Source organism: Stutzerimonas azotifigens DSM 17556 (assembly GCF_000425625.1).
GTDB lineage: Bacteria > Pseudomonadota > Gammaproteobacteria > Pseudomonadales > Pseudomonadaceae > Stutzerimonas > Stutzerimonas azotifigens.
This window is the reverse complement of sequence record NZ_AUDU01000016.1, coordinates 56,518-171,860: the sequence shown is the minus strand read 5'-3', so window position 1 is coordinate 171,860 and position 115,343 is coordinate 56,518. Positions and strand designations below refer to the sequence as shown.

Genomic DNA, 115,343 nt, shown 5'->3' with positions numbered 1-115,343 from the left:
AAGGAGCGCGACTACCTCTGGAACTACTACGCCTCGGACAAGCGTGCGCGCATCAACCTGGGCATCCGCCGCCGGCTGGCACCGCTGCTCGAGCGCGACCGCCGGCGCATCGAACTGCTCAACAGCCTGCTGCTGTCGATGCCCGGCACGCCGGTGATCTACTACGGCGACGAGATCGGCATGGGCGACAACATCTTCCTCGGCGACCGCGACGGCGTGCGCACGCCGATGCAGTGGTCCATCGACCGCAACGGCGGCTTTTCCCGCGCCGACCCGCCGAACCTGGTGCTGCCGCCGAACATGGACCCGCTGTACGGCTACCAGACCGTCAACGTCGAGGCACAGCAGCGCGACCCGCATTCGCTGCTCAACTGGACCCGCCGGCTGCTGGCCATCCGCAAGCAGTTCAAGGCGTTCGGCCGCGGCAGCCTGAAGATGCTGGCGCCGAGCAACCGGCGCATCCTCGCCTACCTGCGCGAGTTCACCACGCCCAGCGGCGAGCACGAGATCATCCTCTGCGTGGCCAACGTCTCGCGCTCGGCCCAGGCAGCCGAGCTGGAGCTGTCGCAGTACGCCGGCATGGTGCCGGTGGAGATGGTCGGCGGCAGCGCCTTCCCGCCGATCGGCCAGCTGACCTACCTGCTGACCCTGCCGCCCTACGGCTTCTACTGGTTCCAGCTGGCACCGACGCACCAGATGCCGAGCTGGCACCAGGAACCGGTGGAGACCATGCCCGACTTCCGCACCCTGGTACTCAAGCGCCTGGACACCCTGACCCGGGAGAACAAGCGCATCCTCGAGACCGAATCGCTGCCGACCTACCTGCCCAAGCGCCGCTGGTTCGCCAGCAAGGATGCGGCGATCGAGTCGCTGAAGATCTGCTACGCCATTCCCTTCGGCGACCCGCAGCGACCGGTGCTGCTGTCGGAGATCGCCGCCACCGCCAGCGGCCGCACGGACATCTACCAGCTGCCGCTGGGCTTCCTCGCCGAGGCCGACTTCGGCACCGCGCTGCCGCAGCAGCTGGCCCTGGCGCGCGTGCGGCGCGGCCCGCGGGTGGGCTTGCTGACCGACGGCTTCACCCTCGAACAGTTCGTCCTCGGCGTGGTGCAGGGCCTGCGCGACGGCCTGACGCTGCCCTGCGGTGACGACCAGATCCGCTTCGTCGCCATGCCGCAGCTGGCCGAGGTCGAGCTGCCGGCCGACGCCGAGGTGCGCTACCTGTCCGCCGAGCAGTCCAACAGCTCGGTGATCGTTGGCGGCAAGATGATGCTCAAGCTGATTCGCCGAGTATCCGGCGGCGTCCACCCGGAGCTGGAAATGGGCACCTTCCTCACCGAGCAGGGCTTCGAGCACATTTCCGCGATGCTCGGCCAGGTCAGCCGGATCGGCGCCGACGGCACGCCACACGCGCTGATGATCGTGCAGCGCTACCTGGACAACCAGGGCGACGCCTGGGAGTGGACGCTGAACACGCTCGACCGCGCGGTGCGCGACGAGATATCCGGCGGCGTGTCGCTGGTGGAGAACCAGTACGGCGCGCTGGAGGAACTGGAGAACTTCAACCGCCTGCTCGGCCAGCGCCTGGGCGAACTGCACGTGGCGCTCGCCGCACAGACCGACAACCCCGACTTCGCCGCCGAGATCGCCGGCGAGGAGGAGGCCGATGCCTGGGCGCAGGCGATCCGTGGGGAGCTGGCGCACGCGCTCGACGTGCTCAGCGCCAACCGCGGCAAGCTGGAGAAGAAGGACGTCGCCGAGGTCGAGCGCCTGCTCGGTATGCGCGAGGCGCTGCTGGCCGAGGTCGACCGGCTCGCCGGTGGCGCGTTGGGCGGCCTGCGCACGCGGGTGCACGGCGACCTGCACCTCGGGCAGGTGCTGGTGGCCCAGGGCGACGCCTATTTCATCGACTTCGAAGGCGAACCGGCGCGCCCGCTGAACGAGCGGCGGACCAAGACCAGCCCCTACAAGGACGTCGCCGGGGTACTGCGCTCGTTCGAGTACGCGGCGGCCATGACCCTGCGCAACGCGCAGATCAGCGACACCTCCGAGGCGGCCAACAACGCGCGCCGTCGCATCGCCGAGAATTATCGGCAGAGCGCGCGGTCCGTGTTCCTCGAAGCCTATCGCGCGGCGGCCGGCTCGCTCGGCCACCGGTGGCGCGAAAGCAAGGGCGCGGAGGCGGCCTTGGCCCTGTTCAGCTTCGAAAAGACCTCGTACGAAATCGTCTACGAGGCGGAGAATCGTCCGGCCTGGTTGCCGGTCCCGCTGCAGGGGCTGGCGATGCTCGCCCAACAGCTTGCCGAGGGAGACACGCATGAATGATCGACCGGCCGTGACCATGCCCGGGGAAAACCTGCTGCCCAGCGACGCCGACGTCGACGCCCTGGTGCGGGCCGAGCACCACGATCCCTTTTCCGTTCTCGGCCCGCACGCCGACGGCGACGGGCTGATCGTCCGTGCCTACCTGCCCCACGCGCTCGGCGTGGAGGTGCTCGATCGCAGCGAAGGCCGCGTGATCGGGGTGATGGAGCAGGGTCAGGTGCCCGGGTTCTATTTCGCCCGCCTGTCCCACGCGCAGCCCTACCTGCTGCGCATCCGCTGGGCCGGCGGCGAGCAGGTCACCGAAGACCCGTACAGCTTCGGCCCGCTGCTCGGCGAGATGGACATCTACCTGTTCTCCGAGGGCAACCACCGGCACCTGGGAGACACCTTCGGCGCTCAGTACATGGAGGTGGAGGGCGTTCAGGGCGTGCGTTTCGCCGTGTGGGCGCCGAACGCCCGGCGGGTCTCGGTGGTCGGCGACTTCAACGGCTGGGACGGGCGCCGCCATCCGATGCGCCAGCGCTATCCGTCGGGCGTCTGGGAGCTGTTCATTCCGCGCCTGCAGCCGGGCGAGCGCTACAAGTACGAGATCCTCGGCCCGCACGGCGTCGTCCCGCTCAAGGCCGACCCGGTGGCGCTGGCCACCGAGATGCCGCCGGGGACCGCCTCGGTGGTCGCCCGGCCGCTGGCCCACGACTGGCAGGACGAGAAATGGCTGCAGCAGCGCCAGGCGCGCCAGTCGCTGAAGGCGCCGATGGCCATCTACGAGGTGCACGCCGGCTCCTGGCGCCGCGAAGGGGGCGACGACGGGCGCCTCTACGACTGGCATGACCTGGCCGCGCGGCTGATCCCCTACGTGGTGGAAATGGGCTTCACCCACATCGAGCTGATGCCTATCATGGAGCACCCCTTCGGCGGCTCCTGGGGCTACCAGTTGCTCTCGCAGTTCGCGCCGAGCGCCCGCTATGGCAGCCCGCAGGATTTCGCCGCCTTCGTCGATGCCTGCCACAACGCCGGCATCGGCGTGATCCTCGACTGGGTACCGGCGCATTTCCCCACCGACGCCCACGGTCTCGGCGATTTCGACGGCACCGAGCTGTACGAGTACGCGCATCCCTTCGAGGGCTTCCACCAGGACTGGAACACCTACATCTACAACCTCGGGCGCACCGAGGTGCACGGCTTCATGATCGCCTCGGCGCTGCACTGGCTGAAGAATTTCCACATCGACGGCCTGCGCGTCGACGCGGTGGCCTCGATGCTCTACCGCGACTATTCGCGCCAGGAAGGCCAGTGGATCCCCAACCGCTTCGGCGGCCGCGAGAACCTCGAGGCGATCGAATTCCTCCGCCACCTCAACGACGTAGTGGCGCTGGAAACGCCCGGCGCGCTGGTGATCGCCGAGGAGTCGACGGCCTTCCCGGGCGTCAGCAAGCCCACCCGCGACGGCGGCCTGGGCTTCTCCTACAAGTGGAACATGGGCTGGATGCACGACACGCTCAAGTACATGCAGGAGCAGCCGATCCATCGCTCGTACCACCACGACAAGATGACCTTCGGGCTGGTCTACGCCTTCTCGGAACACTTCGTACTGCCGATCTCCCATGACGAAGTGGTGCACGGCAAGGGCTCGCTGATCGACAAGATGCCCGGCGACCGCTGGCAGAAGTTCGCCAACCTGCGGGCGTACCTGAGCTTCATGTGGACCCATCCGGGCAAGAAGCTGCTGTTCATGGGCTGCGAGTTCGGCCAGTGGCGCGAATGGAGCCACGACCGCGAGCTCGACTGGTTCCTGCTCGACGAGCCGGATCATCGCGGCGCCCAGGCGCTGGTCAAGGACCTGAACAAGCTCTATGGCCAGGAGCCGGCGCTGCACGAGCGCGACACCCAGCCGGAAGGCTTCCAGTGGCTGATCGGCGACGATCGCGCCAACAGCGTGTTCGCCTGGCTGCGCTGGAGCGACACCGGGCACCCGCTGCTGGTGGTGGCCAACTTCACGCCGGTGGTGCGCTACGAGTACCGGGTCGGCGTGCCGGTGGATGCGCGCTGGATCGAGGTGCTCAACAGCGACGCCGAATGCTATGGCGGCTCCAACATCGGCAACGGCGGCGGCGTGCTCGCCGAACCGACGCCGGCGCACGGCCAGGAGGTGTCGCTGTCGCTGACGCTGCCGCCGCTGGCGGTCGTCATCCTGCGCCCGCAGGTATGAGCGCGAAGGCTTGCAGGAGCAGGCTCTGCCTGCGACCGGATTCCGCCTGTGGGAGGCGCGCCCTCGCGGCGACGAGGCACGGCCTCAAAGAACTCGCCCCGAGGTCGGGCTTCCCGCAGCGCCCCTCATCCGGCCCTGCGGGCCACCTTCTCCCGGCGGGAGAAGGGAAAAGCCAGCACGCCCCTTGCAGGAGCAGGCTCGGCTGCCGCTCCTGTGGGAGGCGCCCCCTGGCGGCGATCGCAGGCGCAGCCTGCCGAAAAGCGATCGCCCCGAGGTCGGGCCTCCCACAAAAAGCACGGCGGCCTTCTCGTGTGGGAGGCGCGCCCTCGCGGCGACGAGGCACGGCCTCAAGAACTCGCCCGGAGGTCGGCCTCCCACAGCACCCCTCATCCGGCCCTGCGGGCCACCTTCTCCCGGCGGGAGAAGGGAAAAGCCGGCAGGGGTGCCGCCCTCGCTTTAACGCCGCTCAGGGCCGCGTAAGAAGCCCCTCAATGTCCTCGACCACCTGCATGGCCGCCAGTGGGCCGCCGGTGGAGGTCCAGAGCGAGCCGTCGACCGTGGTGTAGCGACCGTTCCTGATCGCCGCGAGCCCCTGGAACGCCGGGGTGTTCTCGGCCTGGCGCATGGCCTCCACCGCGTCGCCCTCGGCGGCCAGGGTGCCGATCACCAGCCAGTCGCCGTCGAGCAGCTCCAGCGATTCCAGGCTCAGCGCCATCGAGTGGGTGTAGCCGGGCTCCTTCATCTGCTGCGTCGGACGCGTCAGCCCGAGGTCGCGGGCGATGGTGCTGGCGAAGGCGTCGCGCAGCATGTACGACGGGCCCTTGGGGTTCCAGCGGACGATGCTCAGGGTTTCGCCCTGGTGCTCGGCGAGCCGCTCGCGTGCCTCGGCCACGCGCGCCTGGTAGCGTTCCAGGAAGGCCTCGGCCTCGGCGCCCTTGTTCATCACCTCGGCGCTGCGGCGCATGCTTTCCTGCCAGGGCTGGCCGGCCTGGTAGGTCACCACGGTCGGGGCGATCTCGTTGAGGATCGCCAGCTGTTCCGGCTTGGCCGGGCCGCTGAGGATCAGGTCCGGTTCCAGTTCCAGCAGTACTTCCAGGTTGGGATTGTCCAGCACGCCGAGGCTGCGGGTGCTTTCGGGCAGGCGTTCGGCCAGGTAGCGCGGCGCGCTGTTCTGGCCGCGGCCGTTGATCGTGCCGACCGGCGCGACGCCCAGCGCCAGTGCGGTGTCCAGGTCCATCTCGCTGAGTGTGACGATGCGCCTGGGCTCGGCCGGTACGGCGACGCTCTGGCCGTAGGCGTCTTCCACCTGGCGGGTCTCGGCCTGGACGGCACCGGCCAGCAGGGTCAGCAGGCCGACGGCCAGCAGGCGCCGGGGCAGGGTCTTGATCATGGGGTGGAGTCCTCTTCAAGGGGGCGGGAGAGCGTGGCGGCGCGACGCGGCACGATCACCGGCGCGCCGTCGCCGGGCGCGGACAGGATGTCCACGTCGGTGTCATAGAGGCGGTCGACCAGGGCCTTGGTCATCACTTCGCGGGCCGGGCCGATGGCCTGGATGCGGCCGTCGGCCAGGGCGATCAGCTCGTCGCAATAGCGCGCCGCGACGCCCAGGTCGTGGATCACGATCAGCACCGTGCGGCCTTCGGCGGTCATGCGGTGCACGGCTTCCATCACCTCGGCCTGGTGGCCGATGTCCAGCGCGCTGGTGGGCTCGTCGAGCAGGATCAGCGGCGTGTTCTGCGCCAGGATCATCGCCAGCCAGGCACGCTGCGCCTGGCCACCGGACAGGGACGACGCGCTGCGCTGCCAGAACGGTGCGAGCCCCATGGCGTCGCGCGCCCGGGCCACCTGCCGGGCATCCTCCTCGCTCCACTGCTGGAACCAGCCCTGGTGCGGGTGGCGGCCATACTGCACCAGCTGTTCGACGCGGATGCCGTCGGCCATCACCGGCCGTTGCGGGAGGAAGGCCATCACCCGGGCGAGGGCCTTCATGGAATAGCGGCCGAGCGCTTGCCCGGCGACCTCGACCTCGCCGCCCTGCAGCGGCAGTTGCCGCGCCAGCAGCTTGAGCAGGGTCGACTTGCCGCTGCCGTTGGGGCCGACGATGCCCACCAGCCGGCCGGGCTCGATGTCGAAGCCGACGTCGTCGAGGACCGGCTTGTCCTGGTAGGCGTAACGGAGGTTGCGGGCTCTGAGTGCGTACATCAGTCGGTCTGTCGTCTGTCTTTGAGGAGAAGGAACAGCAGCAGCAGGCCGCCGAGCAGCCGGGTCATGATGCCGGTGGGGATTTCCTCCGGCTGCGCCAGCACCCGGACCAGGGTGTCGCTGCCGAGCAGCAGCACCGCCCCGCACAGCGCGGACAGCCACAGCGGCGCGAGGTTGTCGCGGGCCAGCCAGGACGCCAGGATCGGCGCGGCCATGGCGATGAACAGCACCGGGCCGCCGATCGCGGTACCCAGCGCGGCGACCAGGATGGCCAGCGCCAGCGCCAGGAACTGCAGGCGCGGCACCTCGAGGCCGAGGTTGCGCGCGGTGGCCTCGCCGAAGCGCAGCAGCGCCAGCGGCCGGGCGAGCAGGGCCATCGGCACGCAGAGCGCGAGCAATGCCAGGCTCACCGGCAGCAGCGTCTGGTAGCTGGCGTCGGCGAAGTGCCCCATGGTCCACAGGTAGATGCTGCCCAGGTGCACCAGCGGCTGGGTCGACATGGCGAAGTCGCCGAGCGCGCCGAACAGCTCGCCCAGGGCGATGCCGACCACGATGAACAGGTAGCCCTGTTCGCCCGGGCGGCGGCAGAAGGCGAACAGCGCCGCGGCCGAGAGCACCGCGCCGAGCGGCGAGGCCCACCAGGGCCAGCTGCCGACGGTCAGGTACAGCGAGAACACGATCACCGCGAAGGAGGCGCCCTCGTTGACCCCGACCATGTCCGGGGTCGCCAGGCGGTTGCGCACCAGCGTCTGGATCATGCAGCCGGCGATGCCCATGGCCAGGCCGGCGACGATCACCGCGGCGATGCGCGGCAGGCGGATCCTGAACACCATGATTTCCTGCAGCCGGCTGCCCTGGCCGAGCAGCGTGAGCAGCGCCTCGTGGGCGGTCATGCGGCCCGAGCCGAGGGTCGCCGCGGCCAGCACCAGCGCCACCAGCGCGGCGAGCATCAGCAGGCCCATCAGCCAGGTGCGGCGGTGCAGCAGCAGGCGCGCCGGGCCGAGAGTCAGGCGCCAGGTGCCGGCCGGTTGCAGCAGGGACGTCTTCATCGCGCCACCAGCATCGAACGGAAGCCGCCGCGCAGCACGATGAGGATCAGCGCCGGCGCGCCGAGCACGGCGAGCAGCGTGCCGACCGGCAGCTCGAACGGCTGCAGCAGCCAGCGCGCGAGGATGTCCGCGGCGAGCAGGAAGAGCATGCCGAACAGGATGGAGAACAGCATCTGGCGCAGCAGCGCCACCGGCTCGATGGCGCGCGCGCAGTAGGCGGCGAGGAAACCGAGAAAACCGATCGGCCCGGCGATGGAGATGGCGCAGGCGGTCAGCAGCGTGGAGGCCACCAGCACGCCGACCCGCACCCGGTTGGTGTGGATGCCCAGCGCCCGGGCCTGGGCATCGCCCATCTGCATCAGCGTCAGCTGCCGGCAGAGGATCGCCGCCAGCGCCAGGCCGACCAGTGCCACCGGCGCGACGGTGGCGAGCCCGCCGAGGTCGACGCCGGCCAGCGCACCGAGGTTCCAGTAGCGGAACTGCTCCAGCGCGACCCGGTTGGACAGCAGCAGGAAATTCGCCAGCCCGCCGAACACCGCGCTCAGCGCCACCCCGGCGAGCACCAGCTTGAGCGGGCTGGCCTGGCCGAACATCACGCCGATGGTGAGCACCGCGAGGTTGCCGAGCAGGGCGCCGGCGCCGGACCAGAGCAGGTAGCCGCGAGTGGACTCGACGCCGAACCAGATCAGCCCGATGACCAGGCCGAGCACCGCGCCGTAGTTGATGCCGAGCAGCCCGGGCTCGGCCAGCGGATTGCGCGTCGCGCTCTGCAGCAGCGAGGCGGCCACCGCCAGGCTGCCGCCGACCAGCAAAGCCGCCAGGGTGCGCGGCAGGCGCAGGCTATCGACCACCATCGCCAGCTTGTCGTCGGCCAACTGCGCCGGGCGCTGCAGCAGATAGCCGAGCACGTCGGCGGCGCCGTAGTGGCCGGCGCCGGTGGACATCGACACGGCCAGCAGTGCGAGGAGCACCAGGCCGCCGACCGCGGCGAGGCGGCCGTGGCGATCGGGCGAGGCGAATCGGGAGGGCATCGTGCTCAACGCGGACATCCATGGCCGGCGGCCGGGCAAGGGGCGGAAGAGGGCGTGACGGGCAGCGTCCGGCGAACGGCTGCAACGGGCTTGGCGCAGGTAGGCATCGGTTTGTCGCGCTTGGATCGACGGAAAACCCATGCATGGTAGGGAAAGCGGCGCCCCGTATCAAACGATAGGCGTTCGCATTCGTTCAGCGGGCGGTGCTGCGCTCCCCGACGGGCTTGCGCTGCGCCGCGTCCGCCTGGGCCGCGGCGGAACGCCGCAGCTTCCTGGCGCGGGCCTCCAGCACCACGTAGACGAGCGTCGCGATCATCAGCGGAATCAGGAAGTAGACCACCCGGTAGCCGATCAGCCCGGCGATGATCGCGCTGTGACTCATCTCGGAACCGAGCAGCCCGACGAACACCGCCTCGATCACGCCGAGCCCGGCCGGCACGTGGCTGATCACCCCGGCGATGCTGCTGACCATGAGCACGGCCAGCACCTCGGCGTAGCTGACCCGCTCCAGCAGCATGAAATGGATGACCGCGGCCATCAGCGACCAGTTGGCGGCGCCGACGACGATCTGCACCACCGCCAGCCGGAACGAAGGCAGGTGGATCTCGTGCCCGCGCACGGTCCACGAACGGCGCCGGGAGAAGGCGCACAGGCCGAGGTAGACCAGGCTGACGGCCATCAGCGAGAGGCCGATCATGCGGATCGCGGTGGCGCCGACTTCCCACTCCGGCGGCGGACTGATGCCGTCGAAGGTGAAAATGGCGCCGGCCAGCGCCATGTAGCCGAGCCAGTTGGTCAGCACGCTCAGGGTGAACACCCGGGTCACCTGCGCCGGGCGCAGGCCGAGCCGGGAGTACAGCCGGTAGCGCAGGGCGATACCGCCGACCCAGGCGCTCAGGTTCAGGTTGAAGGCGTAGCAGACGAAGGTGACCGGGATGATCTGCCGGACCGGCAGCGGGTGCCTGACGTAGTACTTGCCGAGCACGTCGAAGAAGCAGTAGACCGCGTAGCTGCCCGCGGCCGCCGCCCCGGCCAGCACGAGGGTGCGCGCCTGGTAGCTGCGCAGGGTGCGGACGATCTCGCCCCAGTCCAGGTTGCGCGCCAGGGCGATCAGCAGGCCCGCGACCAGGACGAAGAAGGCATAGGTGAGGACCTTCTTCGTCTTCGGCCAGGCGCGTCGCCAACGGCTCTGCGGCACCTCCGGCCGGTGCGTCTGCGTCATGGATTCTCTCGCGGGAAGGGCGACGAACCGGTCTCGGCCGGGTGATCGACCTTCGGCGTCTCCAGCAGCGTGAGTTTCGGGCTGTGCGCCGGCAACATCCCGGCCCATTGCGGGAAGTGCCGCAGGAAGTGGAAGCAGATGAACGCCAGCGGCGCGCGCCACCAGTAGCCGCGGATGATGCGCTCCAGCGGGATGCGCCGGCAGTCGTGCTGCAGCAGCTCGTCGAGGCGCTCGTGCAGGTGGCGGTTGAAGGTGTGGTCGCGGATCACCAGGTTGCATTCGAGGTTGAGCGACAGGCTCAGCGGGTCGAGGTTGCTCGAACCCACCGTCGACCACTCGTAGTCGGCCAGCGCGACCTTGCCGTGCAGCGGCCGGCGGCAGTACTCGTGGATCTCCACGCCGTCGCGCATCAGGTAGTTGTAGAGCATGCGCGCGCCGAACTTGGCGATCGGCATGTCCGGCTGGCCCTGGAGGATCAGCCGCACCCGCACGCCGCGGCGGGCCGCGTTGCGGATCTCGCGCAGGACCCGGTAGCCGGGGAAGAAGTAGGCGTTGGCGATCAGCAGGCGCGAGCGCGCGTCGCGGATCGCCTGCAGGTAGTGTTCCTCGATGTCGTTGCGATGCTCGTCGTTGTCGCGCACCACGAACAGAGCCCGGGCCTCGCCGCGGCTGGTGCCGCTGACGTAGGCATCGGCATGCGGGCGCACGCGGCCGCCCCACCAGCGCCGGGTCGTCTGCTGCGGAGCCACGGTGGCCAGCGCCAGCCGGTGGATGTCGACCACCACCGGCCCCTCGATCTGCACCGCGTAGTCCTGCTTGGCGCCCGGGCCGAAGTCGCCGAGGTGGTCGGCGGAGAAGTTGATGCCGCCGATGAAGGCCACCTCGCCGTCGACCACGACGATCTTGCGGTGCAGGCGGCGGAACAGGTTGATACGCCGGCCGAACATCCGCTTGCGCGGGTCGAACATGTGGATGCGGATGCCGAGGTCGGTCATCGGGGCGACGAAGGCGGGCGTCAGGTCGGCCGAGCCGTAGCCGTCGACCGTGATGTCGATGCGCACGCCGCGCTGGGCCGCTTCGATCAGCGCGTCGCGCAGTGCCTGGCCGACCTTGTCCTCGAACAGAATGAAGGTTTCGATCAGGATCTCTTCGCGCGCCTGCCGGATGGCGTCGTGGACGCGCGGGAAGAACTCCTCGCCGTTCTCCAGCAGGTCGAGCTTGTTTCCATCTCTCCAATGGAAATTCATAGGTGTATCTCCACCGCAAGGGGCAGATGATCGGACAGATGCGTCCAGGGTTTGTTACCGAGGATGCGCGCCTGACGTGCTTCGACATTGCGCACGTAGATCCGATCCAGCCGCAGCAGCGGCCAGCGGGCGGGAAAGCTCCTGGCGAGTTCGCCGTGGGTCTTCTCGAACACTTCGTAGAGTCCGGCGCAGCGCGACAGCGGCGCCGTGGCCTTCAGGCGCCAGTCGTTGAAGTCGCCGGCGACCACCACCGGCGCCCCGGACGGCAACCCGTCGAGCAGGTCGCAGAGCAGCCGCAGCTGCTCCTGGCGGTGCGCCTCGCGCAGGCCCAGGTGTACGCAGATGGCGTGCAGCTCGCCATGTCCGGGCACCTCGACGACGCTGTGCAGCAGGCCGCGGCGCTCCGGGCCGGCGATCGACACGTCGAGGTTCTCGTAGCGCAGGATGGGGAATTTCGACAGCAGCGCGTTGCCGTGGTCGCCGTCGGGGTAGACCGCGTTGCGGCCGTAGGCGAAGTCGGTCCAGATGCTGTCGGCGAGGAACTCGTACTGCGACATCTTCGGCCAGTCGTGAAAGCGCACGGCATGCTTCTCGTGCGTGCCGTGCACTTCCTGGAGGAACACGATGTCGGCCGACACCGCGCGCACGGCCTCGCGCAGCTCGGGCAGGATGAAACGGCGGTTGAAGGTGGTGAAGCCCTTGTGGGTATTGACCGTCAGCACACGGATGCAGTCGATGGCCGAGGCCATGTGCGCGTCGAGTTCGGAGGTATCGAGTGGGCGGTCGTTGTGTATCGTCACGCCAGCGCTCCTTCCAGCCGGCCCGGAACGGTCTCCAGGCCACGGTCCAGGCCCAGGCGCCGCAGCAGCTCTCTGGCGTCGTACGGGGCGCGGACCTTCACGTCGTTGTCGAAATAGCAGTAGACCTGCCGTGGAATGGGCTCGGCGGGGCCGGGGACGATCAGCTGGGCGTCGTCCGGCTGCCCGCCGTGCTGCCAGGTACGGATGCGCTCGCACCAGCGGTCCAGCGCCTCGGGGGTGTAGCCGCTGGTGTAGAGCTCTTCGGCGCCATGCAGGCGGATGTAGACGAAATCGCTGGTCAGGTCCTCCCGGTAAGGCCATTTACCCGCCGTGTCCGCAACCACCAGCGCCACCTGGTGCTCTCGGAGCATGGCCACAAAGGCTGGGTCGACGAAGCTTTCGTTGCGGATCTCGACCGCATGCCGCAGCCGGCGGTTGCCGTCGATTTCCAGATGGCTGCGGCCTTCCATCCGCGCGTCACAGCCACGGGCCGTCTCGAGCGCCGACGCGGTGTCGTGCGGCAGGAGATCGAGGAATGCGCTGAAGGTTTCGGGTACGAACCGGAAGGAGGGCGGAAACTGCCAGAGGATCGGGCCGAGTTTTTCACGCAGTCGAAGAACGCCCGACGCAAGGAAGTTGGCGACGGGCTTTTCGACGTCCTTGAGCCGCCGGACATGCGTGATGAAACGCGGCGCCTTGACGCTGAAGAGGAAGCCTTGCGGCGTGTCGGTGTACCAGTTCGCATAGCGCTCCGGGGTCTGCAGGGAATAGAACGAGCCGTTGATCTCGATGCTGTTCACCGCCCGCGAGGCGAAGCGCAGTTCGTCCTTCTGCGCCAGCCCTTGGGGATAGAAGTCACCACGCCATGGTGCATAACGCCAGCCGGAAATACCGATGCGGATGGCTGCCATTAAGTCTCGCTCCAAACGCACGCTCCTAGTGCGACCGCGGGTTCTGCATGGTGGTCGGGTCGCTGGCGGGGAAGGTGTCGGCGACCGCCTTGTCGATCAGCGTCTCCTCCGAGCCGCCGGTGCCGTCCAGCCGCTGTGGCAGCAGCTCGACCTTCACCCAGCCGTTCTCGCGCCGGTCGAAGGCCTCGAAGGCGGCGATCACGTCGGTCATCGGCTTGACCTGGGTGAGGATTTTCTCCGGCTCGATGCGCTTTGCGCGGACCATCTCGATCAGCCGCGGGATGTACTTGCGGTGATGGCAGTTGCCCATGTTCATGGTGATGTTCTTGTTCATCGCCATGCCGATGGGGAAGGTCCTGGCGTTCGGCGGATAGACGCCGATGATCGACACCGTTCCGGCCTTGGCCACGCACTGCACCGCCCATTCCAGCGCCTGCGCCGGCGCGTCGCCGGGCTTCCACTGGCCGTTCTCGCCCTTGGCCGGCGGCGCCTCATCGGGCTCGGCATGGCCGCAGCAGGCCGAATGCTCGGCGTCCACGCCCACCGCGTCGATGGCCCGGTCGACGCCGATCCCGCCAGTCAGGCGCATCAGCGTCTCGACCGGATCCTCGCGGTTGAAGTCGATGACCTCCGCGCCCTGGCGCTGGGCCATGCGCAGGCGGTCCTCGTACTGGTCGATGGCGAACACCCGGCCGGCGCCGAGCAGCTTGGCGCTGGCGATGGCGAACTGGCCGACCGGGCCGCAGCCAAACACCGCGACGGTGTCGCCGTCCTTGATCTCGGCCATCTCGGCGCCGAAGTAGCCGGTGGGGAAGATGTCCGAGAGCAGGATCGCCTGGTCGTCGCTGATCTCCGGCGGCAGCTTGACCAGCCCGACGTTGGCGTAGGGAATGCGCGCCTTCTCGGCCTGCAGCCCGTGGAACGGGCCGGTGGAGGCCGGACCGCCGTAGAAGGCGGTGCCCGCCTCCTTGCCGTTCGGGTTGGCGGTGTCGCACTGGGCGTAATAGCCGGCACGGCAGTAGGAACAGTTGCCGCAGGCGATGGTGGAGGGGATCACCACGCGATCGCCGACCTGCAGGTTGCGCACGTCCTCGCCCACCGCCTCGACGATGCCGACGCCTTCGTGGCCGAGGATGGTGCCGGGCTTCATCTCGCTGACGGTGCCGCGGACGAAGTGCAGGTCGGTGCCGCAGATCGCCGATGCGGTCAGGCGGACAATGGCGTCGGTGGGGGCTTCGATGCGCGGTTCGGGGACATCCTCGAGGCGGATGTCGCCGACGTCGTGGAAAACAACAGCTTTCATGGCTACTCCGTAAAGAATGCTCGGCAACCTGCCGGTTGGCTGGGATGGAACCGGGCGCCGGCTGCTCCTCGTACGGGTCGTGCCGGCCGGTGCCGGTGGTAGAGGCATCCAGTCGCCTGTATCCGCAGAGCTGCCGAAACCCGCAGCTCTCATCATTCGGACTTGCCGTGGCGATGCCGGTTCACCCGTTCGGCGGAGAAGTCGGGTTGGCATCCGGGCCGGCGGCGCTTACCGTGGGGGTCTGCCGCAGGCAGCGGTGCCCGCTGCCGCGTGCCCGTTCATCCCCTGGGAGGCTCCGTCATGCTCGAATCCAACGCCACCGTTTCCACCGCCAACTCGCAGCGCCTGGTCAATCGCCTGTGCAAGCACTGGGGGCACAAGTTTCCCGTGCACCTGCACGACGAGGGCGGCGACATCGAGCTGAGCCTCGGCCACTGCGCGCTGCGGCACTGCGAGCAGGGGCTGGAGGTGCGGCTGCGGGCCGAGGACGAGGCGGCGCTGGCGCGCCTGCGCGAGGTGGTGGCCGACCACCTGCAGCGCATGGCCGGCGACGAGACGTTGGGCTTCGACTGGCGCGGCTGATCGCTCAGGGTTCGCCCATCGCGAAGTTCGGCAGGCTGTCCACCGGACGGCTGAAGCGGAAGGGGATGGACACCAGGTCGCCCGCGTGCGGCTTCTGCACCACGAAGTGCAGGTGCGGGCCGGTGCTGCGCCCGGTGTTGCCGGAACGGCCGAGCAGGGTGCCGGTAGCGACCTTCTGGCCGACCTTCACCGCCACCGAACGGCGCTGCAGGTGCAGGTAGGCGCTCTCCGTGCCGTCGTCGTGCCGGATGCGCACGAAGTTTCCGGAAGGGTTCGGCCAGCGTCCGGCCTGGCCGCTCTCCAGGTCGACCACCTCACCCCCGCGCGCCGCGACGATGGGCGTGCCGGGCGGCATGGCGATGTCCACCGCGTAGCGCCCCTTTGGCGTGTTGTGGCTGAAATCGCCGCCGGCGCCCTGGCTGATGCGGAACGGGCCGCCGCGCCACGGCAGCTCGTAGGGCGGCCCCTCGGCGGTGGCCAGCGCGCCCGGCTCGGGCGAGTAGTGCAGGCGGTAGCTGAAGGCGTGCTTGTACATCATCGGGAAGCCGGCCTTGCGCTTGCGCAGGCTGGCGATGCGCACCTGACTGCGCGGCGCCACGGTGCGCTGGATGACGCCCTTGCCGATGCCGCTGACGTTGACCGGCCGATCGATGCGCAGCACCGCCCTGACCGGCACGTCCAGGTCGTTGCGCACGATCATCGCCTCGCCCTGGCCCTCGCGCTTGACCACCAGCCGCACGCCCTGGGCATGGGCCAGGCTGGCCAGGAAGGGGGTGGCGGTCATCAGCAGGCACAGCGCGAAGCGTAATGTCGTCATGGGCGTGTTCCTTCACCTGGAGCGGGCGGGCGGTGAGGGCGGCGCAAGGCTGCCAGGCGTTGGGACAGGGCCAGGGTTTGACGGTTCAGTCGGCGGGACGAGTGGCGCTGCGTTTGGAAGCGGAGCGCGGTCTCCTTCATCCGGCCCTGCGGGCCACCTTCTCCCGCGGGGAGAAGGGAAAGGGACGCCCGGTGTTGCCGATGGCGGCGATGCACACCGGTAGGGGAGCAGGCTCTGCGTGCGACCATGGGGATGCAGGTGGGCTTCAGCCCACCGTTGTGATCCAAGGCCGATTCGGTGGGCTGAAGCGGAACGCCGCCCGGCCCACCCTACGCGGAACGCCGCCCGGCCACCCTACGATCCCTGAAGCATGCCGCCCCGTGGAGCGACTATCTTGACTGCAGAACGAGTCCCATCGCCGTTGCAGCCAAGGTCGCTTGGCAGTCGCCGCGAGGGCGCGCTTCCCACAGGATTCGATAGGCACCGCTTGTTTTTGTGGGAGGCCCGACCTCGGGCGATACACGCATGGAGCGGACTCGACCGCGAACAAGGCCTGCCACTTGGTGCGATTCGCGCGCAACAACCCGGCGCCCCCTCGCTCTGCGACCAGGTCGGAAACGTCCGCTGGCACTTGCGCCTGGAGCGGCGGCATGGGTCTTCCTATAGTCAGTAGCGGTCCTTCACGCAACGGGAGCGGAACATGTCCTTTCGAGCACCGATTTCCCTGATCCTGGCCGCCTGCCTGGCGCTTTCCAGCATGGCCGCCTTCGCCCACCACGGCTGGTCCTGGGCGGAAGAAGAGCAGATGGAGCTGACCGGCACCGTCACCCGGGTGCAGATCGCGCCGCCGCATCCCTGGCTGGACGTGGAGACGCCGGACGGCACCTGGCGCGTCGAGCTCGGCAATCCCAGCCAGACCGAGCGCGCCGGCTTCACCGCGGAGTCCGCCCGCGAGGGCGACACCATCAAGGCCACCGGCAATAGATCGAAGGATCAGGCCGAGAAACGCATGAAGGCCGTGCAGATCGAGGTCGGCGGCGAGACCTACGACATCTACCCGGAACGGATCGAGTAAGCCCCGGCCCATGGAGCAGGGGCTCTGGAGCGCCTTGTCGACCCTGCCGCCGGCGGTGCTGCTGCAGCGCAACGGCACCACCTACCTGCTGGTCAACGCCGCGCACATCGCCGCGCTGGGTGTGCTGATCGGCAGCATCCTGACCCTCGACCTGCGCCTGCTGGGCGCCTTCCGCCAGGTGCCGCTGGCCCTGGTCGGGCCGCTGCTCTCGCGCATGGCGGCCTGCGGCCTGGCGCTGGCGATGCTGACCGGCGCCTGGCTGTTCCTGGTCAACGCGGTGGACTATGCGGCCAACATCGCCTTTCGCATCAAGCTGGGGCTGATCGCCCTGGCGGTGCTCAACGCGCTCTGGCTGCATCGCCGGGTCTGGACGCAGGAGCGGCCATCGCCGGCGGTGCGGCTGCACGGCGCACTGTCGCTGCTGCTGTGGCCGAGGGTGCTGGTGGCCGGGCGCTGGATCGGTTTCGTTTGAAGGGCATTTGCCGGGCTTCGCCCCGTGGAAGCGGTCCTGACCGCGAACGATCGTCGCGTCGCCAGATCGCGGTCGAGACCGCTCACACAGAAGAGCGCATCGCCCCGAGGTCGGGCCTCCCACAACAGCACGCGGTTCCCGCCCGGTCCTGTGGGAGGCGCGCCCCGCGGCGACATGGCCGCTCCCACGAGCGCCAAAGCCCAACCTACGGGCGACCACCCGGCATCACCACGGCCAACCCGCTCATTCCTCGTCCTTGATCAGCTCGAACAGCAGCAGCGAGCGGCTGGTCACGGTGTACTGGTCGTCGAATTCGAACTGCTGCGGGCGCGCGGTCGGCTGGTTGGTGTCGATCAGCCGGTTCCAGTGCATGCCCTGCGGGACCTCCGGCAGGGTGAAATCGACCTCGAAGTGGTTGGCGTTGATGATGATCAGCAGCGTCGCATCCGAGCCGGCGCGGCGGATGCCGGTCGGTTGCGCGCGGCCGTCGAGCAGCATGCCGAGGCAGCGGTTCTGCGGATCTTCCCATTGCTCGACCGACATCTCCTCGGCGTTCGGATCGAGCCAGGTGACGTCCTTCACCCCGAGTTCTTCGTTGTAGGCGCCGACGAAGAAGCGCGAGCGGCGCAGCACCGGGAAGCGCTGGCGCAGGCGGATCAGCTTGCGCACGAAGTACATCAGCGCCTCGCCCTCGGCGCCCCATTCCCAATTCACCCAGCCGATCTCGCTGTCCTGGCAGTAGGCGTTGTTGTTGCCGTGCTGGGTGCGGGCGAACTCGTCGCCGGCGACCACCATCGGCGTACCCTGCGAGAACAGCAGGGTGGCGAAGAAGTTGCGCATCTGGCGGAAGCGCAGGGTGAGGATTTCCGGGTCGTCGGTCGGCCCCTCCACGCCATGGTTCCAGGAGATGTTGTTGTCGCTGCCGTCGCGGTTGTCCTCGTCGTTGTCCTCGTTGTGCTTCTGGTTGTAGGAGACCAGGTCGTTGAGGGTGAAGCCGTCGTGCGCGGTGACGAAGTTGACCGAGCTGAACGGCCGGCGTCCACGCTGGTTGTAGAGGTCGCCGGAGCCGGTCAGGCGCGCGGCGAAGTCCGCCAGCTGGCCCTCGTCGCCTTTCCAGAAGGCCCGCACGGTGTCGCGGAACTGGTCGTTCCACTCCGCCCAGCCCGGCGGGAAGCGGCCGACCTGGTAGCCGCCGGGGCCGATGTCCCAGGGCTCGGCGATCAGCTTGGTGCCGGCCAGCACCGGGTCCTGGCGGCAGGCGACGAGGAAGCCGTGGCGCTCGTCGAAGCCGTAGTGCTCGCGCCCGAGGATGGTCGCCAGGTCGAAGCGGAAGCCGTCGACGTGCATCTCGGTGGCCCAGTAGCGCAGCGAGTCGGTGACCATCTGCAGCACGCAGGGGTGGCTCATGTCGAGGGTGTTGCCGGTGCCGGAATCGTTGATGTAGTAGCGCTTGTTGTCCGGCATCAGGCGGTAGTAGGAGGCGTTGTCGATACCGCGCATCGACAGCGTCGGGCCCATCTCGTTGCCCTCGGCGGTGTGGTTGTAGACCACGTCGAGGATCACCTCGAGCCCGGCGTTGTGCAGGTGCGCCACCGTCTCCTTGAATTCGCTGATCTTGCCGCTGGCCAGATACGCCGGGTTCGGCGCGAAGAAGGCGATGGTGTTGTAGCCCCAGTAGTTGGCCATGCCCTTTTCCAGCAGGTGCTGGTCCTGCACGAAGGCGTGGATGGGCAGGAGTTCGATGGACGACACGCCGAGCTTGCGGATGTAGTCGATCACCTCGGGCGTCTTCATTCCGGCGAAGGTGCCGCGGTACTGCTCGGGCACCGCCGGATGGCGCATGGTGTAGCCGCGCACGTGGGTCTCGTAGATCACTGTGCGGTCCCAGGGCACCTGCACCGGCTGGTCGCGGCCCCAGGTGAAGGCCGGGTCGATGATCTTGCTCTTCGGCACGAAGGGAGCGCTATCACGCTCGTCGAAACTGAGGTCGCCGTCGGCGTGCCCGATGGTGTAGCCGAACAGCGCTTCGGACCAGCGCAGGCTGCCGACCAGCTGCTTGGCATAGGGGTCGATCAGCAGCTTGTTCGGGTTGAAGCGGTGCCCCGCGTCGGGCTCGTAGGGGCCGTGCACGCGGTAGCCGTAGATCTGCCCGGGGTGCGCGTCGGGCAGGTAGCCGTGCCAGATCTCGTCGGTGAATTCGGGCAGCTCGATGCGCTCGATCTCCTGCTCGCCGGCATCGTCGAACAGGCACAGCTCCACCTTGGTGGCGTTGGCCGAGAAGATCGCGAAATTGACGCCCAGCCCGTCCCACGTCGCGCCGAGCGGGAAGGGTAGGCCTTCGCGGATGCGCGAATGAGTCATGACCTGCGGCGCCTGGGACTTTTTGTTGGGCATGGGCTCTCCATTCGGCCCCGCAGGGCCGGTGTCGCGGGAAACGGGGGCGGGGTGGCGCTGAGGCTTTCAGCTTTCCTTCTTGCCCGCCCGGGTGGTACGCGGTTTCTTAATGGCCTTGGGCGTGCCGGCTTCGGCATCGGTGTCGCCCTCGGGTGCCGCCGGCGTGGCCGCGGCGGTCGTGGTCGCGCGAGTGCTGCGCGCAGTCTTGGGCTTGGCTGCCGGTGCGGCTTCGGTCGGCTTGGTCGCCGTGCGCCGTGCGCGCGTGGCCGGCTTGGTCGCGGTGCCGCCTTCTTCGGCATCGGCCAGCTTGCGTGCCATCTCCCAGTGACGAGCGTCTTCTCCTTCGGGGCATCCCTCGGACTCCCAGATCTGGTAAGCCAGTTCGCGGATGCGCTGCTCTTTTGCACTCATGTGTCTGTTTCTCCTGGTGTTTTATAGCTTTGTGTGAAGGACTGCGACGGAAAGGCTTCCCAGCACCTGGGCCACGCTCAGGCCCGCCTGTTGGGGTGAGACTGTGATCTGGTCGAAAAGTCCCGCGAGCGGCTTGCCGTTCAGCGCTTCGGGCAGGGCCACCCGGGTGTCGCCCCAGGCCGCGGGCTCGACGAAGGGCCGGGTGCTGTCGCCGAGCAGGCCCGAGGCGAGCCGCGGCACCACCACCACGGCCCAGGCGTCGCTCCACTGGCGGGCGAAGGCGACCACGCGTTCGGCCTGCGCGCCGTGCACGCTCAGCGGCTGGTAGCTGCCCTCGGTGAACAACTGCGGGACGGCGGCGCGCAGGCCCAGCGTGCGGGTGATGACGAACTGCTTGATGCGGCCGTCCTGCCAGCTGTCCAGCAGCTCGGCGGGCTGCGCGTCGGGGTGCAGCGAGCCGCGCCGCGCGACGAAATCCACCGGCCGGCGGTTGTCCGGGTCGACCAGGCTGTAGTCCCAGTATTCGGCGCCCTGGTAGAGGTCGGGCACGCCGGGGGTGGTCATCCGCAGCAGCGCCTGCGCCAGGCCGTTGAGGGCACCGGCCGGCGCGAGGCCGGCCGCCGCGGCAGCGATGTCCCGGCGCAGTTCCGCGCCTTCCGGCGAGGTCAGCAGGTATTCGGCATGGGCCCGGCAGGCGCCTTCGTACGTCTGGTTCGGATCGGCCCAGGTGCTGCGCAGCTTGGCCTCGCGCAGGGCCTTTTCCTGCCAGCGCAGGATGCGCTCGCAGTAGGCCTGCATGCCGGCCTCGTCATCCGCCGACAGCCCGGGCGGCCAACTGCCCAGCAGGGTCTGGAACAGCATCAGCTCGTCGCCGGGCGAGGGCGCGGGGCCGTCGTCCAGCTCCTGGCGCCAGCCTGCCGCGAGCTGCCGCCAGTAGCCGACCTTCCCGGCGAACCAGTCGGCGCGCTCGCTGATCACCGCGATGCGCGCACGGTTGTCCTCGCCACGCTTGTGGTCGTGGGTGGCGGTGGTCAGCAGGTTGCGCGGGAAATGCTCGTGACGGGCCAGGCATTCCCGGTGGAAGGTCTCGACGGTGCCGCTGAAGTGCTGCGGGTCGAAACCGACGTCGTTGCGCGACAGCAGCACGCCGGAGCGGTAGCAGGCGGTGTCTTCCACGGCCTTGGCGGCGGCCGGGGAGGTCAGTTGCTGGAAGCGCGCCGCGGCGTAGCGCCGGGCCTTGCGCGCCGGGCCGGGGGGCAGTTCGCGCAGCGGCTGCCCGCCGAGCCAGCGCTCGAGATGCTCGAGCAGCGGCCAGTCGCCCTCGCCGAGGGTCGTCCGTGCGCCGGCCAGGGCCTGCTGGAAGAAGGGTTCGTCGGCCTCGCGGCGGCCGCCGGCGGCGATGTAGGTGCGGTACACCGGGAAGTGGATGATCAGCTCCAGCAGTGCCCGGCGGATGGCGCCAAGGGTGATGTCGCGGGTCATCAGGTCGCTGCGCGCCACCTGCAGCAGCGCCTGCGCGACCGTCTCGAAATCGCCGGCCAGCGTGCCGGTCAGCACCAGCTGGCGGGCGGCGCGCGCTTCCTCGAGGAAGTCGGAGGAGCGCCCGCTGGTCTCGCTCCACAGCGAACACAGCCGCGCCTCGCCGGCAGGGTCGTGCTGCAGCAGCGAAACCTGGTTCATGAACTCGTAGCCGGTGGTGCCGTCCACGCCCCAGTCGTCGTGCAGGCGCTCGCCGGCGGCGAGGATCTTCTCGACGTAGATCGGCACGTGGTCCAGCCGCACCGGCTCCGGCCGGCCGGCGTTGAGCCGGTCGACGCGGCGGCGCAGGCGCCGGCAGTAGCCGCGCGGGTTGGCCAGGCCGTCGATATGGTCGATGCGCAGCCCGTCCACCAGGCCCTCGCCGAGCAGCTCGAAGATCTTCGCGTGGGTTTCCTCGAACACCACCGGGCGCTCCACGCGCAGGCCGCCGAGTTCGTTGATGTCGAAGAAGCGCCGCCAGTTGATGTCGTCTGCCGCGGTGCGCCAGCTGGCCAGCCGGTAGTGCTGGCGCTCCAGCAGCCGGTGCAGGCGCATGAAGCCGTCCTCGCGGCTGGAGTCGTAGAGTGACAGGGCATTCTCCAGCGCCTCGCGCGCGGCCGCGTCCTGCAGCAGCTGGGCCAGCTCGGCGCGCAGTTCGCGGGCGCGGGTGTAGGGGTGCGGCGATTCCTTCAACTCGTCGAAGCGTTCGGCCAGCGTCACCAGCTGCGGATGGCCGCTGCTGCGCAGCACCTCGCCATAGGTCGGCGGAGTGATGGGGAAGCGGTGCTCGTAGTGTTCGGCGTACAGCTGGCCTTTCTCGGCATCCAGCCGCAGCGGGATCTTGCCGTCCTTCAGCGCGTCGCCGTAGTCGCTGCCGAGGGAGGGCACCAGCAACTGGCCTTCGAGCAGCGGGTCGGGCGAATTCCACTCGATGTCGAAGAACTGCGCATAGGGGCTGCGCCGGCCCCACTCGAGCACGTCCAGCCACCAGGCGTTGCCGGAGCCGCCGACCGCCATGTGGTTCGACACGATATCGAGGATCAGCCCCATGTCGCGCTGTCGCAGCGCCTCGACCAGCCGGCGCAGCGCTTCTTCGCCGCCGAGCTCGGGGTTGATTCGGGTCGGGTCGATGACGTCATAGCCGTGCACCGAGCCGGGCCGCGCGGTGAGCAGGGGCGAGGCGTAGAGGTGACTGATACCGAGGTCGGCGAAGTAGTCCACCAGCGCGGTGGCGTCGTCCAGGGTGAAGTCCTTGTGGAACTGCAGGCGCAGGGTGGCAGTGAGTGCTTTCATCGGTTGCGGCTCCGAGTGGCCCCACGGGCCTCGGCCAGTCGCGCGAGGCGGCGCGCCGCGACGGGACCGTCAAGGAGGGTGGCGCTGTCGCCGGGATAGCGCCGTTGCCAGTTGGGGTGGATCTCGACGATGCCGGGCATGTTCGGCTGTTCCTCGAGGCCCAGGGCGTCCTCGACCGGCAGCAGCACCAGCGGCGCGGGCGTGTGGCCGAGAAAGCCGACGCTGGCGTCGACGGCCTGTTCCGTACTCAGCAGTTCATGCCCGTGAGCGCCGGAATCGGCACGCAGCGCGTGGTTCAGGCCGCCGCGTTCGTGCTCGCGCGCGTGCCACTGCTGCGTCCGGTCCTCTTCGCGCACCTGGCCGACGCGGATGCGCCAGTCGATGTCGCGCCCCTGCCACCAGCCGGCGATGGTCGGGATGTCATGCGTGGTGGTGGTCGCCAGGGCCTGTGCGGAGTACTGCTGCGGGGCCTGGAAATGTCCATTGTGCTGCTCGAACAGCAGCACCCGCATGCCGAGCACGCCGCGTGCGGCGAGCACGTCGCGCAGGCCGGGCGGGATGGTGCCGAGGTCCTCGCCGAGGATCACCGCCCCGTGCCTCCAGGCCTCCAGGCACAGCAGCCGGAGCATGTCGTCGAAGGGGAAGTTCAGGTACACGCCCTGCTTCGGGTCGGCGCCGGCCGGCATCACCCACAGCCGCTTGAGCCCGAGCACGTGGTCGATGCGCATGCCGCCGGCGTGCGCCAGGTTGGCCCGCAGCATCTCGATGAAGGCGCGGAAGCCGTGCTGCTTCAACCCCCAGGGCGAGAACGCGGAGATGCCCCAGTTCTGGCCGTCGCGGTTCATGATGTCCGGCGGCGCGCCGACGCTCAGCGAGGCGAGCAGTTCGCCCTGGCGGCTCCAGGCCTGGCTGCCGCCGCCGTCGGCGCCCACCGCCAGGTCGGCGATCAGCCCGATGGGCATGCCGGCGGCCTTCGCCGCCTGCTGCGCGCGCTCCAGGCCGCGGGCCATCAGCCACTGGCAGAAGGCGTGGTAGCTGACTTCGTCGGCATGCTCGTCGGCGAAGCGCTTGACCGCCGGATCGCCCGGGTCGCGGTAGTGCTCGGGCCAGTGGCGCCAGTGCTGCGGATGGCCTTCGGCCGAAAGCATGTGCCCGTGCAGGGCCTCGAAGCGGCAGTGGTTCTCCAGCGCCTCGCCGCCGGCGGCGCGGAAGCTCTCGAAGTCCTGCGCCTGGGCGTTGCCGCCGGTCCTGAAGTCGTCGTAGAGCGCGCGCAGCAGGCGCTGGCGCGAGCGGGCGATCGCCGGCCAGTCGATCAGCTCCAGGCCCTCCAGCCGCGCCAACTCCTCGCCCAGACCGCAGGATTCGATGGCCTGGCGCAGCGGTCGCTCGCCGAGGATGCTGCCCGGCGCGCAGTGCAGCACGTTGTAGAACAGCCGGCTGGAGGGCGAGTAGGGACTGTACTGCTCGATGTGTGCGCTGAACATCGCATGCACCGGACTGATGCCCAGCGCCTGCGCGCCGTGCGCCGCGGCATTGCGCGCCAGGGCCTCGAGCGCCTGGGTGTCGCCGAGGCCGCCGTCGCCGGGCCGGCGCAGGCCGTAGAGCTGGACGGTCAGGCCCCAGGCCGCCTCGCCGGCGATCTCGGTCACGGTCGGACAATGCGCCGGCGCCACCGCCAGGCCGAAGTGGCGGTCGCCGATGGACACCTGGTGGTAGCCGATGCGGTCGACGCCCTGCAGCCGGGCCTGGTCGTCGAGCCGGCCTTCGCGCCGCTCGCCGTCTTCCAGGGTCAGCATCCAGCGCTCGCCGGGGCTGAAATAGGGCTGCAGGTCGAGGGCGTGGTGCCGGTCGACGGTGAGCAGCGGCGGCAGGTTGGCGCCGCCGCTGGTGGAGCGCAGCTTGTCCAGACTGGCGTCGATGTCTGCGTCGCTGTCGGCGCGCAGGCCGAGCTCGGCGAGCACCCCGCGCAGCACCTCCGGCGATACCCGCTGGTCGCGGTTGTCAGCATCGACCCAGTCGATCGACAGGCCCGCCGCCTCGGCCAGTTCGTGCAGGCGCCGCTCGTTCATCGCGCGCCCTCCAGGTGGAACACCGCGGTGCCCGGCGGCAGTGCGCCGGCGGCCAGCGCATCCGTCGGACGGCTGGCATGCAGCGGCTCGGCGTCTGGCAGCCGGACCTTGACCGCGTCGCGCCCGAGGTTGAGCGCCAGGTGCAGGGTGCTACCGTCGCCGAGCGTCCAGCGCGCCTGTGCGGCGCCTTCGCCGAGCGCCTGTGCGCCGGCGAAACGCGTGCCCTGCAGGCGCGGCACGATCCGTTCTCGGCGCAGGTCGAGCAGCTCGCGGTAGAGCGCCAGCCACTCGCCGTGGCCGGGTTCGGAGGCGCTGGTAAAGTCCGGGCGCGAGTCCTCGAAGGTGGTCAGCGCGTTGGGATCGGGAATGCGCTCGCGCATCTGCTCGTCGGCGAATTCGGCGAACTCGGCGAATTCGCTGCGGCGGCCTTCGCGCACCGCATCGGCCAGTTCGCCATGGTGGCTGGTAAAGAACAGGAACGGCTGGCGCGCGCCCCATTCCTCGCCCATGAACAGCAGCGGGATCATCGGGCCGAGCAGCAGCACGGCGGTCGCCGCACGCAGTGCGTCGGGATCGGCGAGGGTGACCAGGCGATCGCCGAAGGCGCGGTTGCCGGTCTGGTCGTGGTTCTGCAGGAACAGCACGAAGGCGGTGGTCGGCAGGTGCGCGCTGGGCTCGCCGCGCGCATGCCCACGCCGGGTCTGGTGGCCCTGGTAGATGAAGCCTTCGCCGAGGAAGCGCACCAGCTTGTCGGTGGACGCCTTGTGGTAGTCGCCGTAGTAGCCCTGGCTCTCGTCGGTCAGCAGCACGTGCAGCACGTTGTGGCCGTCGTCGTTCCACTGCGCGGTGAAGCCCTGGGTCAGCAGGCTGGCGCGGTTGTCCTCGTTCTCCAGCACCAGGTGCACGTGGCGGCCGGGTTCGACTTCCTGGTGCACGCGCTCGGCCAGTTCGGTGAGGAAGGTGCGGTCGGGAATCGCGTGCACGGCGTCCATCCGCAGCCCGTCGAAGCGGTACTCCAGCAGCCACATCAGCGCGTTGTCGATGAAGTAGTCGCGCACTTCGCGGCGGCGGAAGTCGATGGCATCGCCCCAGGGCGTCTGCTGGTCGTGGCGGAAGAAGTGTTTGGCGTAGCGGCCGAGGTAATTGCCGTCGGGACCGAAGTGGTTGTAGACCACGTCGATGAAGACCATCAGGCCGAGGTCGTGGGCGGTGTCGATCAGTTGCTTGAGCTCGTCGGGCGAGCCGTAGGCGGCCTCGGGCGCGTAGGGCAGCACGCCGTCATAGCCCCAGTTGCGCTCGCCAGGAAACTCGGCCAGCGGCATCAGCTCGATGGCCGTCACGCCGAGCTCGGCGAGCGCCGGCAGCCGCGCCGCCACGCCCTTGTAGCCGCCGAGCAGGCCGACGTGCAGTTCGTACAGCACCGTTTCGTGCCAGGGCCGGCCCCTCCAGTCGGGGTGCTGCCAGCGGTAGGCCCCGGGGTCGACCACCAGGCTGGCCGAGTGCACGTCCTCGGCCTGTGCCCGGGATGCCGGATCGGGCACGTCCAGTTCGTCGTCGATGCGAAAGCGGTAGCGGGTGCCTGGCCCGCAGGCGGCGTCGACGCTGTACCAGCCGTCTTCGCCGGCCTGCATGGCAAGGGTCGGGCCCTCTTCGAGGCGCAGATCCACGCGTTGCGCGTCGGGGGCCCAGAGCCTGAACCGGGTGTTGGTCTGATCGAGAAGCAACGGTCCGTGTCGAGCTGCGGTCCTGAGACGCTGCATCTGCATTGTTTACCTCACCTCGGGAGAGCGACCTCGCATTGCTCGCCCAGCAGTCGTTTGTACAGCCGGTCGTAGGGGTCGATGGCCTGGCGCCAGAAGAAGCCAGCCCCCATCGCCCGGCAGCGCATGGCGTTGAGCAGCTGCGGGAAACGATGCACGGCCAGCGCCCGCTCGACCGCATGGCGGTAGGCCTGCACCTCGGGCGCGTCGAACAGGAAGCCGGTGACGCCATCCTCGATCGAATCGGCCAGCCCGCCGGTGCGCCGGGCGACCGGCAGCGAGCCGAAGCGCTGCGCGTACATCTGGCTGAGCCCGCAAGGCTCGTAGCGCGACGGCATCAGCAGGAAGTCGCTGCCGGCGAACAGCAGCCGCGCGTCCGGTTCGTTGAAGCCGATGTGCACGGCGATCTGCTGCGGATGACGCTCGGCCAGCGCGCGGAGTTCCGCCTCGATGTGCGATTCGCCGCAGCCGAGGATCGCCAGCTGACCGCCGGCCTCGACGATGCTGCTGGCGGCGCCCACGGTGAGGTCAAGGCCCTTCTGGTGGGCCAGCCGCGAGACCACCGCGAACAGCGCGCCTTCGCTGTGCGGCAGGCCGAAGCGCTCGCGCACCAGCGCGGCATTGGCGGCCTTGCCGGCCCACTGCATCGGGGCGAACTTGTGCGGCAGGTGCGCATCGGTCTGCGGGTCCCAGCTTTCGTCGATGCCGTTGAGGATGCCGCTCAGCAGCCCCTGGTCGGCCTTCCAGCGCAGGAAGCCCTCGAGCCCGCAGCCGAACTCGGGCGTGGTGATCTCTTCGGCGTAGGTGGCGCTCACCGTGGTTACGTGGCTGGCGTAGGCGATGCCGGCCTTGAGCATGCAGAGCTTGCCGTAGAACTCCATGCGGTCGTGGTGGCAGGCCTCCTGCGGAATGCCCAGCGAGCGGCGCAGGCTCATGTCCAGCGTGCCCTGGTAGGCCAGGTTGTGGATGGTGAACACGCTCGGCGTCTTCAGCCGGCGCCAGTGCATGTAGGCCGGCGCCAGGCCCGCCTGCCAGTCGTGCGCGTGCACCAGGTCCGGCACCCAGCGGATGCAGGCGTTGCCGGCGGCGAGCTCGGCGGCGGCCAGGCCCAGGCGGGCGAAGCGGATGGGGTTGTCCGGCCAGTCGTGGCCGTGCTCGTCGCCGTAGGGATTGCCGGGCCGGTCGTAGAGCTCGGGGCAGAGCAGGGCGTAGATGATCAGCCCGTCGGGCATGTCCATCCGGCCGATGCGGCAGGGCGGCAGGTCCGCATGGCCTTCGAGCCGGCCGACTACCCGGATCGGATGGCCGCTGTCGATGACCTGGCGATAGCCGGGGATCAGCACGCGGACGTCGTGCAGGTCGCCGAGCGCGCGGGGCAGGGCGGCGGACACGTCGCCGAGGCCGCCGGTCTTGACCAGGTCGGTCAGCTCCGAGGTGACGAACAGGATTTTCTTCTTGCTGCCCTGGCCGCTGCGGATCTGCAACAGGGGGCGGGTAGGGGACGCTATCCGGAACGAGGGTTTGATCGGCCGGATGTTCTGGGCGGTCACAGCTGCTTCACTCATCAGATTCTCCATAGCGACCGGCTTCCAAGCCGATGCCGACTACGAACGCAATTCCACACGCGTCAGCCCCAGGGGAGCGACGCACCATGAGCACAGCAAGGCTTGGTTTAGGTAGTTGCCGCGGACGCGGCCAGGAGCTGCAATGGCCCTACCCTGAACCAGACCCGGACCCCCTGATTTAGTTCGGGCCGTCGGACGGAATTTATCGCCCTGGAACTCGGCCCTTGCCGGGCGGCTCGGAACCCATACGGGACCAGCCCGATTCCGCCCCTTTTCGAGTGTGCAAAAACGATGCAAAACCTCGCCGATCTCATCGCCTTCCTGGACAAGCGCGAACTCAAGCTGAGCACCGCCGAATCCTGCACCTGCGGCCTGATGGCTTCGCTGCTCGGTGACATCCCGGGCTGCGGCCAGGTGCTCGACTGCGGCTTCGTCGTCTACTCGCCCGAGGCCAAGCACAGGCTGCTGGGCGTGCGTTTCGAGACCATCGACCGATATGGCCTGACCAGCGAGGAGGTCGCCACGGAAATGGCCCTCGGCGCGCTCGCCGCCAGCGCGGCCAGCATCACCGTGGCCAACACCGGCGTCGCCGACGACTCGGAAGAGGACGCCGGCGGCACCCAGTGCTACGCCTATGCACTGATGCAGGGCGAGCGGCGGGCGGTGATCAGCGAAACGGCGCGATTCGAGGGCGACCGGGTGGAGATTCGCAAACAGGCCGCGCGGTACGGGTTGGAGCGTATACCGGAGCGGTATGCGGAATTGCTGGAGAAATTGCGCTAGGGCGGGAGTCTCGCTTGCCGTGCCACGTGGCGGGTGGGGGGCATGCTATGCCGGAGGCATTCTGTGCGGTCTTGATCGCGCCCTTCGCCCGGGCCCTGGTCGCAGGCAGAGCCTGCTCCTACAGGTGTTCGCCCGGGCCTCAGGCGGCGCCGGCCTTTCCTTCTCACGCGGTGCCCTCACCCCAGCCCTCAGGGGGATGGTCTGGTGTCGCTCCGCAGATATCCTGCGGACCCCGGTCGCAGGCAGAGCCTGCTCCTAGAGGTGTTTGACCAAGGCCCGGGCGGCGGCGCCGGCCTTTCCCTTCTCCCCTTGGGAGAAGGTGGCCCGCAGGGCCGGATGAGGGGCGGGTTGCCGCTCCTACAGACTTGTGTGCGCCGAACCCAAGACTGGGCCCAGGAAAGCGCGGCGAGCGAACACCAAACGCGGTGCCGGATCGTTCGCGGTCAAGTCCGCTCCCACAGGTCTCCGGCTCCGTTCGTGGGGCAACGACTCGGCATCCTGGCCGCCAAGCCACTTGCCCCCAGGCCCGCGGCAATCGGTCGCTCCACGCCATCCCGCATGCTAGAGCGGTCCGCCAATTTCCGCGCCCCGCACAAGGGTATTTTTGCAGTGGAACGCTCAAGCGCCGCTCTCGAAATGCCGATACAGAAGGTGTCGTTTAGAGCGGTAGCTCAACAATCAGCGCTGAGGCGATAAATACAAAAACTGTCAGGAACCCTCGCTATGTTATTGAGAAAATTCGGCATCGCGCCGCGATCGATCGTCTTCTTCACAGCGGTCGCGCTGTTGGTCGTCATCCTCGGGCTGTTTTCCCTCGCCAGAATGGAAAACATCCGCGCCTCGACCGAAGACATGATGGAAAACAAGCTGCCCAGCTACGCGCTGCTCGGCTCGATGCAGGAAAACGTGCTGCGTCTGCGCATCGTCTCCTTTCGCCTGCTGGTCGACCGCGATCCCCAGGACCTGCAGGTCACGGTCGCCCGCGGCGCCGAGCTGGCCGGCATCCTGCAGGGTGAGAAGGACGCCTACCAGGCGCTGATCTCCAGCCCGGAAGAACGGGAGGCGTTCGAGCGCTTCGACCGGCAGCTGTCGCATTACTACGAGATCAACGACAGGCTGCTTCGCCTCTCCGAGCAGGATCGGGTCGGGGAGATGCAGCAGTTGCTGAAGGGCGAATACAAGGATTCCTCCGATACCCTGGCCAAGCTGCTGGGCGCACTGGTCAAGGCGAACCGGGAGCAGGCGCGGGCATCCGGCGCGGCCGCCACGGCGAACTACGACCACTCGGTCAGGGTGGTATGGGCCGTCATGCTGCTGGCCGCCGCCCTGACCGTCGCCCTGGCGGTTCTGCTGACCCGCAGCATCGTCCAGCCGCTGCGGCAGGCGGTCGGCGTGGCGCAGACGATCGCCTCCGGCGACCTGAGCAAACCCGTCTCGGTGGTGGGCGCCGACGAGCCTGCGCAGCTGCTCCACGCCCTGCGCGGCATGCAGAGCCAGCTGCGGGAGACCATCGAGAGCATCGCCCAGTCCTCCGACCAGCTGGCCTCGGCCTCGGAAGAGCTGAACGTGGTGACCGAGGATTCGGCGCGCGGGCTGGTCCAGCAGAACGACGAGCTCGAACAGGCCGCCACGGCGGTCAACGAAATGACCACCGCGGTGGACGAGGTGGCGCGCAACGCCGTCAGCACCGCCGAGGCTTCGCAGGCGTCCGATCGCACCGCGCGGCGCGGGCAGGAGCAGGTCGACCACACGGTCGAATCCATCACTACCCTGGCCGGCGACGTGCGCGGCACTTCCGATCAGGTCCGCAGCCTGGCGGAGAAGGTCCACGAGATCAGCAAGGTGCTCGACGTGATCCGTTCGATCGCCGAGCAGACCAACCTGCTGGCGCTCAACGCGGCCATCGAGGCGGCGCGCGCCGGCGATGCCGGGCGCGGCTTCGCGGTGGTGGCCGACGAGGTGCGCGCGCTGGCGCACCGCACCCAGCAGTCGACACACGAGATCGAGCAGATGATCGGTGGCATCCAGCAGGGCACCGAGCAGGCGATGACGTCCATGCAGGCCAGCACCGAACGCGCTGCCGCCACGCTCAGGCTGGCGGAGGCGGCAGGCGAGGCGCTGAAGGAAATCACCGCGGCGATCAGCCAGATCAGCGAACGCAACCTGGTCATCGCCAGTGCGTCCGAGGAGCAGGCGCAGGTGGCCCGCGAGGTCGACCGCAACCTGGTGAACATCCGCGACCTGGCCGTGCAGACCTCGACGGGCGCCAACCAGACCAGCGCGGCCAGCCAGGACCTGTCGAGGCTGGCGGTGAACCTGAACACGCTGGTCGGCCGCTTCCAGCTCTGACCGTTCCGGCCGCGAAAACATCGGGCGCCTCCATGGCGCCCGATTCGTTTGGCTACACCGGCGGCTGCCGTTCCGGCTCGACGTGCTCCGGTACATGGGTGTCGGATTTCGGCGGCTTCTGCCCGACGCTGAGGTCGGCGCGCAGCTGCGGCAGCGCCTGCGGGTACTGGCGCTGGATGAAGCCGATCAGGTTCTCGCGGATGTGGCAGCGCAGGTCCCAGTTTCGCGACGAATCCGGCGAGCTGACCAGCGCGCGCAGCTGGATCGACTTCTCACTGGTGTCGGTCACCTGCAGCACGCACACGCGGCCGTCCCAGAGTTCCGGCACCTCCTTGCACAGCCGCCGCAGTTCCTCGCGCAGCGGTTCCAGCGGCAGCGAATAGTCGACCCAGAGGAACACCGTGCCGATCAGGCTGGAGCTGCGCCGGGTCCAGTTCTGGAAGGGTGTCTCGATGAAGTACTGCAGCGGCACCACCAGCCGGCGGTCGTCCCAGATGCGCACGATGACGTAGGTGCCGGTGATTTCCTCGATGCGTCCCCATTCGTTCTCGACGATGACCACGTCGTCCAGGCGGATCGGCTGGGTGATCGCCAGCTGCACACCGGCGATCAGGTTGGCCAGCACCGGGCGCGCGGCGAAGCCCACCGCGAGGCCGGCCAGGCCGGCGGAGGCGAGCAGGCTGGTGCCGAACTGGCGGGCCGCCGGGAAGGTCATCAGGATCGCCGCCAGGCCGATGGTCATGACGAAGAAGCTGATGGTGCGGAACAGCACGCGGGTCTGCGTCTGGATGCGCCGCGCCCGCAGGTTGTCGGCGATGTCCACCGGGTTGCTGAGCAGGATGATCTGCTCGATGCCGCGCAGCGCGCGCAGGATCAGCCAAGTGAAGCCGAACACGATCAGCACGCCGGTCAGGCGTCGCGCCAGGGGAATCAGCATCAGGTCGTCCGGCGCCGAGAGCCACACGGCCTGCACGCCGAGCAGCGGGATCAGCACGCGCACCGGTTTTTCCAGGCTGCGCGACAGTTCCCGGGTGACCAGGAAGTTGCGTGCCAGGCGCAGCGTCAGCGCGGTGATCAACCGCCCGAACAGGCCGAGCACGACCAGCATGGTGAGCGCGGCCGCCAGGGTACGAAGGGCCGGGTCGGAGATCACGTTCCGCCACGTCAACCAGCCATTCAGTGCTTCTAACGCTTCGATGTGCCCGCTCCCCCTGCCTGCGTTGATCCGCAAAAGTGACTTGTCGAAAGCGTCGAAAGTTCACGCAGGGGCCCGCCGGACGGTGGGGAACTCCCCGCGCCCGACGCGCCTCACACCTGTCAGGGAGCCGCGGCTCCGTAACCTTCCCGACATCGAGGAGTAGCGACATGCAAAGTGCACAGACAGGTAACGACGCCCGTGTGGAACGCTTGATCGAGTGGCTGCGTGACGCCCACGCGATGGAAGCCCAGGCCGAAAGCATGCTGAGCCGCCAGGCCGAACGCATCGAGCACTATCCGGAGCTCAAGGCGCGCATCGAGCAGCACATCCGCGAGACGCAGAACCAGGCCAAGCTGGTGGAATCCTGCCTGCGCCGCCACGATGCCTCCTACTCCGGGATCAAGGACTTGGGCGGCAAGATGATGGCGATGGGGCAGGCCATGGGCGGCATGATGATGGGCGACGAAATCGTCAAGGGCGCCCAGATGGGCTACGTGTTCGAGAACCTGGAGATCGCCTCCTACGAGATCCTGATCGCGGCCGCCGAGGCGGTGGGCGACCTGGAAACCAAGAAGGTCTGCGAGCAGATCCTGGTCGAGGAGGAGGCCATGGCCGCCTGGCTGCGCGAGCACCTGCCGAAGATCACCCAGGACCACCTCACCCGACTGGCCACGCCGGGCGTCGAAGCCAAGCGTTGACGGCCAGGCCGCGGGCGCAGCGCCCGCGGCCTTTCACCCCCGCATCTTCCGCGCACACCCGGGGCCTTGCCCTGTCTGGGGAACCGATGAAGCAATCGCTGCTCAAGACGCTTACCTTCGCCATCCTGCATTTCGCCACGGCCTTCCTGATCGTCTACGCGCTGACCGGCAGCGTGGTGATCGGCGGTACCGTGGCGCTGATCGAACCGCTGTGCAACACGCTGGTTTTCTTCCTCCACGAGCGCGCCTGGGAGCGCTTCGGCCAGCGCCGCGACCGCTCGTCGCATTACGGGCATGACCTGCTGCTGCAATACTTTCGCGGTCGCGATGGTCACAACAAGGCCGGCGAACGGTCGTCCGCGCGCTTTCATCGTGGCTGACCGGGCGCACAACGTCACTCGAGCCAAGAGGTAGCCCATGTTCGGCCTGGACGCGTTGGAGCTGGCGAGGCTGCAGTTCGCCTTCACCATCTCTTTCCACATCATCTTCCCCGGCATCAGCATCGGCCTGGCGAGTTACCTGGCGGTGCTCGAGGCGCTCTGGCTGAAGACCGACAAGCCGGTGTACCTGCAGCTCTACCGCTTCTGGCTGCAGATCTTCGCGGTGACCTTCGCCATGGGCGTGGTCTCCGGGGTGGTGATGAGCTACCAGTTCGGCACCAACTGGGCCGGGTTGTCGCAGGCCGCCGGCAACGTCATGGGGCCGCTGCTGACCTACGAGGTGCTGACCGCGTTCTTCCTCGAGGCGGGCTTCCTCGGCATCATGCTGTTCGGCCTCAACCGGGTCGGCCGCAAGCTGCATTTCTTCGCCACGCTGATGGTGGCCATCGGCACGCTCATCTCGACCTTCTGGATCCTGTCGTCCAACAGCTGGATGCACACCCCCCAGGGACACGAGCTGATCGACGGCATCTTCGTGCCGCGCGACTGGCTGCAGATCATCTTCAACCCGTCCTTCCCGTTCCGCCTGGCGCACATGACCCTGGCGGCCTACCTGACCACCGCGCTGATCGTCGGCGCCGCCGGCGCCTGGCACCTGCTCAAGGGCGATCGCGACTCGGCGACCCGCACCATGTTCTCCATGGCGATGTGGATGATGCTGCTGGTGGCGCCGATCCAGGCGGTGGTCGGCGACTTCCACGGCATCAACACGCTCGAGCACCAGCCGGCCAAGATCGCCGCCATCGAGGGGCACTGGGAAACCAGCCGCGGCGTGCCGCTGCTGCTGTTCGGCATTCCTGACATGGAGGCCGAGACGACCCGCTACGCGGTCGGCATTCCCAACCTCGCCAGCCTGATCCTCGCGCACGACTGGGTCGGTGAAATACGCGGGCTCAAGGAATGGCCGAAGGAGGACCGGCCCAACTCGCTGATCGTCTTCTGGAGCTTCCGCATCATGGTCGGCCTGGGGCTGCTGATGATCCTCTCGGGCCTCGTCAGCGGCTACCTGCGGCTGCGCGGGCGGCTGTACGAGTCGCGCGGCTTCCACCGTTTCGCCCTGGCCATGGGGCCGGCCGGCGTGATCGCGCTGCTGGCCGGCTGGATCACCACCGAGGTGGGCCGCCAGCCCTGGGTGGTCTACGGACTGCTGCGCACCAGCGACGCCGTGTCGGGCCACAGCGCGGGGCAGGTCGGCACCTCGCTGGCGATCTTCTTCGTCGCCTACCTGCTGGTGTTCGGGGTGGGCGTGACCTACCTGCTGCGGCTGATGCGCCGCGGCCCGGCGAAGCTCGCGCCGATGCACCCGCACCACGAGGATGCCGGCCCGGGCCGCAGCCGCCAGCCGATGCGGCCGCTGTCCGGCGCCGAACTGGCGATCGACGAAGAAGAACATCAGGGTCCGGAGGGCAAGCGCGATGGAGATTGATCTGCCGATCGTCTGGGCGGGAATCATCGCCTTCGGCATCTTCATGTACGTGGTGATGGACGGCTTCGACCTCGGCATCGGGATTCTCTTCCCGTTCGTGCCGGAGGAGGAGAAGCGCGACGTAATGATGAACACGGTCGCGCCGATCTGGGACGGCAACGAGACCTGGCTGGTGCTCGGCGGCGCGGGGCTGTTCGCGGCCTTCCCGCTGGCCTATTCGGTGGTGCTCACCGCGCTCTACATGCCGCTGATCATCATGCTGATCGCGCTCATCTTCCGCGGCGTGGCCTTCGAGTTCCGCTTCAAGGCCAAGCGTACCCGGCACATGTGGGATCTGGCCTTCATCGCCGGCTCGCTGGTGGCCACCTTCAGCCAGGGCGTGGTGCTGGGCGCCTTCATGAACGGCATCGAGGTGGAAGGGCGGCAGTTCGCCGGCGGCGCCTTCGACTGGTTCGCACCGTTCCCGCTGTTCACCGGCGCCGCGCTGGTGGTCGGCTACGCCATGCTCGGCTGCGGCTGGCTGATCATGAAGACCTCGGACGAGCTGCAGCAGCGCATGTTCACCCTCATGCGCCCGCTGACCATCGTGCTGCTGATCACCATCGGCCTGGTCAGCCTGTGGACGCCGCTGGCGCACCCGGCCATCGCCGAGCGCTGGTTCAGCCTGCCGAACCTGTTCTACTTCATGCCGGTGCCGATCCTGGTGGTGGTCACGGTGATCGCGCTGCTGCGCGCGCTGCTCCAGCAGCGCGACGTGCAGCCGTTCGTGCTGACGCTGGTGCTCATCGTGCTGGCCTACACGGGGCTGGCGATCAGCGTGTGGCCGAACATCGTGCCGCCGGAAATCGACTTCTGGGAGGCCTCGGCCGACCCCAGCAGCCAGGCCTTCACCCTGGTCGGCGCGGTGATCCTGGTGCCGATCATCCTGGCCTACACGCTGTACAGCTACTGGATCTTCCGCGGCAAGGTGAACCTCGGGGAGGGCTACCATTGAGCCCACGCTGGCGCCAGCTGGCGTGGTTCGTCGGGCTGTGGTGCGGCGGCGTGCTGACCGTCGCCGCGGTGGCCTATGCGATTCGCTGGATGATGGGACTCTAGGGTCTGTCGCCATTTCGTCGTGAGCCGCGTTGCCGCGTCAAATGGCGCCAGGGCCGGGCGGCGATCCGCCAGACCTCGGGACGCAGGCAATGGTGATCCCCGCTTCAGCTCGAACGCGTCGTCGCCGGCTCGTTCAGCGCCGGTTCGGCCGAATCCAGGGTGCCACGGGTGGCATAGAGTTCGACGCGCAACTCCTGGGCCAGGCGGACCAGATTGGCCGCGTCGCGGCACTGGTCGTTGGTGATGCCCATGACGGTGAGTTCTTCCCCGCCGGCCTGCTCCTCGTAGACGCGAACGCTCAGGGTGCTGTTCGGCTCGGTGCGGCACTCGCAGCGGTACGGCTGCAGGTGATCGCGCAGGATCGCTTCGATCTTCAACAGGGAAAGACGCGTGTTCATGAATCCTCCTTGAGGCTGGAGGTAACCGGGCCCGCACCCGCCTCGCGTTGCCGTGGATGACGGCCGGCTTTTGTGAAGGTCATCACAACCCTAGCAGGCGGGAATCAGATGTCTACCGGCCGGCGCCGGATTTTTTGCCCGTGCCGGCCCACGCGAGGAGCCACGGCCCCTGCGGCCGCGACCATCCATCCGAAAGCCACGTAGCCCGGCGGTCGGGTTTCCTGCAACTCGCGTCGCGCGCGTTTGCCGAACCTGGTGAACGTTCGCGGGCGCGTCCCGCTCGCAGGAGACACGACATGATCAGACCGATAGCGATCGCCGTAGCCGCCAGCCTGTTCAGCCTGCCGACGCTGGCCCAGTGGCCGGCCGGCACCCCGGAAGACGAACGCGGCTCGCGGCCCAGCCCCATGGGCACGCCGGCGCCGACCCAGGAACTGGAAACCGAGACCAACGAGCGCGGCGAAGTCGTCACCGAGGACGGCCGCAAGGTGCGCACCCAGCCGCGTGACGACGGCCAGCACGACGAGTCCACCCGGCATTCCTCGCCGGGCGGCACCCTCGACGAAGGCACCGACGCCGGCAAGCTGGAGTGAAAGCGCCCGGCCGCGGCGCGTACCCGCGGCCGGTGCCCCGACAGGCTTCCACCCACAGGAGCGCGGCCATGGCACTGGACGAATACAACCGCAAACGGGATTTCGCCGCCACGCCGGAGCCCGCCGGCCAGGCGCGTAGCCGCCGCCGGGCACGGACCGAGCAGGCGCTGCAGTACTGCATCCAGAAGCACGACGCCACGCGCCTGCATTACGACTTCCGCCTCGAACTCGACGGCGCCCTGAAGAGCTGGGCGGTGCCCAAGGGGCCCAGCCTGGATCCGAAGGCGCGGCGGCTGGCCGTGCACGTGGAGGACCATCCGCTGGAATACGCCACCTTCGAGGGCAGCATTCCCAAGGGCCATTACGGCGCCGGCGAGGTGATCGTCTGGGACCGTGGCGTGTGGATTCCGGAGGGCGACCCGCACGAGGGCTACCGCAAGGGCAAGCTCAAGTTCACGCTCGAGGGCGAGAAGCTGTCCGGCAGCTGGAATCTGGTGCGCACGAAGAACGACAGCGGCGGCAAGGAACAGTGGTTCCTGATCAAGTCCAACGACGAGGCCGCACGCCCGGGAAACGAGTACGACATCGTCGAGGCGCAGCCCGACAGCGTGCTCAGCGACCGCACGTTGATCCCGCGCAAGCGTGGCGCCCCCGAGCAGCCGGCGGAGCTGAAGAAGCCGGCGCGTCGGCGGTCGCGCCAGCAGGCGCCGGCGCTGACGCTCGAGGGCGCCAGGCCGGCGCCGCTGCCGGAGCAGTACAGGCCGCAGTTGGCGACGCTGGTCGAATCGGTGCCGGATGGCGACTGGCGCTACGAGATCAAGTTCGACGGCTACCGGATCATGGCGCGCATCGAGTCCGGGCGCGTGCAGCTGTTCACCCGCAACGGCCACGACTGGACGGCGAAGATGCCGGACCAGGCCGAGGCGCTCGCCGGCCTGGCGCTGGAGTCGGCCTGGCTGGACGGCGAGGTGGTGGTGCTGAACGAGGAGGGCACACCCGATTTCCAGGCGCTGCAGAACGCCTTCGACGTCGGCCGCAGCGGGCGCATCGTCTACTACCTGTTCGACATGCCCTATCTCAACGGCATGGACCTCGCCGCGGTGCCGCTGGAACAGCGCCGGGCCGCCCTGGCAGCGGTGCTGGAGAAGAACGAGAGCGAGCTGCTGCGTTTCTCCGCCGACTTCGGCGAGGAGCCGGATGCGGTGCTCGACAGCGCCTGCCAGATGAAGCTGGAGGGGCTGATCGGCAAGCGCGCCGGCAGCGGCTACGTGTCGCGTCGCAGCAACAGCTGGGTGAAGATCAAGTGCAAGAACCGGCAGGAGTTCATCATCGTCGGTTACACCGATCCCAAAGGCGCCCGCACCGGCTTCGGCGCGCTGCTGCTCGGTCTGCACGACGACCAGGGGCGGTTGCGCTACGCCGGCAAGGTCGGCGCCGGTTTCAACCAGGTCACGCTCAAGAGCCTGCATGCCAGGCTCGAGCCCCTGGAGCGCCGCGACCCGGCGGTGGTCAACCCGCCCACTGGCGCCGAAGCGCGCGGCGCGCACTGGCTCGAGCCGGAACTGATGTGCGAAGTCGCCTACGGCGAGATGACCCGCCAGGGCGTCGTGCGGCACTCGGTGTTCCATGGGCTGCGCTCGGACAAGCCGCCGCAGGCCATCACCCATGAACGTGCCGCGCCGGCGCCGGGCGCGAAGCCCGGCGAGAAGGGCGGAGCGAAGGCGGGTGGCGCGCCCGGCAAGATCAAGATTTCAAATCCCGAGCGCATCGTCGACAAGACTATCGGCGCGACCAAGATGGAGCTGGCGCGCTACTACGCCGAGGTCGCGCCCTGGGCCCTGCCGCACCTGCGCCAGCGCCCGCTGGCCCTGGTGCGCGCGCCGGACGGCATCGACGGCGAGCTGTTCTTCCAGAAGCACACCGAGAAGCTGAGCATCCCGCACATCACCCAGCTCGACCCGAGCCTGTACCCGGAACACGCGGCGCTGCTGTCCATCGACACGCCCGAAGCCCTGGTCGGCGCGGCGCAGATGGGCACCATCGAACTGCACACCTGGAACGCGGTGGCCCCGGACCTCGACCATCCGGACCGCTTCGTGCTCGACCTCGACCCCGATCCGGCGCTGCCGTGGAAACGCATGGTCGAGGCCACCCAGCTGACCCTGACGCTGCTGCAGGAGATCGGCCTGCGCGGCTTTCTCAAGACCAGCGGCGGCAAGGGTATGCACATCATCGTGCCGATCGTGCCGGGCGAGGGCTGGGACGAGGTCAAGGGCTTCAGCCAGGCGATCGCGCGCTACATGGCCAGGCTGCTGCCGCAGCACTTCTCGGCCGTCGCCGGACCGAAGAACCGCGTCGGCCGGATCTTCATCGACTACCTGCGCAACGGCAAGGGCGCCAGCACCGTGGCCGCCTACTCGGTACGCGCCCGCGAGGGCCTGGGCGTGTCGGTGCCGATCCACCCGGACGAACTGCAGGACCTCAAGGGCGCCAACCTGTGGAACATCCGCAACCTCATCGAGCGGCTGGAAGAGCAGGGCGACGACGACCCCTGGGCGGAGCTGTACGAAGTGAAACAGACGATCACCGAAGAGATGCGCGAGCGGTTGGACTGAAGCCCGTGCACCTCTCCCTCACCCGGCCCTGCGGGCCACTTCGGTGCCCTGTGGGCGGTCTCGACCGCGAACGAAACCGGCACGCCGCCCTTTGTAGGAGCAGGCTCTGCCTGCGACCGCTGTGGGAGGTGCACCCTCGCGGCGACGGGCAGGCAAAGCCCGCCCCAACCGAAGGCTCGCCCGAGTCGGCCCTCATCCGGCCCTGCGGGCCATCTCTCCCGGAGGGAGAAGGGAAAGGCACGGCTCCGGGTGACTCGGTGCCCACCGTGGCAGCGCGCATGACGCCTTCTGTAGGAGCAGGCTCTGCCTGGGACCGCTTTGCTCAACGCAACAGCAGCAGCGGCGTCGAGCTGGTGCGAAGCATGTGCGTCGTGGTGCTGCCCACCAGGAACCGCCGAATCCGCGAATGACCGTAGGCGCCCATGGCCAGCAGGTCGATGTCGTGCTCGCGCTGATAGGCATGCAGCGCCGGTTCGACTTCGCCGGCGCGCAGGGCGGTGTGCACGACGTAGCCAACCCGCTCCAGCGTCTGCCGGGCCCAGGCGAGCTGCGCCTGGGCCCCCTGGCGGTCCGCCCCAATCATCACCAGGTGCATCGGCAATTCCTGCAGCAGCGGCGAAGCGGCTAACGTCTCGACCGCCTTGCGCGCGGTCGGGCTGCCGTCGAAGGCGAGCATCAGGTTGCGCGGCGGGGCGAAGTCCGTCGGGGTGACGAGGACCGGCCGGTGCACCAGGCGCACGACGCTTTCCAGCTGGCTGCCGACCTGGCCGGCGGCGCTGCCTTCGCCCCGCTGGCCGATCACGAACAGGCGGGTGTCGGCTTCCAGCTCCTGCAACGTGTCGGCCAGGCCGCCGTGGCGCTGGCGGGTCTCGGGCCAGGCGATACCGGCGGCCTGCGCGCGTTCGCGTGCGCAGGCGAGCATCAGCCGGCCCTCTTCGAGCGCCAGCCGGTTGCGCTGCTCGTCCAGCGCCGCCAACTGCTCGAGCAGGTACTCGCGGCTGCCCAGGCCGATGGCGCCGCTGAGGTCGCCGGTCACCGGGTAATGCCGGTGATCGAGCACATGCAGGAAGGTCAGCGGCGCGGACAGGCGGCGGCTCGCCCAGGCAGCGGCGTCGCAGACGGCGGGCGAAGAGGCCGAGCCGTCGATGCAGGCCATGATGTGATTCAAGCGATGCCCCCGTCAGTGCCCCATGAGCCGGTCGATGGCGTCCGGTTTGTCGTGCGTGCCGAAGCGATCGACGATGGTGGCGCTCGCTTCGTTGAGCCCGAGCACCTCGACGTCGCTGCCTTCGCGGCGGAAGCGGATCACCACCTTGTCCAGCGCGGCGACCGAGGTGATGTCCCAGAAGTGCGCGCGGCCGAGGTCGATGGTCACGGTTCTGAGGCCCTCCTTGAGGTCGAAGGCGCGGGTGAACTTGTCCGCCGAGGCGAAGAACACTTGACCGACCACGTGGTAGGTTCGGTGTTCGCCGCGTTCGTCCAGCTGCGAGCGGATGTCCAGGTAGTGCCCGACCTTGTTGGCGAAGAACAGCGCCGCCAGCAGGACGCCGACCAGCACGCCGTAGGCCAGGTTGTGCGTGGCCACCACCACGGCGACGGTGGCGATCATCACGATATTGGTGGACAGCGGATGCCGGCGCAGATTGCGTACCGACTCCCAGCTGAAGGTGCCGATCGACACCATGATCATCACCGCGACCAGTGCGGCCATCGGGATCTGCCGCACCCAGTCGCTGAGGAACACCACCAGGATCATCAGCACCACGCCAGCGATCAGCGTCGACAGGCGCGTGCGGCCGCCGGATTTGATGTTGATCACCGACTGCCCGATCATCGCGCAGCCGGCCATGCCGCCGAACAGCCCGGCGGCGATGTTGGCCACGCCCTGGCCCTTGCACTCGCGGTTCTTGTCGCTGGGCGTGTCGGTCAGGTCGTCGACGATGGTGGCGGTCATCATCGACTCCAGCAGGCCGACCACCGCCAGCGCGGCGGAGTAGGGGAAGACGATCGCCAGCGTCTCGAAGGTCAGCGGCACGTCCGGCCAGAGGAAGACCGGCAGGGTGTCGGGCAGTTGGCCCATGTCGCCGACGGTGCGGATGTCCAGCCCCAGGTAGATCGCCACGGCGGTGAGCGAGAGGATGCATACCAGCGGCGAGGGGATCAGCCGGCCGACCACCGGGACGTGGGGGAACAGGTAGATGATGCCCAGGCCCGCGGCGGTCATCGCGTAGACGTGCCAGGTCACGCCGGTGAGCTCCGGCAGCTGGGCCATGAAGATGAGGATCGCCAGGGCGTTGACGAAGCCGGTCACCACCGAGCGCGAGACGAAGCGCATCAGCGAACCCAGCCGCAGGTAACCGGCGCCGATCTGCAGCAGGCCGCACAGCAGCGTGGCGACCAGCAGGTATTGCAGGCCGTGCTCGCGTACCAGGGTCACCATCAGCAGCGCCATGGCGCCGGTCGCCGCGGAAATCATCCCCGGGCGGCCCCCGAGGAAAGCGGTCACTACCGCGATGCAGAAGGACGCATAGAGCCCCACCTGCGGATCGACGCCGGCGATGATGGAGAAGGCGATGGCCTCGGGGATCAGCGCGAGGGCGACCACCAGGCCGGACAGCACGTCGCCACGGACGTTGGAAAACCAGTTCTGCTTGAGACTGCGGAGCATTGTCGGGTCCAGTCAGGGACTGCCGGCAGAGCGGCAGTCGTTCTTCGTTGGGGCATTACCGAGCGCCGTGCGGGCGCACGGCAACGCGCCGGCGAGGCAGGCCGGCGCGGGAGGAGGGGGTGGAGCGCTATGGGGGCGTAGGCAGCCAGTGGGTGTCGAAGGTGACCATGCCGTTCGGGGGAACAGGTGAACAGGGCCGCGGATGGTACTACGGCAGGCTCGCCGAATCGACTCCGGAAGACAGGTGCCGGTCGGGAATAATCGGCCGCGGCGTTCGTCGGACCGCACGACTCACTGCACGCCGGGGGCTGCGTGCTGCCTTCCGGGAGGGAAGGGCGTACGATTTCGTTCCACACGCAGTGTCTCCCGCCAGCCCAACAGCCATTGCCGAGGCGCGCCATGCTGATCCGATTGCCCAACGCTTCACGCTGCCTCCCGTCCGAGATCACGCCCGAGCCGGTCTACCTGTCGCGCCGCCGCTTCATGGCCGCGGCCGCGGCTGGCGTCGCCGGCAGCGCACTGCCCGGCCTGGCACGGGCCCGGGACGCGGCGTCGCCCTACGATGTCCCGGCTCCGGACGACCAGCCGGCCTGGTTCACCGACAAGCTGCCGCAGGCGCAGTGGAAGGCGGTGGACGTCCGCGGCGAGGCCATCACGCCGTTCCAGGACGCGACCCACTACAACAACTTCTATGAATTCGGCCCTGACAAGGGCGATCCGGCCGACCATGCCTCGGCCATGCCGACCGAGCCCTGGTCCGTCGTCATCGAGGGTGCCGTGGCAAAGCCGGGCACCTACAGCCTCGAGGATCTGGTGCAGCCGCACCGCCTGGAGGAGCGCATCTACCGCCTGCGCTGCGTCGAGGCCTGGTCGATGGTCATTCCCTGGCTCGGCTTTCCGCTGGGGAAACTCATCGAACGCGCCGAGCCCACGGCGGGCGCGAAGTACGTCGCCTTCCAGACCGCCCAGTTGCCGGAGGCGATGCCGGCGCTGCGTTCGCGCTTCAGCCTGATCGACTGGCCGTACCGCGAGGGCCTGCGCATGGACGAGGCGATGCATCCGCTGACGCTGATGGCCGTCGGCATGTACGGCCGGGTGCTGGAGCCGCAGAACGGCGCGCCGCTGCGGCTGGTGGTGCCCTGGAAGTACGGCTTCAAGAGCATCAAGTCGATCGTGCGCATCAGCCTGGTGGAGCAGCAGCCCTACACCACCTGGCAGGACCTGGCGCCGCAGGAGTACGGCTTCTACGCCAACGTCAACCCGCAGGTCGACCACCCGCGCTGGTCGCAGGCCAGGGAGCGGCGGCTGCCGACCAACCTGTTCAGCACCAACGTGCGCGACACGCTGATGTTCAACGGCTACGCCGACGAAGTGGCGAGCCTGTACCAGGGCATGGACCTGCGCCGGTACTACTGATGAAGCATCCTGTCTGGCGTGGTGCGGTGTTCCTGGCGGCCCTGGCGGTGCCGCTGTACTGGCTCTACCAGGCCTGGATCTTCGCGCTCGGCCCCGACCCGGGCAAGGTGCTGGTCGACCGCCTGGGGCAGGGCGCGCTGGTGCTGCTGTTGCTGACGCTGGCGTTGTCGCCGCTGCAATGGGCCACGCGCTGGAGCGGCTGGGCGCAGGTGCGCCGCCAGCTGGGACTGTGGTGCTTCAGCTACGCCTGCCTGCACCTGATGGCCTACCTGATGTTCATCCTCGGGCTGGACGCGTCCCAGCTCGGCAGGGAGCTGGTCGAGCGGCCCTACATCATCGTCGGCGCGCTCGCCTGGCTCGGGCTGCTGACGATGGCCATCACCTCCAACCGCTGGAGCATGCGCCGCCTCGGGCGCGGCTGGAAGAAGCTGCACCGCATCGTCTACGGCGTGCTCGGCCTCGCGCTGCTGCACATGCTCTGGGTGGTGCGTTCGGACATCGGCCTGTGGCTGCTCTACTTCAGCCTCGGCGCGGCCCTGATGCTGCTGCGCCTGCCTTTGCTCAGCCAGCGGCTCAAGCGCCTGCGCCGCGGGCCGATAGGCTCGCCGCGGCGTGCGGCGGACACTTCCCCCGGCGCGTGACGCACCCGGCGCAATCGGCATCCGACCGGGCGCTCGGGTTGACTCCTTGCATGATAGCGCTACCATCAATCGCACAAGCATAAAACGCAGTACCTCGATGCTGCCTGGAGCGACCATGTCCACGCCGAATTCCTCGCGATCTCTCGCCCTGCCTCCGTCACGCGCGCTGGTGGTCATGGGCGTCAGCGGCTGCGGCAAGACCGACACCAGCCTCGGCGCCGCCCGTTGCCTGGGTTATCGCCACATCGAAGCCGACCATTTCCATCCCGCCGAAAACGTCGAACGCATGCGCGCCGGCATTCCCCTGAGCGACCAGGACCGCATCCAGTGGCTCGACCGCCTGATCGAAGAGATCCGCCGCGCGCAACAGGACGGCGAAGGCTTCGTGCTGGCCTGTTCGGCACTCAGGCGCAGCTACCGCGAGCGGCTGCGGCGCGCCGTGCCGGAGCTGCGCTTCGCCCATCTGGTGGTGGACTACGAGACCGCGCTGCAGCGGGTCGGGGGCCGCGCCGGGCACTTCATGCCCACCTCGCTGGTAGACAGCCAGTTCGCCACCCTGGAGCCGCCCGAAGGCGAGCCCGGCGTGCTGTCGGTGGATGCCACCCGGCCCACGGACGAGGTGGTGCGAACCATCTGTGACTGGATGCTGACGCAGACCCCGGGGGCCGGCGTCCAGGCGCGGGTGCGCCACGCCGCCGGCGCAGGCCCGGCCGCCGAGGACGAGAACGCCTCGGAGCAGGCGCCGTCGCTGGGCAACCCGCCGATCTACACCGGGCCGCTCGCACGCCTGTTCGACCGCCTCACCGACGGCCTGATGGCGCTGCTGATGGCGGTGATGGTGATCGCCGTGTTCGGCAACGTGGTCGGCCGCTACCTGTTCAACGCCGGCTGGGCCGGCGCCGAGGAGCTGTCGCGCCTGGCGTTCGTCTGGCTGGTGTTCGTCGGCGTCGCCTCGAGCCTGCGCCGCGGCGAATTGATGAGCTTCACCATGCTGCGCGACGGCCTGCGCGGTGCCCTGCGCAAGCTGGTCGACTCGCTGAGCTGGCTGCTGGTCTGCGTGGCCTGCGCGCTCTGTGCCTGGGGCGGCTGGCAGCAGGTCGCCTACGGCTGGGGCAACAAGAGCCCGGTGCTGGCCTATCCGGTGGTGCTGGCGATGGTGCCGGTGCTGCTCGGCATGGTCGCCCTGGGCGTGCTGGCGCTGGTCCAGCTGGTATCGCTGTGGCGCGCGCAACCGCCCGCTGCGCGCGCCGCGGCCAACATCACCGCCGACTGACGGCACCAGAACAACGACAGGGGCAACGCCCACGGAGCAACGCGAATGACCGTCGTCGTCTTTCTCTCTTCGCTGCTGGGATTCATGGCCTTCGGCATGCCCATCGCCTTCGCGCTGATCCTCACCGGCACGGTGCTGATGTGGTACCTGGACTTCTGGGACGTCCAGCTGCTGGCACAGAACCTCAAGGCCGGCGCCGACAGCTTCCCGCTGCTGGCGGTGCCGTTCTTCATCCTCGCCGGCGAGCTGATGAACGCCGGCGGTATCTCGCGGCGCATCATCGCCATGGCCCAGGCCTATTTCGGCCACCTGCGCGGCGGCCTGGGCTACGTGGCGATCGCCGCCGCGGTGCTGCTGGCCAGCATGTCCGGCTCGGCGCTGGCCGACACCGCGGCGCTGGCGACGCTGCTGCTGCCGATGATGCGCGAGCGCGGCTATCCGCTCAGCGCCTCGTCGGGACTGGTGGCGGCCGGCGGCATCATCGCGCCGATCATCCCGCCGTCGATGCCCTTCGTGATCTACGGGGTGGTGACCAACACCTCCATCAGCCAGCTGTTCCTCGCCGGCCTGGTGCCGGGGCTGATCATGGGCGCCGGCCTGGTGATCGCCTGGACGCTGATCTCGCGCGGCATGCAGGAGCCGCCGCAGGCCAAGGCGAGCAAGGCCGAGCGTCGCCGTGCGCTGGCCGACGGCGTGGCCGCGCTGATGCTGCCGGTGATCATCGTCGGCGGCCTGCGCGGTGGCATCTTCACCCCGACCGAGGCCGCAGTGGTGGCCGCCGTCTACGCCTTCCTGGTGTCCACGCTGCTCTACCGCGAGCTCGACTGGGGCGCGCTGATCGAGGTGGCCACCCGCGCCAGCCGCACCACCGCCTCGGTGATGTTCCTCTGCGCCGCGGCCACGGTGTCCGGCTACATGATCACCCTGGCGCAGCTGCCCGGCGAGATCGCCGCGATGCTCGGGCCGCTGGCCGACCATCCGCGCCTGCTGGTAGCCGGCATCATGCTGCTGATGATCGCCGTCGGCATGGTGCTCGACCTGACCCCGACCATCCTCATCCTCGGCCCGGTGCTGGCGCCGATCGCGATGAAGGCGGGGGTCGACCCGGTGTATTTCGGCGTGATGTTCGTGCTCATCGGCTCCATCGGGCTGATCACCCCGCCGGTGGGCACGGTGCTCAACGTGGTCGGCGGCATCGGCAAGCTGCGCATGGAGGTGCTGGTGCGCGGCGTGATGCCGTTCTTCCTGATGTACCTGGTGGTGGTCGCGCTGCTGATCCTGTTCCCGGCGATCGTCACGGTGCCGCTGGCCTGGCTGCGCTGATCCGGGCCAAACCGCTTCGCTTCGGTGAAGCTCCCTACAACAACAAAAGGTATCGCCACATGAAACGTCTGCTCCTCGCCACCCTCGCCGTCGCGACGCTCACCGGCGCGATGGCGGCCAATGCGCAATCCGACGAGATCCGTTCGCGGATGATCCGCTTCGGCTACGGCCTCAACGAAGACAGCAACCAGGGCAGGGCGGCCAAGCTGTTCGCCGACGAGGTGGCCAAGGCCTCGGGCGGCAAGCTGAAGGTGCGCACTTTCGGCGCCGCCAGCCTCGGCTCGGACGACCAGATGCAGAACGCACTGATCGGCGGCGCGCAGGAAATGATGGTCGGCTCCACCGCGACCCTGGTCGGCATCACCGAGGAAATGGCGGTGTGGGACACGCCCTTCCTGTTCGACAGCGAGCAGCAGGCCGACGCCGTGCTCGACAGCGAGGTCGGCCGCAAGATCATGGACAAGCTGGAAGAGAAGGGGCTGGTCGGCCTGGTGTACTGGGAGAACGGCTTTCGCAACATGACCAACAACGTGCGACCGATCGAGAAGGTCGATGACTTCAGCGGCATCAAGCTGCGCGTGATGCCCAACCCGGTGTTCCTCGAGACCTTCAAGCTGCTCGGCGCCAACGCCGTGCCGCTGCCGTTTTCCGAGCTGTTCACGGCGCTGGAGACCAAGGCCGTCGACGGCCAGGAAAACCCCTACAACACGGTGCTGTCGTCCAAGTTCTACGAGGTGCAGAAGTACCTGACGGTGACCAACCACGTGTACAGCCCGTGGATCGTGACCGCTTCCAAGCGCTGGTGGGATTCGCTGTCCGAGGCCGAGCGGGACATCCTCATGGCGGCCGCGAAGAAGGCCCGCGACGCCGAGCGCGAGGACACCCGCGCGGAAGCGGCCAGGGCGCTGGCGGCGCTGAAGGAGCAGGGCATGCAGGTCAACGAGCTGAGCCCCGAAGTCACCGCGCAGCTGCGCGAAAAGGCGCAGCCGGCGATCCAGAGCGTGATCGACCGGGTCGGCCAGGACCTGTTCCAGGAGGTCGAGGCCGAACTGAAAAAGGCGGCGCAATGAGTCGGCGAGCGGGGGCGTGCGACCTTTCGCGTACGTCCCCGCGGGCGCCGAGGCCTGCTAGGCTGCGTACGCCGCGTCGGCCGGGCGCCGGTATTTTTCCTGCAAGGCCCCGGATGACGCCTCCCTGTTCAGGAACGAACCCATGACCCAACGCCGTCGTCGCTCGCCCGGGCGCGTCACCCTGTCCGACGTGGCCCGCACCGCCGGATGCTCGCTGATGTCCGCCTCGCGCGCACTGTCGCAGCCGGAACGCGTTTCCGATCAGTTGCGCGAACGCGTGCAACAGGCCGTGCAGGCACTCGGCTACGTGCCACACCCGGCCGCACGCAGCCTCGCCAGCGCGCGCTCCAACCTGGTGGCGGTGATCATCCCGTCGCTGTCCAACGCGGTCTTCGTGGACATGGTCGAGGCCATCCAGAAAGTACTGATGCCGGCCGGCTTCGAGCTGATGATCGGCGTCAGCCACTACCGCCCGGAGGAGGACGAGCGCCTGCTGCGCGCCTATCTCGCGCACCAGCCGGCCGGGCTGCTGGTCACCGGCTTCGAGCGCAGCAGCGCGGCGCGCGAGGTGCTCGGCAGCTACCGCAGCCCGGTGGTCACGCTGATGGAGCTCAGCGATGCGCCGGCGGACTACTGCGTCGGCTTCTCCCAGCTGGAAGCCGGCGCCGCCATGACCCGCGCGCTGCTCGAGCGCGGCTACCGGCAGGTTGCCTTCGCCGCCGCCCAGCTCGACCCGCGCACCCTGCAGCGCGCCGAAGGCTACCGGCAGGCGATGCGCGAGGCCGGACGCCACGACCCGGCACTGGAGCTGCTGACGCCGCAGCTGTCGTCCATCGCGCTCGGCGCCGAACTGCTCGACGGCCTGCTGGCGCGGCAGCCACAGATCGATGCGGTGTTCTTCAACAACGACGACCTGGCGCTCGGTGCGCTCTTCCGCGCCCGCCAGCTCGGCCTGGACGTGCCCGGGCGGCTGGCGATCGCCGGCTTCAACGACCTGCCGGCGGCCGCCTGGGTGCATCCCTCGCTGACCACCGTGCACACCACGCGCGGGCAGATCGGCGAACTGGCGGCGCAGATGCTGCTCCGGCTGATCCGTGGAGAGCAGCCGGAGCAGCGGCGGATCGATGTCGGCTTCCAGGTGATGATGCGGGAGAGTGCCTGACGGCAGGGAGCGGCGCGCATGGCGTCAGGTTCGCGGTCAAGACCGCTCCCACTGGGCCCTTCCTGCGGGAGAAAGATGGCCCGCAGGGCCGGATGAGGGCGTGCGCAGCCCTCACCCCAACCTCTCCCGGAGGGAGAGGGAGCTGGCCGGGTGGTGACCTAGGCGCTGTGCCGGTGCGATTCGCGAGCAAGCTCGCTCCTACAGGGTCCCCGCGCGACTTTCAGGCCGTACTTTTCCCTTCTCCCCGCGGGAGAAGGTGGCCCGCAGGGCCGGATGAGGGCGAGGTCGCGGGCAAGGACTGGCCGTCCTCCTCGCTCCTGGGAAAGGTGCGTATCTGCACCTGTGTGGGGTCTCCACCGCGATCCTGCCTGCGAGCGGTCGCAGGCAGAGCCTGCTCCTACAGGGGGGAGCAGATCTTTCAGGGCACGTCGGCTTTTCCCTTCTCCCTGCGGGAGAAGGTGGCCCGTAGGGCCGGATGAGGGCGAGGTCGCGGGCAAGGACTGGCCGTCCTCCTCGCTCCTGGGAAAGGCGCGTATCTGCACCTGTGTGGGGTCTCGACCGCGATCCTGCCTGCGGGCGGTCGCAGGCAGAGCCTGCTCCTACAGGGGGGAGCAGATCCTTCAGGGCACGTCGGCTTTTCCCTTCTCCCTGCGGGAGAAGGTGGCCCGCAGGGCCGGATGAGGGCGAGGTCGCGGGCAAGGACTGGCCGTCCTCCTCGCTCCTGGGAAAGGCGCGTATCTGCACCTGTGTGGGGTTTCGATCCTGCCTGCGGGCGGTCGCAGGCAGAGCCTGCTCCTATAGGACGCAAAAGATTCAGGCGTCGTCGTGCCTTTCCGCCGATTAGGCGTGCGACCGCCCCGCGTATGCCACACAGGCCTCTCGGAACGCCTCGAACAACCGGCGCGAAACCGGGTTTTCATTCGGGCGCCACTCCGGGTGCCACTGCACGCCGAGCACGAAGCCCGGTGCATCGAGCGCCGACACCGCCTCGATCAGCCCGTCCGGCGCCACGGCTTCGGCGCGCAGCCCCTCGGCCAGGCGGTCGATGCCCTGGCTGTGCAGGGAGTTGACCGCAAAGCCTTCACCGAGCCCGATGCGCTCCAGCAGCCCGCCCGGTTGCACGCGGACGGCGTGCCGGGGCGCGTACTGTTCTTCGACCGATTCCACCGCCGGCTCGCGATGATCGAGGTAGCCGGGCAGCTCCTGCACGCGCTGGTGAAGGCTGCCGCCCAGGGCCACGTTCAGTTCCTGGAAGCCCCGGCAGATGCAGAACACCGGCACCCCGCGAGCGATGGCGGCCTGCAGCAGTGGCAGGGTGTTGGCGTCGCGGACGGGATCGTGCAGGGTCCCTTCGGCGCTGGCCGGGCCCTGGTAGCGATCCGGATGCACGTTCGAAGGCGAGCCGGTGAACAGGATGCCGTCGAGCCGTTCCAGCAGCGGCTGCGGGTCGCCCGGCGCCTGCCGCGCCGGCAGGATCACCGGCAGGCCGGCGAGGGCGGCGGCTTCGACGTACTTGTCGCCGGCGGTGTGCGAGGGGTATTTGCCCAACTGCTGGTGGCAGGCGGTGACGCCGATCAGGGGAATGCGGGACATGCTTCGGGCTCCGGTTCGTTTTGGACAGGCAGGCGCTAGACACCCAACCGGTCGCGCAGCTGGTAATAGGCCGCGCCCAGCGCGGTGAAGGGCACGCGCAGCAGGCGGCCGCCGGGGAAGGGGTAATGGGGCAGGCCGGCCAGCACGTCGAAGCGTTCGGCCTGGCCGCGCAGCGCCTCGGCCAGCACCTTGCCGGCCAGGTGCGTGTAGGTCACGCCGTGGCCGCTGCAGCCCTGCGAGTAGTAGATGTTGTCGCCCAGGCGCCCGACCTGCGGCAGCCGCGAGAGCGTCAGCAGGAAGTTGCCGGTCCAGGCGTAGTCGATCTTCACCTGCCTGAGCTGGGGGAAGGTCCTGAGCATCTTCGGCCGGATGATCGACTCGATGTCCGCCGGGTCGCGCGCGCCGTAGACCACGCCGCCGCCGTAGATCAGGCGCTTGTCGGCACTCAGCCGGTAGTAGTCGAGCAGGTAGTTGCAGTCCTCGACGCAGTAGTCCTGCGGCAGCAGGCTATGGGCGAGTTCGTCGGACAGCGGCTCGGTGGCGATCACCTGGGTGCCGCAAGGCATCGACTTGGCCGCCAGTTCCGGCACCAGGTCGCCGAGGTAGGCATTGCCGGCGATCACCACGAAGTTCGCGCGGACCTGCCCATGCGGCGTGTGCACCAGCGGCTGTGCGCCGCGCTCGATCTTCGTTGCCGGCGTCTGTTCGTGGATGGTGCCGCCCAACGAGCAGACCGCCTCGGCCTCGCCGAGCGCCAGGTTCAGCGGGTGGATGTGCCCGCCACTCATGTCCAGCAGGCCGCCGACGTAGCGCTCGCTGCCGACCACCTCGCGGATGCGCCGGGCGTCGAGCAATTCGAGGCGGTCGTTGCCATAACGCTCCCAGAGCTGCTTCTGCGCCTGCAGGTGGCCGAGCTGCCTGGGCGTGATCGCGGCGAACACGCCGCCGTCCTTCAGGTCGCACTGGATGCCGTAGCGGGCGACGCGTTCGCGGATGATGCGGCCGCCTTCGAAGGCCATAGGCCCGAGCACGGAGGCTGCATGCGAGCCGGCGGTCCGTTCGATGACGTCGATGTCGCGGCTGTAGCTGTTGACGATCTGCCCGCCGTTGCGCCCGGAGGCGCCGAAGCCGATTCGCGCCGCCTCGATGACGATCACCTTGAAGCCCTGCTCGAGCAGGGCTATCGCGGTGGACAGGCCGGTATAGCCCGCGCCCACCACGCAGACATCGCACTCGACCGACTCGGTCAGCGGCGGGTGCGCCCTGTCGCGGTTGCGCGAGGCGCTGTAGTAGCTGTCGACGTACTGCTGCATGTGAACTCCCTCACGGTCGACACGGCCGTGAAGCACGGCCGGTCGCTTCGAATCCATCGTTCGAAGGCTGTATTCGGAATGGTGTGTGCACGCGGCTGCAAAGCTTCGCCGACGTTGCGACCGGCGCTGTTGTATTGCCTTTCGCCGCACTATAGGTTGGCTGCCATGCAATAGTCATCGGCGTTTCGGCAAGCGGAGTATGCACGCGTGCAATATCGGATCACCCATGCGGACCTGGTGCTGACCCTCGCCCTGGTGCGCGGCGGCTCGCTGGGCAAGGCCGCCGAACTGCTGCAGGTCGACGTTTCCACGGTATTCCGCGGCATCCGCCGCCTGGAAGGGGCGCTGGGCACGGCGCTGTTCGTCAAGAGCCGCAGCGGCTACCTGCCGACCGGCACGGCGCAGGCGCTGGCCGAGCAGGCCGAACGCGCAGAACAGGCGCTGGAAGCTGCCCGGATCGCGGTGGCGCAGGGGGAGCAGGTGGTCAGCGGCACGGTGCGCCTGACCTGTACCGAAGCCGTGCTGCACAGCCTGCTGTTGCCGGCGCTGGCGCAATTCATGCCGGCATACCCGGCGCTGTCGCTGGAGATCGCCACGTCCAACAGCTTCGCCAACCTCAGCCGGCGCGACGCGGACATCGCCCTGCGCCTCACCAATTCGCCGCCCGGCCACCTGGTCGGGCGCTGCCTGGGCACGGCCTATTACGCGGTGTACGGACAGGCGGATTTCCGCGACGACTACGCCGAGGCGCCCACCGCGCTGCCCTGGATCGCACTGGACGACTCCATGCCGGAACACCCCACGGTGGTCTGGCGGGCGCAGCAATACCCCGGCCTGGTGCCGCGCTACCGATGCAGCAGCATGTCGGCGCTCGCCCAGATGGTACAGGCGGGCCTCGGCGTGGGCGCCTTGACGCACTTCATGGCCGCAAGCATGAGCGCTGTCGAGCGCCTGAGCGATCCGTTGCCGGGCTGCGACACCCAGCTCTGGCTGCTCACGCGCCCGGACTGCCTGCCGCTGCGTTCGGTGCAGACGCTGTTCGACGAACTGGCGAACGCGCTCCGCTCGGCGATCGAGGGCGGGGGCGGCTGAGCGGGCAGGGCGGTGGCTTGGCGTGCGAGGGCGTCAGGCGACGAAGGCGATGAGCAGGTTCTGGACGTCTTCGCGTTCGTCAGGGGTGAGGTCAGCGACCAGCCGTTCGATGTTGCGCTCCACATCCCGGCGCTCGTTCATCCTGTGCGGATCGCGGGCCTTCTCGTAAAGCTCGTGCAGTTTCCGGGCCGTAATACTCAGGTCGGTCACGGTGGCTACTCCAGTACCTCTGGGCGCGTCGGCGCAAAGGCGATGTTGGGGCGGTATCAGGGGCCCGGCGACGATGCCAGGCAAAAAGGCTATCGGCCCCGCAGGGCGCGGCTTGATGGTCCGGCAGAGGAAGCCGACGAGGTGCATGCCTATGACAAAGGCCGGTGCACATGGCGCGCTGTTCGTTTCGGTCGGCTGCTGACTTCCCTCCGGAAAAGCGCTGGGATGAGGGTGTGCGCACATGCTTCCCTCATCCGGCCTGCCGGCCACCTTCTCCCTGCGGGAGAAGGGCAAAGCCGGGTGCCGGCCAAGTTCTTGGGAGCGGTCTTGACCGCGAATGTGCTCGTATGCAGCCGACGTGATCGTAGGTGCAAGCGCACCGTTGCGGCGCCAACCTCAACCATCGCCAGAAACAATCATGGCGATAGCCAACGCCAATTGTTCCCTTCCGCCTCGCTGGTCTAGGCCTGTATTGACGGGCCTGAAACGCGGAGAACAACAACCATGACTGCACCCCGAACCCTTCCCCTAGGCGCCCTGGCGCTGAGCCTGACGCTGGCAACCCCCATCCTCCACGCCGCCCCCAGCGACGAAGGCGAGCGCACCTCGAGCTACAACCCGGTGAAGATCACCGAACCGTTCGACTCCATCATGCAACGCATGAAGGACGCGAAACCCTCGATCCTGAAGAAACACCAGGCGCTGCTGGAACAGCGCTACGACCTGTCCGACCGGCCCGCCGCCAGCCTGCAGATGACCCGCGGCAAGCCGATCCAGGAAGGGGTGCGGGTCAAGCTGCCGGCCGAGACGAACTGGGCCGAGCTGGCGGCGATGAGCCCCGAGGACATCCGTGCGAAGGGGCTGTTCCCGGCCGGTTTCATGCCCCTGCCGCACCCCAACCACCCGGAAGGCGGGATGGTCTTCCCGCAGTTCCACATCGACGAAGTGAACAGGATCGAGGGCCGCGATCTGACCCGTTTCGACCTCGATTTCGACCTGCCGGACCATTTCCTGCCTGAATTCCCGGCGCCGATCTTCCTGACCACCCGCCCGGATCTCGGCGACGTCAGCCAGGGCAAGCTGGTCAACATCCGCAACTACTTCGAGCTGTTCAACGGCATCCTCAATCCCAAGCAGCTGGAGGGCCTGCGGCTGTTGGTGACGACCTTCCCGCAGCAGCAGTTCAACGCCACCGACGACCGCCGCAGCGTGCACCCGCACAACGGCGTGGCCTGCCTCGACTGCCACGCCAACGGCCACACCAACGCCGCCACCCACCTGGCGGGCGACGTGCGCCCGCAGGAGCTGCGCCACCGCATCGACACGCCGTCGCTGCGCGGGGTGAACATCCAGCAGATCTTCGGTTCGCAGCGCGCGCTGAAGACGGTCGAGGATTTCACCGAGTTCGAGCAGCGCGCCGCCTATTTCGACGGCGACCCGGTGATGGCAGCGAAGAAGGGCGTGAACGTGCTCGAGCGCGGCAGCCAGGTGCATTTCATGGGCGAGTTCCAGGCCCTGCTGGACTTCCCGCCGGCGCCCAAGCTGAACGTGGAGGGACGGCTCGATCCGGCCAAGGCGACCGAGCAGGAACTGCGCGGCGAGGCGATCTTCCACGGCAAGGGCGCCTGCGCCGGCTGCCACGTCCCGCCGTACTACACCGACCACCTGATGCACAACCTGCAGACCGAGCGCTTCTACGAGCCGCAGGAGTACAACGGTGTGCGGGCGGTGGGCGACGGGCCGATCAAGACCTTCACCCTGCGCGGCATCAAGGAGTCGCCGCCGTACCTGCACGACGGCCGCCTGCTCACCCTGGAGGACACCGTCGAGTTCTTCAACCTGGTGCTGCAGCGCAACCTCGACGAACAGGAAAAGGCCGACCTGGTGGCCTTCCTGCGCACGCTGTAGCGGAGCGAGGGGCGAGGCGCAGGCCTCGCCCCGACCGCGGCGACCGTCGTCCTGGCGAACCCGCATCCTGGCGCTACGCTTACCTTGAGCTCAGTCGGGCATTTCCTGAGACACCCCGTGCGGTGCGAGCCGTTCAGGAGACGCTGAGAAGAACAACAACAATGTCGTCCTCACCAAGGTGTGACCCATGAACTATGCTCCGCTTTCCCTGAGTGCCTTGCTAATGCTCATGTCTGCCACGGCTTCGGCCCAGGCGACCAGCGACGAAGCGCTGGAACGCATGCGCGACATGAAGACCACCGGCCAGTCGCTGGACATGGCGACCATCCCGCAGACCGGCTCGACCGCCGATGCGATCCGCAAGAACCTCGAGCGCGTCAAGCTGCCCGACGGCTTCAAGATCGAACTCTATGCGCTGGTACCGAACGCCCGCCACATGGCCGTCGGGCCGTCCAGCGGGGTGGTTTTCGTCGGCACCCGCAAGACCGACCTGTGGGCCGTCACCGACCGCGACAAGGACCGCGTCGCCGACGAAGTGAAACGCTTCGCGCCGGCCATCAGCTTCACCCAGCCCGGCCCCTGCTTCAGCCCCGACGGCTTCCTCTTCGTCGCCGAGCACAACCGCGTGCTGGTGTTCCCGGCGGCCGAGTTCTTCTACGAAGGCCCGGACGTCGCCGCCGACATCGTGGTGCCCAGCGGCGGGCTGATTCCCAAGGAAGAGGAGAGCTACAACCACGGCGCGCGGGTGTGCGCCATCGGCCCGGACAACCGGCTCACCGTGTCGCTCGGCCAGCCCTACAACGTGCCGCCGAAGGAAAAGATGGACCTGTACAACCAGCACGGCATCGGCGGCATCGTGAAGATGGACCGCGACGGCAGCAAGCGCGAGGTCTACGCCACCGGGGTGCGCAACTCGGTGGGCCTGACCTATCACCCGCAGACCAAGGAACTGTGGTTCACCGACAACCAGGTCGACGGCATGGGCGACGACATCCCGCCGGGCGAGATCAACCACGCGCCCAAGGCCGGCATGCAGTTCGGCATGCCCTGGTACGGCGGCGGCTCGATCCGCACCAACGAATACGCCGAGGAGACACCGCCGGAAGGCCTGACCCCGCCGGTGGTGGAGACCACCGCGCACGCCGCCGACATGGGCCTGACCTTCTACACCGGCAGCATGTTTCCCGAGCAGTACCGCGGCGGGCTGTTCAGCGCCCAGCGCGGCAGCTGGAACCGCACCGTGCCGGCAGGCGCGCGGCTGATGTTCACCCCCTTCGCCGCCGATGGCAGCGGACCGTCGGGCGAGACCATCCCGTTCGCCGAAGGCTGGCTCGACGACAACACCGGCGAATATTACGGGCGCATCGTCGACGTCAAGCAGCTCAAGGACGGCTCGCTGCTGGTCTCCGACGACACCGCCGGGGCGATCTACCGCATTTCCTATGCCGGCAACTGAGCGCGCCGCAGACGGACCGGCCGGCAGGCCGGTCCCCACCGATCGAGGAGTACCACGAATGCATCGAGCCGCTCGCGGCGATACCCGGCGGCCGGCGCGCCTGCCCGTCCTGCTGGCCCTGCTGGCCGCCTTCGGAGCGCAGGCCGCCGACCCGGCCGCCGGCAAGGCGAAGGCCAAGGTCTGCACCACCTGTCACGGCCTGGACGGCCTGAGCCGGATGCCGGACGCGCCCAACCTCGCCGGCAACAGCACCCTCTACCTAACGACGCAGTTGCAGGCGTACCGCCAGGGGGAGCGCAAGCACCCGCAGATGAGCATCATCGCCGCCTCGCTGAGCGACGAGGACATCGCCGACCTGGCCGCCTGGTATTCGGCGATCAAGGTCACGGTGCAACTGCCCGAGTGATGGCGCACCAATCCCTCATCCAGCCCTTTCCCCCCTTCTCCCGGCGGGAGAAGGGGGAAAGGCACGGCATTGCCTGCCACCTCGGCGACCGCGAAAAAGGGTCGGTTGCGGCCACCCTTGACCATGGCGAGTTCGGCGGTCGGCCCGACCGGACGCGTGGATGAGGCTTCGCCGTCATCCACCCTACGCACTCGCAGGCCTGGCTAGGGCGAACGAAGCCACACGGCGCGCCCCTGTAGGAGCAGGCTCTGCCTGCGACCGGCGTGCGGTGCACCATGCCCCTCCTGACCGGCGCTTCGGGCCCCGCGGTTCTGCCGCCGCCCCGGATTTGTTAAGGTCGCGCGTCTACCGGCCGGGACTGCCCGGCGGCGCCGTACGGAGACCCCATGCCCGAACAAATGGCCGATTGGCTCGATTGGCTCGATCAGCAACCCCATCTGCAAACCCTGCTGGCCAGCGCCGCGCTGATATTCGCCGCCTGGCTGTCGAACTGGATCGTCAAGCGCATCCTGGTGCGCGGCCTGTACCGCCTCCTGCGTCACGCCGGTACCGCCCAGGTGAACGATTTCGGCATCATCAAGCGGCTGTCCAACATCGTTCCGGCGCTGGTGCTGTCGATCGGCGTGAGCGCCGTGCCGGGCCTGCCGGACGCGGCCGTCACGGTGGTGCGCAACGTCTGCGGCGGCTTCATCGTGCTGACCATGGCGCTGGCGCTGGGCGCGCTGCTGGACATCGTCAACATGGTCTACCAGCGCCGCTCCGATGCGCACCTGCATCCGATCAAGGGCTACCTGCAGGTGTTGAAGATCGTTCTCTACGCGATCGCCACCATTCTCATCATCGCCACGCTGATCGACCGTTCGCCGCTGATCCTGCTGTCCGGCCTCGGCGCCATGGCGGCGGTGCTGATGTTGATCTTCCAGGACACCCTGCTGTCGCTGGTGGCCAGCGTGCAGATCACTTCGAACGACCTGATCCGGGTCGGCGACTGGGTGGAGATGCCGCAGCTCAACGCCGACGGCGACGTCATCGACATCGCGCTGCACACGGTGAAGATCCAGAACTGGGACAAGACGATCACCAGCATTCCCACCAAGCGCTTCATCTCCGACTCGTTCAAGAACTGGCGCGGCATGCAGGAAAGCGGTGGGCGGCGGATCAAGCGCAGCCTGTACCTTGACCAGCAGAGCGTCCATTTCCTCGACACCGAGGAGCGCCGCCGGCTGTACCGCTTCAACCTGCTGTCGGACTACCTGGTCAACAAGCGCAAGGAAATCGACGCCTGGAACGCCCAGCTCGCCGAACGCGGCGACGAGCCGGTCAACACCCGGCGCGTGACCAACATCGGCAGCTTCCGCGCCTACGTCGAACGCTACCTGCGCAGCCATCCGGGCGTGCATCAGGGCATGACCCTGCTGGTCCGGCAGATGAACCCGACGGCCGAAGGCCTGCCGCTGGAGATCTACTGCTTCACCAACACCGTGGCCTGGGCCGACTACGAGGCGATCCAGTCGGACATCTTCGACCACCTGCTGGCGATCCTCCCGGAGTTCGGCCTGCGCGTGTTCCAGCACCCGAGCGGCGCCGACATGCGTGCCTGGGCCGAGGAGGCCCATCGCCCGCCGGCGAACCCCGCGCCCAAGGCGGAGGCCCAACCCCAGGCCTGATGGGCGACGCCGGCGAGGGCGGGGCGTCCCGCCGCCTCTTTCCGCCTCGCCGGCGAACCGTTATGGTCGCGCTCCCGCAACGGAGGCGACATGGCCCATCTGCTCTTCGTCACGGTCCTCTGGGCCGTTTCCTTCAACCTGATCGGCGCACACCTGGCCGGGCAGGTCGACAGTTACTTCGCCGTGCTGACCCGCGTCCTGCTCGCTGGCCTGGTGTTCCTGCCGCTGACGCGCTGGCGCGGCGTCGACCCGCGCTTCATCGGCGGCGTGACGCTGGTCGGCGCGCTGCAGTTCGGCGTGACCTACATCTGCCTGTACCTGAGCTTCAACGTGCTGAGCGTGGCCGAGATCCTGCTCTTCACGGTGCTCACGCCGCTGCACGTGACGCTCATCAACGATGCGCTGCAGCGCCGCTTCAACCCCTGGGCGCTGCTGGCCGCGCTGGTGGCGGTGCTCGGTGCCGGGATCATCCGCTACGGCGAGATTTCCGCCGATTTCCTCGGCGGCTTCCTGCTGATGCAGCTGGCCAACTTCACCTTCGCCGCCGGCCAGGTCGGCTACAGGCACCTGGCGCGGGGCTTTCCATCCGAGGTGCCGTTGTATCGGCGGTTCGGCTATTTCTTCATCGGCGCCCTGCTGGTGGTGCTGCCGGCCTGGCTGCTGTTCGGCAATCCGGACAGGCTGCCGACCACGGCGACGCAATGGGGCGTGCTGCTGTGGCTCGGGCTGCTGGCGACCGCGGTCGGCCAGTTCTGCTGGAACAAGGGCGCGACCCTGGTGAGCGCCGGCACGTTGGCGGTGATGAACAACCTCTCGGTGCCGGTCGGCCTGGTGCTCAACCTGGTGTTCTGGGGCACCGAAACGGACCTGCGGCTGCTGCTGGCCGGCGGCAGCCTGATCGTCGGCGCGCTCTGGCTCAGCACGCTGGGGCGGGTCGAGGGGAGGGCGCCGGCCACCTGACTCAGCCGTCGTGGCGCAGCGCGTCGACCACCAGGCGATGCGCCAGGGACGACTGCTTCCGGCTCGGGTAGTACAGGTGGTAGCCGGGAAAGCGTGAGCACCAGTCCTCCAGCAGCTTGTTGAGGGTCACCGGATAGTCGCGCACCCGCACGCCGGTGGCGTTGTAGGTAGGTAGCCCAGCCCGAAGCCGTCGAGCCCGGCCTGCAGGATCGCGCGGCTGCCATTGAGGATCAGCTGGCCGTCGACGCGGACCCTGATCTGCTCGTCGTCGCAGTCGAACTCCCAGGCATAGAGGTCGCCAAGCGTCGGCAGGCGCAGGTTGATGCAGTTGTGTTCGAGCAGGTGCTGCGGTCGCAGCGGCGCAGGCCTCGAGGCGAAATAGGCGGGCGTGCCCACCACCGCCATGCGCACGTCCGGCCCGATGCGGGCGGCCTTGGTCGCAGACAGGTCCCGATTGCCGTCGCCCCGAGGTCGCTCCCCACAATCGCCGCGAGGGCGCGCCTCCCACAGGATCGGGTGGGCTCCGCTTGCTGTTGTGGGAGGCCCGACCTCGGGGCGATGCGCTTGGGATCGCGAGGGTCTGCACAAAGCCCAGCTCCGCACCGGACCAACCCCTCACCCATCCGGGAGAGGATGCAGGCCTTCGATCAGCGGGTGCGCCACCTTTCCGGCTGAGCAGGGAAGGGACGACTCAGATCGCCTCCGGCATCCCCTCCAGCAGCTTGTCGAGGGTCACCGGATAGTCGCGCACCCGCACGCCGGTGGCGTTGTAGATGGCGTTGGCGACCGCCGCGGACACCCCGCAGATGCCCAGTTCGCCGACGCCCTTGGCTTTCATCGGGGAGGAGAGCGGGTCGGTCTCCTCGAGAAAGAGCACCTCCTGGTGCGGGATGTCGGCGTGCACGGGCACCTCGTAGCCGGCCAAGTCATGGTTGACGAAGAAACCGTAGCGCTTGTCGACCGCCAGCTCCTCCATCAGCGCGGCGCCGACGCCCATGGTCATGGCGCCGATCACCTGGCTGCGCGCGGTCTTCGGGTTGAGGATGCGGCCGGCGGAACAGACCGCGAGCATTCGTCTGATGCGCACCTCGGCGGTCGCCGAATGGACCGCAACCTCGACGAAGTGGGCGCCGAAGGTGGACAGCTTGTAACGATCGTCCAGATCGCCGAACTCGATGGCATCCTCGGCGATCATCTCGCCGTCGACCACCGCTTCGCTCAACGCGGCGCGGCGCCCGCCCTGGCGGATCTCGCCGTCCTCGAACACCGCCTGCTCGGCATCGAACCCCAGCCTGCGCGCCAGGTTTTCACGCAGCTTCACGCAGGCCGCGTAGACGCCCGAGGTGGAGCTGTTCGCGCCCCACTGGCCGCCAGAGCCCGAGGACACCGGAAAGCTCGAATCGCCCAGCCGCACGACCACGCGCTCCAGCGGCACGCCCATCATCTCGGCGGCGGTCTGGGCGATGATGGTGTAGCTGCCGGTGCCGATGTCGGTCATGTCGGTTTCGACGGTGACGATGCCGCGCCCATCGAGCCGCACGCGCGCGGCGGAGGTGGTGACCGGGCTGTCGCGAAAGGCCGCGGCCACGCCCAGGCCGATCAGCCAGGCGCCTTCGCGACGGGTGGCCGGCTCGGCCGCGCGGCGGTGCCAGCCGAAACGCCGTGCGCCCTGGTTCAGGCATTCCTTCAGGTGGCGTTCGGAGAAGGCTCGCTCGGGTTTCTCCGGATCGACCAGGGTGTCGTTGATGATGCGGAACTCGACCGGATCGAGCTTGAGCTTTTCCGCCATCTCGTCGATCGCGATTTCCAGCGCCATGGAGCCCGGCGCGTCGCTCGGCGCGCGCATGGCGTTGGCCTCGGGTAGGTCGAGCGCGGCGACCCGCGTGGTGCTCATGCGGTGGGCGCCGGCGTAGAGCGGCCGGGAATAGCGCACGCCGGCCTCCGCCTTGAGGCCGTTCAGGTCGCCGGACCAGTTCTCGTGCCCGATGGCGACGATCCTGCCGTCGGCGCCGGCACCGATGCGAATGCGCTGGATGGTGGCGGCGCGGTGCGTGGTGTTGTTGAACATCAGCGGGCGTGTCAGCGCCACCTTCACCGGCCGCTTCGCGGCCCGCGCGCCTAGCGCCGCCAGCAGCGCGTCGGCGCGCAGGAACAGCTTGCCGCCGAAACCGCCGCCGATGTACGGCGAGATCAGCCGGATGTTGTCGGCGGGGATGTTCAGTGTCTTCGCCAGGTCCTGCTTGCCCCAGTCGATCATCTGGTTCGAGGTCCAGAGCGTCAGACGGTCTCCCTCCCAGGCCGCGATCGAGGCATGCGGCTCCATCATCGCGTGGGCCTGGCCGGGGGTGGTGTAGGTCCCGTCGAGCCGGACCGGCGCCTCGGCGAACGCCGTCGCGAAGTCGCCGATCGCCGTATCGGCCGGGCCGCCGGTGATGCTGTCGGGCCTGGTCGCGCCGTCCTTCTCCGCATCCAGGTCGAAGGTGCCCGGCTCGCGAGCGTACTGGATGCGTGCCAGCTGGGCGGCGGCGCGGGCCTGCTCCAGGGTTTCGGCAACCACCAGCGCGACCGCCTGGTGATAGTGCTCGATCACCGGGCCGCCGAGGAGGGTGGCGTTGTTCCTGCCGCCCTTGCCGAGCGGGCCGGCGCTTTGCGCGGTGACCACGGTAATGACGCCCGGCGCCTGGCGCACGTAGGCCAGGTCGAGGGAGACGATCCGGCCCTTGGCGATGCCGGCGCCGATCACGTGGCCATAGGCCGGGCGGGTGATCCGTTCATGCCACTCGAAGGCATAGGTGGCGGTCCCGGTGGTCTTCAGCGGCCCGTCGATGCGGTCGACTCCCTTGCCGACCACGGCCTGCCGATCGATCGGATTCTCGCCTGCGGCTGTTTCGAATTTCATGGCTCAGGCCCTCGCTTCGGCCAGCACGGCAGCGAGCGTGCGCTGCACCAGCGTCAGCTTGAATGCGTTGTGGTGGGTGGGGCTGGCATCGGCCAGCAGCGGCCCGGCGACGGCACGCGCACCGCGCGGCAATTCGGCCTCGGCCGCCTCCACGCGCCACGGCTTGTGGGCCACGCCGCCGACGGCGATCCGCCCGTTGCCGTCCGGCTGGATGACCGCCGCGACGGACACCAGCGCGAAGGCGTAGGAGGCCCGGTCACGCACCTTGTGATAGAGGTGGGTGCCGCCGAGCGGCTTCGGCAGGGTGACCGCGGTGATCAGCTCGCCCGGCGCCAGCGCATGCTCGACATGCGGCGTGTCGCCCGGCAGCCGATGGAAATCGGCGATCGGGACGCGCCGCGTCGAACCGTCGGGCCTTGCCGTTTCCACGGTCGCATCGAGCAGGCGCATGGCGATCGCCATGTCGCTCGGATGGGTGGCGATGCAGGCCTTGCTGACGCCGACCACCGCGTGCTGGCGGCTGAAGCCTTCCAGGGCCCCGCAGCCGCTGCCCGGCAGGCGTTTGTTGCACGGCTGGTTGGTGTCGTAGAAGTAGGGGCAGCGGGTGCGCTGCAGCAGGTTGCCGGCGGTGGTCGCCTTGTTGCGCAACTGGCCGGAGGCGCCGGCGAGGAGGGCGCGCGACAGCACCGCATAGTCACGCCGCACCCTCGGGTCCGCCGCCAGGTCGGTGTTGCGCACCAGCGCGCCGATGCGCAGGCCACCGTCGCGGGTGGGCTCGATCTTGTCCAGGTCCAGCCCGTTCACGTCGATCAGGTGCATGGGCGTTTCGATTTCGAGCCGCATCAGGTCGAGCAGGTTGGTGCCGCCGGCAATGAACCGGGCACCCGGGACGCGTGCGGCTGCGGCGGCGGCTTCGGCAGGCGATGCGGCGCGTTCGTAGGTGAATGACTTCATGCGCGCCCTCCAGCGACCTTGTTGATCGCCTCGATGATGTTGGAATAGGCGCCGCAGCGGCAGATGTTGCCGCTCATGCGTTCGCGCAGCTCGGCGTCGTTCAGTTCCGGCGCGGACGTCAGGTCGGCGCTCGCATGGCTGGGTACTCCGCGCTCGATCTCGTCGAGCACGGCCACCGCCGAGCAGATCTGGCCCGGAGTGCAGTAGCCGCACTGGTAGCCGTCGTGCCTGACGAAAGCGGCCTGCATGGGATGCAGCCGCTGCGGCGTGCCCAGGCCTTCGATGGTTGTGATCTCCGAGCCCTGGTGCATCACAGCCAACGTCAGGCAGCTGTTGATCCGCCGGCCGTCGACGATCATCGTGCAGGCCCCGCACTGGCCGTGGTCGCAGCCTTTCTTGCTGCCGGTGAGGTGCAGGTGCTCGCGCATCGCATCGAGCAGGGACGTGCGGTTGTCCAGCTCCAGCTCGCGGGGCTGGCCGTTGACCGAGAAGGACACGGCCGAGGTTTCGGTACGCCTGATGGGGGTTTCGTCCGCAGCGGCCCGCGAAGGCCCGATCAATGCGGTCACCGGAGTGAAAACCAGAAGCCCTCGGCCGAGCTCGAGAACCTCCCGACGCGACAGGCCGTGGTCGTCGCTGGAGTCGCTCATGTTCACATCCTCATGCGGAACACTGGAATGACTGAACATAGACGGTGATTGCGTGCTTGCCATCGACCAGCGGATGGCTGGCAACGTCGCGATCAGGGAATCCCCATGCCGTTGAAATCGGAACCGGCCTTGGCTGCCACCGTACGGTCATGCATGCGCTCGATCGATGGTAAGGCGACCAACGGGTTCGTATTAGTCGTTAAAAATCATCAGTTGGCGCCTTGTTGCGAGGAGGGGCGAGCCGGGCCGCTGTCTGCGGCCTGCAGCCGGAGCCTTGCTGGTCGCTCGATGCCCGAGGTTTCCACCGCCTTGCAGCCAACTTGCCCGGGGCAGGCTTCGAGCAAGAAGCCTGCGAGCGGTGCCGATGTCAGTGCCTCGCGGGTCAAGGCATGGCGAGACGAGGTGATGTACAGGCGGTCCAGGTGCGGGCCGCCAAAGGCCAGATCGGTGGGGCAGGGTACCGGTACGCCAATCAGCCGCTCGAGGCTGCCGTCTGCCGAGAACTGCACGACGCTCCAGCCGTCGCGCAGAGCTGTCCAGACCCCTCCATGGTTGTCCAGCGCCAGGCCGCTGAGGCAGCCCGATCCCTTCGGCAGGGTAGCGAAGCGGCGGATGGTGGGGTGTCCCGGTGTCAGTAGATAAATCGAGCCCGACTCGGGGGCCAGTGCATAAAGCGCCTGGCCGTCGCTGTTCCAGGCGAGAGCCTCGATGGGTTCACTGAGGTTCCAGTGACTGTGAAAGGAGGCTTCACGCTCATAGCACCCGAGCTTCCAGCCCCCTGCCTGCTTCAGGCTTCCCCAGATGAGCCCCTGAGTATCGACGCACAAGGCCGATGGCTTGCCGATGCGCCAGGCACCCTGGCTGATCGTCCGTCCTGCGTCGTCGATCAGCTGCCATCCATTCTGCTGGGCTACCAGAACGCCGTCCGGGTGCAGCTCGACGCCGATCACTGGCGTGTCCAGGCTAGCCAGTTGCCGCTCCTGCCCGTTTTCCAGTACCCGAATGGCAGGGGCAAGCGTGTCGGCCCAGTACAGGCACTGGCGTCGCGTCGACCAGCGCGGAAATGCACCATGAAAGGCCCAATCGCCGCTGGCGGCCTGGATCGGGTCTGCCGACCTGGGTTGCTCGACGACCGCCAGTTGACTGCCGACCCGCCGGGCCGCATCGGCAAGCTCCGGGCCCAGCAAATCCAGACGCGCGCGAGTCAGCCGGTAGGCAGGCCCGGCGACGCTGAGCGCGCCATGCACCTTGCCGCCTCCATCGACAATGGGAGCGGCCACGCAACGAACGCCTTCGCGAATCTCTTCATCGTCGATCGCGTAGCCACGCGCACGCGTGACACGCAGCTCGGCCAGCAGGCGCCGGCGATCGGTGATGGTCAGCGGGGTCAAGGGGGCGAGTGTCAGGCCCTTGAGAATCTCATCCCGCGCGGCATCGCCGAGCACGGAGAGGATGGCCTTGCCCTGTCCGGTGCAATACACCGGCTTGCTTTGCCCGAGCGAAGCCGCGGAGCGTACCGGGTGCGCTCCGTCACACCGCTCCAGCGACATGACCTGATTGCCGTCGAGCACCGCGAGGTAGGCCGTCTCGCCGGTGAGATCACGCAGCGCGCGCAGCTCGAAGCTGGCCGCCGCGACCAAGTCGGGCTTGAGATAGGCGTTGCGGACGAGCTCCAGATAGCGGAAGCCCAGGCGGTAGACCTTGCGCAGCGGATCGCGGCGCAACATGCCGCGGGACACCAAGCTGGCGATGATCCGGTAAAGCGTGGTTTTCGGCAGCCGGGTGCGCTCGGCCAGTTCCACCTGCGAGAGTCCCTGAGACGCCGACCCTACGGCCTCGAGCACGTCCAGTGCTTTCTCCAAAGAAGCGGTGCCTTCGTTCGTTCTCATCGAATATTCCCAGAATGTGGAACTGCCATGGGCATCCTCGAGGCCGTGCTGTTTTCAGGGTACGGCACGACGCCTAGCATCCGGGTACACCAAGGCATTTGGCAAGACGCCGTTCCAGATAATGGGAATCATCCGGAGTCCGGACAGTTGAGCCGATGCTGCGCAGCTGATGGAGATAACAAGAGCATGACGATCCACCAATACGCCGAGACCCTGCAAAACAGCACCGACCGCAGTGTGCATGTCGGCGACGACGTACTTGAAAAGCTTGCCCGTTGCAGCAGCGGCTCGCTGACCACCCAATTGTTCAAGCGAGGCTTCCGTCAACCGGCGATGGTCGGTCTGCGCGCCATGTGCCGTAACACCAAACCGTTCGCTGGCCGTGCCTTCACCATGCGCTTCATTCCCGCCCGCGAAGACATCGATACCTACGGCACCATGACCACCAGGCCCAACGGCGACAACCTCCAATGGCAGGGTGTTGAGCAGATTCAGCCGGGCGATGTGCTGGTCATCGACAGCCAGAACGATCCACGCGCCGCATCCGCCGGCAACATCCTGGTGACGCGCCTGCTGGCGCGCGGGGCCAAGGCGATCATCACCGACGGCGCACTGCGAGACGGCAGCGAAATCGCAGGGATGAACTTGCCGGCCTATGCGCGGGAGATCACTGCGACCACCCGTATCTCCTACCACCACGTCGCCGACCTGCAGGTGCCGATCGGCTGCGCTGGCGTGGCCGTCTACCCGGGTGACGTGATCGTCGGAGACGCCGATGGCGTGACGGTGGTACCGGCTTATCTCGCCGCAGAGCTTGCCGAAGTCTGCCTCGAGCAGGACGACATCGAGCGGTATCTGGCCATGCGTATTGCAGCGGGGGAACCGTTGTGGGGCGTTTACCCGCCCAGCCCCGACACGGTCGCTGCGTACAGGGATTGGATCGCCTCTGGACGCCCGAACATTCCCAGCATCATCGCAGAGGAGAACGCGTGATGACCGAACACCGGTACGCCCAGCTCATCCGCCGCTATTTCGATGCCTGCAACGAAGCCGACTTCGACAAGCTGGTGTCCTGCTTCACGCCTGACGCCGTCCATTACTTCCCAGCGGGGCTCCCCGACATTCCCTGGCGCGGCGCCGACACGATCGCTGCCAAGTGGGTCTGGTGCGTCGAAAACCTCGGTTCCCAGTGGACCATCGAGAAGATCCTGGTAAGCCATGACAGCCACGAAGCCGTGATCGAGTGGACGCACTGGAAGGGCAAGCTGGGCACCGCCCTTCGCGGGGACGAATGGTATGTGTTCGACGAAAAAAGTGGCCTGATCAAGGAGATCCGCGCGTATTACGCCGCTCCGGCGGATAAGGATGTGACGATCAACGAACTGGTCGACTTCGACTATTCCAACCGCGGCTATCACCTTGAGCCCAATGCGCGCTGAGCGACTGGAGGAGCTCGATACATGACCATTTCTGACTTCGCTCTCATCGATCGGGCGGTCGCCGAAGCCGCCGAGGCTCGACCGATTTGGGCACAATCCGGCGCCACAGTCCGTAGCCAGCTGTTGCGCGGGTTGGCGGACGTACTCGAGGCTAACGCCGACGAACTGATCGGTTTGGCCGATCGCGAAACGGGCCTGGGCGAAGCCCGCCTGAAAGGTGAAATCGCCCGTACGGCCTACCAGCTTCGCGGATTCGCTTCCGAAGTCGACGCGGGGGTTCCGTTCAGGCGGATCGATGATGCCGCCGTCGAAGGGTTGCCGCCGGCCGGCCGCCCGCGCCTGACCCGTGTGCGGGTGCCGTTGGGTCCGGTTGCGATGTTTTCCGCGAGCAACTTCCCGTTCGCCTTCTCGGTACTTGGCGGCGACACCGCTTCGGCGCTGGCCGCCGGCTGCCCTGTCGTGGTCAAGGCACATTCGGGCCACCCGCAGCTGTCTCGCGCGGTATTCGACCTGGCCCGTGGCGTAATCGCCAGGCAGCAGCTGCCGGCCGGTGTGCTGACGATGGTGGAGAGCGCTAGTCGGGCCGGTGGCGGCCACCTCGTGCAGCACCCGGACATCGCCGCGGTTGCCTTCACGGGGTCCTACCAGGGAGGCAAGGCGTTATGGAAGCTGGCCAACGAACGGCGACACCCGATTCCGTTCTTTGGAGAGTTGGGCTCGGTCAATCCCCTTGTGGCGTTGCCGAACGCGCTGGCAAAGGACCCGGATGGATTGGCCAAGGCCCTGGCAGGCTCCATCACCCTGGGTTGCGGTCAGTTCTGTACCAGCCCGGGCGTGATCGTCCTGCTCGACGACCCGGCCAGCGACCGTTTCGTCGCAAGCCTTGGCACTGCACTCAAGCCCATCCAGACCCACCGCATGCTGACCGACGGCATTCGTTCGGGGTTCGAGAAAGCTGCTGCGGCCATTGCCCGTGCGAACGATGTGCAGGCCCTGTTCGAGCCGGCAGTCGATGGCGCCGGTCCGGCACCGCAGCTTTTCCAGGTCTCGGCAGAACGCTTCATTGCCGACGAGCGACTGCGCGACGAAATGTTCGGTCCAGCCGCCATCGTGGTGCGTGCCCGCTCGCTGAACGAGGCCACTGAGGCGCTGGCCGCCATCGGCGGCACGCTGACCGCGACGCTATGGGGTGTAGAGGAGCCCAACGAGGCCAACCGCGCTCTGGTGCGTGTCGCCGAGACGATTGCAGGCCGCGTCCTGTTCGCCGGCGTGCCTACAGGGGTCGCGGTGACACACGCGCAGCATCACGGCGGCCCATGGCCGGCATCCACTGCACCGAGCACCACTTCGGTCGGCTATGCCGCGCTCGAGCGCTTTCTGCGCCCGGTTGCACTCCAGGACGCGCCGGCCTGGGTTCTCGAAGGCAAGCAGGGCTGAGGAGTCACGCCGATGATGAAGCACATCGTGATGTTCCGCCGCATTCCGGGCGTAGAGCCCCAGGCGGAACTGGAAGAACGTCTCGTTGAGCGCATGCGCTTGCTTCCGAACTCGATCGATTTCGTCCGGGACTGGCGGGTTTCGGCCAACGAACTGGATCGGCCGATCTGCTGGGATTACATCCTTGAGTCGACGTTCGACGATGCCCAGGCCGTAGCCGAATATTTGCCGCACCCGGCCCATCAGGCGTTGGTGGCAGATCTCAAGCAGTACTTCGAATGGGTGGCCGTCGACTACACGATCAGCAATGCCAGCTCCTAGGCCTGTCCCGTAATGCAACCGCAGGCCTGAATAAAAACAACGACAGAGGCAAACACCATGAACAATGGCAAGTGGCACGCGCTAACCAAGAGCGGTGAACCTTCACCGGCCGCTGCGGCGCTAGCGGCAGAGGTCCGTCATGGATCCGTTTTGGCAAGGCCGGTTATCCAATCCTGATCTTTCACTGACCACAGTCACGTCGGCCCGCTGGCTATGGGACGATCGCCAGGCTCTGCGTCCTGTCCCGTCCCGAGTATGGCCACATGACCCGGAGTGACGCCGGCGCGCCAGGTTACGGCCTGTACGACCACGCCCTGTGAGAACCTACCTGCAAGGACTACGGAGGGACTGGCAACGCTAGACAGGCCCGCGCCAAGCGCCGCCGCAACACGACGTGGCCTGACGGGTTCGCTCGATTCAGGCCGCACTGGACAAACAACTATAAGAGTTCCAATGCCATGAAGAAGATGTTCAAGCACTACCTGGCCGCTGCCTGTGTCGCGGTGGGTGCCTTTGCCACCATCGCTGGCGCCGCGGAGAAGATCGACTATCCCGCCAACACCGTGAGGCTGTTCGTCCCGGCGGCCCCTGGCGCGGGCACCGACGCGATGGCGCGGCTTTACGCGCGTGAATTCGAGGCACTCACCGGCTCGACCGTAGTGGTCGTCAACCAGAGCGGAGGCGGCGGCGTAGTGGCCTTCCAGTCACTGGTGCGTGCCAAACCCGACGGTTCGACGCTGCTGTTCTATCACACGGCGCTGCACGTCGCCCATGTATCCGGCCGCTCGCCCTTCGGCGCCGCGGACATGCGCCCGCTGGCCACGCTGGGCGCACTGAACGAAGCCTACGTGGCGCCGGTTAACGCCCCGTACGACAACCTCAAGGAACTGCTCGACTACGTCAATAAAGAGGGCAACAGCCTGGCTATTGGCATGCAGATGGGCGGCACCACCCAGGTGAAGGCACAGGCCCTGGCCCGACTTGCCGGCAAGGATCGCATTCGCCTGGTCGATGGAGGTTCCGAAGCCCAGCGCACACCGCAGCTGCTGGGGGGCCAGCTGCAACTCGGCATCATGGGCGTCAATTCCGCATTGCAGTACGAAAAGAGCGGCGACGTGAAAATCCTCGGGGTCGCATCCGACAAGCGCGACCCGGCCGCGCCCGAGTGGCCGACCGCCAAGGAGCAGGGGGTCGACCTTGCCCTTCCGCTGGTGTTCGCCCTCTACGCGCCCAAGGGCATGGACCCGGCGCTGGTCGAAAAGCTCGACCGCATGAATACCGCCATCGAGCAAAGCGAAAACTTCCAGAAAGGCATGCGCACCGTCGGCGTGGCGCCGGACTTCCGCACCGCACAGGAGGCCGAGACCTACTTGCTAGCGGAAGAAGCACGGATCAAGAGCCTGCTCTGAGATTGTGAGAAAAATTGGCAGCGCAAGCACCTCCGGGTGCTTGCGGCAATTCGAAGGTACTGACTGATGACACTTCACAACCGCCTGCTCGGCTCGTTCTTCGTACTGCTCGCACTCCCGGTGCTCTGGTCGGCGTGGCACATGCCCGCCGGAGCCATGGGCGATCCAGGCCCAGCGGTGTATCCGGCAACCATCGCCCTGTTGATGATTCCGCTGGGGTTGCTGCTGGCATTCCAGAGAGACAAGCGAACCCAGCCGGCCGCCACACCGCGTGACGAAAAAACGGATACCGGCCATCGTCCGGCCCTGGTGCGCGGCGTCCTGCTGCTGGTGCTCACCGGCCTGTTCATCGGATCGCTCGATTATCTCGGCGTCCTTCTGTCCACCGTGTCGTTCCTCTGGCTGGCCGCCTTGCTGCTGGGCAAACGCTCGGCGCGTGCCGCGCTGATCTACCTGGTGGCGTCCTGCCTGATCGGCGGGCTCGCCTATGTGGTTTTCGTCAAGGTGCTCCACCTGACCTTGCCTTCCGGCCTGTTTTTCTAGGAGGTCCTGCCAGATGCTGGACATCTTCCTCGTCAGCCTTTCCGAGCTGATAACCCCGACCGGCCTGGCGCTGTTGCTGGGCGCCTCGATCATTGGCCTGATCATCGGCACGCTGCCGGGCCTGAACGTGGCCATGGCTGTCGCCATTCTGCTTCCCCTGACCTTCAGCATGGCGCCCGCGCTGGGGCTGTCGGCCCTTGTCGCGGTCTACGTGGGCGGCATGTCGGGCGGCGCGGTCAGCGCGGTCCTGCTGAACATGCCGGGCACCTCGTCGGCGATCGCGACGACCTTCGAAGGGTTCCCCATGTCGCGCAAGGGGCAGGCGGTCAAGGCATTGGCCACCTGTACGCTGGCCTCGTTCGCCGGCGGCCTGATCGGACTGTTCCTACTGGTTGCCTTTGCCCCCATGGCCGCCAGGCTCGCCCTCAAGCTGGGGCCGGCCGAGTACTTCTCGCTATCGCTGATGGCACTGGCGATGGTGACCATCCTGGCGCGAGGTTCGATGGTCAAGGGGTTGCTTGCCTGCCTGCTAGGCATGCTGGGTGGCACGGTCGGCTTTGCGCCGATCGACGGCACCGCACGTTTCACCCTGGGGTCGATGGACCTGATGGCCGGACTCGGGGTCATCCCGGTGATGATTGGACTGTTCGCTATCACGCAAGCCCTGCGCGAGGCCTACGACAACAAGCCGCTGACATCCTCGTTCACTTTCGAAAAGAAGGGGCTCGACGTCACCTGGCGCGAAGTGCAGCAGAACATAGGGAATATCATCCGCTCCTCGCTGATCGGAGTAGGCATTGGCGTCTTGCCGGGCATGGGTGGCACGGCGTCGAACATGATCGCCTATGCCGCGGCGCAGCAGTCGTCGAAGCATCGCGCTGAATTCGGCAAGGGCCATGTGGATGGGCTGTGGGCAACCGAGTCGAGCAACAGCGCCGGAGTAGGGGGGGCGTTACTGCCGCTCATCACGCTCGGCATTCCCGGCGACGGCGTGACGGCCATCATGATCGGCGCCTTCATGATCCATGGCCTGCAACCGGGGCCGCTGCTGTTCACCGAACAGCCCGGCATCGTCACCTCGATTTATGCCGCGCTGCTGATCGCCATCGTCTTCGTCGTCGCATTCCAGTTGCTGACACTGCGTGTGTTCCCGCGCGTGCTGGGCATTCCGAAGCATTATCTGGTGCCCGTCATCGTGGTGCTGTCGGTGTTCGGAGCGTTCGCAGCGGACAACAACATGTTCGACATCTGGGTGATGTTCGGCACAGGCCTGATCGGCATCATCCTGATCAGTGTCGGGCTGCCGGTGGGGCCGCTGATCCTCGGCTTCATTCTGGGGCCGATCGTAGAAACCAACCTGCGTCGCGCCCTCATGCACTCCAACGGGGATGCGACGGTGTTCTTTACCGAGCCGATTTCTCTGGTGTTCATGTTGGCAATCATTGCCTTCGTGCTTTTCGGAGTACTGAAGAACACTTGCAGCGGCTGGTTTGGCCGACTGGCCAGCCGCTGAGTGGTGTAGGGCAGGGCGTGCATGGTCCCGGCAGTCGTCAGGTACTTTCACGCACCAGCAGTTCGAAGCCGACGTCATGCACAAGTGACGTCGGCTTGTCGCCTTCGAGTCGCCGAAGCAGATGGTCGGCGGCCAGTTCACCGATGCGCGCGCTATCGACCCGGACCGTGCTGAGGCGGGGATGGGTGTGCGCGGCAAACTCGAAGTCGCCGAAGCCCAGCACGCCCAGGTCATGTGGCACGCGAAGGCCGCGAGCTTGCGCCTCGGCCAGGACGCCCTGGGCAAGCAGGTCGATGCTGCAGATCACCGCGTCGAGCCTTGGGTCCATCTCCAGTAGGCGAGCCAGCCCCTCGCGCCCATGCCGCATGCCCACCGGTACCGGGACCGCCGCCTGCGCGCCAACCGCGACACCGGCCTCGATCAAGGTCTCAAGGCAGGCGCGTCGTCGCGTTTCGGCCCTCTGATCCTCGCTCCATAGCAGACCAATCCGCTGGTATCCATGGTCGAGCATGTGCCGTGCCATGGCGGCCCCGGCCGCGGCGTGCGAAAAGCCGACCAGCGCCTCGATGGGGTCGGCGTTCAGCTCCCAGGACTCGACGACAGGCAGCCCGCGTGCGAGCAGCCGCTGCCGTGCGGTGGGGGTCGACAGGGGTTTGGTCAGCACCAGTGCATCCGGCCGGCGACTGAGGACGGCATCGATCAATGTGCTTTCCTCCTGGTGCGGCAACTCCGACTGGCATAGCAGCAGTTGGTAGCGCGCCGCAGCAAGACGAGTGCCGAGGTGCGTCATGGTCTCGGTGAAAGCTGGATTGGCCACGCTGGGTACCAGCGCGATGACCAGCCGGCTGCGTTGGGAAACGAGGCCCCCCGCAAGCAGATTGGGCACATATCCGGTACGGGCGATGGCGCTTCGAACGCGTTTGGCGGTGCGCTCGGAGACAAGATGCGGCCGGTTGATGACCCGCGACACGGTGATGGCCGATACCTTGGCGATCCTGGCCACGTCATCCAGCGTGACAGTGCGGCCGGCGGCGTCTGGAATCGGAGGAGGGGTATCGGACATCGGGCATCTCACGCATCGGTTGTTGGCGACGCAGTTTAAAGCTTGAACGCTACGGCGCAGCAGTGCAGGGCAGCAGCCTTCCCACCATGTGGGAAAGACAACGAGTTCCAGTTTGCCTGCCTCCCGCGTGGCTGACTACCATCGATGACAGCGCTGTCATTGTTAGCGCTGTCATTCGGCCAAGGTAGCGTCATGGCTGCCTTGCACACTACAAGAAGACGGGAAGTGCCCATGATCGAAAGCAACGTTTACATCGAACCGAAGATCGCTGCTCTGCAGCCCGGGGAAGCGACTACCGATGCCATCGAGTGGGTCAAGGTGTCCTTGACCTATCTGCCGCTTGCGGCTCCCATCAGCGATGCCAAGGTCCTGACCGGGCGGCAGAAGCCACTGACCGAAATCGCCTTCATCTTCGCCGAAATCCGTACGCGTGAAGGGCATGAAGGCATCGGCTTCGGCTATTCCAAGCGGGCCGGGGGGCCGGGCATGTACGCCCATGCGAAGGAGATAGCGCCGAACCTGCTCGGTGAAGACCCGAACGACATTGCCAAGCTGTTCAACAAGCTGCTCTGGGCGGGGGCATCAATGGGCCGCAGCGGACTCACGACCCAGGCCATCGCACCTTTCGACATCGCGCTCTGGGACCTCAAGGCCAAGCGAGCTGGCCTGCCGCTGGCAAAACTGCTGGGAGCGCATCGTGACTCGGTGCAGTGCTACAACACCTCGGGCGGCTACCTTTCGACACCGCTGGAGAACGTCCTGGACAACGTCGATACGTCACGCGCGAACGGCATCGGTGGGATCAAGATCAAGGTCGGCCAACCCGATACGGCCATTGATTACAAGCGCGTCAAGGCGGTGCGCGAGCGCCTGGGCGAAGGCTTTCCCTTGATGGTCGATGCAAACCAGCAATGGGATCGGGTCACCGCGCAGCGCTTCTGCCGCAAGCTCGAAGAGTTCGACCTGACCTGGATCGAGGAGCCGCTGGATTGCTATGACTTCGAGGGACACGCCGCGCTTTCCGCCTCGCTGGATACCGCCATCGCTACGGGCGAAATGCTCACAAGCTTCGGGGAGCATGCGCAGCTGATCCAGGCGTCCGGGTCCGATTTCATCCAGCCGGATGCACCCCGGGTAGGCGGTATCACGCCATTCCTGCAGATCATGTCCCTTGCCAGCTTCAAGGGACTGAAACTGGCGCCGCACTTCGCCATGGAGATCCATCTTCACTTGGCAGCGGCTTACCCCCAGGAACCTTGGCTGGAGCACTTCGAGTGGCTCGAACCGATGTTCAACGAGCGCCTCGAACTCAGGGACGGTCGCATGTGGATACCGAACCGACCCGGTCTTGGCTTTAGCTTGAGCGAGCAGGCTCTGGCGTGGACCCAGGACACAGTAGAGTTTCGGTAGGGACTCGGATTCGAAAGCGGACCTGACCTCAAGGATGAAGGCGGTCCGCTTGCGTTGATCGCAGGCTCATGAAGCATGGCGGCAGTCCAAACGGCAGGCGCATTGTGACGCGGGCAACGGAGGTATCGGCCCTGTGAAGGGAAAGCCAGCCATGTCCCGGGCCAGATACTTCGCATAATCTATATTATGTTAAATCAGGTATCGTAATGGCAGCCGTATAGGTCGTTGTCCGATGCCCGGCATCCCGCCCGCCTGATGCCTCTGCCGCCTCATCGATGTTCGCTATATGTCGCGACGGATATTTACCCACTGCAGTGGCACCGAAGCGATCGTCGCCACCAGTCCTCAGCAAAGCCCGCCTCACGAACACCTCCAGCTGGTGGGCGTTGGCAAAGGTCTATCAGAACCCTAATGTCGGCGAGGCATCCTTCACCCAGAGGCGCGCGCCCCCGTCGCGGGCCACGGCCTGAAAGGACTCGCCCGCTGGCAGGCGCATCCAGCTCAAAGGCTGGAGTTGGAAGTCTTCCCCGGTGACGCTTCCCTCGAGCAGCAAGATCTCCAGCCCTCTAGGGTTGTTCACGCGCATCGCCGCGCACGGTTTGAGCGCCTCCACCCAGACACGTTCATGCTCATTGACGAACAGCAACTGGCTGTCCCCGGCAGATAGCTGGGCGACTACATGCCTGTCGTCGGCCGGATGAAATTGCCGTAGCCGCACGAAGATCATGCAACCACCGCTCGCGCCCGGAGCGTGTCGGCTGCCAGGGGGATTGCGCACGTAGCTGCCTGCCGGATAGCGACCGTTTTCGTCCTCGAAAACGCCCTCGAGCACCAGGAACTCTTCGCCGCCGGTATGGGTGTGCGGACTGAAATGGCTACCCGGTGCATAGCGCACCAGGCTGGTCGCCCGCGCCTGCTCGCCACCCACGCGATAAAGCGGACGTCTATCGACCCCAGCGAGGGGGCTGGCGATCCATGGCTGGGTTGCGGCGTGCACAATCGCCCGGCGCGACCTGTCATCGTTTAGAAGTTCCGGGATCACTGCGTTGACCTTCTCAAGCGTACCAGTGACAGACGAGTCCACACCCCTGATGCTGCGGCAGTGTGCTCATGGAAGTTTTCAGTCCGGATAGCGGCTCACCTCGATCAGGTTGCCGTCCGGGTCGCGAAAGTAGACCGACTCGATCGGCCCCAGCGCGCCGGTGCGCGCGACCGGGCCTTCTTCGATCTCGACCCCCTGTGAACGCAGATGATCGATGAGTTCATCCATCGTACGCCGGGTGATCAGGCACAGGTCGATGGCGCCGGGCATCGGCGTGCGCGCCTTGGGCTCGAACTCCTTGCCGGCCTGATGCAGGTTGAACTTGTGCGAGCCGAACGCCAGGGCGTGGCGTCCCTCGCCGAAGCTCACCGGCTGCATGCCCAGCACACGCGCGTAGAACGCGAGCGTGCGCGGGATGTCGGCGACGGTGAGCACCAGATGGTCGATGCGTTCGATCATGGTATGTCCCTGTCCAGCAGGTGGAAGCGCGGCAGCCCGAGGTGCCAGCGGATCGCCGCCAGCCGGATCAGCAGCACCACGAGCATCGCCACGCCCGTATCGACCCAGTGCGGCGTGCCCAGCTGGCGCAGGATGACGAACACCAGCGAACCGACCAGGCAGGCCGTGGCATAGATTTCCTTCTGGAAGATCAGCGGGATTTCGTTGCACACCACGTCGCGGATTACGCCGCCGGCGACGCCGGTCATCACGCCCATGATCAGCGCAGTGCTCACCGGCACCTGGTGCTGCAGCGCCACTTCGGTACCGATTACGGTGAACACCGCCAGGCCGAAGGCATCGGAGACCAGCAGCCCGGTTTCGTGGATCGGCCGTGTCACGCGCACCCAGAGTACGGTGCCGACCGCCGCCAGCGTGCAGACGATCAGGTAGGTGTCGTCGCGAATCCAGCTGACCGGGTGGTTGTCGAGAATGAGGTCGCGCAGGGTGCCGCCACCCAGCGCGGTGACGATGGCGATCACCAGCACGCCGAACAGGTCCATGGACTTGCGCCCGGCCATGAGCGCGCCGGTGATGGCGAACACCGCCACGCCGAACAGGTCGGCGATGTAGAAGAGAGTCTCCATGTCAGATCGCCGTGGGGATCCTCATGGTGACGAACTCTTCGGCGGCGGTCGGGTGGATGCCAATGGTCTCGTCGAACACCTGCTTGGTCGCCCCCGCCTTCACCGCCACGGCCAGCCCCTGCATGATCTCGCCGGCATCCGGCCCGACCATGTGGCAGCCGAGCACGCGATCGGTCTCGGCATCGACCACCAGCTTCATCAGGCTGCGTTCGAGGCTCTTGGTGATGGTCAGCTTCATCGGCCGGAAGCGGCTCTCGTAGACCACCACCTTGTGTCCTTCCGCCCTCGCCTGTTGCTCCGTGAGCCCGACGGTGGCCATGTTCGGCAGGCTGAACACGGCGGTCGGAATGTGCGCGTAGTCCACCGGGCGGTACTGCTCCGGCTTGAACAGGCGGCGCGAAACGGCCATGCCTTCGGCCAGCGCCACCGGGGTGAGCTGAACCCGGCCGATCACGTCGCCGATGGCGAGGATCGAGGGCACGGACGTGCGGTAATGCTCGTCGACCTTGATGAAGCCGCGCTCGTCCAGCGCCAGGTCGAGGTTTTCCAGACCCAGGTTGTCCAGCATCGGCCGGCGACCGGTCGCGTAGAAGATGCAGTCAGCCTCCATGACGCGCCCGTCCTCGAGCGTCGCCTTCAGGCTTCCGTCGGCCTGGCGGTCGATGCGGGCGATGTCGGCCTTGAACTGCAGGTCCACGCCCTTCTTGATCAGTTCGTCCTTCAGGTGGTCGCGCAGCGCGTCGTCGAAGCCGCGCAGGAACAGCTCACCGCGGTACAGCAGGCTGGTCTGCGCGCCGCAGCCGTTGAAGATCGAGGCGAACTCGACGGCGATGTAGCCGCCGCCGACCACCAGCACGCGGCGCGGCAGGCATTCGAGATGGAAGGCCTCGTTGGAGGTGATGGCATGTTCGCGCCCGGGGATGTCGGGCACGAACGGCCAGCCGCCGGTGGCGACCAGGATGTGCTCGGCGGTGTAACGCTTGCCCTCGACTTCCACCGTGTGGGCATCGACGATGCGTGCATGGGCCTGCAGCAGGGTCACGCCGTTGTCGACCAGCAGGTTGCGGTAGATGCCGTTCAGCCGCTGGATTTCCCGGTCCTTGTTGGCGATCAGGGTGCTCCAGTCGAAGCTGGCGCCATCGAAGGTCCAGCCATAGCCCTCGGCTTCGCTGAAGTCCTCGGCGTAATGCGCGCCGAAGACCAGGAGTTTCTTCGGCACGCAGCCGACGTTGACGCAGGTGCCGCCCAGGTAGCGGCTTTCGGCGACGGCCACGCGCGCACCGAAGCTGGCGGAAAACCGGGCCGCCCGGACGCCGCCGGAACCGGCGCCGATGACGAACAGGTCGAAGTCGTAGGTCATTGATCGTTGTCTCCAGTAAGGCGCTTAGGATACCGACGTCGGCCGTTCGAATCATAGGAGCGAAGCGCATGTCCCCTACCCTGACCCACCTGGCCCTGCATGTTCCCGACCTCGACGCCTGCATTGCGTTCTACGAGCGCTTCTGCGGCATGCACGTGTTCCACCAGCGCGCCGGCAAGGGCTCGCGCATCGTCTGGATGGCCGAGCCCGGAAAGGAGCGCGAGTTCATCTTCGTGCTGATGCCCGGCGGGCAGGATCGTCATCTCGCCGCCAACGACTACAGCCATTTCGGTTTCGCCCTGCCCAGCCGGGAAGCGGTCGACGCCATCGCCGCACGGGCCCGCAGCGCCGGCTGCCTGATCTGGGAACCGCGCGACGAGCCCTATCCGGTCGGCTATTACTGCGGGCTGCGCGACCCGGCAGGAAACTACGTCGAGTTCAGCTACGGCCAGCCGCTGGGCCCCGGTGCCGAGGACCTGCCCTCGCCCGGCTGAAAAAACGAAGGCCACCCGAAGGTGGCCCTGGTCACGCCGACGGCTCTCAGAAGGCCTGGCCGGTCAGGTAGAAGTTCTCGTAGCAGAAATTGGTCGCCGCGATGTAGCCCTCGGCGCTTCCGCAGTCGAAACGCTGCCCCTTGAACTTGTAGGCCAGCACGCAGCCGTCGCGCGCCTGCTTCATCAGCGCGTCGGTGATCTGGATTTCCCCGCCCTTGCCCGGTTCGGTCTGCTCGATCAGCTCGAAGATATCCGGGGTCAGGATGTAGCGGCCGATGATCGCCAGGTTCGACGGCGCATCTTCCGGCTTGGGCTTCTCGACCATGTGGCTGACGCGGAAAATGTCGTCGCGGATCATTTCGCCGGCGATCACGCCGTACTTGCTGGTCTCTTCCGGCGGCACTTCCTGGATGGCGACGATGGAGCAGCGGAACTGGTTGTACAGCTTGACCATCTGCGCCAGCACGCCGTCCCCTTCCGGGTGGAGACAGAGGTCGTCGGCCAGCACCACGCCGAAGGGCTCGTCGCCGATCAGCGGGCGGCCGCTGAGGATCGCGTGGCCGAGGCCCTTCATTTCCACCTGGCGGGTGTAGGAGAAATTGCATTCGTCGATCAGGCGACGGATACCGACCAGGTACTTCTCCTTGTCGGTGTTGCGAATCTGGTGTTCGAGTTCGTAGCTGATGTCGAAGTGGTCTTCCAGCGAGCGCTTGCCGCGCCCGGTGACGATGGCGATCTGGTTGAGCCCGGCCTGCAGCGCTTCTTCCACCCCGTACTGGATCAGGGGCTTGTTCACCACCGGCAACATTTCCTTGGGCATGGCCTTGGTGGCCGGGAGGAAACGGGTTCCGTATCCAGCCGCTGGGAAAAGGCATTTCTTGATCATGTGAGTCCTTGAATGAAGGGTTCCAATTGATGCATGCGTCCGTTTCGTTAAGTACGGCAGCTGCCCTGCGGTGAGCGAACCGGCGGCAGCCTCAGCCCTCTGAGTGGCCTGGACCGCCAGCCCGGATCGTACCCCTACGACCACCACGGCGTGAATCGGTTCTCGAAATTAAAGGCTTGCCTGCAGCCGGGCCGCTGGTCGGGTGTTGTGACGGCACTTCCCGCACCGAAAGACGGAACCCACGCCCCCATACTGCCGTAGGGTGGGCTTCAGCCCACCATCTCGATAACGTGACCGCGACGGGACGCTCCCTACACGCTCGTGTAAGCATTTTCCTACACGACGCGATGGCAATGAGCCATTCACACTGGCCCAGTGCCTCTACATAATCACCCTCGCATGCTGATGCGCAGGGATCGCAAGGAAGCCAAGCGCAACGACGACGGACAAGGAGTCCGGCAGGGACGGCAAGGACCCGCATGTACAGCCCCGCTTCGGCGGGGCTTCTTTTTTACGGGCCGGCGAACTCGCTTGTCGCCCGTCATATCGCCGCATCGATACCGCCCGCCCGCAGGCATGCCTATCATCACGCCGGCTGATATTCATCTTCGCCCCGTTCGATTCGTTATCGCTCCCCCCGCCGAGCACACTCCGCAGCGTCGCCCAATCCCAGGCATGCGGAGTCCACATGGAATCGTCACTCAAGCCCTTGCGTATTTCTCTCGTCGTTCTTGCCGCCATGGCGCTCGGCGCCTGCGGGCGTGAAGCCGAGCAGGCGCAAAGCGCACCGCCCGCCCCGACCGTCAGTGTCGCCCAGGTCCTCCAGCAGCCGGTGGTGGAATGGGACGAGGTCACCGGCCGCCTGGAAGCGCCGGAAACGGTGGAGATCCGTCCGCGCGTGTCCGGCTACATCGACCGGGTCGCCTTCGAGGAAGGCTCGAGCGTGCGCAAGGGCGACCTGCTGTTCCAGATCGATCCGCGCCCCTTCGAGGCCGAGGTCAAGCGCCTCGAAGCCCAGCTCGCCCAGGCGCGCGCGCAGCAGCGTCGTACCGCCAGCGAAGCCGAACGCGGCGAGCGCCTGCGCGAGCGCAACGCCATCTCCGCCGAGCTGGCCGATGCGCGTATCAGCGCCGCCCAGGAAGCCCGAGCCGCCACCGCGGCGATCGCCGCCCAGCTGGAAGCGGCCCGCCTGAACCTGTCCTTCACCCGCGTCAGCGCGCCCATGGACGGCCAGGTCAGCCGCGCCGAAGTGACCGCCGGCAACCTGGTCAACGCCGGCGAGACGCTGCTCACCAGCCTGGTCTCCACCGACAAGGTCTATGCCTATTTCGAAGCGGACGAGCGCATCTACCTCAAGTACCGGCACCTGGCGCGCCAGGGCAGCCGCGCGCAGGAGACGCCGGTGTACCTCGGCCTGACCGACGAGACCGGGCACCCGCACCTGGGCCGCATGAATTTCGTCGACAACCACGTCGATCCGCGTACCGGCACCATCCGCGGGCGTGCCGTGTTCGACAACCGCGAAGGGCTGTTTACCCCCGGTCTCTATGCGCGGCTGAAGCTGGTCGGCAGTGCGACCTACGAGGGCCTGCTGATCCAGGATTCCGCCGTGGGCACCGACCTGGGCAAGAAGTTCGTCCTCACCCTGAAGGAAGACGGCACGCTGGATTACCGCGCCATCGAACTCGGGCCCAAGCTCGAGGGCCTGCGCATCGTACGCAACGGCCTGCAGCCGGGTGACCGCATCGTGGTCAACGGCCTGCAGCGGGTACGCCCCGGCATGAACGTCGAGGCGCAGACCGTGCCGATGGCCGACGAGGACACCCTCGCCGCCCTCGCCCGCCAGCGCCGCGCCGTCGAGGCCGCCGACACCAACGTCGCCCAGCGCGAGCCCGAGAAGTCCCCGCGCGGCTGAACCAGCGCCTCCCCGCGAGGCACTCCTGCAGCGTTCCCCCTGCCCGCCCTGCGCGGGCAGCGGACGCCTCTTGCCGAGCGTAACCGTAACGAAGGAATGTCCCGATGAACTTTTCCCAGTTCTTCATCCAGCGGCCGATTTTCGCCGCCGTGCTTTCGCTGGTCATCCTGATCGCCGGCGGCATCTCGCTGTTCCAGCTGCCGATCAGCGAGTACCCCGAGGTCGTGCCGCCGACCGTGGTGGTGCGCGCCGAATTCCCCGGCGCCAACCCCAAGGTCATCGGCGAAACCGTCGCCTCGCCGCTCGAGCAGGCCATCACTGGCGTCGAGAACATGCTCTACATGTCCTCGCAGGCGACCTCCGACGGCAAGATGACCCTGACCCTCACCTTCGCCCTCGGCACCGACCTGGACAAGGCGCAGGTGCAGGTGCAGAACCGGGTCACGCGCACCATGCCGACCCTGCCGACCGAGGTGCAGCGCATCGGCGTGACGGTCGACAAGGCCTCGCCCGACCTGACCATGGTGGTGCACCTGACCTCGCCCGACGACCGCTACGACATGCTCTACCTGTCGAACTACGCGACGCTCAACATCAAGGACGAGCTGGCGCGGCTCGAAGGCGTCGGCGACGTGCAACTGTTCGGCCTCGGCGACTATTCGCTGCGCGTCTGGCTGGATCCGAACAAGGTCGCCTCGCGCAACCTGACCGCCACCGACGTGGTCAACGCCATCCGCGAGCAGAACCGCCAGGTCGCCGCCGGCGCGCTCGGCGCACCGCCGGTGGACGGCGGCAACAGCTTCCAGCTGTCGATCAACACCCAGGGCCGGCTGGTCACCGAGGAAGAGTTCGAGAACATCATCGTGCGCGCCGAGGCGGACGGCGCCATCACCCGCCTGCGCGACATCGCCCGCGTCGAACTCGGCTCCAGCCAGTACGCGCTGCGCTCGCTGCTGGACAACAAGCCGGCGGTGGCCATCCCGATCTTCCAGCGCCCGGGCTCCAACGCCATCGAGATTTCCGACCTGGTGCGCGCGCGCATGGCCGAGCTGAAGCAGACCTTCCCGCAGGGGGTGGACTATTCCATCGTCTATGACCCGACGGTGTTCGTGCGCGGTTCGATCGAGGCGGTGGTGCACACCCTGCTGGAAGCCATCGTGCTGGTGGTGCTGGTGGTGATCCTGTTCCTGCAGACCTGGCGCGCCTCGATCATCCCGCTGGCGGCGGTGCCGGTTTCACTGATCGGCACCTTCGCGGTGATGCACATGTTCGGCTTCTCGCTCAACGCGCTGTCGCTGTTCGGCCTGGTGCTGGCGATCGGCATCGTTGTGGACGACGCCATCGTCGTGGTGGAGAACGTCGAACGCCACATCGGCCTTGGCGAGACACCGGTGCAGGCCGCCCGCCAGGCCATGAAGGAGGTCACCGGGCCGATCATCGCCATCGCCCTGGTGCTGTGCGCGGTGTTCGTGCCGACCGCCTTCATTTCCGGTCTGACCGGGCAGTTCTACCAGCAGTTCGCGCTGACCGTGGCGATTTCCACGGTGATCTCCGCGTTCAACTCGCTGACGCTGTCGCCGGCCCTCGCCGCCGTCCTGCTCAAGGGCCACGACGAGCCGAAGGACCGCTTTTCCCGCCTGCTCGACAAGCTCTTCGGCGGCTGGCTGTTCGGCCCCTTCAACCGTGTGTTCGACCGCGCCAGCCACGGCTACGTCGGTGCCGTACGCAGGGTCCTGCGGTTGAGCTCGATCGCCCTGCTGGTTTATGCCGGGCTGCTGGGCCTGACCTACCTGGGCTTCTCCAGCACCCCGACCGGCTTCGTTCCCGGCCAGGACAAGCAGTACCTGGTGGCCTTCGCCCAACTGCCCGACGCGGCGACCCTCGACCGCAGCGAGGACGTCATCCGGCGGATGTCCGACATCGCCATGAAGCACCCCGGCGTGGAAAGCACCGTGGCCTTCCCCGGCCTGTCGATCAACGGCTTCACCAACAGCCCGAACAGCGGCATCGTCTTCGTCACCCTCGACCCGTTCGAGCAGCGCCAGGACCCGTCGCTGTCGGCCAACGCCATCGCCGGCGCCCTGCAGCAGCAGTTCGGCGGCATCCAGGAAGCCTTCATCGCGATCTTCCCGCCGCCCCCGGTCATGGGGCTGGGCACCATCGGCGGCTTCCGCGTGCAGGTCCAGGACCGCGGCAACCTGGGCTACGAGGAGCTGTACGCGCAGACCCAGAACATCATCGCCAAGAGCCAGAACGTGCCGGAGCTGGCCGGGCTGTTCACCAGCTACCAGGTGAACGTGCCGCAGATCGATGCCGCCATCGACCGGGAAAAGGCCAAGACCCACGGCGTGGCCATCGACGACATCTTCGACACCCTGCAGATCTATCTGGGCTCGCTGTACGCCAACGACTTCAACCGTTTCGGCCGCACCTACCAGGTCAACGTCCAGGCTGACCAGCAGTTCCGCCTGGAAGCCGAGCAGATCGGGCAGTTGAAGGTACGCAACAACCGCGGCGAGATGGTCCCGCTGTCGACCTTCGTGAAGATCGGCGACACCGCCGGCCCCGACCGGGTGATGCACTACAACGGCTTCATCACCGCCGAGATCAACGGCGCGCCGGCACCGGGCTACAGCTCCGGCCAGGCCGAGGCAGCGATGGCGCGCCTGCTCGAGGCCGAGCTGCCGAACGGCATGAGCTACGAATGGACCGAGCTGACCTACCAGCAGATCCTCGCCGGCAACACCGCGATTTTCGTCTTCCCGCTCTGCGTGCTGCTGGCCTTCCTGGTGCTCGCCGCGCAGTACGAGAGCTGGAGCCTGCCGCTGGCGGTGATCCTGATCGTGCCGATGACGCTGCTGTCGGCCATCACCGGCGTGATCATCGCCGGCAGCGACAACAACATCTTCACCCAGATCGGCCTGATCGTGCTGGTGGGCCTGGCGTGCAAGAACGCCATCCTCATCGTCGAGTTCGCCAAGGACAAGCAGGAGGAAGGCCTCGACCGCCTCGCCGCGGTGCTGGAAGCCTGCCGCCTGCGGTTGCGGCCGATCCTGATGACCAGCTTCGCCTTCATCATGGGCGTGGTGCCGCTGGTGCTGTCCTCCGGCGCCGGTGCGGAAATGCGCCACGCGATGGGCGTCGCGGTGTTCAGCGGGATGATCGGCGTGACCTTCTTCGGCCTGCTGCTGACCCCGGTGTTCTATGTGCTCATTCGCGCCTTCGTGGAAGGGCGCGAGGCCCGCAAGGCCGTTCGCCTCAAGGAGATCCAAGCATGAAGCCCGTCGTACCCGCCCTGCTCGCCCTCGCCGTCTCCGCCTGCGCGGTCGGGCCGGACTACCGTGCGCCGCAGACCGAGCCGGCGCGCCTGACCCAGGCCGCCGCGGTGGCGCTCGACCGCACCCGCTTCGAGCAGGCCTGGTGGCGCCAGTTCGACGATCCGACGCTGGAACGGCTGGTCGGCACGGCGCTGCAGGACAACCACGAGCTGCGCATCGCCTTCGCCCGCCTGCGCGCGGCCCGGGCACTGCGCGACGACCTGGCCAACGACCGCTTCCCGGTGGTCGGCAGCCGCGCCAGCGCCGAGATCGGCAAGGGGCCGCAGCCGGGCCTCACCGAGCGCCGCGTCAACAGCGAGCGCTACGACCTCGGCCTGGACATGGCCTGGGAACTCGACCTGTTCGGCCGCATCCAGCGCGAAATCGAATCGAGCGAGGCGCGCATTGAGGAGGCCAGCGCGCTACTCGACGACGTCCAGGTCAGCCTGATCGCCGAACTGGTCGACGCCTACGGCCTGCTGCGCGGCGCCCAGCTGCGCGAGCGCATCGCCCGCGCCGACCTGGAGAACCAGCGCGAATCCCGCGCGCTGACCCTCGAACTGCGTGATGCCGGCATCGGCTCCGATCTCGACCTGATGCGCGCCGACGCCCGCCTGGCTGCCACCGAAGCGACCTTGCCACTGCTCGAAGCCGAACAGGTGCGTGCACGCAATCGCATCGCCACGCTGCTGGGCCAGCGTCCGGAGGGGCTGAGCGTGGACCTCTCGCCGCAAGCCCTGCCGGCGATCGCCAAGGCGCTGTCGGTGGGCGATCCGGCCGACCTGCTGCGCCGGCGCCCGGACGTCCGCGCGGCCGAACGCCAGCTCGCCGCGGCGACCGCCGAAGTAGGCGTCGCCACCGCCGACCTGTTCCCGCGCGTGAGCCTGGCCGGCTTCCTCGGCTTCACCGCCGGGCGTGGCTCGCAGATCGGCTCCAGCGCGTCGCGCGCCTGGGGCGTGGCACCGACGCTGTTCTGGCCGGCGTTCGACCTCGGCAGCGTGCGCGCCCGCCTGCGCCAGTCGGAAGCCGGCGCCGACGCCGCGCTGGCCGGCTACGAGCAGCAGGTGCTGATCGCCCTGGAGGAAACCGAAAACGCCTTCAGCGACTACGCCAAGACCCAGCAGCGCCTGCAGGCGCTGATCCGGCAATCGGAAGCCAGCCGCGCCGCCGCCGAACAGGCCAGCATCCGCTACCGCGAAGGTTCGGTGGACTATCTGGTGCTGCTCGACGCGGAGCGCGAACGCCTCGCCGCCGAGGATGCCCAGGCGCAGGCGGAGGTGGCGCTCTACCGCGGCATCGTCGCCATCTACAAGGCCCTGGGCGGCGGCCTGGGTGTCGAGGGCGACGCCGCCTGAGCAGGGGCGGCGGCGCACGCATGCACAGTCCACATGCGTGCGCCGCCACGTTTCCGTCATCCAACGCCCGCAGAGTGTGATCGAGTTCTGTTCTTGTGGCGGAGGCCGCGGAACTCGCTAAAAAGTGCTTTTGTTGGCGCCTGTGTTTTGGCATAAGCCTGATTGAACGCTCGTTCGGCCCGTCGAGGGCCTCTGCCAACCCGCCAAGAAAAAAAGAAAGGGACTTTTCAGATGATCAAGCCGATTCTGCTCGCCGCGTCCTGCGCGCTGGCGCTGATCAGCGCACCACTGCGTGCCGAACCCATCGTCATCAAGTTTTCCCACGTGGTCGCCGACGACACGCCCAAGGGCAAGGGGGCGCTGATGTTCAAGCGCCTGGTCGAGGAACGCCTCGGCGGCGAAGTGAAGGTCGAGGTCTATCCCAACTCCACGCTGTACGGCGACGCCGACGAGCTCCAGGCCCTGCTGGACGACAAGGTGCAGATGCTGGCGCCCTCGCTGGCCAAGTTCGAGAAGTACACCAAGCAGGTGCAGGTGTTCGACCTGCCCTTCCTGTTCGACGACCTCGACGCGGTCAACCGCTTTCAGCAACGCTCCAAGGGCCGCCAGTTGCTGCGCTCGATGGAGGATCACAACATCACCGGCCTGGCCTACTGGCACAACGGCATGAAGCAGCTCTCGGCGACGCGCGCGCTGCAGTTGCCCAGCGACGCTACCGGCCTGGCCTTCCGCATCCAGCCCTCGGCGGTGCTCGAGGCGCAGTTCGGACAACTGGGCGCACAGACCCAGAAACTGCCGTTCAGCCAGATGTTCGGCGCGCTCAGGGACGGCATGGTACAGGGCGCCGAAAACCCCTGGTCCAATCTCTACAGCCAGAACGCGCACACCGTTCAGCCGTACATCACCGAGACCAACCACGGGGTGGTGGACTACATGCTGATCGCCAACAAGCGCTTCTGGTATGGCATCCCCCATCGCACCCGAGTCGAGCTGGAAAGCATCATCGACGAGGTGACCTACATGGTTAACCAGGAAGCCGAGGCCCTGAACCAGGCCGATCGCGAGCGCATCCGCCAGGCCGGCACCTCGCAGATCATCAGCCTCACCTACGAGCAGCGCCAGGCCTGGCGCGAGGCGATGCGCCCGGTGTGGGAGCAGTTCGAGCCGATCATCGGCGCCGACATCATCCACGCCGCCCAGACCGTCAACCGCAAGCACCGCCAGGCCAACTGAGGCGCTGCGCGGCAGGCAGAAAGCGGGCCTCGCCTCGATGGGGGCGTCGCCGGGCTTCCCCGAAACCCGAGGCCAGTCTCCTGGCCTCGGGTTTTTCGTTATCCCGTCCTTACGGTTGTGACGCGTTCCGGGGCGGCGCGCATGCCGTGTCACCTCGCCGGTGCGGGCCACGCAGCCGATGGGCGTGACCTCGGGGCGGGAACCGCGAACGCCCCCTTCCGCTGCCAGGCCCGTTCGCGTCCAGGGTCGCTCCTACGTCCCGAGGTCTGGCCCCGCCTGTATGGGATGCTCTCTCGTAGTGCGCAGGTCGCTGCCACACCTGCAAGGCTCCACCTCACCCGGAGGTCGGTACCCAGCGAGCCCTGTGGGAGGCGCGCCCTCGCGGCGAATGCAGGCCTACCGTAGGTCAAAGGTTTCCCGGGACGTCCTCAGCCAAGTGACGACGTCCCGGCCACCGCCTGGCTTTTTTCCGGTTCCGGGTCAGCGCTCCTCGCCTTCGCCGAAGCGCGGCAGCTCGGCGGTGCTCCAGCCGCCCCCGAGCGCGGCGATCAGGCGCACGCTGGCGGTCAGCTGGTCGCCCAGCAGCAGCAGGCGGGTGCGTTCGGTATTCAGCGCGTTGGTCTGCAGGGTGGCGACGCTGAGGAAGTCGACGACGCCGGCGCGGTACTGGTTCTCGATCAGCCGCAGGGATTCGCGGGCGGCGTCCAGCGCCTCCTGCTGCACCACGGCTTCCTCGTCGAGCACGCGCAGTTGCACCAGGTAGTCCTCCACCTCGCGGAAGGCTTCCAGCACGGTCTGGCGATAGAGCGCGACCGTCTCGTCGTAGGTGGCCTCGACGCGCTCCAGCTCGGCCCGGCGCGAGCCGAAATCGAGCAGGGTCAGGGCCATCTGCGGCCCCAGCGACCAGAAGCGGTTGGGCACGCTGAACAGGTCGTTCAACGAGCTGTTCTGGTAGCCGCCGCTGGCCGAGAGCACCAGGTCCGGATACCAGGCCGCCTCGGCGGCGCCGATCAGCGCGTTGGCGGCGATGACCTGGCGCTCCACCGAAGCGATGTCCGGGCGCCGTTCGAGCAGTTCGCTCGGCAGCGCCAGGGGCACCGCCGGCAGGTCCGGAACACTGTCGCGGACGGCGATCTGCAACTGGGCCGGGGGCACGCCGACCAGCACCGCGATGGCATGCTCGAACTGGGCACGCTGCCAGGCGAGGTCGATCGCCTGGGCCTGCGCGCCCTTGAGCTGCGCCTGGGCCTGGGTGACGTCCGAGCGCGGCGCGATGCCGGCGCGGTACTGGTTCTCGGTCAGCCGCAGGGAGCGCTCGTAGGCCTCCACCGTGGCCGCGAGCAGGCGCCGCTGCTCATCCAGCACGCGCAACTGCAAGTAGGTCTCCACCAGCTCGGCCTGCAGGCTCAGGCGCACCGCGGCCAGCTCGGCGGCGCTGGCCTCGGCGTTCGCGCGGTTGGCTTCCAGGGTCCGGCGCAGGCGGCCCCAGAGATCCAGTTCCCAGCTGGCGCTGACCCCCGCTTCGTAGCTTTCGCCGACTCCGCCGCCACTGACCGAGGTGCTCGAGCGCCCCTGCCCGGAGCGCGTCGCCCCGGCGCTGGCCGACACGCCCGGGAACAACTGCGCGCGGGCACTGCGGATCAGCGCGCGGGCCTGCCGGTAGCGCGCCTCGGCCGCAGCGAGGTCCTGGTTGGACAGGTTCAGCCGTCCGACCAGGGCCGACAGCTCCTCGTCGCCGTAGAGCAGCCACCATTCGCCGCGCTCGATGGCGTCGCGCGGCGCGGCGGCCTTCCAGCCCTCGGCTTCCCTGAATTCGGCGGCGACCGGAAGATCCGGCCGCTGGTAGTTCGGGCCGAGGGTACAGGCGCCGAGCGACAGCGCGAACAGCACCAGCGCCACGGGGCGCAACGGCGAAGGGAACGGGTGCATCGGACTCATAGCGGGTTTTCCAGGGCGGCATCGCTGCGCACACCGCGCCAGCGGTTGAAGCGATGCCGCAGGTTGTCGAAATACAGGTAGACCACCGGCGTGGTGTACAGCGTCAGCACCTGGCTCAGCAGCAGGCCGCCGATGATGGCCAGGCCCAGCGGCCGGCGCATCTCGCTGCCCTCGCCGGTGCCGAACAGCAGCGGCAAGGCACCAAGGATGGCCGCCAGCGTGGTCATCAGGATCGGCCGCAGGCGCAGCAGGCAGGCGCGGTGGATCGAGTCGCCGGGCGCCAGCCCGTCCTGCCGCTCGAACTGCAGCGCCAGGTCGATCATCAGGATGGCGTTCTTCTTGACGATGCCGATCAGCAGGAACAGCCCGAGCAGCGAAATGAGGCTGAACTGGCCGCCGGTGAGGATGATCGCCAGCAGCGCGCCGACGCCGGCCGACGGCAGCGTGGAGAGGATCGTCAGCGGGTGGACGTAGCTCTCGTAGAGTATCCCGAGCACGATGTACACCAGCAGCAAGGCCCCGAGGATCATCAGCGGCTGGGCTTCCTGCGTCTGCTGGAAGGCGCTGCCGGTGCCGCCGAGCCGCCCCTGCACGTCGGTCGGCAGGCCGATGGCCGCCACCGCGCGCTCGATCGCCACGGTCGCCTGCTCCAGCGTCACGCCTGGCGCCAGGTCGAAGTCGATGTTCTCCGCGGCGAACTGGCCTTCGTGCTGGACGCGATCCTCCTCCAGGCTGCGTTCGTAGTGGGCGAAGGCCGACAGCGGCACCCGGCGGCCATCGCTGGTCACCACATGGATCTGCTGCAGCACCTCGGGGTATTCGGCGTAGCTGGGGTCGATCTCCATCACCACCTGGTACTGGTTCAACTGCTCGTAGATGGTGGATATCTGACGCTGGCTGAAGGCGTTGTTGAGCAGCGTGGTGACCGTGCTCATGTCGATGCCCAGCCGCTGCGCGGCGTCGCGGTCGACCTGCAGCAGCACCTGCTGGGCGCCCTCGCCCTCGTTGGCATCGATGCTGGTCAGCTCCGGCAGCGCCATCAGCGCGCGCGTCACCCGAGGCGTCCAGGTCCGCAGCGCGTCCAGGTCGCCGGAGAGCAAGGTGTAGGCATAGGCGGAACTGCTCTGGCGGCCGCCGCCGAACTGCAGGTCCTGGTCGGCCATCAGGAACAGCCGGCCGCCGGCCACCTTCGGCTGGTTGACCCGGATCCGCTCGATCACCTGCTGCGCGGACAGGCGCCGCTCGGCCAGCGGCTTGAGCCGTACGATCATGAAGGCGTTGTTGATGCCGCCCTGCCCGCCGACGAAGCCGGCGACGCTTTCCACCGCCGGATCGGCGAGCACCGCCTGGCGGTAGATTTCCATCTTCGGCTGCATGACCGCGAAGGAGAGGCCGTCGTCGCCGCGGATGAAGCCGGTCAGCTGGCCGGTGTCCTGCTGCGGCAGAAAGGTCTTCGGCACCTGGACGTAGAGCACGACGTTCAGCGCGATGGTCGCCAGCAGGCCGAACAGGGTCAGGCGCCTGTGGCGCAGCGCCCAGGACAGCGAGCGGTCGTAGCGCTCCAGCAGCCACTGGTGCCCGCGATGGCTGAGCCGGTGCAGGCGGCTTTCCGGCTGCGCCTGGTGCGATTTCAGCCAGCGCGCGCAGAGCATCGGGGTGAGCGTCAGCGAGACCAGCAGCGACACCAGGATGGCTGCCGCCAGGGTGATCGAAAACTCGCGGAACAGCCGCTCGACGATGCCGCCCATGAACAGGATCGAGATGAACACCGCCACCAGCGACAGGTTCATCGACAGCAGCGTGAAGCCGACCTCGCGGGTCCCGCGGTAAGCCGCCTGCAGCGGCGGCACGCCCTCGTCGATGTGCCGGGCGATGTTCTCCAGCACCACGATGGCGTCGTCCACCACCAGGCCGGTGGCCAGGATCAGCGCCATCAGCGACAGCACGTTGAGCGAGAAGCCGAACAGGTACATCACCGCGAAGGTGCCGACCAGCGAGACCGGCACCGCCAGCGCCGGAATCAGCGCGGTGCGCACGCGGCCGAGGAACAGGAACACCAGCACGATGACCAGGCCGATCGCGATCAGCAGCGTGCGCTCGGCCTCGTGCAGCGTGGCGCGGATCACCGGCGAACGGTCCATCGCCACGTTCAGCTCGACGCTCGCCGGGATCACCGCCTGCAGCGACGGCAGCTCGGCACGGATACCCTCGATGGTCTCGATGATGTTGGCGCCGGCCTGACGGTTGATGACCAGCAGCACCGCCTGTTCGTTGTTGAAGAAGCCGGCGTTGTAGCGGTCCTCCACCGCGTCGCTCACCCGCGCTACGTCGCCCAGGCGCAGCGTGGCGCCGTCCTGGTGGCGGATGATCAGCGGGGTGTAGTCGGCGGCCTCGTGGAGCTGGTCGTTGGCGCGGACCTGCCAGTGTCGCTGGCCGTCCTCCACCGAGCCCTTCGGCCGGCGCACGTTGGCTTCGGCGATGGTACGGCGCACGTCGTCCAGCGACACACCGTACTGCTCCAGCTGCTGCGGCTGCAGCTCGACCCGCACGGCCGGCAGCGAGCTGCCGCCGACCTGCACCTCGCCGACGCCGGGCACCTGCGACAGCTTCTGCGCCAGGATGGTGGAGGCCACGTCGTAGAGCTGGCCCTTGTCGAGCACCCTGGAGGTCAGCGATAGCACCATGATCGGCGCCTGCGACGGGTTGATCTTGCGGTAGCTGGGCATCGAGCGCATGCCGCTGGGCAGCAGGTTGCGCGCGGCGTTGATCGCCGCCTGGACGTCCCGCGCGGCGCCGTTGATGTCACGGTCGAGGCTGAACTGGATGATGATCCGGGTGTTGCCCTGGCTGCTGCGGCTGGTCATCTGGTCGACCCCGGCGATGGTGCCGAGCGCCCGCTCCAGCGGCGTGGCGACGCTCGACGCCATGATCTGCGGGCTCGCGCCCGGCAGGTTGGCCTGCACGGTGATGACCGGGAAATCCATGTTCGGCAACGGCGAGACCGGCAGCAGACGAAACGCCAGCAGGCCCAGCAGCACGATCGCGGCGCTCAGCAGCATGGTCGCCACCGGGCGGGCGATGAAGGGGGCGGAAAGGTTCATCGGGCAACAGCCGCTGGAGGCTGGAGGCTGGAGGCTGTACGAAGAGCCGAGGAGCCGCTTTTGCGTTCAGCCTCCAGCCTCCAGCGCTTTTTCGAAGCGCTCATGCCTGCGCCTCCTGCCCCGCCTCGTCCCGCCGGGCGAAGCGATTGCCGAGCCGGTCGAAGAACAGATAGATCACCGGGGTGGTGAACAGCGTCAGCAGCTGGCTGACCAGCAGGCCGCCCACCAGCACCAGGCCCAGCGGCTGGCGCAGCTCGGCGCCCGAGCCGCTGGCGAGCATCAGCGGGATGGCGCCGAACAGCGCCGCCAGGGTGGTCATCAGGATCGGCCGGAAGCGCAGCAGCGCGGCCTGGTAGATGGCGTCGCGCGGCGCCAGCCCCTGGTTGCGTTCGGCATCCAGGGCGAAGTCGATCATCATGATCGCGTTCTTCTTGACGATGCCGATCAGCAGGATGATGCCGATCACCGCGATCAGTCCCAGGTCGTTGCCGGTCAGCAGCAGCGCGAGCAGCGCGCCCACCGCCGCCGAGGGCAGCGTCGAGAGGATGGTGATCGGGTGGATGTAGCTCTCGTAGAGCACCCCGAGCACGATGTACATGGTCACCACCGCGGCGAGGATCAGCAGCAGCGTGCTCGACAGGGACGCGCGGAAGGCTTCGGCGGCGCCCTGGAAGTGGGTCTGGATCCCGGCCGGCATCTCGATCGCCCGTTCGGTCTCCTCGATCACCGCCACCGCCTCGCCCAGCGATACGCCCGGTGCCAGGTTGAACGACAGGGTGACCGCCGGGAACTGGCCGATGTGGTTGATCAGCAGTGGCGCCGCGCCCTGCGAGATGCGCGCCAGGCTCGATAGCCGCACCGGCGCGCCGTCGGCGCTGGCGACGAACAGCTGGTCGAGCGCCTGCGGACCAAGCTGGTTGCCCTGCGCGGCCTCCAGCACCACGCGGTACTGGCTGGCCTGGGTGAAGATGGTGGAGATCTGCCGCTGGCCGAAGGCGTCGTAGAGCGCGTCGGTGATGTCGCCGACCTGGATGCCCAGCCGCGCGGCGGCGTCGCGGTCGATGTCCAGGTAGACCTGCAGACCCTCGCTCTGCAGGTCGCTGGTCACGTCGCTGAGCTCGGGCCGCTCGCGCAGCGCCTCCACCAGGCGCGGCGTCCAGGTCTCCAGCAGCTCGCCGTCCGGCGATTCCAGGCTCACCTGATACTGCGTGCGGCTGACCCGGTCCTCGATGGAGAGGTCCTGCACCGGCTGCAGGTACAGCTGGATGCCCATCACCCGGGCCAGCTCGGGCCGCAGGCGTTCGATCACCTCGGCGGCGGTCAGGTCGCGCTCGCCGTGCGGCACCAGGTTGATCAGCATGCGGCCGCTGTTGAGCGTCACGTTGTCGCCGTCGACGCCGATGTAGGAGGACAGGCTGGCCACCGCGGGATCGGCCAGCACCACCTTGGCCAGCGCCTGCTGGCGCTCGCTCATGGCTTCGAACGAGATGCTCTGCGGCGCCTCGCTGATGCCCTGGATCACGCCGGTGTCCTGCACCGGAAAGAAGCCCTTGGGCACCGCCAGGTAGAGCAGCACGGTCAGGCCCAGCGTGGCCACTGCGACCAGCAGCGTCAGGGTCTGGTGGCCGAGCACCCAGCCGAGCCAGCGCCCGTAACCGCCTATCAGCCGCTCGACCCAGTCGGCCCGGCTTTCCTCGGTCTCGCGGCGCAGCAGCTTGGCGCACATCATCGGCGTCAGCGTCAGCGACACCACCAGCGAGATGAGGATGGCCACCGCCAGGGTGATGGCGAACTCGCGGAACAGCCGGCCGACCACGTCCTGCATGAACAGCAGCGGGATCAGCACGGCGATCAGCGAGAAGGTCAGCGACAACAGGGTGAAGCCGATCTGCCGCGCGCCCTTGAGCGCCGCCTGCAGGGGCGTCTCGCCCTCCTCCAGATGGCGGGCGATGTTCTCCAGCATGACGATGGCGTCGTCCACCACGAAGCCGGTGGCGATGGTCAGCGCCATCAGCGTCAGGTTGTTCAGCGAGAAGCCGGCCAGGTGCATCACCGCGAAGGTGCCGATCAGCGACAGCGGAACGGCAATCGACGGAATGATGGTGGCCGACAGGCGCTTGAGGAACACGAAGGTGACCATGACCACCAGCGCCACGGCGAGCAGCAGCTCGTGCTGCACGTCGGTGATCGCCGCGCGGATGGTCTGGGTGCGGTCGGTGAGCACGGTCACGTCGAGCCCCGCCGGCATGCTGGCGGTGATCTCCGGCAGCAGCGCCTGGATACGTTCCACCACCTCGATGACGTTGGCGCCCGGCTGGCGCTGGATGTTGATCAGCACCGCCTGGCTCTCGTCGGCCCAGGCGGCGAGCCGGTCGTTCTCCGCGCCGGCGATGATGGTCGCGACGTCCTTGAGCCGCAGTGCCGCACCGTTCTCGTAGGCGAGGATCAGTTCGGCATATTCCTCGGGCGAGCGCAGCTGGTCGTTGGCGTCGAGCATCGACACCCTCGTCGGGCCGTCGAAATTGCCCTTCGGCTGGTTGACGTTGGCGTTGCCGATCAGCGTGCGCACGTCGGCCATGGACAGGTTGTGCGCCGCCAGCGCCTGCGGATCGACCTGAATGCGCACGGCCGGACGCTGGCCGCCGGCAATGCTGACCATGCCGACGCCGCTGATCTGCGACAGCTTCTGCGCCATGCGCGTGTCGACCAGGTCGTGCAACTGCGGCAGGCGCAGGGTTTCGGAGGTGATGGCGAGGGTCAGCACCGGCGTGTCGGCGGGGTTGACCTTGTTGTACACCGGTGGGGCCGGCAGGTCGTTGGGCAGCAGGTTGGTCGCGGCGTTGATCGCCGCCTGCACCTCCTGCTCGGCCACGTCGAGCTTGACCTCGAGGGAGAAGCGCAGGGTGATGACCGAGGCGCCGCCGGAGCTGGTCGAGGCCATCTGCACCAGGCCGGGCATCTGCCCGAACTGGCGCTCCAGCGGCGCGGTGACGGCGCTGGTCATGACCTCGGGGCTGGCGCCCGGATAGAGGGTCAGCACGCGGATGGTGGGGTAATCCACCTGTGGCAGGGCCGAGACCGGCAGCAGCCGGTAGGCGATCAGGCCGGCGAGCAGGATGGCGACCATGCTCAGGGTGGTCGCCACCGGGCGCAGGATGAAGGGGCGCGACAGGTTCATCGGGCCGGGCGCTCGCCGCTCTTGCCGCCCACTACCGGATTGTCGGCCGCCGTTTCGTCGGTCGCCAGGTTGTCCACCACCTCGACCTCGGCGCCGTCACGCAGACGATCGGTCCCCTCCAGCACCACCCGTTCGCCGGGCGCGAGGCCGTCCTCCACCACGGTCACCGCGCCGTCGCTGGGGCCGGTGGTGATGCTGCGCAGTTCAACCTTGTTGTCTTCCTTGACCACGTAGACGAAGGTGCCGCGGGTGCCGAACTGCACCGCCGCCGAAGGCGCGAGCGTGGCGCCTTCGAGCACCTGGGCGCGCAGGCGGATGTTGACGAACTGGTTGGGAATGAGCATTTCCGCCTCGTTGTCGAAACGGGCCTTGAAGCGCAGCGTGCCAGTGGCGGTGTCGATCTGGTTGTCCAGGCTCTCCAGCACGCCCTCGCCGTACAGCACGCGCTCGCCGCGGTCCCAGGCCTGCACGCCGAGCGGGTTGCCCTGGCGGAAGCGCGACACCACCAGCGGCAGGTCGGCCTCGGGCAGGGTGAAGGCGATGGCCATCGGCTGGGTCTGGGTGATCACCACCAGCGGCGTCTCGGCGTTGGCCGTGACCAGGTTGCCGACGTCCAGCTGGCGCAGGCCGAGGCGGCCGGCGATCGGCGACTTGATCTGGGTGAATTCGAGGTTCAGGCGCGCCTCGTTGACCGCCGCCTGATTGGTCGCCACGGTGCCTTCGTACTGCGCCACCAGCGCCTGTTGGGTGTCGAGGGTCTGCTTGGCGATGCTGTCCTCGGCATACAGGCCCTTGTAGCGCTCCAGGTCGACCTTGGCGTTGCGCAACTGGGCGCGGCTCTGCGCCAGCGCGCCCTCGGCCTGCTGCAGCGCCACCCGGTAGGGGCGCGGGTCGATGATCGCCAGCAGCTGGCCGGCGTCGACCCGCTGGCCTTCCTCGAACAGCACCTCCATCAGCTCGCCGCCGACGCGGCTGCGCACGCTCACCGTGTTCAGCGGCGTCACCGTGCCGAGAGCCTTGTGGTAGACCGGGAAGTCGCCCTGCCGCACCGCCTCCACACGCACCGGCACCGGCCCGCCGAAGGCGCCGAAACCGGGACGCCCGCCGGGGGCGCCCGGTCGGTTGCCGGCCCCTTCTCCGCCCCCGCTGGGCCACAGCCACCAGGCCAGCAATGCAGCCACGGCAAGGGCGGCCAGAACGAACAGCCAACGGCGGCCGGACCCGGCCCTGGAAGCGAGATTGGTCATGAAAACGCGATCACTTTTGAAGGAGGGTGAACCATAAGCAGTCGATGGACGGCAGCAAAGGGCATTTACGGCATTTTTACGTATCGGCGCTTGTCGGTCGCGGCCCGGAACCTGGCGCCGGGCGGCCAGTCTATTGAGCGCGGCCCCGGCGCAGATCGGCGGAGCCGCTGAGGTCATGCACGTCGAAACGGACGCTGCCGTGCCGCAACAACTGCCGTTCGCATCGCCCGCAGCGGTCGATGCCGGGCATCCTGCCACAGACGGGGTGCCCGTCGGTGTTCGACTTGCACTCGGAATCATGGAATGAATGCATCGCTGATCATCCTGGCGCTGACCGTCGCCAGCTTTCTCCTCGGTTTCCTGCGTGACCTGTTCATCGCCCGCGCCTTCGGCCTCAGCTGGCAAGCCGACCTGATCTTCGTCGCCCTGATCCTGCCGCTGTTCTTCGAGAACTTCCTCGGCCTGGCGCTGCGCGACGCCATGATTCCCTACCTGCAGCGTTTGCGCGGGCAGTCCGAGGCGCTGTTCCAGGCGGTCGGCCGCTGGCTCTACTGGCGGGTGGCCTGGATGGGCGTCGCCGTCTGCGTGGCGGCCATCGCCGGCAGCTACTGGCTGCTCAACACCCTGGCGCCCGGCTGGACGCCGGCGCAGATCAGCGCCGGGCAGCCGGTGTTCGCCGTCGGCGTGCTGCTGATCGCCGTGCAGGCGGTGCTCTACTGCCAGGGCGCCCTGCTGAACATGGACAAGGTCTTCGTCATGCCGATGACCCGCACCATGCTGCTCAACGCCGGCGCCATCGTCGGCATTCTGCTGCTCGAGCCCAGCGGCATGGTGATCTTCGTCGGCATGCTGGTGCCGCAGGTGGCGCTGATCCTCGTGCAGCACCAGCGGATCGGCTATCTAAACCGCGCGCCGAGCGTCGACACCCGCGGCCGCGGCGGCGAATTCGGCCTGGCCTTCGCCCCCGTGCTGCTGGCCGCCGGCGCCCAGCAGGCGTGCATCCTGGCCGAGCGGATGTTCGCCTCGTTCCTGCAGGAAGGCAGCATCACCATGCTGTCGTTCGCCTTCCGCATCGTCACCATCCCGCTGACGCTCTATGCAATGTCGATCCTCTCGGTGCTGTTCCCGCAGTTCACCGAGAGCTGGAACGCCCATGACCATGCGGGGCACGCGGCTGTGGTCCGCAAGGGGCTGCTGGCGACGCTGCTATTCCTGGTGCCCGCCGCGGTGGTGCTGTGCTCCTTCCCCGAGGCGGTGGTGGCGGTGCTGCTCGAGCGCGGCCAGTTCGGCAGCGCGCAGACCGAGGCGACCGCCTCACTGGTGGTCGCCTACGCCGCCGGCCTGCCGGCCATGGGGCTGGCGCTGCTGTGGGGCCGCGCCCTGCTCGCCCAGCATCGGGCGCGGGCGTTCCTCGGCATCATGCTCGCCAGCTCGGCGCTGACCATCGGCCTGGACGCCGCGCTGCTGCGGCCCTACGGGGCCGAGGGGCTGGCGGTCGCGTTCTCCGTCGGCGCCGTGGTACAGGCGCTGGCGATGGGCCTGTTCGTCTACCGGGTATCGCCGGCGGGGCTCGGCATTCCGGTGCTGGCGCGCTGGCTGGCGGTGGCCGTCTGCCTCGGCGTCGGGCTGCACTACCTGCCGAAGCCCGAGGGGTTCATCGAGCTCTGCCTGTACATCGGCCTGGCGCTGGTGGCCTTCATGAGCGGCATCCTGGCGCTCGGGGAGCGCGACCTGTTCCGCCGCAGCTACTGGTCGATGAAGCGCGTGTGAGCTCCAGCTGGGAGAGGGGCGCGGCAGCGCTGCCTGCGACGGCATCCCAAGCGAAGATCGCGGTCGAGACGGCCGCTTGCCGTAGGAACGAGGAGACGCCCAGTCCCTGTGCGCGAATCCTCCCTCATCCGACCTGCGCCCACCTTCTCCCGGGGGAGAAGGGAAAAGCCCGGCACGGCCTGAGAGCTCGCCCGAGACGCGCCCCGGCTGGCGACGTCGCCGCGAGGGCACGCAATCCACAGGGATGGGGTGAATGCCGCAAGCCCGTCCGGAACGGGAGCGGCCTCCCACAGGCGCCGGCGGGCAGCGCTTGCCTTTGCGGGAGGCCCGGCCTCGGGGCGATGAGCGCTGTGGGGTCTTGAAGCGCGAGCCTTTCTTATCCAGCCGGCGGCCACCTTCTGCCGCCCACGAAAAAGGCCGCGTTCGCGGCCTTTCCGGGTTGCCAGCGTGCTCAGCTCAACCGCTCGCCGCGGCCACCGCCCCCAGGGGGAACGACACCAGCGTATCGGCCTGGCGCCGAGCCGGGTCCCTCTCCGCCTGCAGCAGCCCGTGCCGCTGCAGGTCGACGATGTCCAGCGCGCGGCTGGGCAGGATGTCGACGTCGTCGAAGGTGATCAGCTGGCCCGGCTCCACCGCCCGCTTGAGCGCGGTCTTGCGCAGCAGGCCGATGGGCACGTAGTTGGGATTGTCCGCCAGGCGGATCGCCTCCCCGCGGAACTGGTAGCCGCCGATGCCGCGCTCGATCAGCTCGCCCGCCTTCATCGCGTGCTTGGCGATGGCCGCCACGCCCAGCGTCGGCTGGGTGGAATTGTTCAGCAGCACCCCGCCGCCGTTCAGCACGCGGCGGACCGTCTTGCCGACTTCCAGCGAGCAGAGGTGGAACGGACGGACCAGCACATAGTAGGGGCCCGCGCCGAGCTTGAAGTACTGGATGGCCGGCGCCTGCTCCTCGTCGTGGCGACAGACGAGGAACACGCCACCGGCGGGATAGCCGCTCGGCACCACGTAGTCGACGATCGGCTGGCCGGTGCGCTCGGCCATCAGCCCGAGCACGTCGGCGGTGTCGTTCAGGCTGGTCGAGGCCAGGCCCTCCAGGCCCTGGCGCGTGATGGTCGCGCCCAGCCCGTTGCCCACCACGACCTGCTCGATCTGGACCTTGGTGCCGTCGGTGAAGGACGTCGTCTGCTCGATGCTGATGCCCTGGCGCCTGGACCAGTAGGCCATCTCCTCGGGCGTCGGATGATGATTCAGGAAACCCTTCATGTTGCCGTACACCAACGGCCGGAAGCCCATCTGCACGGCATCTTCATGGAGCGCCGCCAGCGAGCCCGGCTGGTCGCCTTCCGCCTCGGTGAGCAGGCCCTTGCCGGCGAGGTAGGAGCCCGTCGTGACCTGCAGCTCGGCATTGACCGTCACCACCGGCAAACCGGCCTGGAAGGCCCGCTCGATCACCTCGGTGCCGTGGAAGACGTCGCCGCTGCACTCGACGATGAGGTCTGCGTGATCCACCAGGTCATCGATCGAATGGGTGAGCGCGTCGGCCAGGGGGAAGTCGCCGAGCGTGTTGAAGGGCCGCCGCGTGAGTACTCGCGTTATCTCGATGTCACGGTAGTGGTTCTTGATCAGCCGCACGAAAGCGTGGGCAATCATGCCGGTGCCGGATACGCCGACGCGTTTGACAGAACTAGGCATAGCGAATCCATTCCTGAATAGGCATTGCGATTGAGACCGCAGCCGTGTGAAAAGATTTTGTCGTCCACTGCAAAGCCTGGCCTTCTGCCATTGAATCGTCACCCTGCCCGGGTGGTGACGAAAATACGGCTTCGGAAGCCAAGCTAGCGGGCGCCAGGTGGATTTGCTAATTGACACCGATAGACGGCGGGAGGACCGGCGATACTTTTCCGTCGCCAGAAACGAAAAACGGGCCTTTCGGCCCGTTTGTCCACGACACCTCGTGTGGGATCAGCGCGACAGCGCGGCCAGCGCCTTCTCGTAGTCCGGCTCCTTGCCGATCTCGGGCACCAGCTCGCTGTGCAGCACCCTGTCCTGCTCGTCGAGCACGATCACCGCACGCGCCGCCAGGCCGGCCAGCAGCCCGCTGGCGATCGCCACGCCGTAGTCGGTCAGGAACTCGCGGCCGCGCATGGTCGACAGGTTGATCACGTTGCTCAGGCCCTCGGCGCCGCAGAAGCGCGCCTGGGCGAACGGCAGGTCCGCGGAAATGCACAGCACCACGGTGTTGTCGAGCTTGTCGGCCTGGGCATTGAACTTGCGCACCGAGGTGGCGCAGGTGGGCGTGTCGATGCTTGGGAAGATGTTCAGCACCTTGCGCTTGCCGGCGTAGGCTTCCAGACCGACGTCGGACAGGTCGCCGGCGACCAGCCGGAACGGCCTGGCCTGGCTGCCGGGCTGCGGGAACTCGCCGATCACCTGGATCGGGTTGCCACGGTGGGTTACTTCGGTCATGTCTGACTCCTCGCTTGTCGGAGCGCCGTCGGCGACGGCGCGAAAGATCACGGTTCAGGTACGGGCGAAGTACTCGCGCGTCAGCTTGATCACCACGGGACTGAGCAGCAGCAGCGAAACCAGGTTGGGGATCGCCATCAGCCCGTTCAGCGTGTCGGCCAGCAGCCAGGCGAAATCGAGCTGGGCGATGGCGCCGAACGGCACGGCGAGCACCCAGATCACCCGGAACGGCCAGATGGCCTTGGTGCCGACGAGGAACTCCCAGCACTTCTCGCCGTAGTAGCTCCAGCCGAGGATGGTGGTGAAGGCGAAGATCACCAGCGCGACCGTCAGGATGGCCCCGCCGAGCCCCGGCATCGCCGCCTCGAAGGCCGCCGCGGAGAGCGCGGCCCCGCTTTCGCCGCTGGTCCACACCCCGGTACAGATGATCGCCAGGCCGGTCATGGAGCAGATGATGATGGTGTCGATGAAGGTCCCGAGCATACCGATCAGGCCCGAACGCACCGAGCTGGTGGTGGTGCCGGCCGCCTGGGCGATGCCGGCGGTGCCCAGGCCCGCCTCGTTGGAGAAGATGCCGCGGGCGACGCCGTAGCGGATCGCCGCCATCACCGCCGCCCCGGCGAAGCCGCCGGTAGCCGCGATCGGCGAGAAGGCATATTCGAAGACGAGGGCGAAGGCCGCCGGAATGGCTTCGGCGTAGACCACCAGCACCACCAGCGCCGCGATGATGTACGCCAGGCACATGAAGGGCACCAGCGAAGCGGCCACCTTACCGATCCGCTTGATGCCGCCGAGGATCACCAGCCCGACCACCACCATGGTGCCCAGGCCGGTCAGCCACATCGGAATCGAGAAGGTCGTCTCCAGCGCATGGGCCATGCTGTTGACCTGCACCATGTTGCCGATGCCGAACCCGGCCAGGCCACCGAAGATGGCGAACAGCACGCCGAGCCAGGCCCAGCGCTTGCCCAGCCCGTTCCGGATGGCGAACATCGGCCCGCCGACGTGTTCGCCGCGGTCGTCCTTCTCGCGGTAGTGCACCGCCAGCACCACTTCGCAGTACTTGGTGGCCATGCCCACCAGCGCGGTGCACCACATCCAGAACAGCGCGCCCGGGCCGCCGAGGAAGATCGCCGTGGCCACGCCGGCGATGTTGCCGGTACCGACGGTCGCCGCCAGGCTGGTCATCAATGCCTGAAAGGGGCTGATCTGGCCCGTTTCGCTGTCCCCCGGCGCGCGCCCGCGCCACATCAGCGAGAAGCCGGTGCCGATGCGCGCCAGCGGCATGAACTTGAGCGCCACCATGAGAAACAGGCCGGTGCCGAGAATGAGCACCAGCATCGGCGGCCCCCAGACCAGGCCGTTGATCGCATTGACGAGGTTGTTCAGGGTTTCCATGTCGGGTCCTTGTTGTTCTTGAAGGCCCTGTGGGGCGCGGAAATTCCGGGCCCTCCGGGATGTCGTCGGGCCCGAGCCGGTGGCCGGCCACCGCTGGATCGCATGCCGGTGGCCGGTGGCAGGCGCTCGCGACGCGCTGCCACGGGTTTTGGCCGCCGTCCGCGGGGCTGCACGGGCGCCGGACGAACGGCCGTCGGGATGCTAACACGCAGGAACCGTCGTCGTTCAATCGCCTTCGCCCCGGCCGGGCCACGGCCGCCGTTCAGAAATCGCGCCGGTAGAAGATGTCCAGCGAACTGGCCAGGCCACTCGCCGCTTCGAGGAAGATCCGCCGGGTCAGGCGGTAGCGCAGCGCGATGGTGTTGGCCGGGGCGAACACGCCGACGCCGTAGCGCAGCGACAGGCGCTCGGTGAGCCGGCCGCTGGCGACCACGCTGGTCTCGTCGCCGCTGCCCTGGGTGTCCAGCTGGAAGTCCTCGATGCCCAGGCGCGAGGCCAGCCCACCGCCGAGCCGCGAACCGCCGGCCAGCCCCAGCCCGAGCGCGGCCTGCGCCAGCAGGCTGCTGTCGCCGGAATCGGCACCCAGCGGCCGCCCGAGAATCAGGTAGGACAGCGCCTGCTCCTGGCTCATGGTGGGCTCGGAGAACACCTCGGTGCGCGGCTGCGCGGCACTGCCGGTGATGCGGATGCCGGCGATCACGTCGTCCTCCTCGATGCGCCGGATCGCCTCGATGTCGAGGAATGGCTGCGACACCGGGCCGGTGAACAGCAGCCGCGCCCGACGGATGTTCAGACGCTGCCCGTAGGCCCGGTAGCGTCCGTTGACCAGGTTCAGCTCGCCTCGGGTATCAAGGTTGTTGCCGATGTGCATGAAGCCGCGCAACTGTGCGGTCAGGCCGAAGCCGGAGAAATTCAGCCGGTCCTCGCCGACCACCACGTCCACCGACATTTCCATGTTCAGCGGCTGCGCCTGCGGCCCGGCCTCCTCGCCGATGATCACGGCGTCCTCCGACACCTCGACGGTGGACGGCGGCAGCTCGCGCACCCTGATATCGCCGCGCGGTACCTCGACCCGCCCGGTGACGGCCAGGCGCCCGCCGCCGAAGGTGACGCGCACGTCCGGCTCCACCTCGAGTTCGGCGTATGGCTCCACCACCACCGGCAGGCGCTCGCCGGCGATGCGCAGGTCCAGGTCCAGCGCTTCCTGCCAGGCCAGCGTCCCGTTCAGGCGGCCGCGCCCCTGCTCGCCGCTGCGCCAGTCGCCGTCGATGTCCAGCGACTCGCCCTCGATGTTCACGGCGATACGCAGGTCCTCGAATGTCGTCGGCAGCTGGCCGCCGCCGATGTGCCCGCCGCTGAGCTCCAGCTGGCCGAGCACCTGGGGCTCGGTCAGGGTGCCGGTCAGGCGCCCGCTGCCGTCGAGCGCGCCTTCGAGCCGTTCGACCTGGGGCGCGAACGGCCGCGCCACCGCCAGGTTCAGGCCGCTTAGGCGGAAGGTGCCTTCCAGCGGCTTGGCCTCGCCGCGCGGGTCGATCCGCGCGCTGACCGCCAGTTCGCCGAGCTCGCCACCTTCGAACGCCAGGTCGGCGTTCACCTGGTCCGGAGCCAGGTCGGCGTCCAGCGCGAGCGTGGCATAGGGGAAATCGATCCAGTGGTCGGCCTCGCGCATGCGCAGCGTGCCCGGGCCGGCGTCCACGCTGACCTTGCCGCTCGGCCCGGCGGCCGGCAGTTGCAGGTCGAGATCGGCATTCAGCTCGCCGTCCCAGGCGAAGTCCTCGGGCAGGTAGGCAGCCAGGCGTGCGAGCGGAAAATCGCGCAGACGGTAGCGCAGTTGCGGTTCGGGCATCAGCCGCTGGTCGTCGGCACAGAGACTGGCCGGATCGGATATCCAGCAGTGCGCGGCCAGGTCCAGGCGCCCGTCGGCGCGCCGGGTGATGGCCGCCGGCTCGCGCAGCGCCCAGCGCTGGTCGACCGCCTCGAGGGTCGCGCGCAGCAGCCGCCCGCGCCAGGACAGATCCTCGGCGAGCGAGCCGCTCAGGCCCAGCGCCACGTTCGCTGTCGGCCCCTGCAACTGCAGGCTGGCCTGATGCGCCTTCTGCGTTCCGTCGGCGTTTACCCTGAGGGTGCCCAGGTCGGTTTCGCCGGCATGCAGGCCCTCGCCCGACAGGTCGAGCGCCAGGCGTTCGCCGCCGTCGAGGGTCGCGCTCAGCTGCAGCGCCCGCGCGCCGTTGCCGTCGAAGCCGAGCGACTGTCCGTTCAGGGCCAGGCGCCCGCGCGGCGCGTCGGGCGTGCCGGCGGCGGTCAGTTCGCCGGACAGCTGGCCCTCGAGCCCCGGCCAGAGCTGGCCGAGACGCGACAGCGCGAGCTCCAGCCTGGCCTCAAGGCTGTCGCCCCAGCGCCCGCTGCCCTGGATGCGGTTGTCGCCGACCTGCAGGTTCAGCAGCGGCAGCCGCCATTGCTCGCCTTCGGCGTCGGCCTGCAGGCGCAGGGTGGTCGGCTGGCCGCGCAGTCGCCCGTCCAGCGCCAGGTCGGCGTGGGCCTGCAGTGCGCCGTCCGCCAGCGAGCCGGTGCTCTTCAGGGTGCCGCCCAGTTGCCCGGGCAGCTCGGCGACCCAGTAGGCGGGATCGAGCCGGCTGAGCGCCAGGTCGGCGCGCCAGCTCAAGGCGTCGGCGAACCTGACGCCGACACTGCCGCTGGCGCTTCCCTGCCCCGCCACCAGTTGCAGCTGCGGCAGGTTGACGCTGCCCAGGTCGCCACTCACCGGGCTGGCGAGCGTGAAATCGCCGGCCGGACCGCTCAGCGCCGCATCGAAGTGGCCCAGGTAGTTGCCGTCGTCGTAGTCGATCTCCGCTGTCGCCCGGCGCAGCGTGACTGGGGGCTCGTCGATCTCGGGGTAGAGCCAGGTCCAGGGAAAGGCCTGCCAGGCCAGCTGCGCGTGGGCCTCGATCCCTTCCTCCCAGCCGGCGCGTCCTTCCAGGCGCAGCGAGCGGTTGCGTCCGGCGTCGAGTTCGAGGGTATCGAGCACCGCGCCGGCCTGGTCGACCACGCCCTGCAGCGCCAGCCGCACGGGTCCGCCCGTACCCGGCAGCTGGCCGGTGCCGAGCAGCCGGTAGCCGTCGGCCAGGTTGCCGCTGGCGGTCAGCTCGAGCTGCTCCAGGCGCAGGGTGTCGGGCAGGTCCGGCAGCGCCTTGAAGGCCTCGCTGGTCAGCTGCAGGGTGGCCGGCAGCCGTTCGTCCAGCGGCTCGATGTGGCCGGCCAGGCGGCCGGTGAAATAGCCGTCGCTGTCCACGGCGAGCCGCAGGCGCTCGCGCAGGTCGCCTTCGACGGCGATCTCCAGGTTCAGCGCCTCCTGCCCGGGCACCTGCACCAGCGCCTGCCCGTCGAGCGTCAGCGGCCACTGGCCGCTGGGCAGCAGCCGGCCGTCGAAGGTGGCGGACAGGTCGTCGCGCTCGACCGTCAGCCGCTCGATGTCCAGCCCCTCGGCGCGCCACCGGGCCACCAATTGCAGGTCGCGCAACTGTTGCGTGCCGTTGAAATCGAGCGTGCCGATGTCCAGACGGTCGACACGGATCGCCAGCGGCAGCCGGACGTCCGGCAGGCTGAACGGCTCGTCGGCCGCCGCCGGGTCCTCCGGCCGCGGCGGAAAGTCCAGGCGAATGTCACCGGTCAGCAGTTCGTCGATGCACAGCGTCAGTTGCAGCAGGCAGCCGGGCGACCACTGCAGCACCGGCGAATCGACTTCGACGCGCTGCCCGTCCTGGCTCCAGACCAGCCGCTCGGCCTGCCAGCGCCCGCCCAGGCGACCCTGGAAGCCGCTCAGCTCCAGCCCCGGCACACGCGCCAGCACCCAGCGGCTGCCGCCCTCGGTGCCGAGCACCAGGGCCAGCCCCGTGCCGGCCACGAACAGCACTGCCAGCAGCAACGCCAGCAGGGACGCGAACAGCGCCGCGGCGATCCCGAGCGCTCGCCTCACAGCTCCGGCCCCATCGAGAAGTGCAGGCGAATACCGCCGTCACCGTCCAGCGGATGGGCGAGATCGACCCGCAGCGGGCCCACCGGCGACACCCAGCGCACACCGAAACCGACGGCCGTCTGCAGGCTCGGCGCCGACAGCGAGTTGAAGGCGTTGCCCTGGTCGACGAAGGTGGCGATGCGCCATTTCTCGGCGAACGAGTACTGGTATTCGGCGCTGGCGGTGAACTGGTAGCGGCCGCCGATGAAGTCGCCGTCCGAGTTGGTCGGCGACAGGTGCTGGTACTCGTAGCCGCGCACGCTCTGGTCGCCGCCGGCGAAGTAGCGCAGCGAGGGCGGCACCGCGGTGTATTCGTCGGTGAGGTTGGCGCCGACCTGCACCCGGCCGAGGAAACGGTGGCGGCGCCCGAGGGTGGTGAGGCCCTTGAGCAGGACGTTGCCGTGGATCAGGTCGGCGTCCGACAACAGGCCGTCCTTGGCGACCGCGACTTCGAAGCGCAGCCGGTAGCCCTCGTTGGGGTCGATGCGGCTGTCGCTCTGCAGGTAGCTGAAGGCCACGCCCGGCATCAGCAGCGTGGCCAGCCCGGAGTCGTCGCCGAGGCGGTATTCCTCGCGCATCCACTTGAGCGAGAGCACCCGGTCCCAGCCGCTGTCCAATCGGCTGTGCCATTCCGGGCCGAGTTGCAGCAGGCGGCTGAGCGAATCGGTACCGGCGATCTCCTCGTACTGGTAGCCGCCGACGAAGCGCAACTGGTCGGTCAGCGGCGGGTCGAGCGGAATCTCGTACCACAGGCCGACGTTCTGCCGCGGTGCCGAGAGCTCCATCTCCGCGCCGTAGCTGTGCCCCTGCGGGTTGACCCAGTGACGGGTCCAGTCGAAGCGCACGCGCGGGCCGACGTCGGTGGAGTAGCCGAGGCCAAGGCCGAAGGTGCGCGGCTCGCGGGTGCTCAGGTGGACCACCACCGGCACCTTGCCGTCGATCGCCTCGGTGGGGTTGGCGTCGACCCGCACGCCCTCGAAATAGCCGCTGGACTGCAGGTTCTGGCTGAGTTCGGCGATGTATTCGGCGTCGTAGGCCACGCCTTGCTCGAACGGCACCATGCGTGCCAGCAGGCTCTCCTCGAACGGGGTGTCGCCCTCGAAGCGCACCTCGCCGAGCTGATAGCGCCGGCCACTGTCGAACACCAGTTCCACGTCGGCGGCATTCGCCTGCGGATCGATGGCCAGCCGCTGGCGGGTGAAGCGCGCATCGAAGAACCCGTACTGAGAGGCCTGGGTGCGCAGCTGCAGCTTCACGTCCTCGTAGGTGCCGTGGTTGAGCACTGCCCCGCTGCGCAGTTGCCGGTGCGGCACGCGGAACTCGCGCAGGCTCGCGGCCGGCCCTTCGACGCGCACCTCGACGTTGCGCAGCCGGACCGGCTCGCCCGCGCGGATGACCAGCACCAGCCGCGGGTTCTGGCCCTCGGTCACGTCGCTGTCGATCTCGCTCTGGTAGTAGCCCAGCGCCTGCAGCGCCTTGCGCGCCTGCTCCTCGGCGACGCGGCTGTAGCGCAGCAGCTCGCGGCTGTCTCGATCGCCGAGCGCACCGATGTAGTTCTCGACGTTTTCCCTGAGGGCGCCGTTGTCCGGGGTGATCCGCACCTCGAGCTCGGCGGCTCGCGCGGCGGACGCCGACAGCACCATGACGCCGAGGAAGACCGCGGCACGCGTGTTCGTTGAATGCATGGCGTCGAATGCTACCAGAGCGGCTGGCAGGAGGTGCTGGATCGCGGTCTGCCAGGCGCGGAAAAAATACGGCCGGTCTCTGGGCAGCGGGGGCTGCTCTCACGGGTCCAGGCGTCTGACTGCCGGACCGGCGCAAAAATTCGCCGTGTCCGACGTCAGCCCTGCGCCTGCCTGGCCCGCGCCGGCGCCGGATGGAAGAACAGGTGCTCGACCACCGGGCCCACGGCGATCTGCCCAAGCTCCTGGTAGCCCTGCCGCTGGTAGAAGTTCAGATAGCGTGGGTTGCCGGTGTCGATCACCAGCCCCTCGGAGTGGGGGTCGTCGGCGCACCAGTCATGCAGCGCCTCGAGCAGCTGTTCGCCGTAGTGCCGGCCCTGGTAGCGCGGATGCACCCCCATCAGCGGCAGCACGTGATAGGCCCCGGGCGGCAGGCAGCCGAGCACCGCGGCGTGGTAGTCCAGGTAGCGCCGGGTGCAGCGAAAACCGGCCGACAGCAGCATGCGCATGCGCCAGGCCCAGCTTTCGGTGACGTCCAGCCGCCGCTGCGGCGGGGCGATCAGCGCCACGGCGATCAGGCGGTCGTCGAGCAGCAGCCCGAGCGCCGGCTGCTCCTGGAGGAAATGCTGCTTGACTAGTTCGCGCACCGTCGCGCGGACCCGGTGGTCGTAGCCCGGTCGGTCGGCCTCGAACAGGTAGGCGAAGGTGGGCTCGTGCCGGTAGGCGTGATAGAGAAGCGAGCGGGTTTCCCGCTCGTAGCCGCTGTCGATGATCCGCACCTGCGCCGGCTCGCTCATGGCTCTCTCGCTTTCGTCGTGACTCACCAGCACGTTAGCACCGGCCCGGCGGGCCCGCCACGCGGCCAGGGTCGCCGACGACCGCAGGTGCCAGTAGACTTGGCGCTTTTCGTCTCGCGGATGCGCCCATGAAGATCGTCTCGTTCAACATCAACGGCCTGCGCGCCCGGCCGCACCAGCTCCAGGCGCTGATCGAACGGCACCAGCCGGACGTCATCGGCCTGCAGGAAACCAAGGTATCCGACGACCAGTTCCCCCAGGCGGAGATCGAGGCGCTCGGCTACCACGTCCACTACCACGGGCAGAAGGGCCACTACGGCGTCGCCCTGCTCTCGCGCGAGGCGCCGCTGGAGATCCACAAGGGCTTCCCCGAGGACGGCGAAGAGTCCCAGCGGCGCTTCATCTGGGGCCGCTTCAGCGACCGCGGCGGCCAGCCGGTGGTGGTGATGAACGGCTATTTCCCCCAGGGCGAAAGCCGCGCGCACCCGGTCAAGTTTCCGGCCAAGACCAAGTTCTACGCCGACCTGCAGGCGCTGCTGGAGAACCGCTTCACCCCCGACCAGCCGCTGGCGCTGATGGGCGACTTCAATATTTCCCCGCAGGATTGCGACATCGGCATCGGCGAGGCCAACGTCAAGCGCTGGCTGCGCACCGGCAAGTGCAGCTTCCTGCCCGAGGAGCGCGAATGGCTGTGCCGGCTGACCGACTGGGGCCTGCACGACAGCTTCCGCACCCTCAACCCGGAGGTGGCCGACCGCTTCAGTTGGTTCGACTACCGCAGCCGCGGCTTCGAGGACGACCCGCGCCGAGGGCTGCGCATCGACCTGATCCTGACCACCGAGGCGCTGCAGGCACGCGTGCGCGACGCCGGCGTCGACTACGACATCCGCGCCATGGACAAGCCGTCGGACCACTGCCCGGTGTGGATCGCGGTGGAGTGACCCTCGCGTTTGAATGGCCCGGTTCAGTGAGTCAGCGCAGTCCGTGACAGCCGAAGGAGAAGACAAGCTCACTGATTACATCAAAGGCTCCGGCCAGGCTTTCGGTTCTGTCGACTAACCCTCATAAGCGAAATCGCCCCATCTAGTTCTGGGCGCTCGGCGGGATGGTCCATGCCGTGTGCCAGGTAGACTCCCGGTTGATTCGACAGCACAGGGAGATTTCCATGGGGACGGAACCCCTCAAAAACCCGGCCTACGCGTTCGATCAGGGTTGGAGTCCAGATACCGACTGGAAAACCGACAGTACAGGGAGCCGCGATCTCGGCTGGGGTACGGATCAGAGCTGGAGCCCTCAGGCTGATTTATCGAAGAGCCGGCCTGGAAACGGTGGTGCCTCCTTTGCCGCCTGGGAGCAAAAAACCGAGGCTGTCCCCGAGCTCGCGGACTGGCCGCCGCCCGACATGCTCAAGCTCCCCGAGCCCCTGCCTCCTGGCTTCTACGTCGTACCGCGCAGCATGTCCGGCGAGCAGGTGCTCGCCAGGCTGTTCACCGACAGGCCTCACACTCATCTGGTCAATCGCATCAAGTCGCTCAATCCCACCTTCGCCCAAGGCTTCAAGGCGGGCGAAATGTTCATCATCGGCAACCTGCTCAACCCGACCGCCTGTTTGCGTGAAGAAGCCGACCTGATGGCCGCGGCCACCAGGGTGCGTGATGCCCTGGGGCCGCTGAGCGAAGACGAGGCCGACTTCATGGCTGAGCATCAGGCCGAAATCGCGCTGATGCTCGGCGGTGCCGGTGGAGCGCTCGGGGTCGGCAAGGACGTGCTGGAGAACGGGCTGAAACAGATCGCAGGCACCTTGCGTGACGTCGAATACCTGCATCGACGTGAATTCACCACCCACGGCCACCTGAAAAGCCCGCAGTTTTTCGCCACACGCCAACAGCTGTACCGCCAGCTCGACCACCAGCTGAAGGCGACCTTGCTCGGCAAGCAGCTGGGTCTGGGCTGCTACCCGACGCTGCGCCGCGACCTCGGCATCTCCACCCGCAGCCTGGTACACCACTGGAGCAAAGGCGGCGCTCCCGGCCAGATACCCGGCTACGCCACCCACATGGATGAGGTCGCCAAAGCGGCCAAGTACCTCAAATATGGCGGCCACATCGGCATCGCCCTGTCCGGAACCGCCTCCGCCATGACGGTTCAGGACGTCTGCCGCGCCGGGAAGACCGAGGCCTGCCAGAAGATCCGCTTCACCGAGGCGGGCAGCTTCGGCGGGGGGCTGGGTGGTGCATCGGTTGCTGTGGCCGTGACCGGCTCCGTAGCTGGTTCGATGTGCGCGGCCATTGGCATCGGATCAGGCGGCATAGGCGGAGTCGTTTGTGGCCTGGTAGTGGTAGGGGTTAGCAGTGTCGCAGGGGGCAAAAGCGGCGAGTGGGCCGGGGAGTTGGCTGGGGAAAAAATATATGAATGGAGACAGCCATGAGCTTCAAGGTTTGGTTTGAAAGCTGGCCCCTGGAGTTGCAGATTGCCTGTCTTCTGGCGCCGTTCGTGATCGGTCTGTCTGGTGTCTTCATGTTTCTTGTCATGGCATACCGAAATCTCGAAACGATCCTCTCGATGTTTCCTAACAGCACATATGTCAAAAGGCAAAAATTGCTGTGGGGTGGCAATGGCTTGCGTTCGCGCCTCATTCTGACCAGCAGCTTGGCGGCTATAGCACTGTGGCCAAATGGACATATCGGGCGTGGAGAACTCGATGAGGATGAGGTTCGGAAACTGCCCCCCCCGATCAAGCGCCGAATGGTTGTTGCCTGGTGGCTTTGTGCTGTCGGCATGGCCTGGCTGTTCCTGCTGGTGGGCCTGATAGAACTCAGCAGCGGCAAATGATGCTCCGGTATGCGGGGCCAGGAAAACCTCAGGCGTGCCAGGAGATCCGCTTCACCGAGACGGGTAGTTTTGCCGGGGATTGGGTGGTGGATCGGCAGGCGTCTGGGCTGGGAGCGTTACCGCTCCCGCTATCTGCACAGCCATCGGCCTAGGCTCGGGCGGTATAGGCGGGATTGTGTGCGGCTTGGTGGTTGTGGGGGTTGGCAGTGTTGCAGGGGGCAAAGGCGGCGAGTGGGCCGGGGAGTTGGCTGGGGAAAAAATATATGAATGGAGACAGCCATGAGCTTCAAGGTTTGGTTTGAAAGCTGGCCCCTGGAGTTGCAGATTGCCTGTCTTCTGGCCCCCTTTGTAATTAGCCTTCCCGGCGTGGCAATTGGCGTCTACATCGCCTGTAGCCGCCACTTCGACACCATGCTTTCGGCCTTTCCAAACAGTGCCTGGGCGAGGCAGCAGGATATTCTGGGAACTACCAGTCTGGCTTCGCGTTGCTACCTGGTCAGCTCGCTTAGCGGCGCTTTGCTCTTTTCGCAATATCTCGTTCGCAAAGGGACTCTCGATGCCGATGATGTCCGTAATTTTCCTCGCTCGCTGCGGCGCCTGATGGCCTTGTCTAGCTGGCTGGCAGTTATCGGCATGGCCTGGCTGTTCCTGCTGGTGGGCCTGATAAAGCTCAGCAGCGACAAATGATGCTCCGGTACGCGGGGCCAGGAAAACCTCAGGCGTGCCAGGAGATCCGCTTCACCGAGACGGGTAGTTCGGCGGGGTCTGGGTGGTGGATCGGCCTGCCGCGGCCTTGACAGGTCCGTAGCTGGCTCGCATTGGCATCGGGTCAGACGATAGGCGATATAGGCGGAGTCGTTTGCGGCTTGATCGTAGTTGGCGGGTCTTCGATTGCTGCTGGAGTTGGTGGCGCTTGTTCGGCGAAATGGCAGGAGAAAATTTACGAACGGAGCCAGCAGTGAACCTGGATACTTGGCTGCGCTCTCGGCATGGCCCGGCTATTCCCGCCGGCTGGTCTGTTCAGGTTCAGCGACGTCGGGCTGAGGTGCCGGGGCTTAGCTAGACTCTCGTGCAATCCTTCTCATACTGGCGAGTCGCGGTCATCTCGCTGTAACCGAACGGTCTTAATCTCGTGGCCTTCTCCCATGGAAGGTTGCGTATGCGTAATTCCCTCTCTAGCACGCGGGTTCCAGCGTATCGCGCGCTGCTCGCGGCGCTGTTCTGCTCGCTGCTCTGCCTGCCCTCGGTCACCCTCGGTGCACTACCGGTGCCGGCAGACGGCTCGCCGGTGTTGCGGATCCAGGGCTCCAACACCGTCGGCGCCAAGCTGGCCCCCCTGCTGATCGCCGGCCTGTTCGACCAGCAGGGGCTGTCGGACATCCGCATCGCCCCGACCGGCGAGGAAAACGAACAGCGCGTCACCGGCCGCGGGCCCGGCGGCCAGCTGGTCACCGCGCTGGTCGCCGCGCATGGATCGAGCACCGGTTTCGTCGGCCTGAAGGACGCCACCGCAGATATCGCCGCGTCCTCGCGACCGATCAAGGAATCGGAAGTCAGGGCGCTGGCCTCCCTTGGCGATCTGAAGAGCAGCGCCGCGGAACAGGTGATCGCCATCGACGGCCTGGCCATCATCGTCAACCCGGCCAACCCGCTGCCCAGGCTAGACACCGAGACGCTGGCCCGGCTGTTCTCCGGCGAAATCGCCAACTGGACGGAGGTCGGCGGGCCGGACCAGCCCGTACGGATCCACGCGCGCGACGACAATTCCGGGACCTACGACACCTTCAAGGAACTGGTACTGGCGCCGCACGGCAAGAAGCTGGCGAGCGGCGCCAGCCGTTATGAGTCCAACGACCAGCTGTCGGCGACGGTAGCCGGCGACCTCGGCGCCATCGGCTTCGTCGGCTATGCGTCGGTAGGCCGCGCGCGGGCGCTGCCGATCGCCGACGGCCAGTCGCAGGCGATGGCCCCTACCCCGGCGATGATCGCCACCGAGGACTATCCACTGTCGCGCCGGCTGTTCCTCTACGCGCCGCCCAGCGGACAGAGCGCCTGGGCCCGGGCGCTGATCGAATTCGCCCAGAGCGACGCTGGCCAGGCGCTGGTCCCTCGCAGCGGCTACATCGCCCAGCAGGTCGAGGCCATCCGCCTGCCCAGCCAGCCCGACATGCCGATGGCCTACCGGCAGCTCGCCAACGAGGCCAGCCGGCTGACAGTCAATTTCCGCTTCGAGGAAGGCAGCGCGGTGCTGGACAACAAGGCACAACGCGACCTGCAGCGGCTGGCCGCCTACCTGGCAGCCCACGACAAGCTGCAGGAGCGTGCGGTGCTGGTAGGCTTCGGCGACGCCAAGGCCAACCCGCAACGCGCTTCGCTGCTGTCGCGTCTGCGCGCCATGACGGTTCGTCGCGAGCTGACGAAGCTGGGTATAACCGTCAAGGATATCAACGGGTTGGGGGATGATCTTCCTGTTGCTTCTAATGATGGGGGCAGCGGCCGGATCAAGAATCGCCGGGTCGAGGTGTGGGTCTACTAGTGCCGGCGACCGTGCAGGATCGTATCGGTCGCAGGTCAGGTTCGTACTGTCACGGCCTCCGCCGCCGGTCTAAGCTCCGGTGGACTCTTTCCTGCCGGGCACCCTCATGTTCCTCGTCTGCGGTGAAGCGCTGTTCGACCTGTTCGCCTCGCCGGCCCGCC

91 protein-coding genes (2 of these 91 only partly in view) are annotated in these 115,343 nt (G+C 67.8%); 46 read left to right on the top strand and 45 right to left on the bottom strand.

Going from position 1 to position 115,343, the window contains the following annotated elements; translation table 11 throughout:
* A protein-coding gene (treS, locus tag H610_RS0100715; RefSeq protein ID WP_028237942.1) for a maltose alpha-D-glucosyltransferase crosses the window boundary here: on the top strand, positions 1–2,325 show its 3' portion. The gene continues 1,020 nt to the left of window position 1, outside the view; 2,325 of the gene's 3,345 nt are visible here — the last part of the coding sequence; its start codon lies beyond the left edge, outside the window; the stop codon is at positions 2,323–2,325.
* Positions 2,318–4,534 (top strand): 1,4-alpha-glucan branching protein GlgB, encoded by a 2,217-nt coding sequence (glgB, locus tag H610_RS0100710; RefSeq protein ID WP_028237941.1) that lies wholly within the window; start codon positions 2,318–2,320, stop codon positions 4,532–4,534. Before treS ends, glgB begins: the two co-directional genes overlap by 8 nt.
* A gap of 466 nt (positions 4,535–5,000) precedes the next feature.
* Here the strand turns inward: glgB and H610_RS0100705 are convergent, their stop codons facing one another.
* The 9 genes from H610_RS0100705 to H610_RS0100665 form a co-directional block, all read right to left on the bottom strand.
* On the bottom strand, positions 5,001–5,924 hold the full coding sequence (locus tag H610_RS0100705) for an ABC transporter substrate-binding protein (protein WP_028237940.1): 924 nt from the start codon (positions 5,922–5,924) through the stop codon (positions 5,001–5,003).
* A complete protein-coding gene (locus H610_RS0100700; RefSeq protein WP_028237939.1) occupies positions 5,921–6,736 on the bottom strand; it encodes an ABC transporter ATP-binding protein in 816 nt (271 codons plus the stop codon). Before H610_RS0100700 ends, H610_RS0100705 begins: the two co-directional genes overlap by 4 nt.
* Positions 6,736–7,785, bottom strand: a complete 1,050-nt coding sequence (locus H610_RS0100695) for a FecCD family ABC transporter permease (RefSeq protein ID WP_028237938.1) — start codon at positions 7,783–7,785, stop codon at positions 6,736–6,738. Before H610_RS0100695 ends, H610_RS0100700 begins: the two co-directional genes overlap by 1 nt.
* The gene (locus H610_RS0100690; protein WP_028237937.1) at positions 7,782–8,816 is read right to left on the bottom strand and encodes a FecCD family ABC transporter permease; all 1,035 of its coding nucleotides are present in this window, start codon (positions 8,814–8,816) and stop codon (positions 7,782–7,784) included. Before H610_RS0100690 ends, H610_RS0100695 begins: the two co-directional genes overlap by 4 nt.
* Positions 8,817–9,009: 193 nt before the next feature.
* The gene (locus H610_RS0100685; RefSeq protein WP_028237936.1) at positions 9,010–10,038 is read right to left on the bottom strand and encodes a lysylphosphatidylglycerol synthase domain-containing protein; all 1,029 of its coding nucleotides are present in this window, start codon (positions 10,036–10,038) and stop codon (positions 9,010–9,012) included.
* Positions 10,035–11,285, bottom strand: coding sequence for a cardiolipin synthase ClsB (gene clsB, locus H610_RS0100680; RefSeq protein ID WP_028237935.1), 1,251 nt, complete (start codon positions 11,283–11,285; stop codon positions 10,035–10,037). Before clsB ends, H610_RS0100685 begins: the two co-directional genes overlap by 4 nt.
* Positions 11,282–12,034 carry an endonuclease/exonuclease/phosphatase family protein gene (locus H610_RS0100675; protein ID WP_408054986.1) on the bottom strand — a complete coding sequence of 251 codons (753 nt, stop codon included), beginning with the start codon at positions 12,032–12,034 and terminating at the stop codon, positions 11,282–11,284. The genes clsB and H610_RS0100675 overlap by 4 nt, the downstream gene beginning before the upstream one ends.
* A gap of 47 nt (positions 12,035–12,081) precedes the next feature.
* Positions 12,082–12,996, bottom strand: a complete 915-nt coding sequence (locus H610_RS0100670) for a DUF72 domain-containing protein (RefSeq protein ID WP_028237933.1) — start codon at positions 12,994–12,996, stop codon at positions 12,082–12,084.
* Between the two features lie 25 nt (positions 12,997–13,021).
* On the bottom strand, positions 13,022–14,299 hold the full coding sequence (locus tag H610_RS0100665; RefSeq protein WP_028237932.1) for a zinc-dependent alcohol dehydrogenase: 1,278 nt from the start codon (positions 14,297–14,299) through the stop codon (positions 13,022–13,024).
* 300 nt (positions 14,300–14,599) lie between these two features.
* On the opposite strand from H610_RS0100665, the gene H610_RS0100660 reads away from it, so the two are divergent.
* The gene (locus H610_RS0100660; protein WP_028237931.1) at positions 14,600–14,881 is read left to right on the top strand and encodes a DUF2218 domain-containing protein; all 282 of its coding nucleotides are present in this window, start codon (positions 14,600–14,602) and stop codon (positions 14,879–14,881) included.
* Positions 14,882–14,885: 4 nt separating this feature from the next.
* Here H610_RS0100660 and H610_RS0100655 read toward each other — a convergent pair whose 3' ends face one another.
* Positions 14,886–15,698, bottom strand: a complete 813-nt coding sequence (locus H610_RS0100655) for a M23 family metallopeptidase (RefSeq protein ID WP_028237930.1) — start codon at positions 15,696–15,698, stop codon at positions 14,886–14,888.
* A 700-nt stretch (positions 15,699–16,398) separates the two neighbouring features.
* Here H610_RS0100655 and H610_RS0100650 point away from each other — a divergent pair.
* Both H610_RS0100650 and H610_RS0100645 read left to right on the top strand, forming a co-directional pair.
* A complete protein-coding gene (locus tag H610_RS0100650) occupies positions 16,399–16,773 on the top strand; it encodes a DUF6152 family protein (RefSeq protein WP_051231403.1) in 375 nt (124 codons plus the stop codon).
* A gap of 34 nt (positions 16,774–16,807) precedes the next feature.
* A complete protein-coding gene (locus tag H610_RS0100645; protein WP_201768333.1) occupies positions 16,808–17,245 on the top strand; it encodes a DUF6644 family protein in 438 nt (145 codons plus the stop codon).
* Positions 17,246–17,488: 243 nt separating this feature from the next.
* On the opposite strand, the gene glgX is transcribed toward H610_RS0100645, so the two are convergent.
* From glgX to glgA, 6 genes are all read right to left on the bottom strand, one after another.
* Positions 17,489–19,639, bottom strand: a complete 2,151-nt coding sequence (gene glgX / locus H610_RS0100640; protein WP_028237927.1) for a glycogen debranching protein GlgX — start codon at positions 19,637–19,639, stop codon at positions 17,489–17,491.
* Between the two features lie 66 nt (positions 19,640–19,705).
* Positions 19,706–20,050: a DUF2934 domain-containing protein gene (locus H610_RS0100635; protein ID WP_028237926.1), complete on the bottom strand. Its 345-nt coding sequence runs from the start codon at positions 20,048–20,050 to the stop codon at positions 19,706–19,708.
* Positions 20,051–20,071: 21 nt separating this feature from the next.
* The gene (locus H610_RS0100630) at positions 20,072–22,861 is read right to left on the bottom strand and encodes a malto-oligosyltrehalose synthase (RefSeq protein ID WP_028237925.1); all 2,790 of its coding nucleotides are present in this window, start codon (positions 22,859–22,861) and stop codon (positions 20,072–20,074) included.
* A complete protein-coding gene (malQ, locus tag H610_RS0100625; protein WP_028237924.1) occupies positions 22,858–24,930 on the bottom strand; it encodes a 4-alpha-glucanotransferase in 2,073 nt (690 codons plus the stop codon). Before malQ ends, H610_RS0100630 begins: the two co-directional genes overlap by 4 nt.
* Positions 24,927–26,696 (bottom strand): malto-oligosyltrehalose trehalohydrolase, encoded by a 1,770-nt coding sequence (gene treZ / locus H610_RS0100620; protein ID WP_028237923.1) that lies wholly within the window; start codon positions 26,694–26,696, stop codon positions 24,927–24,929. Before treZ ends, malQ begins: the two co-directional genes overlap by 4 nt.
* An 8-nt stretch (positions 26,697–26,704) precedes the next feature.
* A complete protein-coding gene (gene glgA / locus H610_RS0100615) occupies positions 26,705–28,255 on the bottom strand; it encodes a glycogen synthase GlgA (protein WP_028237922.1) in 1,551 nt (516 codons plus the stop codon).
* Between the two features lie 291 nt (positions 28,256–28,546).
* Between glgA and H610_RS0100610 the strand changes: the two genes are divergently transcribed.
* Both H610_RS0100610 and H610_RS0100605 read left to right on the top strand, forming a co-directional pair.
* Positions 28,547–29,038 carry a CinA family protein gene (locus H610_RS0100610; RefSeq protein ID WP_028237921.1) on the top strand — a complete coding sequence of 164 codons (492 nt, stop codon included), beginning with the start codon at positions 28,547–28,549 and terminating at the stop codon, positions 29,036–29,038.
* 723 nt (positions 29,039–29,761) lie between these two features.
* Positions 29,762–31,387, top strand: coding sequence for a methyl-accepting chemotaxis protein (locus H610_RS0100605; RefSeq protein WP_028237920.1), 1,626 nt, complete (start codon positions 29,762–29,764; stop codon positions 31,385–31,387).
* Between the two features lie 52 nt (positions 31,388–31,439).
* Here the strand turns inward: H610_RS0100605 and H610_RS0100600 are convergent, their stop codons facing one another.
* A complete protein-coding gene (locus H610_RS0100600) occupies positions 31,440–32,495 on the bottom strand; it encodes a mechanosensitive ion channel family protein (protein ID WP_051231407.1) in 1,056 nt (351 codons plus the stop codon).
* 257 nt (positions 32,496–32,752) lie between these two features.
* On the opposite strand from H610_RS0100600, the gene H610_RS0100595 reads away from it, so the two are divergent.
* The 5 genes from H610_RS0100595 to H610_RS25285 all read left to right on the top strand — a co-directional run bounded on the left by H610_RS0100595 (position 32,753) and on the right by H610_RS25285 (position 36,247).
* The gene (locus H610_RS0100595; RefSeq protein ID WP_043237279.1) at positions 32,753–33,283 is read left to right on the top strand and encodes a ferritin-like domain-containing protein; all 531 of its coding nucleotides are present in this window, start codon (positions 32,753–32,755) and stop codon (positions 33,281–33,283) included.
* An 86-nt stretch (positions 33,284–33,369) separates the two neighbouring features.
* A complete protein-coding gene (locus H610_RS0100590) occupies positions 33,370–33,663 on the top strand; it encodes a DUF2061 domain-containing protein (RefSeq protein WP_028237917.1) in 294 nt (97 codons plus the stop codon).
* Between the two features lie 37 nt (positions 33,664–33,700).
* The gene (locus H610_RS0100585) at positions 33,701–35,149 is read left to right on the top strand and encodes a cytochrome ubiquinol oxidase subunit I (protein ID WP_028237916.1); all 1,449 of its coding nucleotides are present in this window, start codon (positions 33,701–33,703) and stop codon (positions 35,147–35,149) included.
* Positions 35,139–36,143, top strand: a complete 1,005-nt coding sequence (gene cydB / locus H610_RS0100580) for a cytochrome d ubiquinol oxidase subunit II (RefSeq protein ID WP_028237915.1) — start codon at positions 35,139–35,141, stop codon at positions 36,141–36,143. Before H610_RS0100585 ends, cydB begins: the two co-directional genes overlap by 11 nt.
* Positions 36,140–36,247: a DUF2474 family protein gene (locus tag H610_RS25285; RefSeq protein ID WP_152529022.1), complete on the top strand. Its 108-nt coding sequence runs from the start codon at positions 36,140–36,142 to the stop codon at positions 36,245–36,247. The genes cydB and H610_RS25285 overlap by 4 nt, the downstream gene beginning before the upstream one ends.
* Positions 36,248–36,351: 104 nt before the next feature.
* On the opposite strand, the gene H610_RS0100570 is transcribed toward H610_RS25285, so the two are convergent.
* Positions 36,352–36,645 carry a DUF1652 domain-containing protein gene (locus H610_RS0100570; RefSeq protein WP_028237914.1) on the bottom strand — a complete coding sequence of 98 codons (294 nt, stop codon included), beginning with the start codon at positions 36,643–36,645 and terminating at the stop codon, positions 36,352–36,354.
* A 296-nt stretch (positions 36,646–36,941) separates the two neighbouring features.
* On the opposite strand from H610_RS0100570, the gene H610_RS0100565 reads away from it, so the two are divergent.
* Both H610_RS0100565 and ligD read left to right on the top strand, forming a co-directional pair.
* Complete coding sequence (locus H610_RS0100565; protein ID WP_028237913.1) at positions 36,942–37,238, top strand: hypothetical protein; 297 nt, start codon at positions 36,942–36,944, stop codon at positions 37,236–37,238.
* Positions 37,239–37,306: 68 nt separating this feature from the next.
* Positions 37,307–39,853, top strand: a complete 2,547-nt coding sequence (gene ligD, locus H610_RS0100560; RefSeq protein ID WP_028237912.1) for a DNA ligase D — start codon at positions 37,307–37,309, stop codon at positions 39,851–39,853.
* A 322-nt stretch (positions 39,854–40,175) separates the two neighbouring features.
* On the opposite strand, the gene H610_RS0100555 is transcribed toward ligD, so the two are convergent.
* Positions 40,176–41,021 carry a universal stress protein gene (locus tag H610_RS0100555; RefSeq protein WP_028237911.1) on the bottom strand — a complete coding sequence of 282 codons (846 nt, stop codon included), beginning with the start codon at positions 41,019–41,021 and terminating at the stop codon, positions 40,176–40,178.
* Between the two features lie 12 nt (positions 41,022–41,033).
* Positions 41,034–42,521 carry a SulP family inorganic anion transporter gene (locus tag H610_RS0100550; RefSeq protein ID WP_028237910.1) on the bottom strand — a complete coding sequence of 496 codons (1,488 nt, stop codon included), beginning with the start codon at positions 42,519–42,521 and terminating at the stop codon, positions 41,034–41,036.
* 399 nt (positions 42,522–42,920) lie between these two features.
* On the opposite strand from H610_RS0100550, the gene msrP reads away from it, so the two are divergent.
* From msrP to gntR, 6 genes are all read left to right on the top strand, one after another.
* On the top strand, positions 42,921–43,937 hold the full coding sequence (msrP, locus tag H610_RS0100545) for a protein-methionine-sulfoxide reductase catalytic subunit MsrP (protein ID WP_028237909.1): 1,017 nt from the start codon (positions 42,921–42,923) through the stop codon (positions 43,935–43,937).
* Entirely contained in the window at positions 43,937–44,578 is a 642-nt protein-coding gene (msrQ, locus tag H610_RS0100540) for a protein-methionine-sulfoxide reductase heme-binding subunit MsrQ (RefSeq protein WP_028237908.1), read from the top strand. The genes msrP and msrQ overlap by 1 nt, the downstream gene beginning before the upstream one ends.
* Before the next feature lie 115 nt (positions 44,579–44,693).
* Positions 44,694–45,851: a gluconokinase, GntK/IdnK-type gene (locus H610_RS0100535; protein ID WP_043237275.1), complete on the top strand. Its 1,158-nt coding sequence runs from the start codon at positions 44,694–44,696 to the stop codon at positions 45,849–45,851.
* Between the two features lie 45 nt (positions 45,852–45,896).
* A complete protein-coding gene (locus tag H610_RS0100530) occupies positions 45,897–47,174 on the top strand; it encodes a TRAP transporter large permease (protein WP_028237906.1) in 1,278 nt (425 codons plus the stop codon).
* A 59-nt stretch (positions 47,175–47,233) separates the two neighbouring features.
* Positions 47,234–48,244, top strand: coding sequence for a TRAP transporter substrate-binding protein (locus H610_RS0100525; protein WP_028237905.1), 1,011 nt, complete (start codon positions 47,234–47,236; stop codon positions 48,242–48,244).
* A gap of 142 nt (positions 48,245–48,386) precedes the next feature.
* On the top strand, positions 48,387–49,406 hold the full coding sequence (gntR, locus tag H610_RS0100520) for an HTH-type transcriptional regulator GntR (RefSeq protein WP_028237904.1): 1,020 nt from the start codon (positions 48,387–48,389) through the stop codon (positions 49,404–49,406).
* Between the two features lie 840 nt (positions 49,407–50,246).
* Here the strand turns inward: gntR and H610_RS0100515 are convergent.
* Together H610_RS0100515 and H610_RS0100510 are read right to left on the bottom strand one after the other, a co-directional pair.
* Positions 50,247–50,999 carry a gamma-glutamyl-gamma-aminobutyrate hydrolase family protein gene (locus H610_RS0100515; protein ID WP_028237903.1) on the bottom strand — a complete coding sequence of 251 codons (753 nt, stop codon included), beginning with the start codon at positions 50,997–50,999 and terminating at the stop codon, positions 50,247–50,249.
* Between the two features lie 35 nt (positions 51,000–51,034).
* Positions 51,035–52,312 carry an NAD(P)/FAD-dependent oxidoreductase gene (locus tag H610_RS0100510; protein ID WP_028237902.1) on the bottom strand — a complete coding sequence of 426 codons (1,278 nt, stop codon included), beginning with the start codon at positions 52,310–52,312 and terminating at the stop codon, positions 51,035–51,037.
* 207 nt (positions 52,313–52,519) lie between these two features.
* Here H610_RS0100510 and H610_RS0100505 point away from each other — a divergent pair, with 207 nt between their 5' ends.
* On the top strand, positions 52,520–53,404 hold the full coding sequence (locus H610_RS0100505) for a LysR family transcriptional regulator (protein ID WP_028237901.1): 885 nt from the start codon (positions 52,520–52,522) through the stop codon (positions 53,402–53,404).
* A 33-nt stretch (positions 53,405–53,437) separates the two neighbouring features.
* On the opposite strand, the gene H610_RS25655 is transcribed toward H610_RS0100505, so the two are convergent.
* Complete coding sequence (locus H610_RS25655) at positions 53,438–53,614, bottom strand: hypothetical protein (protein ID WP_161630449.1); 177 nt, start codon at positions 53,612–53,614, stop codon at positions 53,438–53,440.
* Between the two features lie 504 nt (positions 53,615–54,118).
* On the opposite strand from H610_RS25655, the gene H610_RS0100495 reads away from it, so the two are divergent.
* The 5 genes from H610_RS0100495 (at position 54,119) to H610_RS0100475 (ending at position 60,011) form a co-directional block, all read left to right on the top strand.
* Entirely contained in the window at positions 54,119–55,522 is a 1,404-nt protein-coding gene (locus tag H610_RS0100495) for a cytochrome b6 (protein ID WP_028237899.1), read from the top strand.
* Positions 55,523–55,709: 187 nt separating this feature from the next.
* The gene (locus H610_RS0100490; RefSeq protein ID WP_028237898.1) at positions 55,710–56,978 is read left to right on the top strand and encodes a PQQ-dependent sugar dehydrogenase; all 1,269 of its coding nucleotides are present in this window, start codon (positions 55,710–55,712) and stop codon (positions 56,976–56,978) included.
* Positions 56,979–57,036: 58 nt separating this feature from the next.
* Positions 57,037–57,384 (top strand): c-type cytochrome, encoded by a 348-nt coding sequence (locus tag H610_RS0100485; protein ID WP_051231402.1) that lies wholly within the window; start codon positions 57,037–57,039, stop codon positions 57,382–57,384.
* Positions 57,385–57,770: 386 nt separating this feature from the next.
* Positions 57,771–59,051, top strand: coding sequence for a mechanosensitive ion channel family protein (locus H610_RS0100480; RefSeq protein ID WP_028237896.1), 1,281 nt, complete (start codon positions 57,771–57,773; stop codon positions 59,049–59,051).
* 90 nt (positions 59,052–59,141) lie between these two features.
* Positions 59,142–60,011, top strand: coding sequence for a carboxylate/amino acid/amine transporter (locus H610_RS0100475; protein WP_028237895.1), 870 nt, complete (start codon positions 59,142–59,144; stop codon positions 60,009–60,011).
* Position 60,012: 1 nt separating this feature from the next.
* On the opposite strand, the gene H610_RS26060 is transcribed toward H610_RS0100475, so the two are convergent.
* The 6 genes from H610_RS26060 to H610_RS22975 all read right to left on the bottom strand — a co-directional run bounded on the left by H610_RS26060 (position 60,013) and on the right by H610_RS22975 (position 66,403).
* On the bottom strand, positions 60,013–60,141 hold the full coding sequence (locus H610_RS26060) for a hypothetical protein (RefSeq protein WP_256380890.1): 129 nt from the start codon (positions 60,139–60,141) through the stop codon (positions 60,013–60,015).
* The gene (locus H610_RS26150) at positions 60,138–60,416 is read right to left on the bottom strand and encodes a LysR substrate-binding domain-containing protein (protein ID WP_028237894.1); all 279 of its coding nucleotides are present in this window, start codon (positions 60,414–60,416) and stop codon (positions 60,138–60,140) included. The genes H610_RS26060 and H610_RS26150 overlap by 4 nt, the downstream gene beginning before the upstream one ends.
* Before the next feature lie 286 nt (positions 60,417–60,702).
* Positions 60,703–62,910 carry an aldehyde oxidoreductase molybdenum-binding subunit PaoC gene (paoC, locus tag H610_RS0100460; RefSeq protein ID WP_028237893.1) on the bottom strand — a complete coding sequence of 736 codons (2,208 nt, stop codon included), beginning with the start codon at positions 62,908–62,910 and terminating at the stop codon, positions 60,703–60,705.
* 3 nt (positions 62,911–62,913) lie between these two features.
* Positions 62,914–63,864, bottom strand: coding sequence for an FAD binding domain-containing protein (locus H610_RS0100455; protein WP_028237892.1), 951 nt, complete (start codon positions 63,862–63,864; stop codon positions 62,914–62,916).
* Positions 63,861–64,514 carry an aldehyde dehydrogenase iron-sulfur subunit PaoA gene (gene paoA, locus H610_RS0100450; protein ID WP_028237891.1) on the bottom strand — a complete coding sequence of 218 codons (654 nt, stop codon included), beginning with the start codon at positions 64,512–64,514 and terminating at the stop codon, positions 63,861–63,863. Before paoA ends, H610_RS0100455 begins: the two co-directional genes overlap by 4 nt.
* Positions 64,515–64,723: 209 nt before the next feature.
* Entirely contained in the window at positions 64,724–66,403 is a 1,680-nt protein-coding gene (locus tag H610_RS22975; protein WP_084166332.1) for an IclR family transcriptional regulator domain-containing protein, read from the bottom strand.
* A 186-nt stretch (positions 66,404–66,589) separates the two neighbouring features.
* On the opposite strand from H610_RS22975, the gene H610_RS0100440 reads away from it, so the two are divergent.
* From H610_RS0100440 to H610_RS0100410, 7 genes are all read left to right on the top strand, one after another.
* Positions 66,590–67,396, top strand: a complete 807-nt coding sequence (locus H610_RS0100440; RefSeq protein WP_028237890.1) for an RraA family protein — start codon at positions 66,590–66,592, stop codon at positions 67,394–67,396.
* Positions 67,396–67,842, top strand: a complete 447-nt coding sequence (locus tag H610_RS0100435; RefSeq protein WP_028237889.1) for a nuclear transport factor 2 family protein — start codon at positions 67,396–67,398, stop codon at positions 67,840–67,842. The genes H610_RS0100440 and H610_RS0100435 overlap by 1 nt, the downstream gene beginning before the upstream one ends.
* A 21-nt stretch (positions 67,843–67,863) precedes the next feature.
* A complete protein-coding gene (locus H610_RS0100430) occupies positions 67,864–69,279 on the top strand; it encodes an aldehyde dehydrogenase (NADP(+)) (RefSeq protein ID WP_028237888.1) in 1,416 nt (471 codons plus the stop codon).
* A 12-nt stretch (positions 69,280–69,291) separates the two neighbouring features.
* Entirely contained in the window at positions 69,292–69,600 is a 309-nt protein-coding gene (locus H610_RS0100425) for a Dabb family protein (protein ID WP_028237887.1), read from the top strand.
* A gap of 458 nt (positions 69,601–70,058) precedes the next feature.
* Complete coding sequence (locus H610_RS0100420) at positions 70,059–71,009, top strand: Bug family tripartite tricarboxylate transporter substrate binding protein (protein ID WP_028237886.1); 951 nt, start codon at positions 70,059–70,061, stop codon at positions 71,007–71,009.
* A gap of 66 nt (positions 71,010–71,075) precedes the next feature.
* The gene (locus H610_RS0100415) at positions 71,076–71,552 is read left to right on the top strand and encodes a tripartite tricarboxylate transporter TctB family protein (RefSeq protein ID WP_028237885.1); all 477 of its coding nucleotides are present in this window, start codon (positions 71,076–71,078) and stop codon (positions 71,550–71,552) included.
* A 13-nt stretch (positions 71,553–71,565) separates the two neighbouring features.
* Positions 71,566–73,065: a tripartite tricarboxylate transporter permease gene (locus H610_RS0100410; RefSeq protein WP_028237884.1), complete on the top strand. Its 1,500-nt coding sequence runs from the start codon at positions 71,566–71,568 to the stop codon at positions 73,063–73,065.
* 37 nt (positions 73,066–73,102) lie between these two features.
* Here H610_RS0100410 and H610_RS0100405 read toward each other — a convergent pair whose 3' ends face one another.
* Positions 73,103–74,128: a LacI family DNA-binding transcriptional regulator gene (locus H610_RS0100405; protein ID WP_028237883.1), complete on the bottom strand. Its 1,026-nt coding sequence runs from the start codon at positions 74,126–74,128 to the stop codon at positions 73,103–73,105.
* 231 nt (positions 74,129–74,359) lie between these two features.
* Between H610_RS0100405 and H610_RS0100400 the strand changes: the two genes are divergently transcribed.
* Positions 74,360–75,538 carry an L-talarate/galactarate dehydratase gene (locus H610_RS0100400; RefSeq protein ID WP_028237882.1) on the top strand — a complete coding sequence of 393 codons (1,179 nt, stop codon included), beginning with the start codon at positions 74,360–74,362 and terminating at the stop codon, positions 75,536–75,538.
* Positions 75,539–75,938: 400 nt separating this feature from the next.
* Here the strand turns inward: H610_RS0100400 and H610_RS0100395 are convergent, their stop codons facing one another.
* The 4 genes from H610_RS0100395 to gorA all read right to left on the bottom strand — a co-directional run bounded on the left by H610_RS0100395 (position 75,939) and on the right by gorA (position 79,025).
* Positions 75,939–76,580: a cupin domain-containing protein gene (locus tag H610_RS0100395; RefSeq protein WP_028237881.1), complete on the bottom strand. Its 642-nt coding sequence runs from the start codon at positions 76,578–76,580 to the stop codon at positions 75,939–75,941.
* Between the two features lie 78 nt (positions 76,581–76,658).
* Positions 76,659–77,039, bottom strand: a complete 381-nt coding sequence (locus H610_RS0100390; RefSeq protein WP_028237880.1) for a VOC family protein — start codon at positions 77,037–77,039, stop codon at positions 76,659–76,661.
* Positions 77,036–77,665, bottom strand: coding sequence for a trimeric intracellular cation channel family protein (locus tag H610_RS0100385; RefSeq protein ID WP_028237879.1), 630 nt, complete (start codon positions 77,663–77,665; stop codon positions 77,036–77,038). The genes H610_RS0100390 and H610_RS0100385 overlap by 4 nt, the downstream gene beginning before the upstream one ends.
* A gap of 1 nt (position 77,666) precedes the next feature.
* Complete coding sequence (gorA, locus tag H610_RS0100380) at positions 77,667–79,025, bottom strand: glutathione-disulfide reductase (RefSeq protein ID WP_028237878.1); 1,359 nt, start codon at positions 79,023–79,025, stop codon at positions 77,667–77,669.
* Between the two features lie 68 nt (positions 79,026–79,093).
* On the opposite strand from gorA, the gene H610_RS0100375 reads away from it, so the two are divergent.
* Complete coding sequence (locus H610_RS0100375) at positions 79,094–79,519, top strand: VOC family protein (RefSeq protein ID WP_028237877.1); 426 nt, start codon at positions 79,094–79,096, stop codon at positions 79,517–79,519.
* Between the two features lie 46 nt (positions 79,520–79,565).
* Here H610_RS0100375 and galU read toward each other — a convergent pair whose 3' ends face one another.
* Complete coding sequence (galU, locus tag H610_RS0100370) at positions 79,566–80,405, bottom strand: UTP--glucose-1-phosphate uridylyltransferase GalU (protein WP_028237876.1); 840 nt, start codon at positions 80,403–80,405, stop codon at positions 79,566–79,568.
* A gap of 688 nt (positions 80,406–81,093) precedes the next feature.
* Here galU and H610_RS0100365 point away from each other — a divergent pair.
* The 4 genes from H610_RS0100365 to H610_RS0100350 all read left to right on the top strand — a co-directional run bounded on the left by H610_RS0100365 (position 81,094) and on the right by H610_RS0100350 (position 88,225).
* Positions 81,094–82,320 (top strand): efflux RND transporter periplasmic adaptor subunit, encoded by a 1,227-nt coding sequence (locus H610_RS0100365; RefSeq protein WP_028237875.1) that lies wholly within the window; start codon positions 81,094–81,096, stop codon positions 82,318–82,320.
* Between the two features lie 104 nt (positions 82,321–82,424).
* On the top strand, positions 82,425–85,598 hold the full coding sequence (locus H610_RS0100360; RefSeq protein WP_028237874.1) for an efflux RND transporter permease subunit: 3,174 nt from the start codon (positions 82,425–82,427) through the stop codon (positions 85,596–85,598).
* Positions 85,595–86,992 (top strand): efflux transporter outer membrane subunit, encoded by a 1,398-nt coding sequence (locus H610_RS0100355; RefSeq protein WP_028237873.1) that lies wholly within the window; start codon positions 85,595–85,597, stop codon positions 86,990–86,992. Before H610_RS0100360 ends, H610_RS0100355 begins: the two co-directional genes overlap by 4 nt.
* 231 nt (positions 86,993–87,223) lie before the next feature.
* Positions 87,224–88,225, top strand: coding sequence for a TRAP transporter substrate-binding protein (locus H610_RS0100350; protein WP_043237270.1), 1,002 nt, complete (start codon positions 87,224–87,226; stop codon positions 88,223–88,225).
* Between the two features lie 480 nt (positions 88,226–88,705).
* Here the strand turns inward: H610_RS0100350 and H610_RS0100345 are convergent, their stop codons facing one another.
* The 4 genes from H610_RS0100345 to H610_RS0100330 form a co-directional block, all read right to left on the bottom strand.
* Entirely contained in the window at positions 88,706–90,163 is a 1,458-nt protein-coding gene (locus H610_RS0100345) for an efflux transporter outer membrane subunit (protein WP_028237871.1), read from the bottom strand.
* Positions 90,160–93,264: a multidrug efflux RND transporter permease subunit gene (locus H610_RS0100340; RefSeq protein WP_028237870.1), complete on the bottom strand. Its 3,105-nt coding sequence runs from the start codon at positions 93,262–93,264 to the stop codon at positions 90,160–90,162. The genes H610_RS0100345 and H610_RS0100340 overlap by 4 nt, the downstream gene beginning before the upstream one ends.
* Positions 93,265–93,364: 100 nt before the next feature.
* Entirely contained in the window at positions 93,365–96,442 is a 3,078-nt protein-coding gene (locus tag H610_RS0100335) for an MdtB/MuxB family multidrug efflux RND transporter permease subunit (protein ID WP_028237869.1), read from the bottom strand.
* A complete protein-coding gene (locus H610_RS0100330; RefSeq protein ID WP_028237868.1) occupies positions 96,439–97,689 on the bottom strand; it encodes an MdtA/MuxA family multidrug efflux RND transporter periplasmic adaptor subunit in 1,251 nt (416 codons plus the stop codon). Before H610_RS0100330 ends, H610_RS0100335 begins: the two co-directional genes overlap by 4 nt.
* Before the next feature lie 303 nt (positions 97,690–97,992).
* Between H610_RS0100330 and murJ the strand changes: the two genes are divergently transcribed.
* Positions 97,993–99,459 carry a murein biosynthesis integral membrane protein MurJ gene (gene murJ, locus H610_RS0100325; protein ID WP_028237867.1) on the top strand — a complete coding sequence of 489 codons (1,467 nt, stop codon included), beginning with the start codon at positions 97,993–97,995 and terminating at the stop codon, positions 99,457–99,459.
* A gap of 456 nt (positions 99,460–99,915) precedes the next feature.
* Here the strand turns inward: murJ and H610_RS0100320 are convergent, their stop codons facing one another.
* The 6 genes from H610_RS0100320 to H610_RS0100295 all read right to left on the bottom strand — a co-directional run bounded on the left by H610_RS0100320 (position 99,916) and on the right by H610_RS0100295 (position 109,814).
* Positions 99,916–101,109 carry an NAD(P)-dependent oxidoreductase gene (locus tag H610_RS0100320; protein ID WP_043237266.1) on the bottom strand — a complete coding sequence of 398 codons (1,194 nt, stop codon included), beginning with the start codon at positions 101,107–101,109 and terminating at the stop codon, positions 99,916–99,918.
* A gap of 312 nt (positions 101,110–101,421) precedes the next feature.
* A complete protein-coding gene (gene tpx / locus H610_RS0100315; protein ID WP_028237865.1) occupies positions 101,422–101,925 on the bottom strand; it encodes a thiol peroxidase in 504 nt (167 codons plus the stop codon).
* 54 nt (positions 101,926–101,979) lie between these two features.
* Positions 101,980–103,323, bottom strand: a complete 1,344-nt coding sequence (locus tag H610_RS0100310; RefSeq protein ID WP_028237864.1) for an alanine/glycine:cation symporter family protein — start codon at positions 103,321–103,323, stop codon at positions 101,980–101,982.
* Positions 103,324–103,585: 262 nt separating this feature from the next.
* Positions 103,586–107,296 carry a translocation/assembly module TamB domain-containing protein gene (locus tag H610_RS0100305; protein ID WP_043237264.1) on the bottom strand — a complete coding sequence of 1,237 codons (3,711 nt, stop codon included), beginning with the start codon at positions 107,294–107,296 and terminating at the stop codon, positions 103,586–103,588.
* Complete coding sequence (locus H610_RS0100300; protein ID WP_028237862.1) at positions 107,293–109,020, bottom strand: autotransporter assembly complex protein TamA; 1,728 nt, start codon at positions 109,018–109,020, stop codon at positions 107,293–107,295. Before H610_RS0100300 ends, H610_RS0100305 begins: the two co-directional genes overlap by 4 nt.
* Positions 109,021–109,175: 155 nt before the next feature.
* Positions 109,176–109,814: a GNAT family N-acetyltransferase gene (locus H610_RS0100295; protein ID WP_028237861.1), complete on the bottom strand. Its 639-nt coding sequence runs from the start codon at positions 109,812–109,814 to the stop codon at positions 109,176–109,178.
* Between the two features lie 128 nt (positions 109,815–109,942).
* Here H610_RS0100295 and xthA point away from each other — a divergent pair, with 128 nt between their 5' ends.
* The 6 genes from xthA to H610_RS0100265 all read left to right on the top strand — a co-directional run.
* Entirely contained in the window at positions 109,943–110,755 is an 813-nt protein-coding gene (xthA, locus tag H610_RS0100290) for an exodeoxyribonuclease III (RefSeq protein ID WP_028237860.1), read from the top strand.
* 224 nt (positions 110,756–110,979) lie between these two features.
* Positions 110,980–112,242 (top strand): hypothetical protein, encoded by a 1,263-nt coding sequence (locus H610_RS0100285; protein WP_028237859.1) that lies wholly within the window; start codon positions 110,980–110,982, stop codon positions 112,240–112,242.
* Entirely contained in the window at positions 112,239–112,646 is a 408-nt protein-coding gene (locus tag H610_RS0100280; RefSeq protein ID WP_051231401.1) for a hypothetical protein, read from the top strand. The genes H610_RS0100285 and H610_RS0100280 overlap by 4 nt, the downstream gene beginning before the upstream one ends.
* Before the next feature lie 279 nt (positions 112,647–112,925).
* Positions 112,926–113,333 (top strand): hypothetical protein, encoded by a 408-nt coding sequence (locus tag H610_RS0100275; RefSeq protein ID WP_051231399.1) that lies wholly within the window; start codon positions 112,926–112,928, stop codon positions 113,331–113,333.
* A 472-nt stretch (positions 113,334–113,805) separates the two neighbouring features.
* Positions 113,806–115,182 carry a substrate-binding domain-containing protein gene (locus H610_RS0100270; protein ID WP_084166331.1) on the top strand — a complete coding sequence of 459 codons (1,377 nt, stop codon included), beginning with the start codon at positions 113,806–113,808 and terminating at the stop codon, positions 115,180–115,182.
* 106 nt (positions 115,183–115,288) lie between these two features.
* Positions 115,289–115,343: the start of a carbohydrate kinase family protein gene (locus H610_RS0100265; RefSeq protein WP_028237855.1), read on the top strand. 905 nt of this gene lie beyond the right edge of the window; 55 of the gene's 960 nt are visible here — the first part of the coding sequence; it begins with the start codon at positions 115,289–115,291; its stop codon lies off the right edge, out of view.

Excerpts from the sequence above, each read along its gene's own strand:
- ligD (WP_028237912.1), top strand. The coding sequence starts at position 37,307 with ATGGCACTGGACGAATACAACCGCAAACGGGATTTCGCCGCCACGCCG.
- H610_RS0100300 (WP_028237862.1), bottom strand. The coding sequence starts at position 109,020 with ATGCATTCAACGAACACGCGTGCCGCGGTCTTCCTCGGCGTCATGGTG.
- H610_RS0100320 (WP_043237266.1), bottom strand. The coding sequence starts at position 101,109 with ATGATTGCCCACGCTTTCGTGCGGCTGATCAAGAACCACTACCGTGAC.
- H610_RS0100690 (WP_028237937.1), bottom strand. The coding sequence starts at position 8,816 with ATGCCCTCCCGATTCGCCTCGCCCGATCGCCACGGCCGCCTCGCCGCG.
- H610_RS0100515 (WP_028237903.1), bottom strand. The coding sequence starts at position 50,999 with ATGTCCCGCATTCCCCTGATCGGCGTCACCGCCTGCCACCAGCAGTTG.
- H610_RS0100705 (WP_028237940.1), bottom strand. The coding sequence starts at position 5,924 with ATGATCAAGACCCTGCCCCGGCGCCTGCTGGCCGTCGGCCTGCTGACC.
- H610_RS0100480 (WP_028237896.1), top strand. The coding sequence starts at position 57,771 with ATGCCCGAACAAATGGCCGATTGGCTCGATTGGCTCGATCAGCAACCC.
- msrQ (WP_028237908.1), top strand. The coding sequence starts at position 43,937 with ATGAAGCATCCTGTCTGGCGTGGTGCGGTGTTCCTGGCGGCCCTGGCG.
- cydB (WP_028237915.1), top strand. The coding sequence starts at position 35,139 with ATGGAGATTGATCTGCCGATCGTCTGGGCGGGAATCATCGCCTTCGGC.
- H610_RS26150 (WP_028237894.1), bottom strand. The coding sequence starts at position 60,416 with ATGGCGGTGGTGGGCACGCCCGCCTATTTCGCCTCGAGGCCTGCGCCG.
- H610_RS0100435 (WP_028237889.1), top strand. The coding sequence starts at position 67,396 with ATGACCGAACACCGGTACGCCCAGCTCATCCGCCGCTATTTCGATGCC.
- msrP (WP_028237909.1), top strand. The coding sequence starts at position 42,921 with ATGCTGATCCGATTGCCCAACGCTTCACGCTGCCTCCCGTCCGAGATC.
- H610_RS0100420 (WP_028237886.1), top strand. The coding sequence starts at position 70,059 with ATGAAGAAGATGTTCAAGCACTACCTGGCCGCTGCCTGTGTCGCGGTG.
- H610_RS0100610 (WP_028237921.1), top strand. The coding sequence starts at position 28,547 with ATGCAAAACCTCGCCGATCTCATCGCCTTCCTGGACAAGCGCGAACTC.
- paoC (WP_028237893.1), bottom strand. The coding sequence starts at position 62,910 with ATGAAATTCGAAACAGCCGCAGGCGAGAATCCGATCGATCGGCAGGCC.
- H610_RS0100695 (WP_028237938.1), bottom strand. The coding sequence starts at position 7,785 with ATGAAGACGTCCCTGCTGCAACCGGCCGGCACCTGGCGCCTGACTCTC.
- H610_RS0100525 (WP_028237905.1), top strand. The coding sequence starts at position 47,234 with ATGAAACGTCTGCTCCTCGCCACCCTCGCCGTCGCGACGCTCACCGGC.
- H610_RS0100355 (WP_028237873.1), top strand. The coding sequence starts at position 85,595 with ATGAAGCCCGTCGTACCCGCCCTGCTCGCCCTCGCCGTCTCCGCCTGC.
- H610_RS0100675 (WP_408054986.1), bottom strand. The coding sequence starts at position 12,034 with ATGGCCTCGGCCATCGACTGCATCCGTGTGCTGACGGTCAATACCCAC.
- H610_RS0100495 (WP_028237899.1), top strand. The coding sequence starts at position 54,119 with ATGACTGCACCCCGAACCCTTCCCCTAGGCGCCCTGGCGCTGAGCCTG.
- H610_RS0100335 (WP_028237869.1), bottom strand. The coding sequence starts at position 96,442 with ATGAACCTGTCGCGCCCCTTCATCCTGCGCCCGGTGGCGACCACCCTG.
- H610_RS0100310 (WP_028237864.1), bottom strand. The coding sequence starts at position 103,323 with ATGGAAACCCTGAACAACCTCGTCAATGCGATCAACGGCCTGGTCTGG.
- H610_RS0100670 (WP_028237933.1), bottom strand. The coding sequence starts at position 12,996 with ATGGCAGCCATCCGCATCGGTATTTCCGGCTGGCGTTATGCACCATGG.
- H610_RS0100700 (WP_028237939.1), bottom strand. The coding sequence starts at position 6,736 with ATGTACGCACTCAGAGCCCGCAACCTCCGTTACGCCTACCAGGACAAG.
- H610_RS0100595 (WP_043237279.1), top strand. The coding sequence starts at position 32,753 with ATGCAAAGTGCACAGACAGGTAACGACGCCCGTGTGGAACGCTTGATC.
- H610_RS0100565 (WP_028237913.1), top strand. The coding sequence starts at position 36,942 with ATGATCAGACCGATAGCGATCGCCGTAGCCGCCAGCCTGTTCAGCCTG.
- H610_RS0100510 (WP_028237902.1), bottom strand. The coding sequence starts at position 52,312 with ATGCAGCAGTACGTCGACAGCTACTACAGCGCCTCGCGCAACCGCGAC.
- H610_RS0100365 (WP_028237875.1), top strand. The coding sequence starts at position 81,094 with ATGGAATCGTCACTCAAGCCCTTGCGTATTTCTCTCGTCGTTCTTGCC.
- H610_RS0100390 (WP_028237880.1), bottom strand. The coding sequence starts at position 77,039 with ATGATCGAACGCATCGACCATCTGGTGCTCACCGTCGCCGACATCCCG.
- H610_RS0100350 (WP_043237270.1), top strand. The coding sequence starts at position 87,224 with ATGATCAAGCCGATTCTGCTCGCCGCGTCCTGCGCGCTGGCGCTGATC.
- malQ (WP_028237924.1), bottom strand. The coding sequence starts at position 24,930 with ATGAACGAGCGGCGCCTGCACGAACTGGCCGAGGCGGCGGGCCTGTCG.
- H610_RS0100660 (WP_028237931.1), top strand. The coding sequence starts at position 14,600 with ATGCTCGAATCCAACGCCACCGTTTCCACCGCCAACTCGCAGCGCCTG.
- H610_RS0100330 (WP_028237868.1), bottom strand. The coding sequence starts at position 97,689 with ATGACCAATCTCGCTTCCAGGGCCGGGTCCGGCCGCCGTTGGCTGTTC.
- H610_RS0100475 (WP_028237895.1), top strand. The coding sequence starts at position 59,142 with ATGGCCCATCTGCTCTTCGTCACGGTCCTCTGGGCCGTTTCCTTCAAC.
- H610_RS0100585 (WP_028237916.1), top strand. The coding sequence starts at position 33,701 with ATGTTCGGCCTGGACGCGTTGGAGCTGGCGAGGCTGCAGTTCGCCTTC.
- galU (WP_028237876.1), bottom strand. The coding sequence starts at position 80,405 with ATGATCAAGAAATGCCTTTTCCCAGCGGCTGGATACGGAACCCGTTTC.
- H610_RS0100275 (WP_051231399.1), top strand. The coding sequence starts at position 112,926 with ATGAGCTTCAAGGTTTGGTTTGAAAGCTGGCCCCTGGAGTTGCAGATT.
- H610_RS0100600 (WP_051231407.1), bottom strand. The coding sequence starts at position 32,495 with ATGCTGGTCGTGCTCGGCCTGTTCGGGCGGTTGATCACCGCGCTGACG.
- glgX (WP_028237927.1), bottom strand. The coding sequence starts at position 19,639 with ATGCCCAACAAAAAGTCCCAGGCGCCGCAGGTCATGACTCATTCGCGC.
- H610_RS0100285 (WP_028237859.1), top strand. The coding sequence starts at position 110,980 with ATGGGGACGGAACCCCTCAAAAACCCGGCCTACGCGTTCGATCAGGGT.
- gntR (WP_028237904.1), top strand. The coding sequence starts at position 48,387 with ATGACCCAACGCCGTCGTCGCTCGCCCGGGCGCGTCACCCTGTCCGAC.
- H610_RS0100550 (WP_028237910.1), bottom strand. The coding sequence starts at position 42,521 with ATGCTCCGCAGTCTCAAGCAGAACTGGTTTTCCAACGTCCGTGGCGAC.
- glgB (WP_028237941.1), top strand. The coding sequence starts at position 2,318 with ATGAATGATCGACCGGCCGTGACCATGCCCGGGGAAAACCTGCTGCCC.
- H610_RS0100535 (WP_043237275.1), top strand. The coding sequence starts at position 44,694 with ATGTCCACGCCGAATTCCTCGCGATCTCTCGCCCTGCCTCCGTCACGC.
- H610_RS0100605 (WP_028237920.1), top strand. The coding sequence starts at position 29,762 with ATGTTATTGAGAAAATTCGGCATCGCGCCGCGATCGATCGTCTTCTTC.
- H610_RS0100295 (WP_028237861.1), bottom strand. The coding sequence starts at position 109,814 with ATGAGCGAGCCGGCGCAGGTGCGGATCATCGACAGCGGCTACGAGCGG.
- H610_RS0100485 (WP_051231402.1), top strand. The coding sequence starts at position 57,037 with ATGCATCGAGCCGCTCGCGGCGATACCCGGCGGCCGGCGCGCCTGCCC.
- H610_RS0100415 (WP_028237885.1), top strand. The coding sequence starts at position 71,076 with ATGACACTTCACAACCGCCTGCTCGGCTCGTTCTTCGTACTGCTCGCA.
- H610_RS0100685 (WP_028237936.1), bottom strand. The coding sequence starts at position 10,038 with ATGACGCAGACGCACCGGCCGGAGGTGCCGCAGAGCCGTTGGCGACGC.
- H610_RS0100375 (WP_028237877.1), top strand. The coding sequence starts at position 79,094 with ATGTCCCCTACCCTGACCCACCTGGCCCTGCATGTTCCCGACCTCGAC.
- gorA (WP_028237878.1), bottom strand. The coding sequence starts at position 79,025 with ATGACCTACGACTTCGACCTGTTCGTCATCGGCGCCGGTTCCGGCGGC.
- paoA (WP_028237891.1), bottom strand. The coding sequence starts at position 64,514 with ATGAGCGACTCCAGCGACGACCACGGCCTGTCGCGTCGGGAGGTTCTC.
- H610_RS0100570 (WP_028237914.1), bottom strand. The coding sequence starts at position 36,645 with ATGAACACGCGTCTTTCCCTGTTGAAGATCGAAGCGATCCTGCGCGAT.
- H610_RS0100655 (WP_028237930.1), bottom strand. The coding sequence starts at position 15,698 with ATGACGACATTACGCTTCGCGCTGTGCCTGCTGATGACCGCCACCCCC.
- clsB (WP_028237935.1), bottom strand. The coding sequence starts at position 11,285 with ATGAATTTCCATTGGAGAGATGGAAACAAGCTCGACCTGCTGGAGAAC.
- H610_RS0100340 (WP_028237870.1), bottom strand. The coding sequence starts at position 93,264 with ATGAACCTTTCCGCCCCCTTCATCGCCCGCCCGGTGGCGACCATGCTG.
- murJ (WP_028237867.1), top strand. The coding sequence starts at position 97,993 with ATGAATGCATCGCTGATCATCCTGGCGCTGACCGTCGCCAGCTTTCTC.
- H610_RS0100455 (WP_028237892.1), bottom strand. The coding sequence starts at position 63,864 with ATGAAGTCATTCACCTACGAACGCGCCGCATCGCCTGCCGAAGCCGCC.
- H610_RS0100280 (WP_051231401.1), top strand. The coding sequence starts at position 112,239 with ATGAGCTTCAAGGTTTGGTTTGAAAGCTGGCCCCTGGAGTTGCAGATT.
- H610_RS0100405 (WP_028237883.1), bottom strand. The coding sequence starts at position 74,128 with ATGTCCGATACCCCTCCTCCGATTCCAGACGCCGCCGGCCGCACTGTC.
- H610_RS0100665 (WP_028237932.1), bottom strand. The coding sequence starts at position 14,299 with ATGAAAGCTGTTGTTTTCCACGACGTCGGCGACATCCGCCTCGAGGAT.
- H610_RS0100270 (WP_084166331.1), top strand. The coding sequence starts at position 113,806 with ATGCGTAATTCCCTCTCTAGCACGCGGGTTCCAGCGTATCGCGCGCTG.
- H610_RS0100530 (WP_028237906.1), top strand. The coding sequence starts at position 45,897 with ATGACCGTCGTCGTCTTTCTCTCTTCGCTGCTGGGATTCATGGCCTTC.
- H610_RS0100385 (WP_028237879.1), bottom strand. The coding sequence starts at position 77,665 with ATGGAGACTCTCTTCTACATCGCCGACCTGTTCGGCGTGGCGGTGTTC.
- H610_RS0100440 (WP_028237890.1), top strand. The coding sequence starts at position 66,590 with ATGACGATCCACCAATACGCCGAGACCCTGCAAAACAGCACCGACCGC.
- H610_RS0100590 (WP_028237917.1), top strand. The coding sequence starts at position 33,370 with ATGAAGCAATCGCTGCTCAAGACGCTTACCTTCGCCATCCTGCATTTC.
- H610_RS0100345 (WP_028237871.1), bottom strand. The coding sequence starts at position 90,163 with ATGAGTCCGATGCACCCGTTCCCTTCGCCGTTGCGCCCCGTGGCGCTG.
- treZ (WP_028237923.1), bottom strand. The coding sequence starts at position 26,696 with ATGCAGATGCAGCGTCTCAGGACCGCAGCTCGACACGGACCGTTGCTT.
- glgA (WP_028237922.1), bottom strand. The coding sequence starts at position 28,255 with ATGAGTGAAGCAGCTGTGACCGCCCAGAACATCCGGCCGATCAAACCC.
- H610_RS22975 (WP_084166332.1), bottom strand. The coding sequence starts at position 66,403 with ATGAGAACGAACGAAGGCACCGCTTCTTTGGAGAAAGCACTGGACGTG.
- H610_RS0100630 (WP_028237925.1), bottom strand. The coding sequence starts at position 22,861 with ATGAAAGCACTCACTGCCACCCTGCGCCTGCAGTTCCACAAGGACTTC.
- H610_RS0100650 (WP_051231403.1), top strand. The coding sequence starts at position 16,399 with ATGTCCTTTCGAGCACCGATTTCCCTGATCCTGGCCGCCTGCCTGGCG.
- H610_RS0100425 (WP_028237887.1), top strand. The coding sequence starts at position 69,292 with ATGATGAAGCACATCGTGATGTTCCGCCGCATTCCGGGCGTAGAGCCC.
- tpx (WP_028237865.1), bottom strand. The coding sequence starts at position 101,925 with ATGACCGAAGTAACCCACCGTGGCAACCCGATCCAGGTGATCGGCGAG.
- H610_RS0100400 (WP_028237882.1), top strand. The coding sequence starts at position 74,360 with ATGATCGAAAGCAACGTTTACATCGAACCGAAGATCGCTGCTCTGCAG.
- H610_RS0100635 (WP_028237926.1), bottom strand. The coding sequence starts at position 20,050 with ATGAGTGCAAAAGAGCAGCGCATCCGCGAACTGGCTTACCAGATCTGG.
- H610_RS0100360 (WP_028237874.1), top strand. The coding sequence starts at position 82,425 with ATGAACTTTTCCCAGTTCTTCATCCAGCGGCCGATTTTCGCCGCCGTG.
- H610_RS0100490 (WP_028237898.1), top strand. The coding sequence starts at position 55,710 with ATGAACTATGCTCCGCTTTCCCTGAGTGCCTTGCTAATGCTCATGTCT.
- H610_RS0100430 (WP_028237888.1), top strand. The coding sequence starts at position 67,864 with ATGACCATTTCTGACTTCGCTCTCATCGATCGGGCGGTCGCCGAAGCC.
- H610_RS0100410 (WP_028237884.1), top strand. The coding sequence starts at position 71,566 with ATGCTGGACATCTTCCTCGTCAGCCTTTCCGAGCTGATAACCCCGACC.
- xthA (WP_028237860.1), top strand. The coding sequence starts at position 109,943 with ATGAAGATCGTCTCGTTCAACATCAACGGCCTGCGCGCCCGGCCGCAC.